Genomic DNA, 115,003 nt, shown 5'->3' with positions numbered 1-115,003 from the left:
GTGTGTATTGTTGAATGTATTGGTGCGTGGCCGTATACGAGGTCTGTACTGTTCTGGTGGTGGGAGGGATGAGGCGGCAACGCCTCACCCTACTCGATGTGGCTGCTTACCATGGTGTTGAGCGAGTACCGACGTTTCCGTGATATGAGTGGATGATACGGTATATAAACCTTGTCGATACAGTTTTCCGCCTATTAAAGCGTGTGCCTTAGCGCGCTTTATCATCTCGTCTGTTACAGGTTGAGGGCGTGCAGTCTGACTCTTCGCATCATAGTAATAGCCAAGCGGGGCTTTGTTTGGTCGCAGAACAATCACTGAATCATGGGTGAGATAAGCGAAGTTTTTATCAAACTGCATCAAAGCACGCTGATAGTGTTGAGATAATGGGCGAGTTAAATCATGACCTATCATCGGCGATATACTTTCAACGCCAATGAGGGAGAGTAACGTAGGGGGCATATCGATACTACTCGCGAGGCGGTTATCTTCTCTCGGGGGTATGTCTTTACCTAGGATCAATGCTGGGATATGAAAATGTTTAATCGGCACAGGTAACGCGCCGACTGCGCGTGCATCATGATCGGCAATGATTAAGAAGATGGTATCTTTCCAGTAATCGGACTGCTGAGCTTGGTGGATGAAGTCGCCCAATGCTTTGTCAGCATATTTTACGGCATTAAAGCGGGTATGTTTCTCTTGGCTATAAGGCGTGATTTGGCCATCTGGATATTCGTAAGGTGAGTGATTGCTACTAGTAAATACCAAGCTGAAAAAGGGTTTCCCACTTTGGTGTAAACGCCGAAACTGTTTATCAGCCATGGTGTATAGGTCTTGGTCTGAAACTCCCCAAGATCCAACAAAGCGTGGCTGGTCAAACTGAGGGAAATCGATAATATCTTGAAAACCATTACCGAGAAAAAATGATTTCATATTATCGAAGTGGCTTTCTCCACCGTAGATAAACTGAGTGGTATACCCCTTTTGCTGAAGTAATGAGGCGATGGAAAAGAACCCTGTTTGGCTTTTAGACAATTTAACGACGGCGCGAGATGGGGTCGGTGTAAACCCTGTGGTTATAGCCTCAATACCACGCACAGAACGCGTACCTGTTGCGTAAATCTGAGTAAAGTTCCATCCTTCATCCATCAGATTATCCAAATGTGGTGTTAGCGGTAAGCCGCCTAATCTGCCAACAAATTGTGCGCCTAAACTTTCTTGCAATAAGATCACTAAATTCTTTCGTTTCGCCTCGAAAGGATGGCGCACGTTTAGTGTCGGTATGGTGTCAGACGTAATATAGTTGGTGCTGGCCGGCGAGTATCGTTTGATCGTTGCAATGACATCATTCAGCGGCATATCGCCATAGTATTCTTCAGCATTACGCTCGGACGCCATGGATTTGGCGGCAAAAATCAACGAATAAGAAGAGTTGAGTACTAAATCATTTAATAGCGGATTCGTTGAAAAGGCGACAAGTGCTGGGTTCAGTGGGCGGTGTTGCAGAGTTGAACGTGCTCCCATGACACCGAAAGCAATCACACACACCGCAAGAATAGGCCGTGTCCACCAGCGTGGCTGGTTTTCTGTCTGGATAAGCTTGCCGCTTAGTCGCCAGCTGAAAAAACCCACGAATAACGTGCCAAAGAGTCCTAGGAATAACGGTAATTTATAGCCCTTCCAAAGCATGGAAAAGACTTCTTTAGGGTACACTAAGTACTCTAGAAATAGTCGATTCGGTCTTAAGTTGTATTCTAAAATAAACGAAGGCGTGACAAGCTCCATATAAACTAACACAACTAACCCACAGACCAACCAACTCCGCAAGATAAAAACAAATCCACGACCCAATTTTCCAGAGGTTGGCAGCAGTGCCAATAAAAAAGCCGGTAGGGTATATAGCCAGCAGAGGGTGGCAATATCGACACGTAATCCTTGGAGTAAGATATAGAAGATATCTTGCCATTGGCTCAACTGCTTATGTTGCCAAACAAGCAAGCCGACTCTCGATAGGCTAAGCAGGACGAGCGCAAGAGAAAAGAAAACGATAATAGGTCTAAAATTGCGAAGGCTTGTCATCTTTCCACCACTTAACGCAGCATAGATTTAATGTAGTTACGCTTACCAAAACGACTCATCAAAATGGCGGCGCTAACATGGATAGTGACGAGGACCAGGGTTGCGTTGGCAGCAAACTCATGGACTTCTTCTAACCATTCGAGCTCTTCACCTGACTGCGTCATTGTCCAGCCAGTCAAAATGGTGACGAGAAGCAATCCCCAAAGACTCCAAATCATAAGTGCTGCGGCAGGGTTATGACCTGAGCTTGTATGATCACGTCCGCGTATAAGGTTGCTGAAGTGAGCACGAGCGGCAGAAAGCGAGGGAATAAAACGGGTTAGTCGTGCTTCTGAATGCGTGAGCATTCCCCAAATCAGACGTAAGACAATGGCCCCAAGGATCACGTACCCAAACCAGCGATGAATGTCACTGCCTTCTTCCGTGACGCTCATATTGGCAAAGAATAATGCAGCAATCAGCCAATGGCTGAACCGGACGACTCTGTCCCATTTAAATGGTCGTGGGGTGTTAGCGGTCATGGTAATGTCCTCTCATGTGGTGATGTCTTCACTCTATGAGAGGAAACTTAAGAATCACTTAAGAGGGGCAAAAAATAAAAAGTTATAATTTACAATTGGATAGATTTTTGGGGTGCATTTTTTATCGGCAGGAGGAGCTTCTTAAGCTTTTCTTAAGTATCGCGCCGTAAGCTCAGTGACAATCAGCTAATAAAGGATGTCACCGCTATGGTTAATTCAGCGAGTCGATTTGACATTGTTACACCAGACTCAGCGAATCGCGCTGAAATAGAGGCGTATATTGCTGAACGCTATCAACAAGCCTTCAACGCGACAATTACCACCTTCATGCCTTATTTGTCCTGCCTGAGAGGACAAGACGATCGCTTATTGTCGGTGTGCGGCTATCGCCCTGCTGCGTATCAGCCGCTTTTTCTCGAACAATACCTTACCGACGATGTGGCTGACGTACTTAGCGCTCACTATCAGCAAGTGATCACGCGTAACTCAGTGATTGAGTTTGGGCAACTGGCCTCATTCTCTTCGGGAACGTCACTACCACATTTCCACGCTTTAGCGAATGGGCTGCTGTCACACGGATACCTATGGTGTGTATTTACTGCCACAGGGCCGCTATATGCACTTATGCGACGATTTGGCCTTGAGCCCCATCTACTGACCGGTGCGGAAGCGAGTTGTCTACAGCCCGCCACTGATCAATGGGGCAACTACTACACGCGGATGCCTCGTGTCTGTGCCGGTAACCTTGCTCAAGGTGCTGAGCAGTTGGCGCGGATTGTGTCTAAACACTGCCATACGGAGAATGCTAATGCGCGTCTTATTTGAACGTTTGGCTGACTATGCCAGATCCCAACCTGATCAGGTTGCCATTCACGGGTCGGATGCATCTGGCGACTGCCTGATACTGACCTACCAAGCGCTTTGGGGACGGATCAGGGCGCTGAGTGAAACGCTATTGGCGCTCGATACACAGATGATTGGGCTTGCCGGTGACAACAGTGTTAGTTGGGTATTGATCGATCTTGCCGCTGCGTATGCAGGCATCTCAATTGTACCGATCCCGCCCTTTTTTACGGCGGACCAACAACAGCATGTCTTGGAGACTGCGAGGGTAGATTGGGTGATTGGCTCGCTACACCCTGATGTCGCATTAAGCCACGCATCTGTGACTACATTGGCTGGATTACCATGCCATGCACGAGACGTAGACGCACTGCCAGCTTTGCCTCCTGCCGTAAAGGTCACGTTTACTTCAGGCTCGACTGGTTCTCCCAAGGGCGTGGTATTGAGCGCAGCCACGCTGGAGAGCGTTAGTGTATCGCTTGCCAGTACCGTCTCCACCACTGCGGTACCTTCCTGTCATTTAGTCGTCCTTCCCTTGTCCACACTACTGGAGAATATTACGGGTGTTTACGTGCCTCTATTGCTTGGGGTGACGACAGTGATCCCATCCAGCAATGACTTGGGGCTGATCGGCTCAAGCCAGTTAAACCTGAATCAATTGATGAGCGGACTGATTCGTTATCGTCCGCAAAGCTTGGTACTTACCCCTGCTTTATTGCGAGCCGTCATCCATCTTGGTGAACAGCATCCTGGTGCGGTTGCCGATCTCAAGCACGTTGCTGTCGGAGGCGCAAAGGTGGCACCGGCCTTATTGCGCGCAGCAAGTCGGCTTGGCTTATCGGTTTTTGAGGGCTATGGCTTATCGGAGTGCGGATCAGTGGTGAGTTTGAATACCTCCGAGCACCATTGTGTTGGCAGTGTGGGTAAACCGTTACCTCACCATCGTGTTTTTCTGGCTTCAGACGGTGAAATCATGGTAGTGGGCGCGACATTCTCAGGCTATCTGGATCGCGACTTTCACCCTCACCAAGGCGTCGTTGCGACGGGAGATATCGGTGAGTTTGATGATGACGGCTTTTTGTACGTGAAAGGTCGCAAAAAAAATCAACTCATTACGGCTTTTGGCCGCAACATCCATCCAGAATGGATTGAGGCGGAAGCTATGGCCTATTCGGCGCTTAGCAACATGGTGGTATTGGGAGAGGGGAAGGACTACCTGACTGCCATTATTGGTAGCGACTCTCCTGATCAAGCAAAGCAGCAGCTGATCCAGCTTAACAACCAACTGCCCGATTATGCGCAGCTCCGAGCGGTGATATTTACCGCTCCTTTTCATCAGCAACCCCATTTAATTACGGCAAATGGCCGCCCTAAACGCGATGTCTTTTGCCAACAATTTGAGCCGAAACTTAACACTTCGGCCCAATCATTACTGACTGAAGAAACCCTGCCACTCACGGCACATTCCTAGGAGGATTTATGGATAATCAAGGTTTTTTCCATGTACTAGAGAAAGAAACCGCTCAGGCGAGAGCCTCAATGCTGAGTGTGCCTGTGATTGAGGCTTGTGACGATAAGGCGATTACGCTGCAAACCTACACGGCCTTTCTTGTTCAGGCTTATCATCATGTGAAGCATACCGTTCCATTGCTGATGGCCTGTGGTTCTCGGTTGCCGGAGCACTATGAATGGTTACGTCAAGCGCTCGGCGCATACATTGAGGAAGAGAAAGGTCACCATGAATGGATCTTGGATGACTTGCGCGCATGTGGCTTTGATGCCGAACTAGCGAAGGCTAACTGTGGTGAGGGCCAAGTCGGGTTAGGGATTGAGATGATGGTGGCGTATTTATATCACCAAATTGACCGTAATAACCCAATGGCTCTATTTGGCATGGTTTGGGTGTTGGAAGGGACGAGTGTATCAATCGGCGGCTCGATGGCCGCACTGATCCAGCAAACGCTTTCTCTACCCGATACAGCGATGCGGTATTTAACGTCACACAGCACCTTGGATGTAGAGCATATTGGCTATTTTGCCGATTTGATGAACAAGGTAACGGATCCCGCGGACCAACAAGCCATCATTGATAGTGCGAAGCGTGTTTATGCGCTGTATGAATCAATGCTGCGAGCACTTCCCATGACCACGACACAGACCCAAGTGGCATAGGAGGCGGTAATGAAAAACACAATTATATTGCTAACAGGTGCGACAGGGGGCATTGGCCGAGCTCTGGCTGATGCACTGGCAAAAGAAGGCGCAATACTTGTGCTCGTCGGCCGCCATCTCAATGCGTTGCATGATCTTAAAAAACAGCTTGTGAATGACGAGCATCATCAGATCATCGAAGCAGACATTGGTACAGCAGAGGGCAGAGACAAGGTGAATCAGCATGCACGATGGCTGGGTCAACAAGGTACGCCAATAGAAATACTGATCAATAATGCGGGGGTAAATGGTTTCAATTATCTATCCATGCGCGCGGATGACAGTATTGAACATGAAATTGCCATCAACCTAACCGCCCCCATTTTGCTTTGCAAACATGCACTTGAGTGGCTCGCACCGACAGGCCTCATTGCCAACATTGGCTCAACCTTTGCTGGTATCGGTTTCCCCGGATATGCCAATTACGGTGCGACGAAATCAGGCTTGTATCGCTTTACCGAAGCGTTAAATCGGGAGCTACATGGCACTCAGCAGTGTGCCATTTATATCGCGCCTCGAGCAACTAAGACGGCGTTAAATGATGCTCGTGCAACGGCGATGAATAAGCAATTGCGAAATCATGTGGACTCATCAGAGTGGGTAGCGAATCACATTATTCGTGCCATCGAAAAGCGTTGCTTTGCGACGTGGCTCGGGTGGCCCGAAAAACTGTTTGTTCGTCTGAATCAACTTTTTCCATCGTTAGTGGGTCATGGAATCGCAAAACAAAAAGACATCATTGATTTTCACGCCAATACGCCTCAAGGCTTGCCAGTTGTAGAGGAATCGCACCATGACTATTCGTAAATCATTTTATATTACCGTATGGGCATTCAGTTGTTCTTTGATCAGTGCGACAGCGCTGGCCGACCCTATCTTGGCTAAGATCCAGACGCGCTGGGCACAGTGTAACTATACTGTCGACAGCAGTGACGACAAAGAGGCGTGCTTCGACCGTTTAATCGATGACACGCAAATTGCACTCCTTGCTCAACCAGCGCGTCATGATCTGAAAATATGGCTTGCCATCAATAAGAGCTCGCTAGCCGGGGTTGAGGGTGGCATGGGAGCATTAGGCTTGGTCAAGGATGCAAAAATCCTACTGGAAGATGTGATAACACAGGCGCCGGAAACGCTGGACGGTTCGGCCCTAACGAGCCTCGCGACGTTGTACCACAAAGTGCCGGGCTGGCCACTCGCCTTTGGTGATGACGATAAGGCTGCTGAGCTGTTTAAAAAAGCACTCGCGATCAATCCAGACGGTATCGATCCGAACTATTTTTATGGCGAATTTCTGGCGGATACCGGAAAAACAAATCTCGCTGTGGCATTCTTGAAGCATGCACAGCAAGCCCCTGCACGGCCGGACCGTCCTCTTGCTGATCAAGGACGCCAACAAGAAATTATCCAAAAACTGAAGGAGCTTAATCAGCAATGAGGCTGCTACTCGTCGAAGATGATTGCATGCTAGGGGAGTCCATGGTGGCGTCGCTGCAGCGTCACGGCTATACCGTTGATTGGTTGCAGCGAGGCGGTGGTGTGGATGCCCTGTTAAATACCGAAAGCTTTACCGCTATTATTCTCGACTTAACCTTGCCAGACACTGATGGACTTCATGTGTTGCGTAAAATTCGCCGCAAACATAGCGATATCCCTGTGATGATTTTGACCGCACGCGATGACATTGATGACCGTGTGAAAGGGTTAGATGGTGGAGCCGACGACTACATGATCAAACCTTTTGCGCTCGAAGAGCTATTGGCGCGTCTGCGCGTCATGATTCGGCGTATTTCCGGTTATGCCGATACCACCATGTCATGCCATGGCGTGACATTGTCGATGGCAACGGGTGAAGTGGATATGGAGGGTGCACCTATTCGGTTAACTCCTAACGAGTTCAAGCTGTTATCCACACTGATGGCGCACGCTGGTCGAGTAATGAGCAAAGATCAACTTCAACAAGCGCTTCATGGTATGGATGAGGGAATTAGTCCGAATGCCATTGAAGTCCATATTCACAATTTACGCAAAAAAACGGGTGGAACCTTGATTCAAAACATTCGTGGGGTTGGGTATATCATTGAGAAATAAACAGCGCCCACATTCAATAAAACGCCATCTTACATTCAGCACTGTGTGTGTGGTGGGGGTGTTAATGTTTGTCTCTTGGCTGCTGGTGTATAGCGAAGCTCGTCATGAAATTAATGAAGTCTATGACGCGCGATTGGGGCAATCGGCAAAAACGTTGGCACTGTCGGTAATGAGCTGGGGAGATCAGCCGCCAGATAACTTTACACAAAGCTATACCCATTGGTTAAACGCGATCACTGCCAACGCAAAAGATGACGATACGACCACACCATTTGGTCACCCCTACGAAGATAATTTGTTTTTTCAGTACCGTGTTAATGATGCATTAGTTGCCAAAAGTCCGAACGCACCGGCGCAATGGATAGGGACATCAGACAACCCCGGATTTGATATGGTTACCGCAGCAGGTGAACAGTGGCGCACCTTCCTATTAGTATTCACACTGCCGGACAAACGGCAAGCGAGTCTGCTGGTGGCGGAAAAAGAGGCGATTCGCCAAGAGTTGATGACAGAAGTCTCGTTGACCATTGGCTTACCCCAGCTCCTATTGATCCCACTTTTAGCGGTTATTGTTGTGGTGTTAGTTAGCCGCGCATTTAGGCCGCTAGGCGAATTAAAAGAGACGATCGCTGCGCGCAGTGTTGATAATCTCGATCATATTCATGTATCACAACCCACCGTTGAACTCTCACCACTCGTCAAGCAGATCAATTATTTATTTTCTCAGTTGAATAATGCCTGGGTGCGTGAAAAGCGTTTGGTCAGCACTGCGGCACACGAGTTAAAAACCCCCCTCGCGGTACTGCGACTCAATGCAGAAAACGCCTTGTCTGCGACCACAGAAGCGGAACGTGATAATGACTTGACCAATATTCTGAATGGCATCGATCGAACTGATCGTGTTATCCAACAGTTACTCATGCTTTCGCGGGTGGAGCAGCAAAAAAATACCGAAGTCACGCAGGTAGATATTGTTCCATTGTTGCGAGAACAAATCGCTGCGCTCGCACCGATGGCATTGACACAACAACAGTCAATAGAGCTTGAAGGGCAAGAGAGCCTGTGGGTCAAAGGCCATCCTGTGATGTTGTCAGTGTTATTTACTAACCTGATTGATAATGCCATTCGCTATGCAGGAAAAGGCGCATCTATCAGTGTGATCACCAGCCACTCAGCCAATACCGTCGTGGTGGAAGTGATTGATTCTGGCGACGCGATATCGGACGAAATTAAGAGCCGTATTTTTGATAAATTCTTCCGCGGTCATACCGAGAAAGGTGATGGGGCGGGGTTGGGAATGTCGATTGTCAAAGACATTGTGGAACAGCATCACGCGAGTATTATGATTCAGAGTCCGTACTTTTCTGACTATGGCAATGGTTTTACGGTGACTTTTCCAATGGTCTCTGAGTGCGGAAATACGTGACTTAAATCCGAGCCAGTGCGAATTTCACCCTAGCCAAGTTTGGTCCTTCTTTGTAATGGTTGTCTTTTTATGTAGACAGCTTATGTTCAGTTTTATGTTGTTACTCTAGCCGCAAAAAAGGTTGGTTAGGTATGAAACTGTATAACGTCATAAGCAGTTATTTTTTAGAAACTCTCGTGCTTGGCGGTGCCTTTGTCATTGGCGCTTGGTTAGTGTTTGCGGGATGATACAGGGCTGACTATTGGTCACGGTATCGTTAGGCGACACCAAAACAGGCGCAATTTAATCGCGCCTGTTTTGCTAGGTTTTGACTGATTGAAACTAGCAAGGCTCTCGCTTAGCCTCGCTTGATCCCATGCCAATACACAGGCCAATGGTGCGGTTCACCGAGGTTATTGATCACTGCTGCAATGGTTACCAGTGCGACACTGCCTGCGAGCACAAGCGTAAACAAATAATCGATGCCTACCACCTGAGTCCCCGCTAGCATGATTACCAGTGGATTCGCTCCTGCTGGTGGATGGACGGCGCGGCAGGCTTGCATCAGCATAATTGCAAGGCCAACTGCTAGTGCGATCATCCAGCTTTCATTTCCCACTCCATACAGCATCGCCAACCCCACACTGGCGGTCAGTAAGTGACCCACAATCACATTTCTCGGTTGCGCGAGCGGCGACTGAGGCGCTGCAAATAAAATCACACAGGTTGCGCCAAAGGGAGCCATCAGCCAGGGCACGCCGGTGGTATGGTTCAGCACGGTTAAGGTGAGAATACCGAAAAATCCACCCAGCAAGCCTTTTGTCAGTTGAATCCAAGTCGGTTTAGGCGGTAACGCACCGCCACCTTTGAGTCGTTTCATGGTCGTTCCTTCTATGGTTGATTAAAGTGTACCGATCTGTACACGTTGTTTTAAAGAGTACAGATCGGTACACTTCGTGGCAAGTCTTTTTTGGAGAGCATGATGAGTAAGCGCGATCACATCTTGGCGGTAGCCGAGTCGTTATTTAATCAGTTTGGTTACACTGCGGTGGGCGTCGACAAAATCCGTGATGAAGCCGCGGTCTCAAAGACCTCGATGTACCGTCACTTTGGTGCTAAATCGGCCTTGATTGAGGCTGTGCTGCAAGCGCGCCATACAAGATTTGAGCAGGGACTGCAGCAGGCTATTGATGCGCACCAGGATAAAGATGCCCAATTGACGGCACTCCTCGATTGGCATCTGGCGTGGTTTAAACAAGACGACTTTAAAGGCTGTATGTTTATGCACGCGATTGGCGAATTTAAGAGCAGTACAGACAGCCAAATTGCAGCGATTGCCAAAGCGCACAAAGACAAAATTCACGGCTTAATTGAACAGATTGTTGGCTCAAAGGCGGCTGCTGATGCGGTGATGACGCTGTTAGAGGGGCTGATCGTGCGGGCTGAATTTGAATCACTTCCCGACCGAACGTCATGCCTTGCCATGTTACATAGCGTGGGCAGAACCTAGTGGTGCACTAAAGGTGACGGCGTCACGAATAAGCGCGTAGACGATACGACTGTGGTCTTCTAATCTCTAAAAGGATAAGGGTCCTTGGAGTAGTAATGTGAAAAAAGTATGGATACTTATAGTCTGCTGGCTACCGTTGAGTGTCATGGCAAATACACTAACGATTGCTTATCGCGATGCAACTGACTCTGTTTCTTTGGCAACCAAAGCGATTGTAGAGCATGCATTCACTGCCATTGATGAGCGTATTGTACTGACATGGATGGAAATGCCACTCGCACGGTCGGAAAATGCACTGACCAAAGGGATTATTGATGCTGATTTTGGCCGGACACGACTTGCCTATCAAGATATTCCCGAAGCGCTGTATCCAGAAGAGTCACTCATGTCGATTAATTATTATCTATTTGGACACACACATGTTTTAAAGCCAGAAGATTACCAATATGTCGTGGGAGTTATTGGTGATCAGGTTAATGTAGAAATCGCAAAACGCTATCAATGGCAGCTTATTCGCGCTAGAACAGAACGCGATGCACTGAATATGGTTAATAGTCAGCGAGTTCAAGCGATGATAGGCTACGGCGGCATTCGAAGTATTATCGAGAAAGAGCAATTTACTGACGTACGAATAGGAGAAAAACCGGTTGAGACTGCCGAGGTTTTTCTCGTCTTGCATCAACGTCATCAGCGACTAATCGCACCACTTAATACGGTATTAAGAGACATGAGAGATAGCGGCACGACAGCCGCTATCCTTGCCAAACATGGCTTATGATTATGGCTGCTGTTCAACCTGCAACTTTTGTTGCCGTACTTTTCGGCGTAACAGCTCGGTATAAATCGGTTGGCCACCCAGCAATTGGGCAAACAGCGTGGCACCCAGCGTGGTGATAATCAGGGGTAAGATCAGGTAGTAATTGTTAGTCATCTCAATCACCAACAAAATACCGGTAATCGGCGCACGCACGGTCGCGGCAAACAGAGCGCCCATTCCCGCAATCGCAAACATGCCCGGTTCAATGCCCATGTCAGGGTAGAGATTCGCAATCATCAAACCGAAGACGGTTCCCAGCAAGGTGCCAAGGGCTAACATGGGGGCGAAAATGCCGCCCGGTGCGCCGGAACCAAAGCAGATGACCGTCAGCAGCGTGCGTGCCATAAAAATAAACAGCAGTGCACTAATTGAATAGTTAAGCGTAACAAAATCAGGGACGAGGTTAATGCCGCCGTGCGTGAGTTCAGGCGCATACACCAACAGTAAACCAAACACGCCCCCCAAGGTTGATCCCACAATCAACACGCGCTTTTGGCTGTTTTGATACAAGCGTTGAAAGTAATCTTGAAAGCGCATGATCAGGAAGTTAAAGATCACCCCAAACACACCAAAACAGCACCCCAACGCTAAGAAGAACCACAACGAAATCAGTGGCGGTGTCTCGTATTGAGGCAACACAATGACAGCATCTTGGCCATTGATATAGCGAAACACAATGTCAGCAATGATTGCCGCAATGATCACCGCTTTAATGGAGATGAGGGTGTAGCGAAACTGTGGCCGCATTTCTTCAACCACAAACATGATCGCCGCAAGCGGGGCATTAAACGCGGCGGCTAAGCCTGCGGCGGCACCTGATGCGAGTAGGGTTTGATTGGTGTTACGGTCGTGAATGCGGAAGGTATCTGTCACCATTCGGCCGATATTGGCACCGATTTGGACACTCGGCCCTTCTCGGCCCAAAATCATCCCTGAGCCTAGCGCGCCCAAACCACCAAAAAATTTCACTGGGATTACCCGCCACCATCGTGTGGGACGGATACCTTCCATGGCGCCTTCTACTTCAGGAATACCCGATCCCGCGGCTTCAGGCGCAAACCGGTGCACCAGCCAATAGCCAATTAAGGCAAGACCCGCACTGATTAGAAAGGCGAGTAATCCCAATGGAATCATTGAGGTGATATTGCTATCGAGCCACTCGGTACGTGTTTGAGAAAGAGAGTGAATCGCGAGTTCAAAGAAGGTGACCACAATACCCGCGAGCAGGCCAATAACAACCGCTAACAATAAGACGGAAACGGGCGTTTTATCGCGTGACCACAGCTTATCGAAGAAAACGCTAGATTTATAAAATACTGCCCTTTTCTTGCTTGATTTACTTACAATTTTCATCAGTGTGAACGCAAAGGTTAAGAAGAAAAAACGACGATGAAGTGAGGGTCTCATGCTCCTGAGCCTACACCGTGCTGGGATGCGTCCTGTAACCCGAGGAAACGCAATAATACTACGCCAATTAACATAACATGCAAGCATCGTTAGCCAGTGTGCCTACTTGGCTAGTCTGGGCTGGTGGGGGCGTGGTTTACGCTGATCAGTCAGGCTGCCTTGAAGGCGAGCGGGCGATTTTTATCGCATTTTCCCGAGTTCAATCGGTACTGACAAAGAACGTAACACGTGTTGAGCGTGGATTTTTTGATTTGAATTAGATCACAGTTTGCAGTGGTGAAAAATTCCGCTGCGACAACACACTGTTGGGACGATGCGCAGCGGAGCGTCACTAGCCTTGGCGAGCGGCAAGGCTATCTGCGATGTCGATTAAGCGATCCAAAATACGTTCACCATCGACGCCAATGCCATTGTGCTCGTACTCGTTCGTCATCCACGCTTGACTGTTGGCAATCTGCGCCAAGGTTTGACGGGAATAATCGAACTCAACAAACATGTCATCCACATAGGTGGCGCAGGCGAGCGGCACCGTATTCTGCTTGAGTACGTCGAGATCATAAAGCGCCGGCCAATCGCTCTTTTCCGCCAGTAACATGGCGGCGTCTTTGAGCGGTTTAAGGGTAGCCAGTTGATCAAACATCCACGGGTAAACCATTTCGCCAGTAAACCGGAACGGCTGATCGGGCTGATAGTGGAACTGCGGGAATTGATCGCGCACCCGGTGGGCTGACCACTGCGACGCCTGCTGCTGGCAGTAAATCGATTCATGCAAAATAGCGTAAAACGGGTTGGTTAAATACCCTTGGTCAGCCTGCATCGCATTTAAGAACGGGTAGCTTAAGGTACGCTCACCATTCACCTCTATAAAGGCTCGCTCTAGTAGGTAATACAGCGGCAGCCCGGCATGGCCGCGACCGAGATTCAGTCCCAGCGTTTGGAATTGCTCAACAGTAAACAGCTGACCGTTTGGCAGCGTCACCGTATTGTTTTGCAAATACTGGGCAATCTCGTGACAGCGGGCTTGTGCGTCGGGGAATTGGGCGAAAAACTGCTGGTTTTTGTCTTCCACACGCTGATAGGTTTTTTGATACACCGCATCGGCGTGTCCCTCGAGCGGCGGGATACCGCCGGTGACAAAGGCGCGTGATAGCGATTGTGGAAAGAACGACAAATAGGTGAGGGCACAAAACCCACCAAAGCTTTGTCCGAGGATCGCCCATTGCTTAATGCCTAACGCCTCGCGTAAACACTCGGCGTCTTTCACGATGCTGTCGGCTCGAAAATGGCTCAGATACGCTGCTTGCTCGGCAGGCGTGAGGTGGGCGAGAGTTTGGTGATTGACCGGCGAGCTCAAGCCCGTGCCGCGTTGGTCGAGCAACAACACGCGGTAATCGTCTAAAGCACGTTTTAGCCAGCCGCTTGCCCCATTCGGACGAGGAGACTCAAACCCAGGCCCGCCCTGAAAATAGACTAACCACGGTAAATCTTGTTCATTTTTGCGCGTATCAACCACTTCACGGGCGAAAACCGAAATCGATGGGCTAGTGGCATCATGATGATCCAGCGGCACATCAATGCGATGGCTGCGATAACGAATATGGCGATCCCAGAGTTCTTGCATAGTAATCCCTTTACAAACAAAACGATGACGCGCGCTAGATTATCAGAGTTAACCAACGGCGGCGAGCGGCTATCGCGCCAGTACCCCGCCATTGTTATGTGACACAAATCACTTTTATATTTACTTAGCCTGCTAACTATTTTATAGTGATTGCTACTTATTACTTAGCAGGCTAAGTAATTTTGATTGAGGGAGAAAGCGCATGACATCGTCACATCCTGAACACATGTCGATTGCTGAACATTTAGGACGCACGGCGCGATTGTGGCGTCGTGTCGCCGATTCTGAGCTGGCGCCATTGGGGCTGAGCTATCCACGCTGGAGTGCGCTGTGGATGCTGCGTCGGTTAGGCGATGGCATCAGCCAGAGTGAATTGGCGCAGGCGCTCGAAATTGAGCTGGGCTCATTAATGCGGACCTTAAAACACCTTGAAACGCAGGGCCTGATCACGCGGCGCTGCTTGCCAGAAGATAAGCGCACCCGAACCGTGCATGTCACTGAAAGCGGGTGTGAATTAATGAGCCGCATTGAAGCGCGGGTGTTGCGGGTACGTAAGCATCTGCTGGCGGGCATTGCCGCCGAAGATTTTGACGCTTTGGAGCGGGTGCTGGTCACCATTAATCAAAATGCGATGGACTATACCGCCACCACAAAAGATAACCAGAGCACAGAACAATAACAGAGGTAAAAAGTACGAATGACACCGGATGAAAAATTTGCGCGTTGGGTAAAAGTAGCCGCTCTCAGTTTTGTGTTGCTCTTTGGCTATTTTTTGCTGGCGGATAACGTGATGCCATTAACGCCTCATGCCATGGTGACACGCACCGTCACCAAAGTAGCACCACAGGTGAGCGGGCCGGTCAGTGCCTTGGTGGTGGAAAACAACCAAGGCGTGCATCAAGGGGACGTATTGTTCCAAATTGATGATATCCCGTATCGGATTGCGGTCGACCAAGCCAAACTCGCCTTAGCTCAAGCCAGACAAACCAATGCCCAATTAGATGCGTCATTGATGGCGGCGCGGCAAGATGTTTCGGCCTTGGCGTCGGTGATGGCGCAGAAAGTGCGTGAAGCGAAACGCTTGAAAGCCTTATTCGCTAAAAATGGTGTTTCTCAGCAGCAGCGTGATGATGCAATCAGTGCGGCCAATACTGCTCGAGCCAATTGGGAAGCGGCCAAAGCGCGTGTCAGTGCGCTGCAAATTCAACGGGGCGGTGACGGTGCCAGCAACATTGCTGAACAAGTGGCATTGAGCAAACTAAAGAAAGCACAATTAAATCAATCCTACACCACAGTAAAAGCCAGCCATGACGGCGTGGTGACTAATCTGCAATTGGACGTGGGAGCCTATGCCAGCGCTGGACAGCCATTGATGGCGTTGGTGTCTGAGCGCACCGATGTGATTGCCGACTTTCGTGAAAAAAGTGTCCGCGATGTGCACACCGGCACGCCGGTGAAGGTAGCGTTTGATAGTGAACCGGGCAAGCTTTACGCGGGACACGTGAGTAGCGTGGATGCGGGCGTCAGTGCTGGACAGATCGATGCCAACGGGCAACTGGCGTCGCCTTCCAACTCGAACCGTTGGGTGCGTGATGCGCAGCGGATGCGTCTGCACATTCAACTCGATGAATGGCCCCCTCATGCGCTGCCGACCGGCGCACGTGCCACAGTGCAACTTATGCCAGACAGCGGGATTGGAGCCGTATTCGCCAGTGCCCAAGTCGGCTTTTTAAGCTTGCTGCACTACATCTACTAAGGAGGTGAACGATGGCTTTATGGCATCACCCCTTAAGTGATAACGATGTGCGCCAGTGTTTGCGGATTGCTACCGGCGCCACATTGGGCTTTACGGTATGCAAGTTTTTTGATTGTAACTTTGGGGTATTTTTTACCGTTACCCCCATGCTACTGCTGGGCTTAGTCCCAGTGATGAACGGTCGCGCGGCGCGCCAATTGCTTGCTTCCGCGGTGATCAGTGGCTTAGAAGTAGGTGTACTCGGTGGCTTATTGGGAGCACACCCGGGGCTGATGACGCCACTCGTCTTTGTGCTGTTCACCTACAAATTTGCGTGCATGTCTAAAGGGCGCTTTTTTCTGTTTGGTGCCAACAGTGTATTGAGCCTGAGCATTATGCTGCATTTTGCCAGCTATCCAGATTTGCCACTTAACACGCTCGTTTTTGGTAACTTAGGGGCCAATATCCTCTCGGTATTGATCGCCTACTTGGTGACGTGGCTGATCCCGGATGTGACTGAGCGTCAGCCGCCTGCCATGCCCGCGGGAGGAAAACAGACTCACCGTATGCGCCACGAGGCATTAATGGGAGCCTCGTTAGCGACCATTTCCTTTGTGGTCTTTCAGCTGTTTGATTTGCGCGACTCCATTTCAGCGCAAGCCACGACTGTGTTATTGCTGTTTCCCATGCACTGGAACGGCACGTTAAGTTATGCGCGAAAACGCGCGGTAGGCACGGTGCTTGGCGTCGCGTATGGGGTAGCATGCCAAGTAATACTGTATGACTGGTTTGGGGTGTTGATCTTGGTCGCGCCGCTTTTGTGGATAGGGACGCTTTTATTCGCCAAAGCCCATGTGAAAGAAGCCAGTGGATCAGGGGTCGGATTTGGCGCCATGGCCACCTTGGGGATCTTGTTTGGGCAATACTTAAGTCCCAGCCAAGATTTTATGTATGATGCGCTTTACCGCGTCAGCAGCAATATTGTGGCGATAGTGCTCACCTTAATGCTGTGTTTTGCGCTCCACAAACTGCTTAATTACTTTCCTGCCACGCGATTTGGGACCGCCTAAAATGTCAGAAAAATTGGCGAACGGTATGGCCTTTCATCGTCAATGCAAGCGATATGATTTTGTGCGTAACCGCGCATGATTATTTGACTTTTGCGAGGCGTAACTTGTTTATCAGTTACGCTGTCGCTATTATTTGCGCTGACATCCATGTACAGAGAGGAAGTCAGCCGTCTCTCGCCCCTTTTGGCCGAATTAGGCTACCGGCTTATAGCACGCCGACGTTGACGGTTTCCGCCCCTCCCATTGCCAGTAAGGTAGCGTAGTGAAAAAACTCATCTTAATCGTGGTGTGTGCCATGTTTGCGGTGGCGGCAATTGCCAGCATCACCGCCACAACTTTTATCTCACACGATGAAATCGACCACATCATTCTCAAGCGTTCGAAAGCGCAGGCAGAGCTGCTTGCGGATCGCGCCGAATACATTCTGTCGAACTCGTCAACGCCAACCGACGATTTGCAGGAGATGGTCAGCGGTCTCAAAGTACGCAGTGACATCAGCTATGCCGTCGTCATTGATAAAAACGTAAAAGCTATTGCCCACAGTGATATGCAGAAACTGGGCAAAGTCTACACCGACAGCTACACAGTGGCGGGGGCTGGCCAAGGTCAACCACAGCATTCACGCTGGTACGCTGATGTGCAAGATGTGTGGGTGTACGACATCATGATGCCAATCTACGTCGATGGCCGCCTATGGGGCGCGTTTGATGTTGGGATCCCAATTACAGAAGTGGATAGCGCGGCCAACGGCATTGCGATTGCGCAGCTGACCGCGATTGGCTTGATTTTTATTGCCTGTACCCTCGTGCTGGTATGGCTATTGGGCCGACTGTTCGCGCCGCTGAAAGGCCTTGAGCACGCGCTGGCCGATATCTCGAAAGGGGACGGTGACCTGACTGTGCGTTTGCCTGTCACTGGCAACAACGAGATCACCCGTATTTCGGTGGCCTTTAACACCTTCGTCGAAAAAATCGACCAAATCATTGCACATGTAGTGGAAACCGGTGAAGAGCTTGGCCGTTCAGCCGAGTCGCTGCGCGACAAAGCCGCGCAATCGCTGAAACGCGGTGAATCACAAAGCGAGCAAGCGCTGCTGGTCGTGACCTCGATGAATGAGATGATCGCCACCATCAACGAAATTTCGCAAAGTGCGTCAAACGCCGCAGATTCGGCCTCGTCAGCCAACAGCGAAACCGAAGCCGGTAAGCAAACCTTGACCGAAGCGACCCAAACCATCAACCAACTCGACACCGAGATGGACAACATGTCGACCGTGATCACCTCGCTGGCTGATCGCACCCAGTCGATTGTCTCCATTTTGGACGTGATCCGTGGCATCTCAGAGCAAACGAACTTGCTTGCCTTGAACGCAGCCATTGAAGCGGCACGTGCTGGCGAAGCGGGACGTGGCTTTGCGGTAGTGGCGGATGAAGTACGCAGTCTGGCGACCAAAACGTCGCAATCAACCGAAGAGATTCAATCGACCATTGATCAGCTTCAGCAAGAAGCGAAAAACGCGGTTGAGGCAATGGACACCAGTAAAGCTCTCACCAGCGAAGGGAACCGCGCGACCGAGCAAGCACTGACGGCGCTAGAAAGCATCGCGATGCAAGTGAGCACCATCTTGGATATGAACACCCATGTGGCAACGGCGACCGAAGAGCAATCAAGCGTAGCAAATGAAATTAACGTCAACATGGATACGGTTAACCAAGCGGCGCAAGCCGGGCTGGACGATAGCCATAGCCTAGAAGCGAGTAGCCAAGACTTAGCAGGGCTTGCACGCACTCTCGATCACTATGTGGGCGCGTTTAAAGTCTCAGCGATTAACAAAGCGGACACGTCACTGCGCGCGTCGCGTGACTAATCGACCGTTTTTGAACACTTCGACCCGATCGCCAGCCTTGTGCTGGCGATTTTTTAGCGGGTTCCAGAGTGGCGGTTAAAAATCGGGGGCGGGTTGAGTAGGCAAGTGTTGGGCTAAATACGCCAATAATGCCGCCACTTTGGGCTGAAGCTGACGTCCGCGTGGATAAAGCGCCCAAATACCTTCTTCCTCTATCCGATAATCCACCAATACTTCTTCTAATGTTCCCTCGGCTAAGGCCTCTTGCACGTAATAATGCGGCAACTGCGCGACACCTATACCTTGCTTGGCCGCCTCGAGTAACGCCACGCCAGAATTACAGCGCAGCCGCCCCGAAACCGTGAGGGTGCGGACTTTATTGCTCGCTTGATAATGCCAATGTTCATTGGAGCCAACCAAACAAACATGGCGATTGAGATCGCTTGGCGTCTGCGGCCGGCCGTGTGCTGCCAAATACGCTGGGCTGGCACAAATGGAGAGCCGTCGAGAACCCAAGCGTTTCGCTTTCAGGCTGGAATCTGCGAGATGACCAATACGGATCGCCACATCGGTACCAGTTTCAATTAAATCAATTCGACGATTGGTCAGGTGCAAGTCCACCGACACATGAGGATATTGCCGCAAGAAGGGGGCCAGCAAGGGCGCGATATATTGTTCGCCAAAATTCACCGGCGCCGTCACCCGCACTAATCCGGTGGGAAGCGCTTGTGATTGGGTAATGGTTTGCTCGGCCTCTTGCAAGGCGGCCATTAGCGGACGGCAACGTTGATAATAGTGCTCGCCTTCATCCGTTAGCGTGACTTTACGGGTGGTGCGGTGAAAAAGCTTCACCCCCAAATGGGCTTCTAGCGCCGCAACTCGCCGACTTACCGCCACCACATTGGTGTCGAACTTATAAGCGGCCTGAGTAAAACTGCCGTGCTCAGCCACCGCTAAAAATTCGTTTAATCCTTCCCAATGGGGCGCCATGACTGTCTATCCTGTCTATATTATCGGACAATGCATTATTACGTGAGTGAAATAATAATTTTCAATTTTGCTGGATTATAACGAAAAGCAACTTAGCTAGTATAGCGTGACACGAATTACTCCCTTGAACTCAAAAGGATTCTGCAATGGCACTAACCATCAAGCCGGGACAAACCCACATTAAATCCAAAGCCGCCGTCGCATGGGGGCCAGGCCAACCACTGAAAATGGAAGAGGTTGACGTTGAACTGCCCAAGCCGGGCGAGGTGTTGGTCAGAATCGTCGCAACTGGTGTGTGCCATACCGATGCGTTCACCTTATCGGGCGACGATCCTGAAGGGGTATTTCCTTCCATTCTAGGCCATGAAGGCGGCGGGATTGTTGAAATGGTCGGCGAAGGCGTGACCAGTGTGGAAGTGGGTGACCATGTGATCCCGCTTTACACCGCCGAATGTGGTGAGTGTAAATTCTGCCGCTCGGGTAAAACCAATCTGTGTGGCGCAGTGCGTGAAACCCAAGGCAAAGGCTTGATGCCAGACGGTACCTCACGCTTTTCGATTAACGGCGAGACCATTTTCCACTACATGGGCTGCTCGACCTTCTCGGAATACACGGTACTGCCCGAGATCTCTTTGGCGAAAGTAAGCAAAGCCGCACCGCTCGAAGAAGTCTGCCTGCTTGGCTGTGGCGTGACCACTGGCATGGGCGCGGTAATGAACACTGCCAAAGTAGAAAAAGGCGACACGGTGGCGATTTTCGGTTTAGGCGGTATTGGCCTATCCGCGGTGATTGGCGCGCGTATGGCCGGCGCGAGTCGCATCATCGGCATTGATATCAATGAGAGCAAATTCACCCTTGCCAAGCAGCTGGGCGCCACCGATGTGATTAACCCAAAAGACTACGATCAGCCAATTCAACAAGTGATTGTGGAGATGACCGACGGCGGCGTTGATTATTCGTTTGAATGTATCGGTAATGTGGATGTGATGCGCCAAGCACTGGAATGCTGCCACAAAGGCTGGGGCGAGTCAGTGATCATTGGGGTTGCTGGCGCTGGCCAAGAGATTTCGACCCGTCCGTTCCAGCTGGTGACAGGGCGCGTCTGGAAAGGCTCGGCGTTTGGTGGCGTTAAAGGCCGCTCGGAGCTGCCCGGTATTGTCGAGCGCTACCTCGATGGTGAATTTGGCCTACAAGAATTTATTAGCTACACCATGGGCCTTGATGAAGTAAACCGTGCCTTTGACCTGATGCACGAAGGCAAAAGCATTCGCAGCGTGATCCACATGGATAAATAACAGGACGGCCGCCGTGGCAACGCGGCGGTAAAATAACCATGCAACTAGAAAAAATAAGCGAAAACAAAGTCGCAGGCGGTTGGCACCAACGTTGGCAGCATGACTCTAGCACCACCAACGGCAAAATGACGTTTGCGATCTTTCTGCCCGAAAAAGCGAAAAAACAACCCGTGCCGGTGCTCTATTGGCTCTCGGGCCTAACCTGCACCGACGAAAACTTTATGCAAAAGGCCGGCGCGTTTAAACAAGCCGGTATCTTGGGCATAGCGATTGTGGCACCGGACACCAGCCCGCGCGGCGATGACGTGGCGGATGCCAATCAGTACGATCTCGGCCAAGGGGCGGGGTTTTATGTTAATGCCACCCAAGCGCCGTGGCAGTCGCACTACCAGATGTACGACTACGTTGCTCACGAACTGCCGGAGCTTGTTGAATCGCACTTTGCGGTCAACAACCAGCGCGCGATTGCCGGACACAGCATGGGCGGCCACGGCGCGCTAGTGATTGGTTTGCGTAACCCCTCACGCTACAGCAGCATTTCCGCGTTCAGCCCGATTTGTCATCCCACCGAGTGCCCATGGGGCAAACAGGCTTTTAGTGCCTATTTAGGTGATGACGAACAAACATGGCAAGCCTACGATGCCACCGTGTTACTCGCCCAAGGCCCCACCGCCATGCCGATGCTGGTGGACCAAGGCGACAAAGACGGCTTTTTGGCCGAGCAGCTTAACCCGCAAGCCCTGAAACAAGCGGCAGAGAAGCACAACTCCCCGCTCACCTTGCGCATGCAACCCGGCTACGACCACAGCTACTTTTTCATCAGTACTTTTATTGATGAACACCTCGCCTTCCACGCTACTCGCTTTGCGCGTTAGGCACAAACCACGTCGAGATCCCAAGCGGCCACCCAGGCCGCTTTTTTTGTACCCGTCTCACAAAACATGGTTTGGCTAACACTTTGGACAATAGCGCACGAAAAGCAAAACAGCGCTTGATACACTAACCCGCAAAATAGCCAAAAAATGGCGTGTTAGGTGCCGACAACTGATCGGCGGTAGCGTGGTGAATGGATGGTTCCACTTTCACGCTTGGGGATAGTGTGAATGCCCGAGTGGAGATAGGCGACATGCGTACTGTAACCGCTGAATGCTTGATGATAAAAACAGGAAAATTAATTAGTATTATGTGGTTATGGGTTAAATGTGGCGTATGATGGCTTTAAAAATCGAGCATTTACGCTAATGCAATGTTATGCCCTATGGGGGACAATTGATCAAAAAATATAAGGAACTATCAGTGATGAAGAAAATCGGTTTTTGGGGATCTATTGCCTCTATTCTAGGGCTGGCAATTGGCGTGTATTCAATGCAAGCGGCCTCTAACAGTCAAGAAATAAATGGCAATAAAAACCATGTCATAAACGAGAACAACGGGACGATAAATATAAACCAAGGTGGCGACTCCTACGGGGCCAGTAAGGCATACATCCTCAGAAACCAAAGCTCCGGAGCCGTTCTGGTCGTCGCCAAACCAGAAGTAACAGCAGCGATGGACAAAGATAGCCATGTTTGTATGGCGCCAGCCGGGACAGAAATTGTGCTAACCGGTAAGAAGGCATCTCACTCCGGCATTGATATGTGGCGCCAAGTCAAAATCACCAGTGGCGAATGTACAGGAAAAACTGGTTGGGCTTCGATCGAAAACATCAGCTACCAGTAAAGGCATAACCAGTAGCGCAAGCGGACCGCTTTTCCGGCGCGGTTGCGCCTCCAAATCGGCCGCTTCGCATGGCGTATAAGCTTAGCTGGTTAAATAAGCAAAGAAAATATGAATCAAGAAATACAAGCTCAGCTCAACGGCGCGAGAAACCTATTCTTTGGTTTTCTAAAAGGCGTTGATAATCAATTCAATATCGAACTTCCTGATTATGTCTATCATTACACGTCGGTGGAGAGTTTTTACTCCATGGTTGAGTCCGATACAATTCGTATGTTCACTATCAGTAATTTTGAAGATCAGTTAGAACGAAAAGTTAAACTAGATATCGAAAGTAGAATTAGCGGTTGTATCACGAATAATGAGACTCTTGAGAAACACGACTTTGCAAATGTATTAAATTCTGCGTTGTCCAATGATCATGTTTTCATCCAATCTAACACTACAACAAGTCGGAATGGATATCTGTGGGAAAGCTATGGTAACAAAGGCAAAGGGATATGTCTTCGTATTTCGACAGCCAACTACATAGCCTACTTAGAAGAGACTCTTGAAGACTTCGAATTATTCCCAGACTATCTGAAGTGCTGCTACATCTCATACGATGAAGCTTGGTTAAATTCGTTCTTGGAGGCGTTGCTACCTGCAGTACAGGCAGCCAATCCTAAGTTAAATAATATGGCTACTACTATCTGGTTTTTCTTCTTGGAGTACTGGAGAAACTTTATCAAATCTCCAACCCCGTACGAGGAAGAAAAAGAGTTTCGTTTTGTGGTCTCTGACAACTTTTCGTTGTTCTTGTTTTTTTGTAGTCAGTTAGCACGATGGGGGTTTTTTAGTACGAAAGAGTCTGATGCATTGGCAGACGCTTTCTTCAGTGAATATAGTAACCGAAAGCAAAAATTACATCAGAAATTAGGTTTAACGTATACAAAGCATTCAAGATATGTAACTATTCCGTTTTCAAGTGTCGTTGATTCTGTCTTGATTGGGCCAAACTCAACAATGACGAAGTCGGATATATCGAAAGGCACAGACTACAAAATTAGAAAAAATCAGATAGAGCGAATGTTAGGGCCCTTATAACAAACGCTTTAAGACGACTTCACAAAGCGTGGCATTTTTGTAGTACTTTGAATTTTCTGATCTTTCGTTCCCACGCAGGAACGTGGGAACGAGCTAAGTCGATGAGGCAACGATAAAAAATTTTGTTGATGTCGTTTTAGCACCGTTAAACAACTGGGGTGATGAGTTTATATGTTTTAAAGTAGCAGCATATCCAAATAGGTTACATTTTGGAGATATAGATAAAGGAAAAGTGGATGTCATTGATATCGATTTCTACAATCTCTATTCAAATTATGATAAGAATACGATGGAGTCTTTGTCTTTAGATTTTACAAAAAGATTAGTTGATACAGGCGTTGTTGCCTAAATCCATTGAACCTTTTCCAAGTTCTGCGATCTGATCCTTTGTGATGGCTAGAACGGTGGTGACATGGGTAAAGCAAAAAAGAAGATAACTAACTGGGCGGAGTACAATAAGGCTCTGTGCAAGCGTGGGTCAGTTACGTTCTGGATAGATGACACCGCCATAGATGCGTGGCAATGCAAAACCCATCATGGCAAGCGTGGTAGAGGCTTTCAGTATTCAGACACAGCGATTGAAACTGCCTTGATGCTCAAGGGTATTTTCTCTCTGCCATTGCGTGCACTTCAAGGCTTTATTGACTCGATCTTCGAGTTATTGGATGTTCCGCTGACGTCCCCTGACTACACCTGTATCAGCAAACGCTCGAAGACGGTTCAGATTAAATATCGCAATAAATCTAGAGGAGCTATTCGCCATGTAGCTATTGACTCAACTGGCCTTAAAGTCTTTGGCGAGGGTGAGTGGAAAGTGAAAAAGCATGGCGCAGAAAAACGCAGAACATGGCGTAAACTACACTTAGCTGTTGATGTGGATACTCACGAAGCTGTTAGTGCGCAAGTCAGCCTTGTAAATGTTGGCGATAATGAAGTGCTACCGACGTTGCTCAATCCATTACGCAGAAAGATTACTGCTGTATCTGCCGATGGAGCATATGACACCCAAAATTGTCATGAGACTCTGAAAAAGAAAGGTTGTACTGCGTTGATACCGCCTCGGAAGAATGCAGCACTTTGGGAGGATGGTCATCCCAGAAACGAAGCGGTGGTAGCTCTGAAAAATGGCACAATAGCAAAGTGGAAAGCTGAATCTGGTTATCACTATCGCTCAATATCTGAGACCGCAATGTCTCGATATAAAGGACTAACAAGCGGTAAATTGAGCTTGAGATGTTACAACGCTCAAGTTGGTGAAATCATGGCGAATGTCAAAGCCATAAACAAAGTCATAGGACTAGGTATGCCCGTCAGAGGCTAACGGCTACTTATACATGGCGTCGTTGATCTCCTACCTGATTTGATCAACAACGCCGTTGATACAAGGATTAAGTATTTTAGTGCACAGCCTGTTGAAAGCTATTTTGATGTTTCTTCATCAATGACTATTGATGACTATATGGAGTTGCTCTTTAAATGCTCCATGAATGTACCTCGGATTATTGGGTATCTGCTATTTTATTGTCATCAAACTCATATATCATTAGGTAGAAGAATAACAAAAACAGCAATAGAAAGTGCAGCCCAAAAGTACTATGAGAAAGTTATATCATCATTTTTTGATATGGCCACTAACAGCTTGCTTTCTTTCGATGAGAAGGTCTCTGAGTTACAGCAAAGAAATCTCTTGAATATTTTTGTAAATCAATTAAAGAGCATAAGAAGGCAAATTATTAAAGGAGAATTAAGCAGTGCAGTATATCAAGCAGAAAGAACCAATCCGTACACAAGCCATTTTAATTTTTCTCCTAGCCTAGAGAGGTTCGTAAGAACTCTTGAACTTAACTTTTTTATTTCAAAGTATTCGGAAATGAGCGATAGAGATGGTAAAAAAGTTTCAGTATATTGCCTCAACTATGGTTTGACTTTATTGGAAAACATGCGCTGGGGAAAGCCTCCAGGGAGTGATTTTAGAAAGTATTTTATTGCTCGACCCTTTGGGTTTGATGGAATATTTGAAGAATTCCTAAAAAAATCAAAGCATATTCAGTGTGTTAATCCTGAGTGCGGTAAAGTCTACCCCTACGAACAACTCCCGTTTTTGGAATTTAACAAAATGCGATGTAACGAGTGTCAAAGTGAAGTTAAAGTAAAATCTGTTTCGGATGACATAAAGAAAGAACTGGACAAAATTGACAAATCGAAATTACTTCCTTCAATTGAACTCGGACTAATGCATGAATTAAATGGTAGTAATAAAAAAATGTATGCAAGAGACCTTTCGGAAGAACTAGATATTTCATCCTATCTCATTGCCAAGCGAGCAAAGAAACTAGATGAAGAAAAAGGGCTTGTAGATCGGGATAGAGCAGAGCAATTGATAAGATATTCAATTTCTAGAAAAGCAATTGAAGAGTATTTCAATAATAATTGAATGGCGTATAACAGATTGCTGCACACGGATAAATTACTCTCTGCACTCCAAATTTACCGTTGAGCAAGGCGTTATGCCTATCTGTGAGAATACAAAAAGGAATAATTATGTTTTTTAAAATTCTTGGTTTTTTTAGTTGGATTTTGAGCTTGTGGAATAATTTATCTGACGAAGATAAGGAAAAGATTGTAGATATGATAGTGGATTCTTTTACACATATATTCAAAGCATTCTATCGCTCATCAAAGCAATCGGAGGAGTAGATGAAAAGTTTGAAAACATTTCTGAGTGCGACTGAAGATAGCTCGGACTCTAAAGAGTTAGCTCTTAAAAATGTATCTATCGGAGTAGTAAGTGTAGTATTGCTAAGTGGTGTGGTCAGCACTAAAAATAAAGCTGAAAAATTTGGACAAGAAGTAAAGAAATTAGCTGGCAGTGAAGACGTGATGTCAGAGTTGAGTGAAGAGGTGGGCGTACCACTATCAAATGAGTCCGAAGAAGAATTCGTAGCAAGGGCTAAGAAATCATTCAAGAAAATCCTAATGAAAAAAATGACAAGTAAATAGGCATAACACATATGAGCCCTTCTCCGGTCAATAGGCAATAGCATTTTTTTGGCTGCGCAGCAGCCAATGCTCTCGAACAGCAAAGTCGTCTACTTCGTTCTGTCATTTCCGCCATTAAGTCATTGCTTACGGCAAACACATATAGAAGGTCTCTTACTGCGGTCTCACCGCTGCCTGCCAATCCTGTGACAGGGCCATTAGACATTATTTGGTTAACCCAAGCAGGCGCTATTAACAAAGAAGGCTAGACGTTTGTTTTCCAGTTACCTTGTCTCGTTCCCACGCTCCCGCGTGGGAATGCATATCTATTTCGAGCTATCATTCAAACACAAACAGCACCATCACCAGCGTAAAATTACGCCGCCTAGAGCATTGAATCGGCTTGTTCGTTAAAGGCATTGATACTGCCCGAGAGTGTTAGAACATAGGTCTGGTGTGGACCGGTGATGCTGTAGCGAATCCTGTCCATGATTCAAAATCCATATGCATTCCCACGCAGGAGCGTGGGAACGAGTTAATTCATGAGGGACGTTAGAAAAAGACGTCAAATGTCTATGATCGATCACGATAAATTCCGAACTTTGGTCAAGCAGCTCTATGCCACGGTCAATGAGTTAGAGGCTATGTTCCCGGGCAGGTACTTTACCCCTGATGGTCATATGGTTGGCAGTCTGGGTGAGTGCCTTGTGGCTGATGCTTACAATCTTGAGCTGAAGACAGCGTCTAATAAAGGCTACGATGCTGTCACTGAAGCTGGCGTGGAAGTTGAGATAAAAGCGACGCAATCTAGCTCTGTTGCATTCCGGAGTCAGCCACAGCACGCGATTGTTATTAAAATATTGCGTGACGGTACGTTCGAGGAAATTTATAACGGGCCGGGAGCCCTTGTTTGGGAGCTGTTCAAAGGTAAGCAGCTACCGAGTAATGGTCAGTTTCAAGTGTCTCTCAGCAAGCTCCGGCAACTTCATCAAACAGTGGCTCACTCGGACCGTGTGCCCATGATCATTTAACAAGCTGCGGCAGGCGGATCAACTTTCCGGTCCTACTTCGCTACAATGTGCCTGGTGCGATCTCTCGTTCCCACAGGAATACATATATAACCCACCATCATTCAACTCTTATAGATACTCCTACGCGAAAACGAGTTGAATGCCTGACATAATAATATTTGAAAATAAGGAAGTATAAAATGAAAGAATTTAAACTTGAAAACGATGTAACGCTTAGGTATCACGATTTACCTGGTGATGAAATACCAATTGTGTTTGTTCATGGACTTGGATGTGCGTCTTCATTTGACTATCCACAAGTCGTTTCAATAGGCGATTTGACTAACCATAGACGCATACTTGTTGATTTAATTGGCTCTGGATATAGCGATAAGCCGGATATATTCGACTACTCAATTGAAAACCACGCTAAGTGCATTGAGCAATTATTAAAATCCTTGAAGTTAGATAAGGTCGTTATTTTTGGTCATAGTATGGGAGGCGCTATATCTATTACATTAACCGAAATTTTGAAAGATAAAGTTATTTGTCTTATTTTAAGCGAGGCTAATCTAGATTCGGGTGGTGGCTTTTTTAGTCAAAAAATAGCAAGTTATAGTGAAAATGACTTCATTGGCTACGGCTATGAAGACATTATCCAAGAAAGCGTTGCAAATGGTAATACAGAATGGGCTGCAGGACTGTCAAATAGTTCACCCATTGCGATTTATAGAAATGCGTTATCCTTAATTGATGGACAGACGCCAACTTGGCGAGAAATGTACTACTCACTAAACACTGATAAAACATTTTTATTCGGTAGTGAGAGTTTACCTGATCCTGATTATGAGGAGTTGGTTAGACAAAATATTCGTGTGGACGTCGTAGAAAATGCTGGTCATTCAATGGCATGGGAAAACCCAGAGGGGTTAGCACAAACAATTGAAAAAGCGATGAAAAATATAAAATAGTGGACTGTCTCTCTCTAAAAATACCGAGTTAAACAAACCGTCAACTATGACCTAGTACAGGGAATTCGCTTTATGGAAAAATTTAGGGCTCTTCAACAGCTTGGTGCAGGAGAATTTCAACACCTCAATGGGTCCTTGGAATCACATTTAAAAGGAACGGCGGGTATTTTAGCCCGTTGGGGGAGCGGCGAGTTACTTCAAACGGCAGGCCTCTTTCATGCAGCGTACGGTACGGCGGGCTTCGATGAGAAAATGGTTTCACTGGAACAGCGCCAAGAAATCGCACAGGTGATTGGACGGGAAGAAGAGGCGTTAGTCTATTTATATTGTTCATGTGATCGAGACTATGTTTTTCCTCAATTCGCTCAAAGGACTGAGATAGAGTTTAAAGACAGGTTTAGCGGCTCATTTTTCAAACTTGAAAGCGAGATGACGAGGCTGTTCTGTGAGTTAACGGTCGCTAACGAACTAGAACTTGTATATAGCAGCAACGACTTTAAACTTCAGCACGGCGCTGAGCTTTGGACGTTGTTTCAGAGCATGGACAGCTTTTTAAGCGATGAGGCTAGAAAGTCATACAGGTCAGTGTTAGCGAGCTTTGGATGACGATTCTTTGATTCTAAAATCAGCACACCAACCCCAACTACTGAACCAAACCGAACCTCGTTCGTACTAGGTATCGTTATGTTTAACCGATGCAGTATCTAACGGGGTGAGCGTGAACCAGATCAATCCAGCCAAGTTACGCAATAGCAAGTGGACGGCGGTCAAACCTATTAATCGCGAGAAGCACTTTGTCGTCTCCGACGTTGAGTATGATGAAGACGGTGTGGTGGTGTTATGCGTGCTCGAGTCGGTCCTGTCGAAAAAAGAATATCCGATTGACTGGCGTGAGCTCAAAAGTGACGAGAAGTGGCGTCAAGGATGGAAATGATACTAAAGGGAGGAGGCTATCCTCCCTTTTTTGATCCGCTTTTGAAACGTCGCGCGTGGAGCTTGTTATTTTAGGTGGAAGATTTGCTCTGTTTCTAGCGACGTCATCGCGCGTATCTGGCGCCAAATGTAGTAAAAGATGCCGAACATCATCAACATGCTAGGGATAGCAATCATCGGGTAGCTATACAGCGTCATCTTGCCTAGCTCTTCATTAAACGCGGGTGTGCCGGCAGGGCTGGTGACAATCCACGTGGCAAGGAAGTAGTTCATCGCCGATGAGAACACAAAGGTGCTGGCGAACAGATAGTTTGACCACATCAAGCAACGCTCAAAGGCGGCGGATTGCCCGCTCTCTTTTAAACGCTGATTGATCAACGCGAGGTTGAGCACGGTGTCATTCAGAATTAACTTCTGCATCAATGGGTAGCGGGTAAAGGTTGACCCTAACACCGCCAAGCCAATAAGGCCGGGGATAAGCGCCTCTTTTAAGGCTAGCCAACGGGTATCGAGCTCAAGTAGGCCAATCCCGCCTGTCAGTAATACGCTGACAAAGCCCAGTGCTGCGATAAAATTGAATTTCTGGTTACGGACCAGATCCATCCCGCCGTAAGCGAGAGGGAAGGCCAAAGCGACGACCAATGCCATGGCTGTACCTAGGTATTCATCGCCGCTCAACTTCATCAGGATGATCGAGGGGATGAAAACGTTGAACAGGATTTCAAACAGGGGACTCGGCTTTTTCACGGTGGTATTGCTCATAATGTGTGACTAACTCTACGTGATATCGGTGTCATTATACTCTGCCCAGCAGTGTTCATCGACCCGCAATCGATGTAAAGCGCAAACGTGCACCGTTGTGTAACTATGTGTGAAATCAATAGGTGAGGAAGAAGACAGCGATGAGGCCGCGTTGTGCATTACTCCTGGCGCTGCCGCGTTAGGCACCTTATCAGACAAAGTGTCGTGCCCTTTTATAGCAAAAATAATATATTCATCTGAACTATGATCGAGTTCAGCCAAGAGGGGACAAATGTCCTCCTTTTATCTGCTGTTCGCCCCTAAGATAAGCACAATCTCAACAAAATAATAAAGGCCTCACCATGAGTCTATTTGCTTTGCTCGACATTAATAACACCCTCGTCAATATTCCACTCGGAGACGGTTATGCGATGAGTTGGATTGAGGCGTTCGGAACCGTTTTTGGATTACTGTGTATCTGGTTTGCCAGCCAAGAGAAAACGATTAACTATCTGTTTGGTTTGCTCAATGTCACTCTGTTTGCGGTGATATTCTTTCAAATTCAGTTATATGGGTTACTGCTGCTTCAACTGTTTTTCTTTTGTGCCAACATTTATGGTTGGTACGCATGGACCCGTCCTAATGCGCAAGGCGAAACCCTAGAGGTGCGTTGGTTAAGTAAGCAGAAGCTCATTGCGACAGCGGCAGTCAGTGTGATTTCGATAACCTGGCTAACCATCTATATTGATGCATTTTTCTTTTCGCTCGCAAGCTTCACTGTTGATGGTTTAAACCTTTTAGGCGCAAACTTGGCCTCTCCCGTGCTTGAGCCGGATGCGTTCCCATTCTGGGATGCCACGATGACGGTGCTGTCCGTTGTTGCTCAAGTGCTGATGACACGTAAATATGTGGAAAATTGGATTCTGTGGGTTGTGATTAACGTTATTAGTGTGGGCATTTACGCGACACAAGGTGTTTATGCAATGTCTGCGCAGTATGCGATTTTAATGTTCATTGCTGCCAATGGCACACGAGAATGGGCGCGTAGCGCTAAACGTAACGACGATAAAACATTAACTCAAACTGCGGCAGCGTAAGGATCGTCTTTATGGTCAAACAACCTCATATTGGTGTTGATGAAACACAAGTTGCGCCTCGTGTGATTGTGTGTGGCGAGCCCGATCGTGCCAATCGTATTGCCGCATTATTGGATAATGCAGAAATGATGTCTGAAAATCGTGAATATCGCGTTTTTACAGGCAGATACAAGGGGCAATCGGTTTCTATATGTAGTACGGGGATCGGTGCGCCATCCATGCTCATTGCGGTTGAAGAGTTAAAGCAATGCGGTGCTAGCCATGTAATACGCGTTGGCTCTGCAGGCTCGATGCAAGCCGGAATTCAGCTTGGAGAGCTGATCGTCGCCGAGGGGGCAGTAAGGGATGAAGGCGGTTCTAAGGCCTATGTGGATGCGGCTTATCCAGCCTATGCGAGCCTTCAATTATTAAAGGAAATGGAACGCTATCTATCTACGCAAACAACCCGATATCATTTCGGTGTCGTTCGCTCTCATGACAGTTTTTATACTGATAATGAAGAAGCGATATGCCAATACTGGAACCAAAAAGGCGTGTTAGGTGCGGATATGGAAACCTCTGCCCTGTTGGCGGTGGGTCGGTTACGAGGCCTCCATGTCGCGTCTATCTTAAATAATGTCGTTCTCTATCAACAAGATGTGAAAGAAGGCATTGGGCAGTATGTAGATGAGACTAAGGTGATGATGGAAGGTGAAAGGCTTGCGGCAATCACGGCGTTAGAAGCGCTCATTGCTCAGGGTTAGTTGTGCTCTAGCCTCAGCTATTTTCTCGTAGCCAATCAATGCATAGCAAAGCGGCAGGTCCATGTCGCTTTTTTATTGGTTGTGACGGGGTACAATCAAAATGACATTGTTGTCATTAGATTTTCTGAGAGAGCAGAGAATGAAAATCGGGCCTTATCCAACCGGTCGCTTCAAAACATACCTTGAGAAAAACAGTGCCGCTTTTCGTGATTTGATTTATCAGTGTCAAATCAGTACGCGTTACTTTGATGTGGGTGAAGCGATTCTTCGCCAAGGTGAGGAACTTCAGCACTTGTACGTTGTGCCGGTGGGCCGAGTCTCGATGAGTATATTGGCGGCGAATGGGCGACGTTTTCAACTCGGTGAGGCAAACTGCGATTACCATATTTATGGTGAAATGGAGTACTTCACTCAATCGCCTTGCCAATGGAGTGTGATAGCAGACGAGCATATGCAGGTTGATGTCATCTGTATTCAAACGCTAACGGAAAAGCTGCAACAGCAACCTGAAATGATGGTGTTTTTTGCGTCAGCGTTAGCTGAAGATTATCAAGACTCTATGGCTATCTACACCAACCGATTGCTGCATCCTATTACCTACAACATCGCTTATGACCTTTTAATCAGGAGCCAAACCCATACCTTGTTAGGTGGGTTTGAGAGAGTCAACCAAGAGGCTGAGCGGTTTGGCACGTCAGGCCGCGTCTACCGACGAGCAGTGAAAGAACTGATTGAAAGGGGACTTATTACCAAAACAGAAAATGGCTTAGAGATCACTGACGAGCAGGCGCTAAAAGCATTTATTGATGCGAATGAATGAGAGACCACACCAATGTCTGCGCACAATGTGTTTATGCGCAGACATGTTCTTCGCCGAGGTTGGTAACCTCCTACCGCGCGGCATAAATCAGCAAGCAGGTGTAGCTGACGTAGCATATAAACAGTAATCCCCCTTCGGCGCGGTTGATTTCTCGCGTTTTGCCAAAGCGCATTGAGACCAGCAGCAAGAGTACCGTCACGGCGAGCATCACCATCCAGTCTCGCCAGAAGACTTCTTCGGTGATGTCGCGAATTGGCTCGATGGCGCCGGCAATACCAATTACGGCAAGGGAGTTAAAAATATTGGAGCCGACTACGTTGCCTACGGCAATATCGTGCTCTCCTTTGCGGGCGGCGATAATCGAGGCGGCCAACTCGGGCAGGGAGGTCCCTAATGCGACTATGGTTAAGCCAATAATAAGATCGCTGACGCCCAACTGTTGGGCTATCTCAACGGCACCCCACACCAAAATCCGTGAGCTAACAACTAATAGTGCGAGCCCGATCACCAGCCACATTATTGCCTTTTTCAGCGAGAGAGTTTGCTGAGTGAGCTCGGCATCCATATCGATGGCGAGGGTATCTTCTTTAGTTCGCATCCCACGCCACACCGTCCAGCCGATCAGCAGCAAGAAGCCTGCGATCAGCAGCAAGGCTTCGTAGAAGCTAATCGTGAAGTTCCACAACATCACCCCGATAACAAGAGTGATGGCTAACAGAATCGGCAGCTCTGTGCGGACGATGGTGGAATGGACCGCAATGGGCGCAATCAGGGCCGTTACCCCGAGAATTAAGGTAATATTCACGATGTTGGAGCCCAGCGCATTGCCGAGCGCTAATGCGGAGTTACCATCGAACGCGGCCATGGTCGACACTAGAATCTCTGGCAGAGATGTACCAAAGCCCACGACCAGCATGCCAATCAATAAAGGCGGCATTCCCGCATAATGGGCACTCACCGCCGCGCCTTCCACAAACCTTTCTGCACTCCATATCAGAAGTACAAACCCAGCAATAATCGCCAATGTTGCAAGCAGCATATTGTCACCTTAGTTGAAAAGAAAAGTCGTTAAATCGCCTATGTGCTCGCGCCTAGGCCGAACGGATGAAACAACTAAGATTCATTGCGTTAATGCTAGTCGTTGAGTTTTCTACTGCCAACTTGCTGTCGCGTTAAGCCCCGTATTAATGACACAGATTTTTGGCTTTGCAACATAAAAATAAATGGTAGTTAAATGTAAAAAGGAGTGATAACGATTATTAATCGATAAAATTGGATTGCGTCATATGATAGCGAATGAATATAAGTGGCTAATTTTGTAAATGGCTAACGGTCATGTGCAAAGTGTTGTTATTTTTATGTTTTTATTGTTCTTCTTTTTGTTTGTGATTTTTAACTTGTGTTTTATTTTTTAAAGATTATTTTATCGTTTTTCATTCTGAGGGGTTGTTCAGTAAGGTTTACATTTATTTAACTTTAGCTATCTGTTTTTACTTTCGATGAAAATTATAGCCATTTTATTGGACAGTATGTATGCAAATTTCATTAAAAAATTTTTCTGTTCGGGTACAGGTTATGCTTCCTGTTCTCGTGGCCACATTTGCTCTAACAGTGAGTTTGTGGATTGTTAAAAATGATTTGGAAAGTGTACTAAAAAATGCGTCAGTGATGAGAATATCATATCAAAATCAAACTGATGCGCTATCAGTGCATGTTGTTGATTATATTAATGATATGCGCCTTCAGGTTGCTGATGCGATTATCTCCCCAGCTCGTAGAAATGCTCTCATCTCTACTTTACAGCAAAGGAAAAAAGATATCGGTCATCATTTAAAAACACTGCAAGACGACGATTACTACCAAAACGATGTTCCTCATATTCTTAATCTTGTCGATGAGTTTGTGAATAGCTCAAAGAAGATGCTCACATTTTTAGAACAGTATGAGAAAGGCCTCGTTTCTGAACGCGAGTATGCAGCGCAGAATACTGCACTTAGGGCTCAGGCAGTTGATTTACTGACGACGGTTGTTAATGTCAGTAAAAGATCCCAGGAGCGCGAAGAGAAATACTATGCAAAGATTCAAGAATACGAGCGAAGCAAAATAAACACTGCGATGGTTATTGTGCTATCTGTGCTTGCCGTTTCGTTGATCATTGCTTGGCTGCTTTCAAAAATGATTGTGGCACCAATCCAGCAGCTTCAGGGCGTTATGCGTGAGTTAGCACAAGGAAATTTGGCAGTTCGAGCAACGGTTGAGGGTAAAAACGAAATCTCAAGCCTTAGTCAGGATGTCAATAAAACCGCGACGCAATTGCATAGCATGGTCGATCAGTTGAACCGAATGAGTGAAGAGGTGGCATCGGCGTCAACAGAATTGGCGGCGGTGATGACTCAAGCGGAATCTAATGCACAACAAGAGTTATCGGAAATTGAACAAGTGGCGTCGGCAGTGAATGAGCTGTCGAGTACGGCTGATGATGTCAGTGATAATGCATCTGCCGCTGATTCGACGGCTCGTATGACCGATGAGTTGGCCAAATCTGGTTTAACAATATCTCAAGAGAGTGTTCAAGCCAGTGCACAAATGTCGGAAGCATTGCATCATGCGGCAAGTTTAGTACAGCAACTCAATGAACAATCAGAGAAAATTAATAATGTCGTTGAAGTCATCCACAGTGTCTCGGAACAAACCAATTTACTCGCGTTGAATGCTGCGATTGAAGCGGCTCGAGCAGGCGAGATGGGGCGTGGCTTTGCAGTTGTCGCTGATGAAGTAAGAATGCTTGCTGGTCGTACAGCCGGTTCGACCAAGGAAATTGGTGTCATTATCGAGGATTTACAAAATCAATCTGTATTAGCCAATGAAAGCATGCAAACGACGATCACGATGTTGGCACACAATAGTGAGCTGACACAGCGTGTCAGTGATGCATTGGTTGCTATCTCAGAGTCGGTTGCGGATATTAATGATTCCAATACTCAGGTTGCTACCGCGGCAGAGCAGCAGTCACAAGTCACCAAAGATATTAATCGTAACGTGGTTAATATTTCTGAGCTCGTCAACCAAAATGTCGCCGGTATCAGCCAGAGTGCGAGTGCAAGTGCTGAGCTCTCACTATTGGCTGAGAAGCAAAAAGAACAACTGGCTTTCTTTAAGCTGTAAAGTGTGACTTTATATCTATAAGGCCGTATTACTCGCAGGAGAATACGGCTTACTTACATTAATGCAAGAAATTTGAGCGCTTTTGACCTGCGACTTATCGGTTGCGGCATATGGCTAATTCCACTTGAAGGATAGGCATAAATAACCTCGTAATCTGCCCATTTATTTTCTCTTTGTTGTGATAGGGTGATATAAAAAATAGACGATAATAGCATGTAGAATCGATGATAGATTATATTGATTAGTATAATAAATATGTGTCACTTCCGAGAGTAGAACGTGATCAGAAATGACACACATTAGCTAATAAGCCTTTTGATTGAGTTTGACGTGTACTAGTTTTAGTCTACGGTTTAGTCGAGAGACGTTCCATTTTTTGAAATAACTGATTGATACCAATAAAAACTTTTTTTCTTGTATCTCGCGAGATCTTTGAGGTCAAATTCATCTCGGTTAACATAAATAAACCCATATCGTTTGTTCATGCCTTGGTGTGTAGAGACCAAATCGATAGCAGACCATGGACAATAACCGAAGACATCGCAACCATCTTCTATTGCGAGTCGCATTTGTTTGATATGTGCTCGTAAATAATCGATACGATAATCATCAATTACTGTCGGAATATTGTCATCACCGATCACCAATATATCTTTGGCACCTAAGCCGTTCTCGGTAACTATCATGGGAAGGCTGTATCTGTCCCAAACTTCTCTTAAACAATACCTAAACCCTATTGGATCGATTTCCCAGCCATATTCATTTTTATTTAATGTATGATTTGGAACACTTTCAAAATAGCCTGGCTCAGATTCACCCATTTGTTGGTCTTTTACTTGAGTAATGCTCTCACCTCGACTGCGCTGAACTGTCATATTAGAGTAATAGTTGAACGCAATAAAATCCGGTTGTGCTGATTTAAGCACTTCCATGTCGCCTTCATGTATGTCGGGAATGATTCCTTCACTTTCCATAAATGACCAAGCGATACTGTTATACTTTCCGAAAACAGCCGCATCTAAATATAGCCAGTTACGAATTGCCGAAGCATTACTAGCAGCAAGCATATCATCGGGATGTGGTGTTGCAGGATAAACTGAAGAAATATTTGGAGCTGGTCCAATTTTAGCATCAGTCATTTTATGACATAACTGCATTACCTTTGCTTGAGCGACTAACATGTGATGATTTTGTTGGTATAAGTCTTTTTTTTCATTGTTGACTTTACGGTGTGAGCTTGTACCTAAAGCATCCCCGTGAATAATCATCATGTTTTGCTCATTGATAGTTAGCCAGTATTTTATTCGATCGCCAAAATGGCTGAACAAAACCGAAGCGTACTCAGTAAAAGCATCAATGGTACTTCTGTTTGACCATCCTCCTTTATCTTGCAGAGCAAGAGGTAAGTCAAAATGATACATGGTTACTATCGGTTCAATATGATGTTTTTCTAGTTCATCAAGAACGCGGTGATAGTGAGCTATCCCTTCTTCATTCACCTCACCAATACCATTCGGTAAGATACGAGACCATGAAACTGAAAACCGGTAAGCTTTAAACCCCATTTCTGCCATTAGGGAAATGTCTTCAATAAATCTGTGGTAATGATCAGATGCAACCTCAACATCTGTTACCCCACACTCCTGAAAAACAGAAGATACATCCATTACTGACAAACCTTTTCCGTAAGATGTGGCTGCACCTTCGCATTGATACGCAGAAGTGCTTGCTCCCCATAAAAAGTTATTTGGAAACATCATTCCTTTCTCCAAGTAATTTATATAGTTCAACGAGTTCTTTGGCTAAGTCAATACATAGCATCGCGTTCATTAGGTGGTCTTGAGCATGTACTAGCACAATAGTGACGTGTAGTTTTCCCTCACCTTCGTCCATACCAATTAATTCGGTCTGTATTGCATGAGCTTCTTTGGCAGCCTCGTTTGCTTCTTTTAAAAGGTGGATAGCAGCATCAACTTCTCCCTGACGTGCTGATGCTATTGCTTCCATAGCTATTGACCGGGCCATGCCTGCAGAGGTAATTAATGACATGAGTTGAGTTTCAGAAATTTTTACGGACATTATATTCTCCAATTTTTATAAGTTGTTTTGTTCTGATTTTTCAAGGGCTAATAAGTCTCTTTCGTAAGATCTAAAGAATGGAAGATAAATAAAATAGCTCAACACAGCCAATGCACATATTAAGCTAAAGGCGATAATCGACCATCCCGCAGCCCATGCCGCACCAATAGGGGCAGGTACGGTAAGAGGCAGTAACGCGGTCCCTGCTCGAATGATTCCAAACTTAATCGCCACCCATGCTGCGCTTGATGTAATGAGAGGAGCAATAATAAATGGAATAATAAGTTTGGTATTTGCAACAATGGGAGCGCCAAAAATAATTGGCTCGTTGATATTAAATATTGATGTTATCCCTCCCAGCTTCCCAACTGTTCTCATTTGTTTAGACTTTGACTTCAACATGAGTACAACTAAACCTACGGTTGCACCGGAACCACCAAGTAGCACATAGAAGAGATAAAATGATTCCTCAACAATATATGGTAAGGCTTGACCCGCTAATAATGCATCCATATTGGCCATCGTATTTGCGAGTGTAAATGGTGCAATTGCGCCGAGTACTACCGCTGCTCCATGAACCCCAAAAAACCAGAGAGTATGCACGAGTAACACAATGACGATCATGCCAAGATATGTATCTGTCGCGCTAATCATAGGCGAAATGAGCATGGCAACGAGTGCCGGTACAGGTTGTCCAAGCGTTGTTTGAACAGCTATCAAAGCCGGATAAATAATAAATAAAATAATAAAAAATGGGAGCAATGAATCAAACGTTTCTCTAATATTATCTGGTACTGAATTTGGCAAGCCAAAGGACATTTTTTTCTTTTTACAGAAAGCCAGTAAATTGGGAATTAATAATCCACATATCATTGCAGAAAAAATCCCTTGTGCGCCAAACCATTCACTTGTCATATCAATAGATTTAGCATTGACGTCTGTCGCCATGAGCAAAAATACAAAGACAGAAGCCGTTGAGCCAATAATTTTATCAATATTGACTTCCTTTGACATTGATGCACCTACTAGGAACGCAACCCATATCGACATGATTCCCATGGTCGCAGCGTAGGGCATTTCTAATGCAGTGCCGTAGTTATGTACTAGCCAAAACCACGCCCTTCCGACTGGGTTGGTCGTCCCTTCTGAAAAAGGAGGAACAACGAGGATCAGTGATATAGAACCTATAATCATAAGAGCCATTGAAGATATAAAACCATCTCTGATGGAGTTCATATACTTATTGCTCATCATTGTAGAGATTCTTTGCGCAAAGCTTGGTTCTTCTTCTGCTTCATCTGAAGTTATATTAATACTATTTACTTCGACGTCTGACTTTTCAGAAATCTCATCAAGTGATTTTTTTATTTGTTCTAGAACTGCATCCCCATCCATCATGCCATAGACACGGCGATCAATTTTCTCGATTTTTTTCCCCTCGGGAAGTCTCTCCATAAATTGTGGCGTTTTAAATGCCAACTGTGGAGCAACTAAACATAGAGAGTGATTGGCAATGTATTCGTCAAATTTATCCTCCCCGCAAGCCTCAATATCTATTGGATAGTTTTGTCTTTCTGCAGATTCGCGAATTTTCTTCACTAATAATGAGGTTGATAATCCCCCCGCACAGATCAAAAAAACCTTATTCATATCGTTTCCCTCAGTCGATCTAAGATGAAGCAATACTACATACATGTGTAAAGTTGTAATGTGATAAGAAACTCAAAAAGGATTACATGTGTAAATCAAAAATGTGATCAACAAAGCAAAAATGGTAATATATAACGAAATCTAGTATCGTTGACTGGAGCGATACAAGGAGGAATCAATGAACATCTGTAAAGTGGAGAAAAAATGGAGAAACTGCTCAAATGCTAGTGACTGAGCTAGAGAAAAAGATATTGAATGTCGCCAAAGTGCTTATTGAGAGAGATGGTGTTTTTTCTTTCAAGCTTTCTGACTTGGCTCGACTCTCGGGGATATCAAGGCCGACCCTATACTCACAATTTCGCGGAAAAGAGGATATCTTCATTTGCCTATATATTCGTCACTTAGAGTTCGCGCGAGAGAATCTGGTTACGATTATTAATACTGATTATTTGAACAACAAGGAGAGGCTTATTGCCTATTATGTTGGTTCTAGCTACTTCATGTCTGTGGAATTTAGTCGTACAGGACTACTGGCTATCGCAACAAACAAGTCAGTAGAGGAAGCTGCGGCAAATCAATCAGTTACCGCAATGAAAGAGCGACAGGAAGACTTACATTCCTTAATTGGGCAGTTGTGGGATAGAGTTCAGCCCGAGACAGATAGCGACATTGCGTTTATCACATCGTTGAGAACTGCTGCCGATATGATTAAACACGGAGTCTCGTTTACCAGAGGCACTGAGTTGCGTGTGATCTTTTCTACATTTAAGGCTTTGTTTAGCCCAATCCGGTGGAAAGATGGTATGGCATGCGATGAGGAAAAAGTGGAAGACTATATCCGCAACCTCTATGCGTGGGACTAATGAAATTGATCGCGACACTCTGACTCATCATTCGAATCTATTGAAGACTAACTGCACACTACGCCTCCTCATGCTCAGGGGCAGTGCTTGGGATAGTAATCGTAAAACGGCTTCCTTTGTCCGGCTCACTTTTCACCTCAATACGGCCGCCAAGTACGCCGGTGACAAGGTTGAAGGTAATATGTAAGCCAAGGCCCGAGCCGCCTTGGCCGAGGCGGGTGGTGAAGAAAGGATCAAAGATGCGTTTTCTCACGTCATAACTCATGCCTGCCCCATTATCACGGACGGTGATGTGTACCAAGTCGGTTGATGTTTGCGTGGCATAGATTTGGATGCGGCCTTGGTCTTTCGTAGCAAAGGCGTGAATAAGTGCGTTATTGATCAAGTTGATTAATATTTGCGAGAGAGCTCCCGGATAGCTGTTAAGCTGCATGTTGTCAGGAATATCGACATCAATTTGGTGTGGTAAACGTTGGAGCGTAGGGCGTAACGACAACAGGACTTCATTGACCAGATGGTGCAAGTCGAATTCTCGTCTCAGATCGCTGGTTTGATCAACGGCAAGCTGCTTAAACGCACGAATGAGCTCGGACGCGCGCGCCATATTGCGCTCAATAATACGTGTACCTTCATCAACGTGAGTAAGAAATTGGTTGAGGTCATCACGGGTAATGGGCTTTTCGAGCTTGTGCACAAATTCTTGTTTCACCCCCAGAATCGAGGTAGAGGACATCAGCGCGTTGCCGATAGGGGTGTTCAATTCATGGGCAACCCCAGCCACGAGCGACCCTAAGGACGACAGCTTCTCACTTTGCACTAATTCACCTTGAATCGCTTCGAGACGGGTTAATAGTGATTTGAGTTTATCACCATAGGCATTCACTGCATGGCGCAGCTCTCCTACTTCGTTCATGTTGTCGACCGTCAACTCTTGAGTGGTTTCCCCGTCTATCAACTCCCAAATCTGTGTGGTCGTTTGCTGAATCTTATCCAGTAGATTCCGGGCAGTAATGGCGGCGATAATCCCCACAACAAGCAATAGTCCGCCAATGGCAAACATCAGGAACAGTCCCATGCTGTCAGCCGCCGCGGTCATTTTGCTTTTGGGCACGACAAGACCAATCACCCAATTGGTTTGAGGGTATTTAATAATATGAACGTAGGCGGCTTCGTTTAGCACGCCATCGCTTTCTATCGTAATCAGTTGACTATCTTGGAGAAATTGACTTGCTTGCAGTGCTTCTTGGAGCCAAGGGAGTTCCTGCTCTAACTCGGTAGCCGTTCGCAGGGTATTTCGATAAGGATTAAATGTTACCGCCGATTCGGGAAAGCTTATCGCCTTGTTATTGGCGTCCAGAGCGAACACATAGCCGTCGTTTTCTTTGCCATACCGAGCCAGTATGTCGGCAATGCCATCCAGTCTCATGTCGACCGTTGCCACCCCAACGAAGCGATCATTTTCTTTCATGGGTACGGTACAGGTAATCATCGGCTCTTTGGTAAAAGGGTCAATATAAGCGTTAGACCAACTGCAGCGATCGATAGGCGCCTGTTTGCCTACTAAGTACCAGCTTTCATTGTGGTAGCCCTTGCCATCAGGATCGTTGTAATCATCATAGTATTCCATATCGGGCCCCGTGCGGCCCCAAAAAAAACTACGTCGTTCTACGCCCGGTGTGAAGGTGTTGGGTTCCGGCCAGATCCCACCACCGGCAATGGTAGGATCGCCATGATTGTTAAAGAGTGGAGGAAAGAGGCTGCGGAATAGCGCTTCGTTTTTGGGAAGGTTGGTGCCCTTTAAGGCGATCGAACTGGTTAAGAGTTCGATCTGTCCGAGTTTGGCATCGAGCAAGTCGATTAATGCATATTGGTTGAGGCTGATCCGCTCTTGTCGCTGCTCAATCAGATCGGGTTTTACTTTCCACTCGAGCACCGCAAAAATAGTTAGTAGCGCCAACACCAGAACCAATGCGAATCCGAGGGTAATCTGATGACGGATCATGAGAGCGGGTTTGGCCATTGTTGATACATCCTCTTTTCTCAGCTGACGCAGATAAAAACCAAGCACCTGCGACCAGCCCTGCCAAATCGTGCTGACGATAGTCGAGTCGTTCCTTTAGTGTAGTTGGCTGCTTAGGCTTTGTGATGATGGCATGTGTAATGCCAAAGAAATACGCGGGGTCAGCACTGTACTCGGGTATAAAAAACCCCCTTAGCTATCCATCGCTAAGGGGGAGGCAGGGTTTTCGGTATGACGAAGATAGAGCGGGCTTTATTTAATATTGACCACCATTTTGCCGAAGTTGCGGCCTTCGAGTACATCAATCAGTGCTTGAGGCGCTTGCTCAAAGCCATCCACCGCGTGTTCACGGTAATGGATTTGGCCTTCGCCGACCCATTTAGCCATGTCGTGAGCGAACTCTGGGTAACGGTGCGCGTAGTCATCAAAAATGATGAAACCTTTCACGGTTAAGCGCTTGACCAAGATGGTGCCCATTAGTTGCGAAAGACGATCTGGGCCTTCTGGCAGGGCGGTGTTGTTGTATTGAGATACCAAGCCACAAACGGGAATACGTGCGCCGGTATTAAGCAGTGGCATCACCGCATCAAATACTTTGCCGCCGACGTTTTCAAAGTACACATCAATGCCTTGTGGGCAGGCTTCGGCAAGCTGCTCGGCAAAGTTGTCCGCTTTATGATCGATACAGGCATCGACACTGAGGTGTTCACGGGCGTACTGGCATTTGTCTTCGCCACCGGCAATCGCGACTACGCGGCAGCCTTTTAGTTTACCAATCTGTGCGACAGTCGCACCGACTGGGCCAGTGGCCGCGGCGACGACAAGGGTATCGCCTTCTTTAGGCTGGCCAATATCTAATAAGCCCATGTAGGCGGTGAAGCCGGGCATCCCCAAGATCCCAAGCGCGTATGAAACCGGTGCGAGATCAGGATTAAGTTTAAGCAAGGTATCGCCATCGACCACGGAATGGGTTTCCCAGCCTTTGTAAGCCAATACCCAATCACCCGCCTGATAATCGGCGTGGTTAGATTCCAACACTTTACCTACGGTGGCACCGACCATCAGGCCATCAATCGCCACGGGTTCTGCGTACGATTTGGCATCACTCATTCGACCGCGCATGTAAGGGTCAATCGATAGGTGATGGTTTTCAATCAGTACATCCTTGTTACCCAGAGCGGGAATGGCGACTTCTTCTAAGCGAAAATTCTCGGCAGTGGGTGCGCCAACTGGGCGTGATGCGAGAACAAAACGTTGATTTGTTAATGCTGACATGGATTCCTCCCTTGATGATGGGAAAAGAGGCGGCTAGATCAGCGCGCCTCATCATGAAATAAAACGGCGATTACAGCGCGGCTTGAAGCACGCGGCGGCAAACGTCCGGCGTCACATCGCCATGTTCACCGAGTTGGGTCATACCGTGTTGAGTCAGGCTTTCAATCAAGGGCTCAATCGCGGTTTCATCCAGATCGTAATCGCTCATGCGTGTTTTCACGTTCATGCGCTCGAAAAAGTCGCGTGTTTTCTCAATCGCTTGCTGCGCTTTTTCGGCGTCACTGCCTTGGTCAATATGCCAAACACGTTTAGCAAATTGTGCGAGCTTGGCTTGTTTTTGCTCAAACTTCTCATTGAGCATTGCAGGCAGCACCACGGCAAGGGTTTGTGCGTGATCCAAACCATGCAGGGCGGTCAGCTCATGGCCGAGCATATGAGTTGACCAATCTTGCGGGACACCTACACCAATTAAACCATTAAGCGCCAAGGTGGCTGTCCACATCAGACTCGCACGTACGTTGTAGTCTTCTGGTGTTTCCAGCGCTTGTGGGCCAAGTTCGACGAGGGTTTGTAGTAAGCCTTCGGCGAATCGGTCTTGTACCGGCGCATTGGCTGGGTAGGTCAGGTATTGTTCCACGACATGAACAAACGCATCGACCACGCCGTTACCCACTTGGCGAATCGGTAAAGTATAGGTTTTCACCGGATCCAATACCGAGAACTGAGGGAACACCAGCTCGCTCATAAACGGTAGTTTGGCTTGCATTGACTCACGGGTCACTACCGAGCCTTTGTTCATCTCAGAGCCGGTTGCCGGCAAGGTGAGCACGGTACCAAATGGCAGTGCCGCTTCTACTTTACCGCCCATGCTGGTGAGAATATCCCATGCGTCGCCGTCATATTTCGCGGCTGCGGCAACGAACTTGGTGCCATCGATCACTGAGCCGCCGCCCACGGCGAGAAGGTAGTCATAGCCTTCAGCACTCACTTTCTCGACCGCTTTCATCAAGGTTTCAAAGCGTGGGTTGGGTTCAATACCACCAAACAGGCCAAACTGACGCTGACCCAATGCTTGTTCTACTTCATCCAAGGTGCCTGTTTTTCGTGCACTTTGGCCGCCGAATAACACGAGTACTTTGGCATCGGCCGGGATGAGCCGATCCAGCTCGGCAATCTTACCTTCGCCAAAAACGATACGTGTGGGATTGTAGAACTCAAAGTTGTTCATTGCTCATCCTTCCTTTTGTTGTGCCTGATGGTATCAAGCGTTTATTTAAATTAGACCGGTCGTCTAGAGGGTGCCGGTTAAAAACCCGCCTTGGCGGGTTTCGGGTTGATGGTGGGTTGGTAACTTGTGTTACCGCCACGCATCAATGTTCAGTTGTTGGTTACTGACGTGCTGTATAGAGCACAATAGGATTAATCGATCAGCCCGAGCTTTTCTTCAGTGATGGTCATCGCTTGCGTAAGATGACTGTCGTTACGATGCAGCTTGGTCAGTAAGCTTGCGCCGAGCCACAATTGATATAAAGTTGTCGCGGTGGTCAGCGCCGCTTGGCTATTAAACTGATCGCTGGCTTGAGCGAGCGTAGTCGCCAAGCAACCAATCAGTTGATCGGTGCCATCACGCAGTGCCAGCCGCATTGGCTCAGATAAGTCCGCAACTTCTGCACTCAGCTTGACGACCAAACACGTTGGCACCGGATCCAAACTACAGTATTGTGCTTGCCAGCGACTGAAGTAGCTGTGCACACGTGCAATGGGAGAGAGCGAGCTATCTGTCAGTAAGCGATTCACATCCGCAATGTAGCAAGCAAAATAGTGGTCTAACACGGCTTGGCCGAATTGTTCTTTCGACGCAAAGTAGTGATAAAAAGACCCTTTGGGTACGCCCGCTTGTTTGAGGATGGCGCTTAGGCCAACGCCGCTAAAACCAAATTGTGCCATGACGCTCACGCCCGTTTCCAACAGGTGCTGGTGGGTCGCGTTATGACTGGTCGTTTCATGAGTGCTGCTCGATTTCATGTCGATTAGCATAATCAAGATTAGACCGGTCGTCTAGTAATGGGGGAACATTTTTGTTTTTGGTGTCGAACGGCGGCATAAATTGGGCCGGTATGCTGTGCGAAATCGCAGTTTATGTCGGATTTATTACTCTGTTCACAATTTGAACGGCACGCCGAGGCACAGTGTCAAAAGTGTGCTTTACTGAAATTGTCAGCCGAGCTGACACACAATTTGGTAAATGATCAGCGCGCAGTGACGCGCCAAAAAGAGTGAAGTCCCCGTTGATGTCAGGAACCCATGACGACACCTTGTTTGCCGCCAGCCAGGCATTTGAACACAAGACCATGCGGTTAGGACGCTCAACATAGTGAGCAAGCGGGGCAGTGCAACAACAAGTTTCATTGACCAACGACCAACAAAGGAATCCATCCGCTAAGCCGCTCAATTGAGCGGCTTTTTATTAGGCTGGGCTGCCGAAAGGATGCCCAACTGTTTCGCAAGCACACTTCCTCTCATAGCAAGCTTTCCCGACGTCGCAGTGAGTTATTCTGTTGAGCAATCGTGAACAAGGTTGCTTTATGCAAGTATTTGTAATAAGAATAGAGATAACGTGATTTTCAACACTTTACGTTTACGACAGAAGGGTGGCGGTGTGTCCACTCCCCATTTAGTAGACGAGCAATGCCCTACAAAGGTGTTCGGGCTGACAGTTGAATCATCGCGCTTCAGCGCTCATCTCGAGTGCTTATTAAGTTCCGCACTGTTCGTGCTATTGCTGAACGAGTGCGATAACCATAGCGATAAATATCGTTCATTAATCTGATAGGAGAGGTGTTCGATGCACAATAAAAGTAGACGTTTGTGGTATTACTACAAATCAAAAACGGATAAAGCACGTAGCGTCAAAACGCGCAGTTAATTTGTCCAACCGTAAGCAACAAGGCAACCATAGGGTTGCCTTTTGTGTTTTTGGGACGGGGTAATGTCTTGAACAGAGGCTTTGCTCGATAAATGTGCAGAAAATTTGCTAAGCTGTTGTGCATTGACGAATTTTTATTCTAACCTTATTTACAGGTAGATAGATAAAGAGACTCACGAACCCTGTCTAGGGTCGCAGGGAGGTGTTATGAATGTACTATCTTGTCAGCACGTTAAAGCGCTTATCGATCAAACCATTACTTTGATTGATGGCACAGACACGGAATATGCGATGACCCTAATCCGTATTGATGAGCATGAGGGCAACGGTGAAACCATTGACGATCAATTGGTGGAAAACTTTAGCTTAGTGTTGAAAGGCCCAGAGGATACCCGCTTTCCACAAGGTAATTACTTGCTCTCGCACCCCGATCTCGGCGAGCAAATCTTGCACATGTTACCGGCGGCAGAGGATACTTATACGATTACCATTAACACCCGCGCGTAGTGAATCGTTCATTCAACACGAGGGGTCCTCGCGCCCTCCTTTCCCGACTCTTCCATCGTTTATTGCTCACTGCGCCTCGCAAAACTGATTAAATAACGACCAATCAAGGGGTTATTTGCACCTTCCCGTAGCTTAGTAGCACGAAATAAGTAGAATGAGCCGTTAAGCTAGCAGTATGGAGGTAGCATGTTTGCCTGGCTGAGTGGCTTATTCGAAAAAGAACAACTGCAGTCAGTTGTCTGGGTTCGGGACATCATGGCCAGTAACCGCAAAGGCAGTTACGCCAAGTACAAGAACTATTACGACCGCCACGTTAATCGCATTTTAAAAAATTATCACAAGGATTTTCTCCGCTTTGAAAAGTTTGCGGCACGCAATTATAAGTACAGTGATCAATCTGTGTTTATGGCGATTAAAACCGCAAGTTATGCCTTTCAACTTGGACAGCTCAAGGTTGCAGCCTGTATTACTGCAGCCGTGATATCAAAGTGTAATCGCGCAAAGCAAACCGATACGCAGGTTCACCCCAAGTTGTATCGTGCTGCAGTGACACTGCATAAGAAGATCTTGGAAACCGGCAAGTCATCGCGTAAGGCGTCAGACAAAGAGCCGGCTTAGCGGGTCGAATTTTGCGCAGTTAATAAAAATGTCATAAACCTATTCAGCCCGCACCACGGCTGAATAGGTGATGTCTGTCACGTTTTTATCGTTAGTGTTCGATGCAATTTATGCTGGTCATTCGTTCGCCACACTGATAGAGTGCCGCCCCTCACACACCTTGTGAGCGAACTAATGCTTAAATCTACACAAAATAACGATCGACTTGTTGCCGTCTTTACTATCGGCTTTGTCGCTCTCTTCCTTGCCTTTGCCCTGTTTGACCTCGAACATTTTTCCACTGTGATTCAGTCGCTGTTTGCTGAATCTGCCAACCTTTTTGGTTACTGGTGGCAGTGGCTAATGGTGATCAATTTCGTGCTGGCGCTAGCCATTGGCGGCAGTAAATTTGGTAAGTTGAAACTGGGCGCCACCGATACCGTCTCAATGAGCCGTTTCCGCTGGGTTGCGATGATCATGTGTACGCTGCTGGCGGGCGGCGGTGTTTTTTGGTCAGCGGCTGAACCCATCTACCACTTTATGACGCCACCTCCGGCGCTAGGCGAGATGGAAGCCGGCGCGATGCAAACGGTCGCCCCTGCGTTAAGCCAAAGCTTCTTCCACTGGGGCTTTTTGGCTTGGGCAGTGTTGGGTACCTTGGCGACCATCGTGCTGATGTATGCCCACCACCAAGCAGGCGTGCGTCTGCGTCCTCGTGCGCTGCTATACCCGTTGCTTGGTGACAAGCTAGAAAATCACTGGCTAGGCTCTGTGATTGATGCGTGTTCTATCATTGCCGTTGCGGCGGGCACCATTGGTCCGATTGGCTTCCTTGCCACCCAGTTGGGTTACAGCTTGGAAAGCTTTGTCGGTATCGAGAACACCATGTCGATGCAAATGCTGATCTTGGCCGCGGTCGTGGCGATTTACTCTATTTCTGCCTTTACGGGAATGGATAAAGGTCTGCAATGGTTAAGCCGGATGAATGTGATTGGTGCGGCCGTGCTGCTTGCGGTTGTGATCGTACTGGGTCCAACGGGTTTTATCTTTGAGCAGTTTGGTGCTGGCTTTAGCTATTACCTCAATAACATGCACACGCTGGCACTCAACACCGATAACGGCAGCTGGAATGCATGGTGGACATGGTTCTTCTGGGGCTGGTTCATTGGATTTGCACCCATGATGGCCATCTTTATTGCACGCATCTCGAAAGGCCGTTCTATTCGTGAACTGATCTTTGCTGTTGCGATTTGTGCACCGATTGCGACTAACTTCTGGTTCTCGGTACTGGGCGGTACGGGTATCTTTTATGAGTTGCAGTCTCCGGGTAGCATTTCCGGCCCGATGGCGGACGCGGGTTTGCCGGCGATCTTGATTGCATCGCTATCCCAATTGCCGTACAGCGTGGTATTGATCCCAGCCTTTATGCTGTTGACTACCACCTTTGTGGCGACCACAGGTGACTCTATGGCGTATTCCATTGCGATGGCGGTCTCTGGTGACAATCAACCGACACGCGCGCATCGTCTATTCTGGGCGATTGTTATGGGCGTAGTAGCCGGTGTGCTCTTGCTGGCAGGTGAAGGCGGCTTGAATGCGTTGCAGTCGTTCATCGTGATTACAGCTGTGCCTGTCTCTTTCTTGATTGCGTTTACTTTCATTACCGGCCCAATAGCGGTGATGCGAATGCAAAAAGAGAAAGAAGCGAATCTTGCGCTAGAGCCTGCGACAGCAAGCTAAGCGTGGTATACGCAATTGATAGAAAAGCGCCGATTATCGGCGCTTTTTTTTCGTTTAGTGGTGGTGACGTTCTGTTACTTCGGCTGCCATTGACCGCTGGTGACGAGTTTATCCATCACCTTATCGACCGCGACTTTTGCTTTGGCAACAATTTCATCAACTTCGTTGGGTGTCACCACTAAAGGTGGCGCAAAGCCGAGAATATCGCCGTGTGGCATCGCACGGGCAATTAAGCCTTGCTCCAAGCACGCGGCAGCAACTTGTGGTCCCACTTTCAGGTTAGGGTCAAAGTGGCTACGATTGGCGCGATCGGGCGAGAATTCGAGCGCATGGAGCAAACCAATCCCGCGGCTATCGCCAACCAGTGGGTGGTCCGCAAAAGCGGCCTGCATCTTCATTTGCAGGTATTCACCTGTGGTTGCAGCATTTTGGGTGAGGTTTTCGCGCTCGATGATGTCTAAGTTACATAGCGCGGCGGCTGCGCCCAGTGGATGTCCAGAGTAGGTGTACCCGTGACCAATGGCCCCCCATGCATCGGTACCGTCTTCCAGCACATCCCACACTTTATGACCGATCATCACCCCAGACAGGGGCTGATAGGCGGAGGTTAACCCTTTGGCAACGGTGATCAGATCAGGCTTCATATCGTAGTAAATCGAGCCAAAATCACTACCAATACGGCCAAAGCCACACACCACTTCATCGGCGATCAGCAGAACGTCGTACTTATCCAGCACCTTGCGAATCGCGGTCCAGTAACCTTCTGGTGGCGGCACGATACCTCCGGTGCCAAGCACGGGTTCGGCAATCATCGCGGCGACGGTATCAGAGCCCTCCGCAAGGATCATTTTCTCGAGTTCATCGGCACAATGTTGTGCAAACTCAGGCTCGGTCATGCCGCTATCTTCACGACGATAATAGTAGGGTGCCATGGTGTGTTTGATACGCTCTATGGGCAGATCAAAATGCGCATGGAACAAGGGAAGCCCTGTTAACGACCCGGATGCGATACTGGAGCCGTGATAGCCGCGATCGCGAGAAATGATTTTCTTTTTCTCGGGTTTGCCGCGAGCGTTGTTGTAGTACCACACCAGCTTGATTTGTGATTCATTGGCGTCACTGCCTGACATCCCGTAATACACCTTGCTCATGCCCGGCGCCATCTTGATAAGTCGCTCAGACAAGGTCACCAGTGCTTCGTTAGTGTGGCCCACATAGGTGTGATAGTACGCGAGCTTTTTGGCTTGCTCGTAAATGGCTTCGGCCATTTCTTCGCGGCCGTAACCAATGTTCACGCAATACAAGCCCGCAAACCCGTCAATCAGCTCAATACCTTCTGAGTCAGTGATACGAATCCCTTTACCTGTCTCAATCACTCGGCCAGGCATTTCGCCGTGGGCGTACTGCTTCAAGTGTGTTGATGCGTGGAAGACGGTGTTTCTGTCTTTTTCCAACAAAGCTTTCGTTTCTGGACGCATGATCAGTCTCCTTATCCTTACGCAAACCTTAATTAGCTGCCGCTCACGGTGGGCAGGCCACCCAAACAGTAGTATTTAATTTCACTAAACTCGTCGATACCGTAACGGCTCCCTTCACGCCCTAAGCCTGATTGTTTGACACCGCCAAAGGGAATGGGATGTCCGGTCATTTTCACTGAATTGACGCTTACCATGCCGACTTCAAGACCGCGCAGACAGCGCCAAATATCACGAATGTCATTGCCGTAGACATAGGCGGCTAAGCCGTATTCGGTGTCGTTGCCCATGGCAATGGCTTGGTCGAGATCATCATAGGCAATGACCACGGCCACAGGGCAAAAGGTTTCTTCTTGATACACCAACATATCGGATGTCACTTTGGTGACTAGGGTGGGTGCAAAGAAGTTTTCGCCGAGATTTGGGTTAAGCTTACCGCCAATCACGGTGGCACCTTTAGCGATGGCGTCATCCACCAAGGCTTGCGCTTTATCCACCGCGCGAGAGGAAATTAATGGACCAATATCGGTGCTGGGCAACAAGCCGTTACCCACTTCAAGTTCGTCCATTAATGCGGCGAAGGCATCGACAAAGGCTTGGTACTTGTCACGTGGCACCAAGATTTTGTTTGCGGCGAGGCAGTCTTGTCCTGAGGTTTGGAATTTCGCATCGATGGCGGCACGTGCCGCTTGCTGAATATCCATGTCTGGCAGAACGATAAAGGGCGCATTGCCGCCAAGCTCCATGGCGCACTTTTTCACCGTGTGAGCACTTTGCTCGAGCAGCAGACGGCCGACACGGGTTGAGCCGGTAAAACTCATCGCTTTGACTTTGTCACTTTGACACAGCTGAGTTGAAACCATGGGGGCATCACCCATGATCACGTTAAAGACACCGGCTGGGATCCCTGCGCGTTCCGCAAGCTCGGCCAATGCGAGGGCGGAGAAGGGCGTTTCTTCCGCGGGTTTAACGATAATGCTGCAGCCAATGGCGAGTGCGGCTGCCGCTTTGCGAGTGATCATTGCGCTGGGAAAATTCCACGGGGTGATCAAAGCGGCAACGCCAATGGGTTCACGCAAGGTCGCAAGGTGAGCGTTAGGAATATGGCTTGGCATAGTGTCGCCGTAAACACGTTTTGCTTCTTCTGCAAACCAACGTATAAAAGACGCACCATAGGCAATTTCGCCTTCGGCTTCGCGAAGTGTTTTGCCTTGCTCGAGCACCATCAAATGCGCGAGATCGTGTTGGTTATCCATCACTAAGTCATGCCATTGCATTAAGCGTTCCGCACGGGTTTCGGCCGACTCCGCACGCCACAGATGAAACGCCGCTTGCGCATCGTCGATGGTTTGATTGACTTGTGCAGCGCTCAGCGAGGCGGTGTAGCCCAGAATTTCTCCTGTGGCTGGATTCATCACGGGCGTATCGGCGTCGCCGTTCACCCACTTACCATTGCAGTAGGCGAGCTGTCGAAATAAACGCTGATCGTCGAGATACGCGAGTACATCTGAACTTGCTTTACCGGCCACGTCGTGACGCAGAGCATTTGCGGCGGTACCTGTGTAGTTAAGATCGCGTGATTGGAATACGGTCATACTCCCTCCTCATCGTAAAGCAGCGACGCTGCCTATCAGCGTTTGCCTTCATTTACTGTATGCAAAGTGTCCGCGACAGGTTTTCTGTTCGAACTGTCTAACGGCAAAATTTTTTCTGAAACGAGGGAAAGGCGGAAGAAAATTTTCTGGTGATAACAAAAACACCCATTGCGCGTGATAAATGGCGATATAGAAGACGCCGGTATTTAAAAGTTAGGCGCACCAACCGCAGGGTGCGCCTAAGGAAGGAGTGATTACTGGTTTACATCGAGGGTGACGCCACTAAAGGCACGGTAGGCTCGAATACCAATAAACACTTCATCGCCCGCGTTGACATCAAGGCTGCAGGTTTCATTGTTACCACTGGTGTAAGGACGACAGCTAAACTGGTTGAGATCTGGCTTGGTGCCCTTTTCAACGTATAAATCCGCATTGCCGGTTCCGCCATACATACGAATGGTGGCAGTGCCCGCTTGCGGTGCGGTATATACGAAATGCTGCCAACTGCTGCTAGCGCCACTGAGATCGGTTTTAGGGTAGTCGTTGTCACTGCCCACCGTGAAACTTTTACTCGCAGAGCTGGTAAGGCCTTGATCATCGGTCACCGTGAGGGTGACGGAATAGGTGCCTGAGGTGCCGTACTGATGGGATGCAGTGACACCGCTACCTTGATAGCCATCACCGAAATCCCATTGATAGCTCACGATTTGCCCGTCTGTGTCGCTTGCACCACTGGCATCAAACGCACAGCCAAGTGCAGTACATTGACCGTTGAAGACCGCCATAGGCGCGCCACCGGCTTGATGATCCCCTTGTGGTGGAACATTATTAAATTCACTGGCGACTTGAGGCCAGATCTTATCAATCCGTACCCCTTGGTTTTCACAACCACCAAAATGGTGGAGGGCAATCACGTTGCGGCTGCTGCTTGCCAGCACCGGAGAACCTGATGAACCGCCTGTGGTGTCACAGAAGTAACCCGCATCTGTATTTGTGCCTCGGCCATTGGTTGCTGCGACATCAATCTGGCAAATCCCACCATTGTTTTGGTCACTTTCAATGGCAAGCTCTTTCGGGTTACCGGCGCCGTGTTGAGGAATAAAGATGGTTTCGCCAACTTGTGGCATGCGTACATCAAGACCCATATAACCAAACTGGGCAATTCGCGCGAAGTCATTGACGCTGAACAGGGTGTAGTCGAGGGTATAATCGGTTTTGAGTAGCTGATCCCCTGTGACTTTAACGATGTCACTGATGGTGCCGCTGCCACAACTTGGACGCTGATAATTAAACCATATTTCCGTGCTAGTCAGCTCAGACTGGCTTTCAACACAGTGGTTGTTGGTGAACATATGATTATCTGGCCCCACGCGCCAGCCAGTACACAAGCCACTGCCATTCATAAGCAAGCGTGCGACAGGGCGACTGCGTTCATATTCCTCTGGATGGCTATCTTGCCAACATGCCACATCTTTACGCTCGTTGATTCCGCACGTCGATAGGGTGCCCACGTCTTGGGCTGCCTCCATCAGGTTTTCCGGATCGCCCGCTTGGTAACGATCGACACGTAGCGCATGCTGAGGTTGCCATTGGGTGCCTGTGGGAAGGACGAGCGTCACAATTGCGGTGTCGCCGTGGACTGACATGGCCGAAAACTGTGTCACACCGTCGTCACCCTGAGTGGGATTAAATGTGCGTTTGCCATTGGCTTGATTGCTATAGCGGTAGCTCTCAGTCCCATCGGCGCTTGTCACATCGACATAAGCGCCATCAGGCAGTGAAAACTGTGCGAAGTGTACCTTGACGAAGGCGGCGTCTGCTTGATGTATTTTTATGCTGTTTTGATACGTTTCACCGAGTGCGGTAGCACGAAATGTTTTTGGAGGCGCTAAATCGGCTTGGAGGCTGTACTGGCTTGCGATGTTAATGGGAGCGGGAGTTGGAAGTGTGTCTGCCGCTGATACGGGGAGCGCCATGCCGCTAAGAAGCGCAACGCTGACGGATAGCATAACTGACTTATTCATTATTATCCTCTATCTACAGTGAGTGAGTAAGACATCAATGTCTTCCCGATAGAGGCTAGTTAAGCCGACGTGAGTCGTGTAATCGCTATGTCTAGAATGATAGACTTATCAAGTAATCATGAAACAGTTGCTTTTATGTTGCTAAAAAGTTAAATGTTAGTCCGGAAAGAATCACTAAATTATATATTTATCAATAGTTATTGGCGGCGATATCCGGTGTTTCGAGTGGTAACGTCAACGCAGGGCGTTTGACTTGCTTGGTGACGATATAGGTGTAGTACTGTTTTATGCCCAAGTTGTCAGTCAACCAGTTGTCGATAAGCCGTTGGTAATAGTCAATATCGGTCACGCCAAGCCGAACAATGTAGTCTATCCCCCCACCTGTGGCCCAGCACTCTTTCACATCTTCACAGGCTTGCATGGCGCGCTCAAAGCGTTGAAAGCTGTCGACATCGTGCTGGCCAAGCGTGATTTCGACTAACACGGTATTTAACTTCACTACCGCATCAGGGTTAATCCGCGCGCCATAACCTTCAATGATCCCTGCTTGCTCGAGGCGTTTGACACGCTCCCAACATGGGCTGACCGATAAATTGATCGCTTGGGCAAGGTTAGACTTGGTGATCCTTCCATCTTGCTGGAGGATTTGAAGGATTTTTATATCAAATTTGTCTAACTTCATGGCGTCTCCACTAAACAGGCTCAGCAATGACGGCAAAGGTATCGCCCATGTAAATACGACCGAGGTGGCGCTTAGCCAGTAAAATGCCATCACGCTCGGCATAGTAAGGGACGGGCTCTGTTCCTGTCCGTTCGATGTTATGTACTTTACCGATCAAATCGCCACGTTTGATGGGATCGCCGAGGTGTACACAGAATTCAATGATGCCGGCATGTTCGCTTTGGACGTAACAATGTTTGTCAGGCAACTCCAGAGCGATGGGAGGCACAGGGGGATGGCGATAGTCGTCTTGCAACACGCCAGAAAAGACCAAGAAATTATGAATACCACGCTGGGTGATTGCGATTGATTCCGGTGTACTGGTGCCACCGCCGCCTAACTCGGTGGTGACGAAAATCTTGCCTTGTTGCTCTACTGCGGTGTCGTACATGCTAGTGGCATCCATTTCGGTGGTCTGTACTTGATAAGGTGCACCGAACAAGCGCGCGCCCTCTGCACAGGCTTCCGCTTGTTGCAGATTTTCTAAACGGTGAGACGCGGCATAGGGAATAAGATCTAAGGTTTTTCCACCCGAATGAATATCAAGTGCCGTATCACACTGTGGGATCAAATAGCGAGTGAAGTAATCCGCGATCTGCTCGGTGACGCTGCCAGTGGGGGAGCCGGGAAACGCGCGATTCATATTGCCTTGATCCCAAGGTGACGTGCGTGTGCCTGCCATCACGGCCGGCGCGTTCATCATGGGTAAGATAATCACTCTCCCTTTAATATCACTTGGCATCAGTTGATGGCAGGTATTGAGCAGCGCGGTGATCCCTTCATATTCATCCCCATGATTACCGCCAGTCAGCAGTGCTGTTTTTCCCTCGCCGTTTTTGATCACGGTAATGGGGATGGTGACACAGCCCCAAGCCGACTGGTCGTGCGAGTGAGGCAGTTTAAGAAAGCCGTGTTGCACGCCATCGGCATGGAAATCGACGGTGGCTTCAATCGCGGTAGGCTCCATAACCTCTCCTTGTGATGTGTCTTGGCATGTTATACGGCTTGTCGCAGTAAAGTTTGATGTTAAATCATCACTTTATCAGTGTAGCCAAAAATACCCACTTGGCTGAATAGAAAAGGACACAATGGCTGTGCCCATACTGAATTGATTGAGAGGTGCCGCTAGTGCTTGATAAAAAGCTGACGGGGCAAATCACACAGTGTTTGCGCGCCATCTCGGGTGATCACAATGCTTTCTGTGGTTTCCATCCCCCAATCTTTCATCCACAATCCCGGCATAAAGTGGAACGTCATTCCTTCACGCAAAATGGTTTGATCGCTGGGGCGCAAGCTCATGGTGCGTTCGCCCCAGTCAGGTGGGTAGCTCAGCCCAATCGGGTATCCACACCGTGCGCCTTCTCGGTCAAACCCATAGCGCAACAACGCATCATTGAGCGCGTTGGCAATGTCGCCACAGGTGTTACCGGGCTTGGCGACGGCGAGTCCAGCTTCAATACCGGCTTGCAAGGCTTCATCTGCACGTAGGAACTCATAGCCAGGTTCGCCCAAGAAAATGGTGCGAGAGAGCGGACAATGATAACGCCGATGCACCCCGGCAATTTCAAAAAAGGTGCCTTCTCCCCGTTTAAACGGACGATCATCCCACGTGAGATGAGGGGCGGCGGCATCACCGCCAGAGGGTAGCATGGGGACGATGGCTGAGTAGTCACCGAAGTGACCGTCATGACCGACTACCGCATGCTTATTAATCTCGGCCACCAGTAGGTGTTTGGGTAAACCGGGTTCAATCATTTCAAAGGCCACACGATGCATGTTTTCTACAATGCGGGCGGCGGTGTGCATATAGGTCAGTTCTTGATCGGATTTCACCGCACGACACCAGTTGACCAACCCAGTCGCATCGACCAAGGTTGCCATCGGGAGGTTTTCTTTTAATGATTCAAACGCGGTGGCACTGAAATAATAGTTGTCTTTCTCAACACCGATCCGCCCCCGATCCCAGTAACGCTCAGCGAGTACATAGTTAGACAAGTACTCCATCGGGTGGAGTGGGGGATTCATTACGTAGTGGTCAGGGTAATAGGTGATGCATTCTGCACTCATGTAGACAGTGCGTAATGCACCATTGGCGTCTTGAATGCGACCAAACCAAAGAGGGTCGCCTGTCGCGCCGATCACGACACATTGGGGCACATAAAACGACCAACCATCATAGCCTGTTAACCATGCCATGTTTGAAGGGTCATGGACCAACAAGGTATCAATCTCATGCTCTTCCATCGCATAGCGAACCTTCGCTAAACGGGCGCTGTATTCTTCGTATGAAAACTTCAATACAACGTCGCTCATACGCATGACTCCTGTCCAATACCACGACTGTGGCGCTACTAAAACGTACTACTGACCGGTAATCGAACTTGGATCAAAGGCGATTACCGGTACAGAAAGGTGCCGTTTTTCGGTCTTGTTATCGAACAAACGGAGGAGGCTCGCTTGTGTGAACAGCTGTACATCTCTGATTTTCATTGTCTAATTTGTCGACAATGGCGCACTGCTCTCCACAACAGGATAAGGTTTTGTTTCGCCTCTAGTTAAGGGTTACACCATAGAGTGAAATATCGTCAAGTTTTGTTAGAAACAATTTTGTCACTAAACTGCCAATTTGCGCAGACAGGCAGTGTTGGAGTGAAACGGGAAGTGTGGGAAGAGGGGTACGAAATACGCGAAATGAGCCTAGTACTGGTCTTTAGACTCAGGAGCATACGTAGAGTTGACCCATAAACTGTTCGATCAGTTTGTCTTTTGGGGCAAGCATATCGTGGTGACCGCGATAGATGCGTTTCATGGTACGCCGATGCCTGGTTAAGTGCGAAAGTTGAAGTTGCTATGGAAAGCTCACAGTGAACAAGCCAAGTGCAGCAGGAGGCTTATTCGTGGTTACAAGTTGAGCATAGCGAAAGCCGAGAAGCAGAAGCTGGCGGCGACGAGCTAGTTTAGGCAAAGCATTATCAGGGAGAAATTGCACGGCTAAATGCGCTTGTCGAGGCAGAGCGTGCACGACTCGATGCGCATGCTGAAAAGCAGGCTGCGCATAACGCCTGATAATGTGCGCAATCATCTGCGCAAAATGGGCGTGCGCGTGTCAGACAAGCTATGGCGCATAGAGTTAAAGCCGGAGTTTGAGCTGATACTGTCTGAGCTCTATCAAGTTCATGACGACGTTGTGCGTGAGTTGAATAAGCGGCTGGCATAATGACTCGTTTTTAGTCACCTAGTACAGAAAAACAAGCATTATCTAACATTTTAGGCTGCTTCTGATTAAAAGCCTGCCAGTCCTCTGGTAGGCTTTCATCGTGTTTTTTACTGTATAAAGAGTATTAGTACGATGGAGAAAAAAGTGAAGTCAGTAAGTCTAGGTTTGGTAGTTGGTGCGTTGTTGACACTAAGTGGTTGCGCTAGCGTACAGCCCGTTGCTGATGCAGATAGATCTTTTGAGAAAGTTGTTGAAGTCCCCGGTTACTCAAAAGAGAAAATTTACACATCAACGAAGATCTGGATAGCAGAGAACTTCAAGTCTGCAAAAGCCGTAATAGAGTTTGATTCTAAAGAAGATGGTTTGATTATCGGTAATGGCTCAATTGATTATCCTTGTAGCGGAATGGAGTGCTTAGCTAAAAGTGATTGGAAGGTTCCTTTCACAATGCGAGTCGATATGAAAAATGAGAAATTCAAGGTTGGCTTCTCAAATATCAAGCTGTCTTGGCCCGCATCGTATAGTTCTGGAATTATGAGCCCCGCATACGATGGTCCTGTAAATAGTCAAAGTGATATGGACAAAATCAAGCCCGCTCTTTTGAGTTTTAGCGATGAAATTCTCGTGTCTATCGAAACCAGTGATAATAATAGCGACTGGTAACACGATATGGCCAACACAACTGTGAAACGCATCGAGGCCGGGCACTACGAGGTTTCAGATGGAAGAGTCATAGTTAAGATTGGCTCCAGCTGGTTTGTTCTTAATAGCGAAGGAGGGCACGATCTCGGCCCTCTTCCAACACTATCATCAGCGAAAGAGTATGTTACGACAGGTCAGGTGTTACTGCACGGTCATAATGTCGGTACACAGCATGGGCGGAGACAAAGTAAGAAAGAGTTCAATGCTTACTTAGCTTCTGAAGCAAAGAAGGGTAATCCCAGCCCTGCTATTTTGTATTTTTTCGTATTGATAGTGCTATGCATTATCTTTTCTTTGCTTGATAAATGATTCTCAGCAAGAGGGCGCTGGTCTATGTACACCAAATGGTCTGTTATGATAGGTGCCCATAGCGAAAGGGTTGAATCATTTAGCTTTTTTCGATCTACTTTTATTTGTGCCTGCTTTTGTTGCCCATAATGGAATGTTATTGTTATGCAAATAAATGAAATACATGAATTATCTATTTGGTATCAAAGCCAAGTACAAAAGAACAGCATAGCCGAACACATACATAAAATTATAACTCTTTTAAAAAAGAACATCATTGATGAGTCTGCCATTAGAAAATCGATCACTAATCAAGTGAGTGTTTTGTTATCAGCTATTACTAAGATAAATTGCTCTGAGTTAACAGGGAATCAAAGGGCCTGTTTAACGCATATGAATATTAGCTCGGCAGTATTAGAAGGTGCTCACGAGAATTTTAGCAATATCTTCGATATGAGGAACAATGATCGAAGCTTCGTTGTTTCAACGTTAGAGAGGCATCTGACGTCCTTACAGTCAGCTAAAACAGCATTTTCTCATGTTCAATCCTCATTGCCCAAAATTGTACCGAAAGAGTTTATTACTCCTATACACGTTCCAGAGGGTAAAGTTCTTACACGCTTAACCTTCCAGCATGAAGCTTCGATTGAAAATCTTGTCGAATTTAGTACGTGGGCAAAGCGTTGGAATATGATTGCGCGCGGTTTTTCTATGGCGATAAATGAGTCAGCTGAAGACTTTTCTGTGGTTAACGCAGATAAGGGCTCATTGATAGTCGATATATTGGCAGGAGCGGCCGCAATGAAGCTGATTTGTGAAGCCTTGAAGGCCCTCACTGACTTAGCGATTTCTTTAACTGAACTAAAATCTGGCTTAGACAAGTTAAAAACATGCAAAGAGCTTTTTGATGAAGAAAAGTTTGAGGAGATGTTATCTGATGCTCAAAAGCGTTTGAACGAAAAGGAAGATGAGGTAGTTGATAGCGTTATAGATAAGCTTAGTCAGAAAGGCCTTGTGAAGAATGACAATGCTAAAAATGATTTGGCGAGAGCAATAAAGGAAGTGCATCGATTCAATTCAGCAGGTGGCTCTATGACGTGCTTAGCTAGCAATGATGAAACCTTCAGTACGGAAGATTCTGCACGACTCAATGAGTCATACAATGCACTTCAGGATTTTTCAGAATTAAAGCTGATAGAAGAAAAGCGTGAAGATAGTGAGTAGCTTTCAGAGGTTGCTACACTATCGTTAATATTGAACAATGACAACGTCTGCGGTATTTTGCATCCATCGTGCCAAAGTCCTGATCTTAACCGGATCGGGGCTTTTTATTCCTTAAGAAAACCGGCTATGAATAACCGACTTGTCAAAGCATGGGATGCTTTACACGTTTTTCTTGTGCTTAGGGTGACAAAATATACAGAGGTAAAGACCAGTTGCTAAGGCAAAAAATTGTATGTACCCAGGGAGCTGGAGAGCGTCTACTATCTTGTCGTTGAAAAAGAGTATGTCTCCGGCATCGTAACCGCCTTTTACCTTACCACCGTAAAAAAATATCGACATGTACTGGCCTGCGCTAAGGAGCATCAGTGCGTACTTGGAAAAGAAAACGATTTTTTCCGACGGCGATGCATTAAACTTCTTTAAGAAATAAACAAAAACAATGGAAGTTAGCACGAAAACAGATTTTTCAATCACTTAGAAGCCTCTTCATGCAAAGCATTAATAGTCAAACCGTCAGCAACAACTTCTGTAGCGAGAGAGCTCTTCTTCGCGGCTTGATAACCTCTCAAATAATCCTCAGAGCTATACCTGAATAGCTTAAATCTTTTAGCATTTTTGCTCTTAGTCCAAGTGCGAGATGTCCCCTTCGATAGTATTTGATAAGCCTTGTCGGCATCTTTTACTGTGGTTGTTTTTGCTACCATTCCGTAGCCCGACAAGGCCAAATCGACACCGTAGTAGGCCATGTTTCCATAGCTTTTAGGATATCCTGCAAATTCTGCGGCACCTTGATAAGCTTCGCGCACCAAGCCAGTTGCGTCTTCTTCGCCATCGACAAAGTATTTACCGTTTTCATACATGTTGTTAGCCCCATGAGCCACCAATAATGCGCCGATCGAGCATAGTGATGCGGCAGAGTAAATGCATATTGCCCCACCTGCTGCTACTTGCATGGCGCCAGCGATAACACCGATTCCTTTAGAGGCAATTAACGAAGACTGTTCCATTAAGCTGGACTGCTCTCTTTTCATTTCGGTAAGAGCTTGCTCTTTGGTTTTTTTGCCCCGCTCAACGTCATTAACCAAGCACTGTTCAAACCGATCAATATCTCTGACGAATTGATTCTTCAAAACCCCACTTCGAATGTGACGATTAGCGAGGCTTGTAGCTTGCATGGTCAATCCTTTACCAGCTTTTCTTACAACGGCAATGTCGTAAGACGAGGGCTTAGATCTTATTCCCATCGTTCGTAGCCTTGGGTACCAGTAATATTATGCTTCCAGACGATATCTTTATACCGAAGCGCAATGTCCTCGGACGTATCTTCATCGCCGGAAATAAGGACGTGAGGCTGGTTAAACGACAGGTGTGCGATAACGGCATCAACTAACTCAATGGTGTAGTAGTTTTCGTTGTGGCCTTTATCATTGGTTCTGTAAAACCTTATCTCACACTGAATCTTTTCTTGCTTTGAAAAAGCAAGGCCAAGAAGAGGCGAGGCCTTGTCGATCGGCTTTGTGATGGTTAAAGCGCTGAGAGTCTTTCTGACTTCGTCCGCTTCTTTTTCTAGCGAGTAGTTGCAGGCTAAAACGGTTGCTTCGTCCGTATGTGAAATCTGCGCTTTTCGCCCGATGGAGTCATCGGTATTGCAACCTTGGGTGATACAGCCTTGCGTTTCTCCAATCATCTTTATGTATGCGGTATGGGCCACGTTTTACTCCTAGCCTGACTATTTATTCGCCGAATATATCAATTTTGATTGGACAGAAATAAAGGCAAAGGACTTTCTGGAATCAATCTCTCATTTGAGTGAATGTAAATTAATTGTAAAGTCAAGGTGTTAAGTTAGATCATATTGAACTGTCTGATCGTGGTGGGTATTTCGGTGACAATATTCACTTAACAAATGTGTAAGAGATGAGGTGTGTGTAAGAGTGTGTAGTAATACAACCCTTAGACCAAGAGATCAATAATTTAAGCCATAATAGTTGAGTTCTTTAAACCCGTAGATAACCGCATAGAGGGCCTGTACTATGTGGTAGAACAGCATATCACAGGCCCTCATTAGATTATTGTTTTTTCAGCACGTACATGTCGGCTAAATCGCCGTCGATACGCTCACCGTTCATATCGAGCATGATGATTTGGTTCTCTGCAACAAAGAACTGATTAGGCGTGTCGGTTAGGCCTTGAAGGGTGACGATGGTACCCATGTCGCCCCAAGTGAAGGTCCCTTCCTCTTTTAATGCCTCACCTTCTTTACCAAGATAAGTTTTGGTTAATACATAGGTGTTATCTTCGTTTAGTGTCAGGCTGGTTTCGATACCTTCGCAGTCAGCACAAGGGACGACACCTTGATACGTGCCATTCCAATCTAGTGATAGTTTTGCATTGTGGTGATCAACCATCTCGTTGACAGCATCGCCTGCTGCATCAACCGCATTCTCGGCGCTATCCATTGCTTGTTCTGCGCCAGCTTGAACATTTTCTACTGCGTTTTCGACTTGCGTCTCGGTTGCAGGTTTGTCATTGGCCTGTTGCTCACAGCCCACTAAAACAGCGACAAGAGCGAGTGGTGCTAGTACAAATGCCTTTTTCATGATGACCTCTTTTGCATGTTCGATACATGATTACTTTAAACGTGATGAGGGCGTTGCCCTTAATGGATGTACTCATTGTAGCGGCAGACAGGAGGGTGGTGTCATTGTTAAGCTAGGCTTAAGTCAATGTTATTCGATGAAAGTAAAGAAACCGTCAACTGATCAAAACTGGGATTTACTTCGTTAGTAACAAGGTTGCCGAATAGCAAAGCGGTCAATGAACGCGTCAAACAACAAGGAGCGATGATGCAACAACACAAAATTTTGATGGTGCTGACATCTCACGATGCCATGGGCGAGACGGGGCACAAGACAGGCTTTTGGCTTGAAGAGTTCACCACCCCTTACTACGCGTTTAAAGATGCAGGTGCAACCGTTGTGGTCGCGAGCCCTAAAGGCGGAACGGCGCCGATTGACCCAAACAGCGAAGCGGAAGATGCGCAATCGGAATCCACACGTCGGTTTGATGGCGATGCGGAGTTGCAAGATATGGTTAATAACACCGTCACGCTGAGCGATGTGAATGCGTATGAGTATGACGCGATTTTCTATCCCGGTGGACACGGTCCATTGTGGGACTTGGCAGAAGACCCGACATCTCGTCAGCTGATTGAGACCTTTTACTATCAGGGCAAACCCGTTGGTGCGGTATGCCACGGCCCTGCTGTGTTCCGTCATACGCGTTCAGATCGTGACGAGCCACTGGTGAAAGGCAAACGGGTTACTGGTTTCACCAATAGCGAAGAAGCTGCCGTTGGCTTAACCGAGGTAGTACCATTTTTAGTCGAAGACATGCTCAAAGAAAACGGCGGTCTTTATGAGAAAGCGGATGACTTTACCCCGTATGTGGTTACTGATGGCAACTTAGTTACAGGGCAAAATCCAGTGTCATCTGAAGCCTGCGTCAATGCGGTGTTGGCATTGCTAAAGTAAGTCATATGATAGTCTCTCGATGAAAGCGCCTGCGGGCGCTTTTTTTGTATCGGACGAGATCAATAGAGTGGGGTGTATTTTATCCAATGGATTCGTGTAGATTAAAAACGACACGGATAGAAGAGCACGCCGCATGAAAATACTCATCATTGAAGATGACCACGATCTCAGCTTAGCGATGTCAGAATATTTAGAGCTGCATAATATCGACTGTGATTTTGCCTATAACGGCGAAACGGGGATCCAGCTTGCCAGCCAGCAGACGTTTGATTGTGTGATACTCGACAATATGCTGCCCAACGTTCAGGGTATGGCGGTTTGTCGCGAGCTGCGTGAGCAGGGTATCGATACCCCGGTGTTAATGCTGACCGCGTGCGGTGCGGACACCGACCAGCTTGAGGGCTTTCGCGCCGGTGTAGATGATTATGTGGTCAAACCTTGCACCATGCCGTTGTTGCTCGCACGTTTACAGGCCTTGCATCGACGTCATCAACCGGTACGAGAGTGTATCACCATTGCTGATCTGACGATTTACCCCAAAGAGCATATCGCGTCGCGCGGTGATACGCCGCTTAAGCTGACCCCTATCGGTTGGAACATTCTGTTGCTACTCGCTCGCCGCTCACCCACTGTGGTGTCCAAAAGCGATATTGAGGAGGCGATTTGGGCCAGCGATGATGTGCGCCAAGGAACCATTAACGTGCACCTTCACCATTTGCGTAAAGTGGTTGATAAACCCTTTGCTAAAACGCTGATCCACACCCATGTCGGTATTGGTTTGTCCCTTTCTGAGGCCGCGCCGGTATGAGCCAAAGCCCTGTTCGAAGCCTCGCGGCACAATCGCGTCGCCAGCTTGTGTTCATGGCGGTGGCGATCTTTATCGGGTTGTTGGCACTTGTCACCGTGTTTAGCTTTTATCAAATCAGTCAGGCAGGCAAAAACTACATGCGGCTCGATGCTATCAAACTCGAGCAGAAGCTGGCCGCCGATCCTAACTATCCATTGCCACAAAGCAACACTGTTAGTGCGTATCGAGATTGGCAGGCTATCCCGACATCGGTGCGTGATTTGTTTTCCTCAGAGCCGATACAGCCCGATGATCCAATTGAAATTCAGCGCATTAATGACAGTGGAACGCGTGAGTATGGCTACTTGTTGTACTCCGATCAGCACCTATCCCAAGGCCTGTACTTGGTCGAGTTTGAAGCGGCAGAAAAAATCGAAGCATTAGCCGCCATGATTGTCGAGCGCTCTTTGGCCGATGCTAGCGTGTTAATTACCGCTTTTATGCTGGTGCTTGTCACCGTGATTGGGCTGTTGTTTAACAATGCATTGAAGCCACTCAAAGAGTTGGTGGCATGGTCGGCGCGGGTAAAAACACACCCTGATCAAGCTATCGATGTACGCTTTTCGGTACGTGAAGTTAACCAAATCGCCGACCACTTGATGGCCTCGCTGCAACAGGTGCGTGAACATAACCAACGGGAGCAGCAGTTCTTAAAGCATGCCAGCCATGAACTGCGTACGCCGTTGGCGATTATACAAGCATCCTTGGATACTTTGTCACTGCGTATCGATGACAAGGATGCCAGTTATCCGGCCTTGCAGCGCGCCTCGCGTGCCAACGCCAATATGATGGCACTGTCTGAATCACTGCTTTGGTTGGCACGGCAACATCCAGATAAGATTCGCCAATCAAAGGTCGACCTTGGCTCGCTCTGCGCTACCCTCGTGGATGAGCTGGCGTATCTTGCTGCGCATAAGCCAGTGACTGTCCATATCGATAATCATAGTGATCCTATTTCTATTGAGAGGGAATTGTTTCGTATTGCGAGTACCAACCTGATTCGCAATGCGCTCACCTACAGTGCGCCCGGCGCGATTGAGATTAAGATCACCAACGGGCAGTTTTCGATTGCCAACCCTATTGATTCAGACGTGGACGAGAATCAGATCGGATTTGGTCTAGGCCTACAGCTTGTTGAGCGCATTGCCGGACAGCTCAACTGGCATTTTGAATTTCAGTGCGACGCTCAGATGGCGAGGGCGGTTATCAATTGGGAAGCCGCGCACAAAATGACGGGAGAGTCTTAAGGTTTTCTTAATACCGGTTGTTTCAAGATAAGGGCGAACTCTCAGTTACTATTTCGCCATTATGGAGAATCGCCGGTGAATCCATTTGTCACACTTATCTGTTTCGTTTTGACCTTGGTGCCCTTGGCCGGGCATGCGCAAACCGACAGTATGTCCGCGGATAATTATCTGACCGTCGGCCTGGTCGGCTATACGGAGCCGTCGATATATCTCGGTGGTGAAGATGACCAAGACATTGAGCTGGTGGTTGAGGCGCAATGGGAGGGGATTTTTTATCGCAACGATACCCTAGGTGTGTATCTCGCCGAGGGCGACAGCTGGTATGTGTCGGCGGGCGTGGGCGACGATGTGTTTGGCGATCACGCCCGCGGTGACAGCAAAACCCTCAAAGATATGAAAAGTCTCGATACGGTGTATACCGCTAATCTAACCACTGGCTGGATAACGTCGGTGGGCTATTTTGAGCTCGGCTACCATCATGATATCTCGGATAATCATAACAGTGGCGCGGTGGTGGGCCGCTATGGCGCGCCGATGGAACAAGGCCCGTGGGTGCTTGACCCTCAAGTGTCACTGACTTGTGTGGGTCGCGCGGTGAGTCGTTATTATGTCGGTGTGTCATCCCAAGACGCCAAAGCTGGCCGACCCACTTATCAACCTGATCAAACCTGCATGCTTCAATCCGACCTCAATCTCTATTACAGGCTTGGCCGCGCGCATCATCTGTTGTTGGGGGTGAGCTATCGCCACTATGGCGATGAAGTATCAGACAGCCCTATTGTTGATAGAGACGATTTGTGGTCGTTCAATACCGGCTATTTATACACCTTTTAGCGGTAATAGGGTGGAAGGAGAAAGGGGATGAAGTGGCTAAAGCGAGGTTTGATAGCGCTGGTGCTGATAGGCACGTTTTTGGTGATAGCCATGGATGACCCAAACGCGGGGCTAAAGCGTCAAGCCATTCACTTTAACACAGGCGATAATCAGCTCACGGGTGAGTTAATTTTACCTTTAGGTTCTGAGAGCCCGAATCAGTGTGTGGTGTTTGTGCATGGCTCTGGTGACGTGCCGACCGATGCGTTTGGTTATTACCTCCCACTCTGGCGAGTGTTAGCGGCGAATGGGTGGTGTGCGTTGTCTTGGGATAAGCCGGGAGTGGGAGAGTCGAGCGGGGATTGGCGGTCGCAATCGATGCAAGATCGGGCCGATGAAGTCGCGGCGGCGATTCGCTATTTGCGCCAAACCTTGGGGCTAAAGGATGGCAAGCTGGGGTTGATGGGCTTTAGTCAAGCTGGTTGGGTGATCACTAAGGTGGCGCACCAAGTCGAAAACATCGATTTTCTGATCAGTGTCGGTGGAGCAGTCAGCTGGATGGCGCAATCCGAGTATTCTGGACGTCAACGGCGATTAGCCGCCGGATACAGTGAATCCGCTATTGCGGCTGAGCAAGCTGCCGAGGCGACAGTGGATGCCTTGATCCAATCCGGCGCGTCGTATCAGCAGTACCTAAACCACGTAAAACAGGATGACAACGCCCCCATGAGCGAGGCTTTTTGGCAATTTGTACAACGTAATTGGGCCTCGGATGTGACTGCTGATTTAATCGATCTCGACGTGCCCACGTTAGCGTTGTTTGGTGCGCGGGATGCTTATGTCGACTCAGATAAAACCGCTTCCACGTATCACCAGCTGCTCGCTAACGCGCCGCTGTCTTTTTATCACGTGCGTGTGTTTGAAAAGGCCGATCACAGTCTACTGCGCACCGACAACATCGCCAATGCACACAGTGAGCGTCACCGCTGGTTAACGCTGGCACGGGTTTGGTGGCAAGGGGAGGCAGCGTTTGCAGATGGCGTGATGCCATGCTTAACGTCTTGGCTAGAGCAGTTTAAGAGCGGGCGGCCAACACAGCCTAATATCTGCGCGCCTGAGCAGCCAAGCGATGTAAAGCCAGTACTAAACGCGGATACGGCGCAGGGGTAACGTTTCAATTTGCGGTGAATTGGGGTTTAATGCAGGCATTGACGCTAACGCTAAGAGAACCAGCATGCAAATATGGGTAGATGCGGACGCTTGTCCGGTCGCGATGCGCGAGATGATAGTACGCGCGGCACACCGAACGCACATTCAAGCCACCTTTATTGCCAACCAGTTTATCCGTTTACCGCCGTCGCCTTACGCCAGTTCACGTCAGGTAGAAAAGGGCTTTGATGTGGCGGACAACCAAATTGTTGCCGAGGCAGAGGCGGGCGATTTGGTGATCACCCAAGACATTCCGCTCGCGGATGAAGTGATTGAAAAGGGCGTGACGGTGATTAACACCCGCGGCGAATTGCTGACCAAAGAAAACATCCGCGCCCGGCTTAATATCCGTGATTTTATGGAAACTATGCGCAGTAGCGGTGTGCACACAGGTGGGCCTGCTCCGCTTGGTCCGCAGCAAAAACAAGCCTTTGCCAATCAGCTTGATAAATGGCTGGTTAAAGCCCAGCGTTATCATGCTGCGCGAGCAAAATCGTCTGATTAAGCCTGCGCGCTTATCCTCTCATCACTCAATTTTTTCTGCTGACTAAATAGCAACCGGTGCCCACTCGCGATTGGCGAAGTGGGCAATCAGCGCATCCAGCAACGCACGCACCGCCGGTGGCTGGTTGCGACGTGACGGATACAAGGCGTAGATATCCATTGCCTTGGGTTGCCAATCGGGGAGCACGACCTCCAACTGACCTCGCGCAATGGCACTATGAGCCAGGTACACCGGCTGCATGCTTACGCCCATGCCCTGAATGGCAGCACTGAGTAAGGTGGTCGCCTCGTTAGCTGAGAGCTTACCTTGCACTTCAACCGCGGCGTGTTCCTCGCCTTTGTCTAAATGCCAAATCGGTCGATCAAACTGCTTGTAACTGAGACAGCTATGCGCGGTGAGATCTTCCGGTGAGCGGATCGGTGCATGGGCCGCCAAATAATCCGGTGCCGCTACCAAAACGGAATCACACGCGGCGATCGGACGACCAATTAGGGAAGGATCCGGGTTGGATGCAATGCGGATGGCTATATCAATCCGTTCCGCAATCAAATCGACGGCCTTGTCTTGCACTTCAATATCTACATCGACCCCGGGGTGAGCGGCCATAAAGGGCTTTACCGCGGGGATCAGTTGCGCAAAACCAAACGACATACTGGTGGCCACCCGTACTTTTCCGGTCAAGCCCGCGTCTTGTTGCCATTGCTGTGTCAGGGCATTGGCTTGTTCAACCCATTGTTCCAGTTGTGGCAAGCTTTGCTCGCCAGCGGAGGTTAACGATACTTTGCGCGTGGTGCGCTGCAATAAGCGCACGCCTAACCAGTCTTCCAGCGCTTCGACATGACGAGTCACCATGGGGCGCGACATCTCGAGCCGCTCGGCAGTGGCGGTAAAACTTTGCGTAAGGGCGACATCAATCAATACGCGGGCTGCAGTCAGTGTGTCCATGTCAATCTCATCTATGCTTAAGAGCCAGCCGTTCGTAAGGCGGTACGACCCGTTTACATGCTCGAATTGTGAAATAATGATGTAAATTATTAGCTATATATTCGAACAAGTCGAGCCCGTAAACTGCACAGCATCTCAACACCGAATGCAAACAACGGAGCACGACGATGAAATTGATAAAAACCCTAGCCGCCTCTTTATTACTGACTGGCAGCGCAATGGCAGCCAATAATGCTGAACCCTTGAACTTAGACGTATATAACGCGGATGGTAACAGCTTCCACGTAAACTCAACCTTGGTGTATGGCGAAACCGAAGCCATGGTGGTTGATACGGGCTTTACTAAAGCAGACGCGCTACGTATTGCCGCTAAAGTGCTGGACTCTGGGAAAGAGCTGACCACTATCTTTATTAGCCAAGCAGACCCAGATTACTATTTTGGCGCGGAAGTGCTGCACGGCATGTTCCCTGACGCAAAAGTGATCACCACACCGGCAGTGCGCGCCACCATTGCAGAAAAACTGGACGGAAAAATGGCATTTTGGGCTCCAAAAATGGGTGATAATGCCCCGCAAAACCCTGTAGTGCCTGCTGCTTATACCCGTTCATCATTGACACTGGACGGTCGTAAAATTGAAATTCGCGGCGCGAAAGGCGAGTTGGCACATCGTCCGTATCTTTGGATCCCAGCCAACAAGGCGATCCTGGGTAACGTCGCTGTGTATGGCAATGTTCACCTTTGGATGGCAGACGCACAATCTGACCAAGCGCGTGAAGGTTGGGCCGCACAACTAGAAGAAATGGCAGCACTGAAGCCTAACGTCGTGATCCCAGGACACATGACCGCGGGCACGGCACTGAACGCTGACACCATTATTTTTGCCCAGCAGTATTTGCAAGACTTTGCCGAGGCGAAAGCAAACAGCAAAGACAGTGCTGAGCTGATTAAAACCATGCAAGCGAAATATCCGAAAGCGGGTTTGCCGATGGCTTTGGAAATTGGTGCCAAAGTACATATGGGAGAGATGGAATGGTAAACGTCCACTATATTTTTGACCCAATGTGTGGCTGGTGCTTTGGCGCCGCCACCTTGATTGAAAGCTTGAGCAACACCCCTGAGATTAACTTGCAGCTTCATCCAGGTGGTATGCGAGAGCGTGCGCCGATTGAAGACAGCTTTCGTCAACATATCTTGGCGGCAGATCAGACCATTGCCGATCAAACCGGACAGACATTTGGTCAAGCCTATCTAGACCGCGTGGCAAGCGACCAGCCGGTAATTTTGGACTCCTTTATGACCGCGCAAGCCATCCTCGCTGCTCAGCAGCTTGATGGTCAGGGTGCAGAGATGCTGAAACGCATCCAGCGTGGCCATTATCAGCAAGGTCGCTCCGTCTATGAAGCTGACACGCTCGCAGAGCTTGCCAGTGAGATGGGGATAGAGGCAGGGGCTTGGCAACAGGCGATGAATCGCGCCGAAAATGATGTGATGCCTGCGGTGAATCAAACCCGTCAATTGATGGCAGCGCATGGCTTACGCGGTTTTCCATCCATGCTGGTGGAGCAAAACGGTCAATGGCAAGCTATCACAGTGAGCCAATACTATCGCCGCCCAGATGCATGGCAGGCGCTCTGGCAAACACTGACTCAGGCATAAAGCAAACAAAAACGGCGAGCATGAAGCTCGCCGTTTTTGTTGCGATCATTGTATGCACATTATCACTTGGGTGCAGTCAGCGGCACTGGCTTTTTAGGTTCAAAGCCTTCGATAATGTGACGTTCAAGTGGATGCCCGAGACGTGCTTCAATCATGCGTAAGTTTTTGGTGTTATCTTTTGAGACCAATGAAATCGCTTCGCCTTGAGCACTTGCGCGACCGGTACGGCCAATTCGGTGGACGTACTCGTCGGCCGGGAAGGGCAGATCGTAATTGACCACGCGCTCAAGCGACTCAATATCAATGCCACGTGCGGCGACGCCGGTGGCAATTAAAAATTGGATGCTACCGTTTTTAAAGTCTTCCAGCAATTGGGCCCGCATGGCTTGACTGCGTCCACTGTGAAAGGCTTCAGCGGCAATGCCCCGTTTTTCCAGCTGGGTAGCGAGTTTAGCGGCGCCATGTTTGGTTTCGATAAAAATCAACGCCTGTGTCCAACCATTCTCTTTAATCAAATGACTAAGCAGTGCGGATTTCTTATCTTTATCGACTGGAATACACCATTGAGTAATGTTGTCTTTCGAGGCATCTCGTGCGGCAATGCTGATTTCTTTGCCTTCATCGCCAATGGTCGCTTTGGCTAGATCGCGCACTTTATTAGACAGCGTGGCCGAAAATAGCAAGCACTGCGTGCTTGCCGGCAATCGGTCTAGAATATGTTGAATCGCATCAATAAAGCCCATATCGAGCATGCGATCCGCTTCGTCGAGAACCAGCACTTCCACTTCATCTAGATAGACGGCACGTTGGCTGAGTAAATCGCGTAGTCGTCCCGGGGTGGCGACGAGAATATCAACGCCGTCCACTAAGGCTTGCTTTTGTGCCTGCTCGTCCATGCCGCCAACCATCGCTAAGGTTTTTAGCTCAGTAAACTGGCTGTCTTGACGTGCGCTCTCTGCCACTTGCAGGGCGAGCTCACGAGTGGGAACGATGACGAGTGCGCGAGCGCGCTTTTTACGTCCTGCTTCACCGGCAGATAATTTATCGATGATAGGCCAGATAAAACTCGAGGTTTTTCCGGTGCCCGTTTGTGCCGCGGCAATCAGATCATGCCCTTGTTGGATGATTGGAATCGCTTTGGCTTGAATAGATGTTGGCGTGGTAAAGCCGCGTTGGGCAATGGCTTGGCAAAGTGGGTCGCTTAAACCCAGTTTTTTAAATGGCATAACAGACTCAACAAACAAGAAGCGTGTGTCCGCGTTCCCGCTCAGACACACTGAATGGCGTGGAGTCTAGCACGAACCTCTCAGTAGCACGACGCAAAATCTGCTGGTGTACTCGTTACGGTTTATTCTAGGCCGCGTACTTTCTGAGCTCATGAGGATATACCCGCATACCATTGAGCGTGTTTTCATACACGGCTTGCTCGCGGAGGTAAGACCAGGCATGGGCCTCTGTCCCGGTTTGCGCCGCTAATCGATCGATAACAGCGTCGATATTTCGGCCGGCATAGTCTTTATGAGGGGTAAAAAGTTCCTTAATCGCGGATAACATAGCACGCTCGTTATGTGTAACTAAATTACATTTCAGTATGAATTCATCATAGTATGTCTTTTAAACGTGATCAATGTTAAACCATATGTCGATATTAAATGATATTTTTGTAATTAATTTTCATTGGTGCGGTCTTCTTCAACGGCTTCGATCTCTTCTTCTATTTCCACACCGCGATAAGGCTCACCTTCTTCATCATGTAGTTGATGATCATAGGCCGCTTGTAGGCCAGTGTCCTCAATCACGTCTTCGTCCCACTCTTGTTCGAGCTGACGAGGGTAAAGTGGAGAGATAATGGCAACCACAATGCTGGCGGAGGCAAATACCGAAAAAGCGCCAGCATAACCCATTTTTTCAATCAATAAGCCTAACACTGGAGAGCCGACCGCTTGGCCGAGTGATACGGCCATAAAAGGCAAAACAGGTCCGAGGGATAAGCGCCCGGGGAGAAGTCGGATCCCGGTCATTAGATACAAGCCAGTTAAACTCATGTAGGCAAGCCCGAACACGAGAGCGGAAAAAAGCGTGATTCCGCTGTTGCCAGGACTGGCGGCAATGAGTGCCATACTTGCCGCCAACATCATTAACATTAATGAATGAGTGATGGGTGGGTTGTTACGGTCAGCGAGATCCGCTGCGACCGCACCGCCTAAACCGGCAATGCCAACGGCTACCCATAACCACCCGGTCGCATCGCTAGGAAGCCCTCCCAGTGTGATGACCAAATCGGGTGCGAAAATCCAGTACGCGGCAGAGACAAATCCCATCGCGAATGCAAACAACGATAAACGGAACAGCCGCGCCCATTGTAATCGGCTGATCGGTGGCGCAGGGGCGGCATCTGTGGGTGTGACAGGCGAGACAGATGGCAACATCCGCCAGGCGGCTACAATGCCAAGTGTCGCAAGTACTGCAAAAGACAAATAGGCCGTGCGCCAAGCCGATTCGAGCAGCAAGACTACAGGCACAGCAACGACTACACCAATGCTGGTACCCGCATTCATCACTGAACTGACTCTACCATGCAGAGCGCGATTAACGATAGCCTGCATGGCAGCGGTGAGGGCGGGCATCATCAAGCCGGTGCAAATGCCGCAAGCAAACACACCGACAGCTAGTGAGACACTGTTAGTCGATTGACTGATGACGGCGAGACCCAGAGCGCCAAATAAACCAGAAACAATTGCAGTGATTCTTGCGCCAATGCGATCGGCAATCAGCGGCGCAAAACCAGTTGCGATCACAAAGCTAATCAACGGCAGGGCACTAATCATACCTATCTGCGAGGGGCTCAGTGCTAAGTCATCGCGGATCGGTGGGACGAACAGACCGAATGCAAAGCGGGCTAATCCATAGCTTATGGCGATAAGTGCCGCGCCGAGTACCGCAAACTTGCTACTAGATGGATAGGTCATGGGCCTCCTCATTCTTTGGCTCTGCCAGCTTGAATGTTGCACCGGTTGGTGATGAGAAAATTGTTGTGGTTCATATCGGTTACGTCCAGCCTTTTGATTCGATAACATGGATCTTGATTAAACAATAACCACAATAACCTTTCTTTTTGTAGCACATTAAGTTGGTTGGGATTTGTTTAATATCAAAAGCAGTGTTTCCGTGTGTGCTAGGGTGAATAACCCAATTCTGCAGATGGAGCGCTCGAATGTTGTTAAATGTCACCGACAAACAAAAAGAAGATAAGATCCCGCCGCTGTTGCGGTTGGGATTTCGGCCCTTCTTCCTCTTTGGTGCTCTGTACTCCTGTCTGGTCATTATTATATGGAGTGGGCTGTACACCCATCCTGGGATGGTGTCACTCACGGTGCCTTCGCTTTGGTGGCATGCTCACGAGATGTTGTTTGGCTTTTCGATGGCCATTGTTGGTGGGTTTTTAATGACAGCGGTACAAAATTGGACCAGCATACCGGGCACACGTGGACTGAAGCTTTTCGCTATCTTTTCATTATGGCTGTTGGCGCGATTGAGCTTCTGGGTGGATGTCCCAATTTGGTCGAGCCTTGTACTTGATACCCTGTTTATAGGCTGTGTGGCATGGTCGTTGGGCTATCGCGTGGTGGTGGCTAAGCGTCAGCGCAACTACTTATTTATTCCTATTTTAGCGATTGCGGCCTTGCTTAACGCGTTGTCGTACGGCGTATTACTGGGGGAAATCTCACTACCCATGAATCAAGTTTGGCACAGTACCTTGTTGTGGTTCATGCTGCTTATTAGCGTAATGGGTGGCCGAGTGATCCCGTTTTTCACGGAGAAGAAGTTGGGTATACAGGTGTCAAGCACACCTGTGTGGCTAGAGCGAGCGATTGTTGCTGTGTTTGTGCTACTGATTGGCGTCACTTTGGTGTCCGGCACTGACAATATGGTCGCGCGTGGGTTGCTGCTCACAGCGGGCATTGCTCAATGTGTTCGGCTTTACTGTTGGAAAGGCTGGAAAGCGTACCAGGTACCTATGCTGTTCTCGCTGCACCTATTCTATCTCTTCCTACCATTTGGCCTGATATTAAAAGCGGTGGTGATTAACCCCTGGGCATCAAACCTTATCTGGCACTTATTCGCGATAGGTGTACTCGGGGGCGTTGTCCTGGCCATGATTGCGCGAGTCACGCTTGGCCATACTGGGCGCAATGTTTATCAGGGCCCCGCTGTGTCTTGGCTCTTTTATGCCTTAGTCATATCAGCACTCGTCCGCGTATTTGGCATGTGGTTTTGGCCGGTGTATACCCTAGAGCTGGTTGCCGCATCGGCACTGCTTTGGACGATAAGCTATGGCTGGTTTGCGGTGCGATTTGGCCCTATGCTGAGCCAAGCACGCGCAGATGGCGCGGCGGGGTAACCCTGTCACATTATTATTAATAAAAGGTAAGCTTGGAGTAGGGTTTAATGAGAGCTATTACTGTTACCATCCTTCTTATGTCTTACCGCTATTATTGCTATTATTTTTTAGGTGTAAGGTATGGATTCAAAGTGGTTAACCGGTGAGCTTGCAATAGAATTTAAAACCGTTTCATGCATGATACAAATCTATTGTCGTGACCATCATCAGGGAGAGGCGCTCTGTTCAGCGTGCCAACATTTGAGAGACTATGCAGAAGTGAAGTTGGATCGTTGCCCTTATGGTCAAGACAAACCGACTTGCAATCGTTGTCCTATCCACTGCTATAAGAAGGCAGAAAAGCAACAGATGAAGACGGTCATGCGGTACGCTGGTCCAAGAATGTTACTGTCTCACCCGATCCTTGCGCTTAGGCACCTATACCATGAGCGTAAGGCGGCTCCGTCGTCCCTTACCCCCAAAAACTCTAACCGTCACAAGAGACTGGAAAAGCAAAAAGCGGGCAATTGACGGAATACGTCAAGTGAGCTCAGTAGGGTATGAATTTACGGCCTTTTGATCTGCGCCGGTCGCTCCTATTTTAGGCCCAACCGTTTTGCTAGGCGATGTAAATTACCGCTATCAATATCAAGTTGCCTTGCAGCGGCGGCCCAATTACCGTGATTTTGTGATAGTGCGTCCGAGATCATTCTTTTCTGAAGATTTTCTGTTGCTGCGCGTAGCCCTAATGTTGGAACTTCAATAGGCTCTCTTTTTGGCTGTTTGTGGGAAACAACAGCCGCCTCTTGGTCAGAGGTAAAGAGATCAAAATCTTGCAGAGTAAGCTCGAGATCCCTCGACTGCGTTCGAGATTTGGCTAGGACACTGGCTCGTTTGATAGCGTGCTCTAGCTCACGTACGTTGCCAGGCCATGCATAGTGCGTGAGCTTTTGAAGTAGTGATGCAGATAAGCGAATGCTGCTAAGGTGGAATTTAGCTTTTATTTGTTCGGCAAAAAAGCCGGCTAGTAACACGACGTCGTCGCCTCGTTCACGAAGAGGTGGAACATTGAGAGGGAATACACTGAGACGATGGTATAGATCGGCTCTAAAACGACCGGCTGTTACTTCCTCATATAAAACGCGATTGGTCGCGGCAACGATGCGCGTATTCACTTGAATATGACGGTCATCGCCGACCCGCTGGATATCACCGAATTGGAGTGCACGCAGTAGCTTGGCTTGCAACTCTAACGATAATTCGCCAACTTCATCTAAAAATAATGTGCCGTTATCGGCTTGCTCGAACTTACCCTTTCGATCACTAATTGCACCTGTAAAGGCCCCTTTAATGTGACCAAATAGTTCACTTTCCGCGACGGATTCCGGTAGCGCGGCGCAGTTAAGATAGACTAATGGCTTAGATGCTCTTGCAGAACGCTGGTGGAGTGCATTAGCGACTAACTCTTTACCAACCCCGGTTTCCCCGGTTATTAATACTGATAACTCCGTATTCGCGACCGCGTCTATTTGTTGTTGTAGCGTCTGCATTACCGCTGAGCGGGCAATAATCTTATCACTAAACGTACGCCGCTCTGTCAATGCCTCATGTGTGACATTGGCTTGTGTTTCTAGTTGCTCTAATAACAAGGCTGTTTGTAGCCCGCCTGCTGCCAGTGCGCTGATAAACCGCAAGTCGTGATTGAGAAGGCCATCAAACTGATTTTCGTCAAACGCATCAATAGTTATTGCGCCAATTAGCTGATCGTCCACTAATAGCGGAAGTCCGATACAAGAGTGAACCTGAAGCTTGCCATCATGGTTAGGAATTAATCCATCATAAGGGTCTGGTAAATCGCTGTTAGCCGGAAAACGTACGATATCACCTGCTCGTGCAATGGCTTCCAAACGCGGGTGCTGAGCGAGAGCAAAACGACGACCTAAGACGTCATGCGATAATCCATTAATGGCGAGAGGAATAAAGGTCTGATTCTCATACAAAAGTAGTGTGGATGCATCACAGCGTAGCACTTCTCTTATCGTCGTTAATAATGTATCAAACCGGTCTTTTCGAATCAGTGCAGAATTTAAATCTTGTGTGATGTGCAGCCAATGGGCGAATAATTCAGTCATAATCTAGCATTAGTGTCTTTATGACAATCATATATGTCTAAATGACAATGATCAATGCTGTCATTACGACAATGTTTTAGGTGGGTTGTTATGTAAGTGTTTGATTTTGAATGATTAATTATCTTGGCACGACTAATGCTTATAGAGTGCATTAGGTTCTCAATGTCATTTAAGGTAGTAATCATGACAATACAGGTAAAAAACAACATTCGCTGGGTGGGTCAACGAGATTGGGAAGTGCAGAACTTTCATGGCACAGAATATAAAATCACCAAAGGAACAAGTTACAACAGCTATTTAATCCAAGAAGAGAAAACAGTACTGATCGATACTGTTGATCACCGTTTTAGCCAACAATTTTTGCAAAACCTTGAAAGGGAAATCGATCTAGAAAGTATCGATTTTATTGTTGTTAATCACGCAGAGGAAGACCACTCCGGCGCAATGTCCGCCTTGATGGAGAGGATCCCTGACACGCCGATATATTGCACTGAAGCGGCGATAGACTCGATAGTCGGCCACCATCACCACCCGGAGTGGAACTTTAATACGGTAAAAACCGGCGATAGTATCGATATTGGGAATGGTAAGCAGCTTATATTTGTTGAAGCGCCCATGCTGCACTGGCCCGATAGCATGATGACTTACTTAACCGAGGACGCCGTCTTATTCAGCAATGACGCCTTTGGTCAGCATTACTGTGATGAGCGCTTGTTTAATGATGAAGTTGACCAAAATGAGCTGATGGAACAGTGCTTACGGTATTATTCTAATATTCTTACCCCTTTCAGCCGTTTAGTAACGGCGAAAATAAAGGAAGTTTTAAGTTTTAATTTACCTGTCGATATGATCGCAACCTCTCATGGTGTCGTTTGGCGCGATAATCCTATTCAAATAATCGAGCAGTATCTTGCGTGGGCGGATGACTATCAAGAAGATAGAATCACTATTTTTTATGACTCCATGTCTAATAATACACGCATGATGGCTGATGCTATCGCGCAGGGTATTCACGACGTCGACGCAGATGTCGCAGTAAAAGTGTTTAATGTTTCGAAACACGACAAAAATGAAATCATATCGAATGTATTCCGTTCTAAAGGTGTGTTAGTTGGCTCTTCAACGATGAATAATGTCATGATGCCTAAAGTCGCAGGGATGCTGGAGGAAATCACAGGGCTGCGTTTCAAAGCGAAAAAGGCGGGTGCTTTTGGTAGTTTTGGTTGGACCGGTGGTGCCGTTGACCGCATTCACACGCGCCTTATGGACGCGGGTTTTGAAACGTCGATGAGCTTGAAAACAAAATGGCGTCCTGATCGCGATGGTATAGAGAAGTGTCGAGAGCATGGTCAGTACATTGCAAAGCTGTGGGCCAACAAACGCCCCTCTCGAATGCTACCGACGGCTGCGTCTTGCGAGAAAAACGACAAGCCAGGGCCATCGACACTAAGCCCTGAAAAGCCAAAAACACAACCTAGCCAAGATGCAGAGCCGCCTCATTCGGCAGACTGTCAGTACATGATTTGTACTGTTTGTAATTGGGTTTATGATCCTGCTGTGGGTGAGCCTAACCAAGGTATTGAACCTGGGACAGTATGGAGTGATGTTCCGGGATACTTCTTATGTCCTGAGTGCCATCTAGGCAAAGATGTTTTTGCAACATACCAAGGTTAGGGAGCGAAAATGACTGAACCAATTATTATTATTGGCAGTGGCTTCGCTGCGTACCAACTGGTGAAAACAATTCGGCGTATGGATAGGGAGATCCCGGTGACCGTATTGACGGCTGATGATGGCCATGAGTACAACAAGCCGGATTTGAGCCACGTATTTAGTAAACAACAAACAGCGGACGATTTAGTTTTAAAATACGCTGATGTGTTCGCAGATGAATACAATATTACTTTATTGACTCAGACTGTCGTTGAGCATGTCGATACACAGGCCCATTATGTACGCTCAAATGGTCAAAAGTATTTTTATTCAAAGCTGGTTTTTGCAACCGGTGCGACTACTTTTATACCTCCGGTCCAGGGGGATGCAGCGCATCGAGTAATGACAGCGAACTCTTTGACAGAGTTGCGCGCATTAGAGCCTAATGTGCGTCAAGCTCAGCGCGTTGCCATTATAGGGGGTGGATTAATAGGTGTTGAAATTGCGATGGATCTAGCGCGAAGCGGGAAATCCGTTGTGGTTGTTGAGCCTAATACCCACCTTCTTGGGACACTGGTTCCAGAGTTTGTTGCTAGACCGCTTGAGAGTAAGATGCGGCAACTAGGCACTACATTGTGCCTTGGCGAGAGTGTGGTGGAAGTTAATCAACAGGAGCAGTCGCTTTCGCTGACGTTGCAGAGTGGCAAGAAGGTTACTATGGATCTTGTTATATCAGCGGCTGGCTTGACGCCAAATACCAAGCTTGCGGCGCAAGCAGGCATTCAAGTGAACCAGGGTATTTGCGTTGATACATCGCTGCGGACATCCGCTAGCGACGTATTTGCGCTAGGAGATTGTGCCGAGGTTGAAGGCCAAATTAGGCCTTATCTACAAGCCATTTCTTTAAGTGCGAATACGCTTGGTAAGCAGTTGCTTGGCGTTGATGGCGGTTTAACGTTACCCGCTATTATGGTTAAAGTTAAAACCCCCAATTATCCCATTTACATGGCAGGTGATATCCATTCGGCAATATGCTGGGATATCAATATGGTCAGTTCGGGGATAGTGGTGCGAGCCTCTGATGACGATCAGCAGCTAACTGGGTTTGTTGTCACAGGGGAGCAAGTGACTCAGGCCTATACGTTGTTTAGACAGTTGTCTAAGGCTATCTAGCCGATATAACTGGGGGAGCGGTTAGTTAATAATCAAAACTAACCGCTTTAACCAGGGCATAGAGCATTTGTCCTGGCTGCAGTTTGAGTCGAGACAACGACCGGCGACTGATCCTCGATAATATCGGTTGACCACTTACGTCCAACCGTAACAAGACGTTGGCGGGGTGCGTGTCGTCGCTCACCTCCATGAGCTGTGCCAATAAGCAATTATTGATACTTGATTGTTGTGGTGCTTCTAAAGCGATTGATACATCTTTTGCGTGTACCCTTGCTTTGATGATGCTGTGTGTCTCGACTTGCTGCAAAGGGATATGCAATTGTTGATCATTGGATAAATCTAGCACTGTCATATAGTCGTCTGTATGCTTTTTGACGGTGCAGTGAACCACCGCAGCCGCGTTATCATCTCGCGCTAAAGACAAATCTGTCCTTGTGAGCATATCTTGTGTTGCGCCATGTGCTAATACTTTTCCGTTATCTAACAGCACAATGTGATCGGCAAGTCTTGAGACCTCTTCAATGGCATGGCTGACATAGATGATAGGTATCTTCAGGGTCGATTGTAGTGATTCGATGTAAGGTAAGATCTCGGCTTTACTTGAAAGGTCGAGAGAAGCCATAGGTTCGTCCATAAGCAATAGGCTCGGGCTAGTGAGCAGGGCTCTAGCAATTGCGACTCTTTGTTTTTGTCCACCAGATAACTGGTGAGGGTAGCAGCGACTAATGTCGGTTAGTCCGAGGCTTTTTACCGTTGCTTCAAAACTGACATAGCGTTTTTCCTTGTCTACACGGTTGTAGCTAAATAACAAATTATCTTTGACGTCTAAATGAGGAAATAGGTTCGGTTCTTGGAACACATAACCGATAGGGCGTTGATGGGTGGGTAAACATGCATCTTGGCGCTGCCATGTTTCCCCATTGACAATAACCGTCGCACTATCCAACGTTTCAAGCCCTGCAATACTGCGTAATATGGTCGTTTTCCCAGAGCCTGACCGACCAAAGAGCGCGGTCACCCCCTTTCCCGGCAAATGCAGATTAATATCCAATAGGAACTGGTCTCTGGCCAATTTCAATGCGACTTGAATGGTCATATAAAGCTCACTGGTTTGAATTTTTTATTCATTGTGTAGGTTGCCAATAGTAAAACAAATGACAAAGAGACAAGTATGGCTGCCAGTGTATGCGCGGCGTCGTAATTCATTGACTCGACGTGATTGTAGATAGCAATAGATGCGACTTGGGTTTGCCCTGGAATGTTTCCCCCAATCATTATTATGATCCCGAACTCGCCCAATGAATGTGCAAATGAAAGGACACCCGCGGTTAAAAAACCCCTTCGTGATAAAGGAAGCACAATATTGAAAAAACGATCCATCGGGGAGGCTCTTAATGTTGCGGCAACGTCTAATATGCCACCAGTTGCTGATTGAAAGGATGATAGAAGTGGTTGCATTACGAATGGTAGTGAATAAATCATGGAACCAACCACTAACCCAGAAAATGAAAATGCTAAATGATTGAAGCCCAGCGCCTCTAAACTTCCCCCTATCCACCCATTAGGCCCCAATAGTAGGAGGAGGTAGAAGCCCAGCACGGTGGGTGGTAAGACTAAAGGCAGCATCACTAACGCTTCAACGAAGACTTTTACGCGTGACTGTGTGTTGACCAGCCACCACGACAGCGGTGTGCAAATTATGAGCAGTATACTGGTGCTCACGAAAGCGAGCTTTAGAGTGATAACCAGTGCAGTGATATCGTTTGGGGAGATCATTGCTCAATAATGCCTTTCTTGGATCGTATCAAGGTCGCTTGGTTTGCGACTGATGGTTGGTTTATTTTGTACCCTGAGTTTTTGATAATGGCTGTAGCTGTTTCACTGGTTCTGACCCAGCTTAGAAATTGAACTGCTGAATCAAAGATATGGGGTGTTTTTTTTGCGTAGTTTAAAATGACAGCTTGTTGCACGATGGGATCGTAAAGAGATTGAGGTGGTATCCAGTACGAGCCGCCAATGGCCCCATCAACGCCTTTTACTTGTGATAAAGATAAAAAGCCCAGTTCCGCCGCTTCTGATGCGATCTGTCCATAAACTTGGCCGATGGACTGCGCCTTCACGACTTGTGTATTGCTATTTAAATCCTTCCAGAGCTCAAGGTGTTGCATGATTTGTTTGGCTGCAAGGCCGTATGGAGCGACACGAGGATCTGCCATGGCGAGATGTTTGAAGGAATGTGTTTTAAGGACTTTATCTCCGGCGCTAGTGAGCAGATCAGTGTCTTTTGACCACAAAACGGGTATGCCAATCGCGTAGGTAAAACGAGAATTCTCAACCACTAATCCATCTTGCTCCAACAAGATGGGACGTATTTTATCTGCGGAAAAAAATAGATGATAGGGTGCTCCGTGTTTGATTTTTGCGAATAGAGAGCCCGAAGAGCCAGAACTAATCAGAAAAGGTTGGTTAAACTCTCGTTGATAAGCGCGGGCGAGCTCATTGAAAGTACCATTAAAATTTGCGGACACAGCAACGCGAAGGGGAGCGGTGTCTGCCATCGTCGTAGCAGAAAGAAAACAAAGTAGAGTTAACGTAACTGTACGTAAAGTCTTATTCATACGCATATTTTGGGTTCCATCATCAACATTCCTATGCCTAAAGTGGCAAGCTTTGCTGAATCTTAACTACCCACAGATTTTGCATGCGGGAGCGGGCTTTACTTTGTATGGTATCCATTCCATTGATAGTCCATCGAAATAGTAAAAAGCGTTGGTGACCACCGAGTTCGGGGCGATAATACTGTTGATGGCGATAAGTGCTTGCATTGATCCTATGATGCCAACAACAGGCGGGAGGATCCCAGACATGACACAGCTAGAGGGAGCGTCGCTAAACTGTGAGCTTATACATTGATAACAGGCCTCATTCTTATTGGCAGTAAAAACACCTACCTGTCCCTCGGTACGAATGGCAGATCCTGAAATTAGTAAGGTTTTTTGCTGCCAACAGATTTCATTGATGAGCTCTCGCGTAGGCTTATTGTCGGTACAGTCAAGGACGAGATCATGCTCGATAATCGCTTCAGTTAATAGTTGAGAGGACTGCTTCGACGTTATTGGTACACAAGAAATATGACTATTATTAGTAAGCAGACGATCGCACATCGCTTCAGATTTATAGCGGCCGATATCATTTTCAGTAAAGCAGGTTTGTCGGTGTAGGTTAGACAGTTCCACTTTATCAAAATCAGATATTGTAATGTGGCCCACTCCAGAGGAGGCGAGATATGGAGCCGCGGCGGATCCCAAGCCGCCAGCGCCTATCACCAAAATGCGAGTCGCTTTGAGCCGCTCTTGGCCTTCGATATCCACACATTTGAGAGCAATTTGGCGATCATAGCGTTGATACTCATGTTCATCTAGCATTATAGTTTTTACCTTATTAAGCAGGGTTAAGGGAAATTAAATCTCCGTTTCTATTTGCCGTAATAAACATGCCGATTTTTCCTTCATTTATTTGATTCAGCATCATTCTTAGTGGCTGTTGCGCCTGATCGCTATTGGGTGGGTAGCCACCTCGTCCATCGAGCGCAGAAATGAATACCACGTCCCAAACTATTCCGGTTTGATTAGACTCTAAAACAAGTTGTGAAAAATCCACAACCTCTTGAGGTAACTTATCAACGCACAATACCGGCATTAACGTACCTCCTGAACCCGCACTAAATGTCGTTTTTTGTTGAATAGTATGACCTTCTGGTAACTCCGCTTTTGCGAAGACAAATAGTAATCTTTGAGGTTCAGGTTGTAGTTGAGTTGCTTCGATAAGTTCTTGATAGTTAGTTATATTCATCTCTATTCCTTTAATGAAAGGCAGTCTAAAACTGCCTAGATATATTTTTAATGGTACATTATGGATTGTAATATTCTACGTCTTTACGGAAGTAAAAGAACCAGTTAACTAACATACACACAATATAAAAAATAGCAAAACCTATCAAAGCGTGATCAGGTGTAGACATTTCAATTTGTTCACCAAACACCATTGGAATGTAGAACGCACCGTATGCGGCAACGGCTGATGTCCATCCTAAAACAGGACCCGCTTCTGACTTGGGGAAAATGATCGCAATACTGCGGAATACCGAACCGTTCGCTACTCCGGATGCGGTAAACAAGAATAAGAACAGTACGAAGAAAGGCAGAAAATACTCTTGCGGTGTTTCTGATTCATATGCCTGTGCCATATAGTAGGCTGCACCAAGTGCAGATAGTGCCATGACAGCAGCACACACTTGGGTCACTTTTGAGCCGCCAAACTTATCACCTAACCAGCCGCCAACAGGTCGCACGAGTGCGCCAATAAAAGGAGCCATCCACGCATAAGTAAGTGCACTCGGCCCGGCGGGATTAGGGGTTGAGTGAGTCATCACTCCATCCACGATGATATGCGTATAGCCAAAGATCAGTTGAATTGCCAATGGAAACGCAGCGGAAAAGCCAATAAATGAACCAAATGTCATGGTATAAATGACACTCATGATCCATGTATGCTTGTTTTTGAAGATACGATACTGATGTGTTAAGCTTTTACTAATAGCACCAGGTAATGACTTCAATAGAAATAATGTAGATAATAATACCAATATAAGTGCAACATCTTTAGGTACTTGCCAGCCGCTACCATTCGCACTTTCAGGTAATATTAACCAAAGACCGATCGCTGATGTAAATAAACCAATGATTATCATTATACTAATCATTACGGCTGCTTTTGTAAAAGATGGTAAGGTCGGAGTAACTTCTTTCGTGGCAATATTATTCATGCCAAACCAACTAAAAACAGCTAATGGGAGAAGAAGTGTTAACCAAACATATCCTCCATTCTGAACCCAAGTGGTCGTGCCCGCATTTATTTTTCCAATGATAGTTCCAGAATCAGTTAAGAGTGTTGTGGGATCTCCACTTAGCGATCCAAATGCTGCAAATGTCATTATCCAAGGTATCAGAATTTGCATGGTAGTCACACCAAAGTTACCCAGTCCAGCATTTAAACCTAGTGCTAAGCCTTGCTTTTTCTTAGGAAAAAAGAAGCTTATGTTCGACATTGAGGATGCAAAATTTCCTCCGCCAATACCAGACAGAAGAGCCAACAATTGATACTGCCAAAGCGGCGTAGTTGGGTCTTTTAGTGCCGCACCGGTAAAAAAAGCTGGTATAATCAGTAACGTAGTAGTGAAGAAAATGGTATTTCTCCCACCACAAAAACGAATAAAAAAGCTACTTGGTATTCGTAATGTCGCGCCTGAGAGACCGGCAATCGCTGTCAGTGTAAACAATTCTTCTGGCTTGAAATCATAACCAGCATTAATCATTTGTACGGTTAATATACCCCAGTATAACCAAACCGCAAATCCGGAAAGAAGACTAGGGATAGAGATCCATAGATTTCGGTAGGCTATTCGCTTACCGGACTGCTCCCAGAATTCATTGTCTTCTGGCTCCCAACGATAAATATTTCCCATTTACTCCCCCATGATCCAAACGGAAAAGGATTTCTTACTTTCCTTTAATAAAGCACTCAATGAAAAAGATAACAATGACTAGCAGGAGGTACTCGGACACCATTTTTTGGCGCAGAGTGAGTATCTAATAGTAGGTAATTAAATTATTTTCCTTATAATTTCAGTTGGTTATGCATGGCGGTGCCATATTGTTCTAGTCTAGTTCATTTTAAATTCAGTTTAGTTCCTATTAATGTCTTTCTATATGTAGAATTACATAATGTTTAATACTATTGCATACTACCAATGGAGTACTTTTTGAGTAAATCATGATACTTTAAGTGTATGGAGGTTTCCTTCTTTATCTTATAAGTTTTATCTAGCTATGAGTCGGAGGAAAGCCATATGGCACAGGCAGTCGATAGTTCAAAGGCGCAACAGAGATTTGCGTTGGGAATGTCAACATTTTCGTTTACGCTTTGTTTTGCCATGTGGACGGTATTTTCCATATTGGGTGTAAAAATAGCGGAAGAGTTTCAGCTTTCTAGCACGGAACTGGGGCTGTTAATGGCGACACCGATTCTCACAGGTTCAGTCAGTCGATTGTTTTTGGGAATCGCGTCTGACTACTTTGGGGGCCGTACTGTTTTTGCGGTTGTCATGCTCCTGTCGTCCGGTTCTGCATGGTTGCTGAGTCTATCTCACAGTTACTACTTGCTGTTGCTTTGCGCACTGGGCATTGGCTTGGCAGGTGGTAGCTTCGTTGTTGGTGTGGCATATATATCGGCGTGGTTTAAGAAAAACCAACAAGGTACAGCTTTAGGGATATTTGGCGCGGGAAATGTCGGCTCTTTTGTGACCTCACTCTGTATGCCAATGCTCTTACTGGTCATGGACTGGCGCAGTGCAGTACAAGTTTATGCAATTATTTTGGCTACAGCAGGAGTTGGATTTTTTTTTCTCGCAAAAAACGAACGACGAGAAACACCGCGAGAGCAAGTATCTATATATAGCCAGCTCCAGCCTTTGAAAGAGGTGAGGGTCTGGCGATTCTCCTTGTACTACTTTTTTGTTTTCGGCGCCTTTGTGGCATTAGCACTATGGTTACCCCAATATACAATCGGTGTATTTGATGTGTCCTTGGCTCAAGCAGGCTTGATAGTAGGGCTTTACACGGTTCCAGGTTCACTGTTTAGAATACTTGGTGGAATATTATCGGACAGGTATGGTGCTCGTAAAGTGATGTACTGGACGTTTATCGCATCAGTAGTCTGCACCTTTATTCTTAGTTATCCCAATACACATTACAGTGTTGAGGGAATACGAGGTGTTATTAATTTCTCATTAGAAACTAACGTCTATCAATTTGCTGTAATCTGTATCGTGCTAGGTTTTTTCATGTCTTTAGGAAAAGCGGCAGTTTTTAAACATATCCCTGTTTATTATCCCAATAATGTGGGTGTTGTAAGTGGTGCTGTTGGTATGGTTGGCGGGCTTGGTGGCTTCTTTCTTCCTCTGACATTTGGCATGTTAAATGATCTAGTTGGCGTCTGGCAAACATGCTTTATGTTGCTCTTTGTATTATGCAGTTTGGCGTTAACCTGGATGCATTTTGCGATTAGAAAATCTGAAAGCAAAGAATGGCGATCAGGAAGAACTGAAAATGATCTTCCAGAACTAACCGAATAAAAAAGGCATGAAAAGGAGATAGAGATGGTCACTATTATGCATTTATTTATCTCCTTCCTTGTATGGGGAGCCTGGCCTGTTGTTGTCTTTAATCTTCCAGACTATGGATATAACCTAACATTCATTTCGAAGCTTATCCTGATTTTGTTTTGTTTTTTGGGAAGTAGTTTGTCTCGAATTCTTTGGGATTTTCTAGCGACCATTTTTGGTGTGATTAATTGGTTGCTGATTTCTACACTTCTCCTTATTTTACCATGTTTATGGATGGCTGCTATTATACTCTTTCCTAGCGAAAATTATATTATGTTGTTGGCAGTTTCTAGCTTGACAGGCTTAGCATCTGGTAGTTCAGTCACCGTAATGCGATTTATGGTGTTGCGATTTAGTCAGCGTGATGCAGTATCTAGAATTACTTACGCTGATAGTATTGGTGGCATTGGTTTTTCATTCTCATTCTTTATAGGACTTTTGTTTTCTCAAAGTGGTATAAGTCAGGGTTGTTTTTATTTATATCCGCTTTTGTATATGCCGCTAGTTTTTGTTTTATTTTTTGTTCTTTGGTTTTCAGTTAAAAGAGATAGAGACTTTCCCAAGATAGATAAAGTATTTACTTGTGATCTAAATAATAAAGAATTTTTTTCAGCTATTATATATGGCAGTTCGCTCGCTTTTTTATTGGGAGCAACGTTTGTATTCCCATTTATTACTCGGCTTTACTTTAAAAGTGTAAATCCACTAGATTATGCTTTTTTTGTCCCGATCATGGGCGTTGTTGGGAAAGCTTTCGGTAATTTTATTACTGAGAGAGGATCCGATATTAAGCGGCTGTTTATTATAAATGCAGTTGTCGTCGTAGTATGCCTTTTAATATTTATGACAGGTTTTAGTGTAGAAGGATCTTTTGTTTTATACATTTCATTTTATTTATTATTTATGTTTGTCTTGGGGGTTGAGTCAGGAATAGCGATGTCTTTTTCCTCTTCCTTATATGAAGAAGAGGTGAGTCGTATGCATAAGAATGTGTTTTCGTTTTTTGGTGTGAGTGGGGCACTGAGCGCATTATTCTCAATGTTTATTCCTACGTCGATTATTATGTTTTATCCAGACATGTCTTTATTCATTTCATTTTTACTTATTTTGAAACTAACTCTAGTGCTACTTTTAGCCAAGAAGCAAACAAATCAATGACTTGTCCGATACTCCTTTGTGGGTATACATAAAGGACTATATAGTTTTGGTACATCAGAGACTATAGTAAGACTTTAATCAACCCGAAGCACATTGTCGTCTACGTACAAGGTACACCCGTATTTGTATATGAGCAATGAGCCGTAGTATTTAGTGGATGCTACCGGGTTGGCTTGGGAAACCAGCCAGCCTCCCGGATTTGGAAAGGTGTTGACATGCTATATGACGCATTTGGTCGTAGGTTCGAGTATCTACGTCTATCGGTAACAGATTTATGTAATTTCCGTTGCAACTACTGCCTACCCAATGGTAATGATTGCAATGCTGGCAAAAACGAACTGTCACTATTTGAGATAGAAACTTTACTGCATGCGTTTTCTCTTTTGGGAACCTCTAAAATTAGAATAACAGGTGGTGAGCCAACATTAAGAAAAGATCTTTGTGATATCATCGCTATTGCTGCTTCCACAAGTGGCATAAAGAAAGTGGCGATGACGTCCAACGCCTTTAATCTTCCCAAAACTCTACCTAAATATATCAAGTCAGGACTTTCAGCGTTAAACATTAGTGCTGACTCATTAAATCCATATCAGTTTCGAGCCATAACGGGGAAGCAAAAGCTGCACTCGGTCCTTGATACCATTGATCTCGCTCTAGATAGTGGTTTGGATAACGTGAAGATTAATACTGTATTGATGAAACAATACAACTTGGACCAATGGGAACAGTTTTTAGCCTTTACAAAAGATAAGGAAGTTACTTGGCGTTTTATTGAGCTGATGCGTACCGGCGACAATAGCGATTTTCACCGAAGTCAACACGTAAGTGGACAGGTGCTGCAAAATCGTCTTATTGAGCAAGGTTGGAAAAAGACACAAAAAGAAGCGAATGCAGGTCCAGCAGATGAATACTCTCACCCTGACTATACAGGAAAAATTGGCTTGATCATGCCCTATAGTGAAGAGTTTTGTAAGTCTTGTAATCGACTTCGGGTTTCTTCTACCGGAAATTTACACCTATGTCTTTTTGCTAGTAGCGCATCAAGTCTTCGAGACAATTTGTGTCGAGGAGATATTGTTGGTACGAAAGAACAGATCGAAGCATTGCTCCAGTATAAGCGTGAGACCCATTTATTACATCATGATAATAGTGGAATGACAAAAAACCTGGCGATGTTAGGCGGTTAGTATCATGAGCAATGATAAAGAGAGAAAGGTTGTCGGTGTGGTACTGGCGGGTGGCCTGTCTAAAAGGATGGGGGAAGATAAAGCACTTCTTGCTTATGGTGCCCAGCCCCTTGTTGAAAGACAAGCTACCATACTGAGACAGTCAATATGCGATGAGGTTATTATTTGCGCAGGTGAAAAAGAGTATAGCGATATACGCGATATATATTCAAATCGAGGTCCTTTGGGGGGTATTTATTCTGCAATGATTTATTTCCCTCAATCTATTCTCGTTTTTGTACCTATAGACATGCCACTTATAACTTCATTGACAATAACCTCTTTGATTCGTGAAGTTAAGAAAAAAAATGAATCAAAAAAAGTATCTAAAAGTAATGTTTTTCCTTTAGTTCTCATGAACAGTAAAAGAGAAAAAGAAATCATCAATCACGTTCTTAAGGAAAATAGAGAGCTTTCTGTTAATCGTGCGTGTGACAAACTCGCAGTCAGTTCAGGTGAGTTATGTGTCAATCATGATGAACTACACAATTGTAATACACCCGAAGAATGGCACTATGCGAAACACCTATTGGAGAGTATAAATGGCTGATCATACATCAAACTTTGTTCCTTTAAATGTAGCGGTGTTAACTGTTTCAGATACCCGAAAAAGCTGTAATGACACCTCAGGTAATTTTCTATCTTTATCGGTAAAAGAGGCCGGTCACCGTGTTAATGAACATCTAATCGTGCGTGATAATATCTATGATATTAGAGCGGCTGTGTCTAGATGGATAGCTGACGATTCTATCTCTGCCATAATAATTACTGGTGGGACAGGGTTTAGTGATCGAGATTCGACACCAGAAGCAATTAAGCCTCTTTTCGACAAGGAAGTTGAAGGGTTTGGTGAAATATTTAGGTTGGTGTCTTATCAAGAAATTGGCACCTCGACCATTCAATCTCGTTGTGTAGCAGGTATCGCGAATAGAACGATCATATTCGCTCTACCTGGATCGACAGGTGCATGTAAAACAGGTTGGAAAACGCTAATCAAGGAACAGTTGGATGCCGAACATGGCCCATGTAATTTTGTTCCTCACATTGCTGATGCGAATGAATGTGTGTCGAGAGGCTAATTATGTGTGAGTTTAGTCATATCAATGCCACAGGCCAAGCAAATATGGTCGATGTCAGCAACAAAGGGATAACGAGGCGAGAGGCAGTTGCGATCGGAACTTTAAAAATGTCTCCATCGACTGTAAATAGCATCAAAGAGAATCAGATTAAAAAAGGGGATGTCCTTTCAACTGCCAGGATAGCAGGGATCCAAGCAGCAAAAAAATGCTCTGACCTTATCCCACTGTGTCATCAACTGAATCTATCAAAAATATGGATAGACTTTGAGCTCCTTCCTAACGGTATTCAAATTACTTGTGGTTGTATTTTAGATGGCAAAACAGGGATTGAGATGGAAGCATTAACCGGTGTTTCGGTAGCGGCGCTTACCTTGTTTGATATGTGCAAAGCTGCCGATAAAAACATGATTATCGAAGGGGTTCACGTACGACATAAATCTGGTGGACAGTCTGGTAGTATAGACAGAGGAATGGGTTATGATTGAAATCAGGTTTTTCGGTTTGCTAAGAGAAAGGATAGGTGAAAGTGTCATTAGCCTTGAGGTACCAACTCCTCTACCTGTTTCTGAATTGATAAAACATCTAATCGAACAGAACACAGCTTTTTTATGGCTTAATGATCTTGATGTAATATCCGCGGTCAATCATACGATTGTAGAGAGCGACTTTACGATCAATAAAAATGATGAAGTCGCGTTTTTCCCGCCAGTTACAGGGGGATGATTATGTATAGGATTCAAGAAGACCACCTAGATATAAATCAGCTAACTCAAGCACTGACTGAGAGCAGCAGCGAATGCGGTGCCATTGTTACCTTTGTTGGCCGAGTGCGTGGGAGTTCTGAGAAAAACCGAAGTGTCAAAGAGATATATTTAGAAAGCTATCTATCAATGACAAACAAAGCAATGATGGACATTACCGAGGAGGTCCAGCTTAGATGGAGTGCAGTAGAAAAGATTTCTATTGTGCATCGCATAGGTGTGATTGGGCTTTGTGAGCCAATTGTATTTGTTGGTGTGTCCAGCAAACATAGAAAAGATAGCTTCGAGGCAGCCAGCTTTATTATGGACCAGCTAAAAATATCAGTACCTTTATGGAAAAAAGAAAACATTGAGGGACAAGGTTGGGTGTGGGTAAGCGCTAAACCTTCAGACAAACAAGCGGCTTTGCGCTGGCGTCTATAATGGAAATTAGGGTGACGTCATCTAGTCACCCCTTAGTCTTATAAACCGGGAATGAAGGCAAAGGGAAGCACCTCAACACTGACCCCCTCCGCGACATCCTCACTATCTTTCGGTAAGCGAATGAGGCAGTTAGCTTTGCATACAGACATAAGTAATGCCGAGCCTTGTGCCCCTGAGCTTGCGACGCTTAATTGTCCTTGCTCGTTTATTGAATAAATACCACGTTGGTAATCTGTGCGCCCAGGACGTTTTTTTAGCGATGTGGTTAATGTGGCGGTGAGCCATTGTGGGTAAATGGTGGAACTACCGCTCAGCTTTAATAAACCTGGAATAGCTAGGATCTGACAGGTGAGCAATGCCGATACTGGATTACCTGGTAAACCGAAAAATGGGGTAGTTCCCACATGTCCAAAAGCAAACGGTTTACCTGGCTTGATCGCTAATTTCCAAAAATCAATGTCACCTTGTTCTTTGAGTACTTCTGTTGTGAAGTCTGCATCTCCAACCGATACACCTCCCGATGTTATTATCGCGTCAGCATCCTCTGCTTTTTTGATTGCTGTTTCTATCGCTTTTTTATCATCAGGAATGATGCCAAGATCTAAAATGTTAAACCCAGAGGCTTTGAGTAAGTGAATAAGCATTGGTTTGTTTGAGTCATAAATAAGTCCAGGGGCTTTGGTCTTATTGACTGAGATTATTTCATCACCGGTTGAGAAGATAGCGATGGTGACAGGTTGGTATACATTGACTTCTCTCATACCAAACGTAGCCATAATAGCTATATCGGCAGCATTGATCTTTTTATTTTTTTTGAGTACAACTTGCCCTTCTTTTATATCTTCTCCTTTTAATCTGATATTTTGCCCGGCTTGAGGGGTGGAATGTACCTGGATCCTTTTTCCTTGAACTGTGACTTTTTCTCTCATTACAACAGTGTCTATTCCTTCTGGAACCGTAGCCCCCGTCATAATTCTTATGCATTCACCGCTTTTGATGGAGCCCCTAAAGGGATGCCCAGCTAATGACTCTCCAACTTCTCTAAATTCACTATGACGCTTGAAGTCGTCATGAATAAATCCAAATCCGTCCATTGCTGAATTATCACAAAAAGGCGTATCAAAGGGTGCAAAAATATCCTCAGCGAGGTACCGACCACCCGCAATGTCTAACTGAACGATTTCAGTTTTGTTTTTAAACTCAATAGCATCTACGATTTTTTCTTGCGCATCTTCGACTGTTAATACCGATGCTTCGTTACAGCATTCCATTTCAAACCTCTTTATCTTCGTTAACCATCCAAACCGCGGCTTCTACTCGGGAGCGTAGGTTTAACTTTTTTAGTAGGTGCTTTACATGCACTTTGACTGTCCCATCAGATATATCTAGCTCTCTGGCAATAAGCTTGTTACTCAGTCCTTTTGCGATCAATTTGATGATTTCTTTTTCTCTGGCGGTGAGGCTTGACAATGTTCGCTGGTCACTGTGGGGAGCAGGCTGGCGTAGTGCGCCCGCAAGAGTTTGTGTGAGTTTAGGACTGATTGCCATTTTTCCCACAGCCGCTTGCTTAATGGACTCAACGATATCGTCAGGATCCATATCTTTCAATAAATATCCGTCAACACCTAACCTTATCGCTTCGACAACATCATCATCTTGGTCAGAGACAGTTAACATGATAATGCGTCCTGTATAACCAGAATCTCTGAGTGCTCGTATTGTTTCTAATCCATTCATGCCGTCCATATTAAGATCTAACGTTACTAAGTCTGGGTCGAGCTCTGTTACCAATCTGACCGCATCATAGCCAGAGTCAGCTTCTCCAACCACTTTTAAGTCATTATCCAATGAAAAGAGTTGCGACAAACCTCTGCGAAAAACAGGGTGATCATCGACCATTAAGATCGTCCCAATTGATGAATTTTCAGTCATAAGTTTTCTCTACATCTAAAGGAATGTTAAATTCAGGTTGGAAGTCAAATCTAACCTCTGTACCATCTTTTGCGTGATTACCAATTGTAAGCGTGCCTTTTAAGCTTCTACTCCTTTCCTTCATAATAGCAAGACCATAGTGGTTTTCTTTTTTGGCTGATGTATCAATTCCGATCCCGTCATCATGAATTAACAAAGTGACGTAACCATTTTTTTTGCGACTTGTAAGCAGAATAACGATTTTACTTCCTTCGGAATGATGAATGGCATTCTGTACTGCTTCTCTAGCTATTTGAAGTAAATGCACTTGCTCAGTGGCGGAAAAAGGCATGTTTTTAATGTCGTTATTAAACTTTATTTCTTTGTCACTGAAACGAGCTGACAATTGTTTAAAGCTTTCCTGGAGTGCCTCGTGTAAGCTACTACCCTCAAGTTTTAATCTGAAAGTGGTTAACAGTTCTCTGAGTTCCTTATATGCACCATTTAACGCAGTTTTTATATCTGAAATCGTATTCTCGATACTGATATCAACCGACGGATCAGTGAGTCCTTTTTGTAATACGGCAACCTGAATTTTTAAATAGGAAAGTGCTTGAGCGAGAGAGTCATGTAACTCACGCGCGATAACGGTACGTTCACGAGCGAGTGCTAATCGTCTACTTTCGTCTTGGCGGTGTTTTAAACTCAATGTGATCGCAAACTGCTCTGCAACAGACTGAATAAGCTGTGATTGCCAAGGCTTGAGTGGTTCATGGTTACGAGGTACACAGTTCAACACACCGAAATGATTATGATCATAAACGAGAGGAAATGTGTAGGCTTCCTCGGATTCCAGTGGACTATCGAAGCTTACACAATCACTGCAATCTCGATTGCGGCAACTCAATGGCAAAATACTCTTTTTAGTATTTAAATGATGGTAGGGTTTGGTGCCATTTTCTGTCATCAGACATAGCTCTAACCCTTCAATGCCTGTTACTTCTGACAGTTTCGAAAGGTGTGGTTGAAAATCAATATTGCTTCCATGGGAGTGATTGGATTTATTGGAAATAGAGTAAAGTAGTTGAATAGACTCATTGGTTCTTTCTAGCTGCTTTGTTTTTTTTCGCACTTTCTCTTCCATGCGAATATGCGAGTCATTAATAGCTCTAACCATTCTGTTAATGGTTTTGGCAAGAATTGATAGTTCGTCATGACCATGCTCATCAGCTTGAACTGTGTAGTCACCTTGACCTATTTTAGTCGCTATTATCGTTAAATCTGAGAGTGGGCGTCTAATGAGATGGTTGACCATATAAATCGCTAAGAATATAAATGAGATTGTAATTAAAAGAGATGCGGCTTGTATTTGTCTGATCAAACGGTTGTTGTCTTCAGCATGTACTTGATAAGTTTTTACTAGGTGGTCGATGTTAGTAACGAGATCGTTTAATTTTTTTTCTAGCTTATTCAGTTTTTGGTTTGTTAGATGTGAATCTAAAATTAGCGGCTTAATTTCATTGTTCCAATCGTACCAGATAGCGTCATGTAATTTTTTCTTTTCCGTTTTTTTAGTAGCTTGCATTAGTACAGGATTAGACAATTTTTTCTCAAAATCACTTATTAAACGGTCTATTTCTTCAGATTTATTATTAGTTATTTTCTTATTCAAAATAAGATAGGATTGCATACGCATTGAACCAGATAAATTTATTGCATGAGCATCAGTCTGTGCATTATCTGAAATATACACGGCTGAGACCATACTGACCAAGGCGATAATGCTAATCATTATCAATAAAAATCCGATTTTGAATACGAGAGAGTCGAAAATACCAATAGAACGGTTTATACCCTGCTCATCAGGGGTTACCTCTAAGTAATTGGTCATAGTAATACAGTCCGTCTATTTGCTTTCTAAGTTGTCTATTGTATTGAAAATCAAGGTTTTTACTAGATACTCACCCATACCCCTTTATAGGTAGTTGTCTGTTTTTTGCTGTTTTTACCGCATTGCACAATACCTGCACTTGACGTCTACTTATATACACAGAGTACATTCGAAAACAAGTTTAGGATTAGTCGCAGTTTAACGTATCACGTTAACCGTTTACTAGTTAAGCCATCGAAAAGGAGTCAGGCATGAGCCACTTTCTAAATCGGCTACGTTATTTTACCCAGAAAAGAGAAAACTTTTCTGAAGGTCATGGCGTGACAACGCAAGAGCCCCGCCAGTGGGAAGACAGTTATAGGCAACGTTGGCAGCATGATAAGGTTGTCCGTTCAACTCACGGCGTTAACTGTACCGGTTCATGTAGTTGGAAAATCTATGTCAAGAATGGACTTGTAACGTGGGAAACGCAACAAACCGATTACCCTAGAACTCGTCCTGACCTTCCTAATCATGAGCCTCGAGGTTGCCCACGCGGTGCGAGTTATTCATGGTACATATATAGTGCGAATAGACTTAAATACCCCAAAATTCGTAAGCGCTTAATTAAACTATGGCGTGAAGCAAAAAAGCAGCATGCCAACCCTGTAGACGCTTGGGAGTCAATTGTTACTAATCCCACAAAAACACGAGAATATAAAGAAAAACGTGGTATGGGTGGGTTCGTTCGCGCGCACTGGGATGAAGTCTACGAAATCATTGGTGCGTCTAATGTCTACACGGCCAAAGAGTATGGGCCCGATCGTATCTTTGGATTCTCGCCTATCCCAGCGATGTCGATGATTTCATATGCGGCAGGTGCACGTTATCTGTCATTAATCGGTGGTAATTGCTTAAGTTTCTATGACTGGTATTGCGACCTTCCTCCTGCATCACCGCAAGTTTGGGGAGAGCAAACTGATGTCCCCGAGTCAGCGGATTGGTACAACTCAAATTATATTATGTGTTGGGGGTCGAATGTTCCACAAACACGCACACCCGACGCTCACTTCTTAACTGAAGTGCGATATAAAGGGACGAAAGTAATTGGCATTACCCCTGATTATTCTGAGGTGGCTAAACTTACCGATCAATGGTTAGCACCCAAGCAAGGAACCGACGCTGCACTAAGCATGGCATTCGGACATGTCATTCTTAAAGAGTTTTATGTCAACAAAACAACACAGTATTTCGATGATTATGTACGACGTTATTCGGATATGCCAATGCTCGTCATGTTGGAACCGTCCGAAAAAGGAGGTCTGCAGCAAGGGAGGTTCCTTCGTGCGAGTGACTTGGATGACAAAGCTGGACAAGACAATAACCCCGAGTGGAAAACCATTGCCATTGATGAGTCATCAAATATGCTCACGTCGCCGAAAGGCTCGATTGGCTATCGATGGGGGGAACGCGATGCTAAATGGAATCTTGAGCAACGTGATGGTGCAACGAATCGTGATGTGAAACTCCGCCTGAGCTTAAAAGATGATCACGATGAGATTATTACCGTAAATTTCCCATATTTTGGGGGCAATGAACATGAACTTGGCTACTTCCAACATACAGTTCATGATGAAGTAACAACGCATCGTATTCCGGCTAAAAAGATCAAGCTTGCCGATAAGTCGGAAGCTTGGGTCACTACTGTATTTGACTTAACGCTTGCTAACTATGGTGTTGACAATGGATATGATGATCCGAATTGCGCACAATCCTATAGCGATAATCTTGCCTATACGCCAGCTTGGCAGGAACAAATAACAGGCGTCCCCCAAAATGATGTGATTAAAATTGCAAATGAATTTGCTGACACTGCAGCAAAAACACGTGGTCGTTCCATGATCATTGTCGGTGCTGGTTTGAATCACTGGTACAACATGGACATGAACTATCGTGGTTTAATCAATATGCTAATCATGTGCGGTTGTATTGGACAAAGCGGTGGTGGTTGGGCTCACTATGTAGGTCAAGAAAAACTTCGTCCACAAACAGGTTGGCAGCCTTTAGCATTTGGTTTGGATTGGAGTCGCCCACCTCGTCATATGAATGGCACATCCTTCTTTTATGCACATTCTGATCAGTGGCGTTATGAAAAGCTACATATGAGTGAAATTGTCTCTCCTTTATCTAATAAAAAAGATTGGGAGGGCTCGATCATAGACTTTAATTCACGTGCAGAACGCATGGGTTGGCTGCCGTCAGCGCCACAGTTGAGTAAAAATCCCTTGAAGGTGTGCCGAGATGCACATGAGCAAGGGCAAGATCCGGTAGATTATACTGTGGATCAATTAAAAGCAGGAAGCTTAGAATTTGCCTGTTTAGATCCTGACAATCCAAAAAACTATCCTCGAAACATGTTTATCTGGCGGTCTAATTTACTTGGATCTTCAGGGAAGGGTCATGAATATATGCTTCGTCACCTTCTGGGCACCAAGCACGGCTTGCTTGGTAAAGACTTAGGCGAGGAAGGGGAAGAGAAGCCTGAAGATATAAAATGGCGTGATAGTGCACCTGAAGGAAAGATTGATCTTTTAGTTACACTAGACTTCAGAATGTCTACAACTTGTTTGTATTCAGATATTGTTCTACCTACCGCAACTTGGTATGAAAAGGACGATTTGAATACGTCCGATATGCATCCATTTATTCATCCTTTATCTAAAGCTGTGGATCCTGTTTGGCAATCAAAAAGTGATTGGGAAATTTTCAAAGGGATTGCAAAATCTTTCTCCCAACAGTGCGAAGGACACCTAGGTATCGAAAACGACATTGTGACTGTGCCTATGCAGCACGATACCCCGGGTGAGCTTGCGCAGCCATTTGATATTAAAGCGTGGTGGAAAGGAGAATGTGATCTCATTCCTGGCAAGACAGCGCCAAATATGATGGTGGTAGAGCGAGATTATCCGAATACCTATGCAAAGTTCACGTCATTAGGGCCACTCCTGGATACACTAGGAAACGGTGGTAAGGGGATTAATTGGAATACACAAGACGAAGTTAAATTCTTAGGTGAGTTGAATAAAAAGCACATTAAACCAGGTGTTAACCAAGGCAGACCAAAAATTGAATCAGCCATTGACGCAGCAGAAGTCGTTTTATCATTAGCGCCGGAAACAAATGGACAAGTAGCTGTCAAGGCTTGGGAGTCAATTAGTAAAGTTACCGGTCTTGATCACACTCACTTAGCCAAGCCTAAAGAAGAAGAGAAACTTCGATTTAGAGATATTGTTGCGCAACCACGTAAAATTATTAGCTCACCGACTTGGTCCGGGTTAGAAGACGAGCATGTTTCTTACAATGCTGGATATACCAATGTTCACGAGCTAATTCCTTGGCGTACGATTACAGGTCGACAACAATTTTATCAAGATCATCAATGGATGCGTGATTTTGGTGAAATGCACTGTCTTTATAAGCCGCCGGTCAACCTGAAAACCACGCAAAATGTGCAGGGTATGAAGCCTAATGGCAATAAAGAAGTTGTGCTTAATTGGATTACACCACACCAGAAGTGGGGGATTCACAGCACATATTCAGATAATTTACTCATGCTTACACTATCACGTGGTGGACCAATTATTTGGATGTCAGAAACAGACGCGACTGCGGCTGGCATTGAAGATAATGATTGGATCGAAGCATTTAACGCAAATGGTGCGATTGCTGCTAGAGCTGTTGTTTCTCAACGTGTCCCCGAAGGAATGGGAATGATGTATCACGCGCAAGAGCGGATTGTGAACATACCGGGTTCCGAGCTAACTGGTACTAGAGGTGGTATTCATAACTCTGTAACTCGAGCAATTATGAAGCCAACCCATATGATTGGGGGTTATGCACAACAATCTTACGGATTTAACTATTACGGCACTGTAGGTTGTAATCGTGATGAGTTTGTAGTAGTTCGAAAAATGGATCGCGTGGATTGGCTGGATGATGATAGTGAAGATGTATTAGATGAAAATCTTCACGAAGTGGAGAAATAATATGAAAGTTAGAGCTCAAATCGGCATGGTTTTGAATCTCGACAAGTGTATAGGCTGTCACACTTGCTCGGTTACCTGTAAAAATGTATGGACATCGCGTGAAGGAATGGAGTATGCGTGGTTTAATAATGTTGAAACTAAACCTGGCATCGGCTATCCCAAAGAATGGGAAAATCAAGAAAAATGGAACGGTGGTTGGATTCGAACTAAGCAAGGAAAATTAGAGCCGAAACAAGGTGGGAAACGTCGGATTTTAGCTAATATATTCGCAAACCCCGACTTACCTGAAATTGACGATTACTACGAACCATTTGACTTTGATTATCAGCACCTTCATCGTGCGGGAGAAAGTAAGCATCAGCCCATTGCGCGACCCCGTTCGCTGATTTCCGGAAAACGGATGGAAAAAATTGAATGGGGACCTAACTGGGAGGAGATCTTAGGTACCGAATTCAAAAAACGTCGCAAAGATAAGAACTTTGATCAAATCCAAGCAGACATTTATGGACAGTTCGAAAATACGTTTATGATGTATTTACCGCGTTTATGCGAGCACTGTCTTAATCCTGCATGTGTTGCGTCTTGTCCAAGTGGTGCCATCTATAAACGTGAAGAGGACGGTATTGTACTTATTGACCAAGATAAGTGCCGTGGATGGCGGATGTGTGTCTCTGGGTGTCCTTACAAAAAAATATATTACAATTGGAAAACGGGTAAGTCAGAAAAATGTATTTTTTGTTATCCACGTATTGAAGCAGGGCAACCAACAATTTGTTCTGAAACGTGTGTAGGTCGCATTCGTTACTTAGGTGTTATGTTGTACGATGCTGATAAAATTGAGCAAGCGGCATCGGTACCGAATGATAAAGATCTTTATCAAGCGCAAAGAGATATATTTCTCGATCCCTTTGATCCGGCCGTGATCGCTGAAGCTGAGAAAGAAGGTATAGCTGCTAATTGGATTGAAGCAGCGCAACAGTCTCCAGTTTATAAAATGGCTATGGAATGGGAAGTCGCGTTACCGCTTCATCCAGAGTATCGTACTTTGCCGATGGTTTGGTATGTGCCACCTTTATCGCCAATTCAATCCGCAGTTGAAGCCGGAGAAATTGAGAAAAGTAGTGTACTTCCTGACCTAAAGTCATTACGTATTCCGATAAAATATCTTGCTAATTTGCTAACTGCAGGTGAAGAGCAACCTGTTATACGGTCACTTGAGCGATTGATGGCAATGCGTGAGTATAAGCGTAGTCAACAAGTTGAGTGTGAGGAAAATTTTGAAGTTCTCGACGCAGTTAAACTAACTCAGGCACAAATTGAAGAAATGTATCAGGTCATGGCGCTTGCAAATTACGAAGACAGGTTCGTAATCCCGACTAGCCATACTAGTTATGCAGAAAATGCTTACGACATCAAAAGCGGTTGTGGTTTTACATTTGGTAATGGGTGTTCGACCGGCGAGACTGACCTATTTGGTGGTAAAAGCCAGACGGTGCGTGAAGTTATCCCCGTAGAGATACAGGAGTAAGAAAAATGACAAATCAAAAAAGTGGAAATAATACTTCACAACTTATTGCACTAATTGGTCGATTGCTAGATTATCCAGAGTTAGAAATCGAATTATATCGAGATGAGTTGATAGATATTGTAACATCTAGTGTTCTATCAAAGAGAAATAAACAAGAGATTATTTCCTTTATAGACCGATGCAGTGAAATGCCATTACTCGATTGGCAGTCTGACTACGATGGGTTGTTTGAACGTGGTCGCTCATTATCTTTATTAATTTATGAACATATTCATGGTGAATCACGAGATCGAGGCCAAGCTATGGTCGACTTACTCGCTCAGTATGAAAAAGCAGGGCTTGAAATTGCGCATAATGAATTGCCTGATCATCTCCCTCTATTTCTTGAATTTTCGTCAACGCAAGGTGAGCAAGGAATTGGTTGGATAGAAGATATTATTCCCGTTTTAAGTTTACTCGCTGTTCGTTTAGAAAAGCGTGAATCAGGGTATGCGAGTTTAATGTGGGGACTGTTGGATTTATGTGGTGCGAAAGTTAATATCTCAGAACTTCGAGAGCAGGTTAAAAATGAAAAAGAAGATCATACACCTAAAGAATTAGACAAAGTATGGGAAGAAGAGGCTGTTACTTTTGGTGGTGATAGCGTTAACGGTGGATGTCCAACTAATCAGCATCGGCCAACTGAGAATCAACGCAAAGATCAGGAAGTGCCAGTAAATTGGATGTCAATGGATGAGACAGCATCAGCCACTCAAACAAAAGAGGTCTAGCTATGAACTTTATCGATATGTTAATTTTCGGTATTTATCCATATATAGTATCTGTTGTGTTTTTTTTAGGATGCTTGATTCGTTATGATAAAGATCAATACACATGGAAAACCGGTTCAAGTCAAATGCTCTCAAATAAACATTTTCGAGTAGCAAGTAATCTGTTTCACATAGGTATTATTGGCATTTTTTTCGGTCATTTTGGTGGATTAGTTATACCTTACGAAGTGTGGCATATGTTAGGCATTACCCTACAAGATAAACAGTTAATTGCCATGGGAGCAGGCGGCTTCTTTGGTGTATTATGCTTTATTGGTCTGACTTATTTAGTTTACCGAAGATTGTTTAATCCTAGAATTCGTGCATCAAGTACACGAATGGATACCGCAATTGTTCTAGTTATTTATTTACAACTCATATTAGGTATGTTTTCTATATTCATTTCTAGTGGTCATATGGATGGTCAAGAAATGAAAAACTTAATGACATGGTCGAAGTATTTATTAACCTTTAGACCGGAAGAGGCTATAACCTTTATATCTGATGTTCATTGGATTTATCGTGCACATGTTTTTTGGGGAATAACCTTGTTCCTATTGTTCCCATTTAGTCGATTGGTTCATATTTGGAGTGTGCCTATCGAATATTTGACACGGCAATACCAAATCGTGCGTCAAAAATAAAAAAATGACAAGCCTTCATAGGCTTGTCTTTTCTAGTTATAGGAGTAGTATAATGAATGTGTCAGACGTTCCAGAAATCACTATAAATGAAATTAAACTAGACTCTTCGATAATAATGCAGGAGGTTCAGTATCATCCTGCAGAAACGAAAAGAGAAGCGATGGTTAAGGCTGTTGAAGCTCTAATTATTAACGAAGTCGTAAAACAACGAGCAGTAAGCTTATCTCTTTGGCCTGAAGACAAAAAACTTGAACCAACTGAAGAGTATGACATTATTGAAAAACTAATACAATTCGAAGGGATCTATCCATCTGCTACTGACGAAGAGTGTTATCATTATTATATAACAAATAAAGATAAATTTTGTACAGCACCGTTGCTAGAAGTAGATCACATCCTGCTGGCTTGTCCTCCAGAGGATGTTGAAGAGAGAATAAAGGTAGTAGAATTTGCAGAATATTTAATAGAGTTACTGAAAGAAAATAAAGCCACCTTCTACGATTTGGCGAAACAATACTCAGCCTGTCCTTCTTCTAAGCAAGGGGGGAATTTAGGACAAATCACTCAAGGTCAAACAGTAGCTGAGTTCGAAAAGCAAATATTTACCGCGCCCATGGGTCTATTAAATAAACCTATTGAAACCCGCTATGGCGTACATGTGGCCAATATCAATCGTCGAGTTGATGGTAGTCAGCTTGATTTTAATATGGTAAAAGAATCGATATCTCTTTATCTTAATGAGAAGGTTAAACGGAAAAATATTGCACAATATATTCAAACCATATTAATAGACTCAAATATAAAAGGATTTGACTTTCAATTAGAAAACTCTCCGCTGATGCAATAATATGAATGATGATCTGAGTATATGATTAAGATACAGAGCGCAGACAGTATCTGCGCTTTTTTATCTATATGCACCGATGTGTATGCATGTTAATTATTGCTTGTACGCTCTTTTACTATATATTGGACATGAAACTTTTCTTAGCCAAGAATAGCTATTGTAGGACGGCTATAATTCACTAAGAAATATTCTAATAAAATAAAACCTTACCAATCTTATTGTTTAAAGTCAAAGAGAGTGTATTCGCGAATAACGTCCAATAACTGATACATCGCGGTTTTGGTATCGGGTTTGTGGCTCATACATCCTCCAATAAACTTTCCGACATGGTGCGAATGTGCTGATTCACCTCGCGGTTGTATTGCTCCATATTCTTAAGCTCTTGCTGAGCTAGACCGTGCTCGTCTTTTTTTATAGCGTCAATAACTGTTTGTGCACAAACATGAACCTTATCGTGAGGCGCTTCAATGGCCAGATAACTTGAATGCGCTTTGAAACGCTCTCGGAATAATTCCGAGTAATACCATCGACCAATGCCACATTTGTCAGAATCAACAACATTGCAGTCATTCGCATTTAATGTACCCAAATACACACGGTACACGTCCATGCGCAATTGCATTTCTTCAATGTTGGCGAGCTCAATTTGCGCCAGTAACGCACTGTTAGAAATACTGCCGCCCAGTTGCTTAATGTACGTATTTTCTTCGGCCAACAACGCTAAATATTGCTTTGTCGACTCAATATTTTCACGCGTAGTGTGCATGGCTTCAACACTCAAAGAGTGACTTGAATCAACACCTTGTACAATTTGTCCCACTTTATCGTTAATGCGATCGGTCAATTCGGTGGTGCGCTGAGAAAGCGCTCTAACCTCGTTAGCAACCACAGTAAAACCACGTCCATGCTCGCCGGCACGTGCAGCCTCGATATTGGCATTCAGACTCAACAAGTTAGTGGTTTCAGCGACACCGCGGACATCGCCACTGGTTTGTTCAATTTCCTGAGTATGGCCCTTTAACGCTGCGATACTCTCGGAAGTTGACTCAATATCACCGACAATCGACGACAAATCCCCTACTACTGCAGACATAGTGGACTCACCTGACTGATTATTTTGGTCAATAGTGAGAATGGTTTCCCGTTCGCGTTGCAGCAAGTTACTGAGTTGCGAAAAGGTGTTTTGGTAACCGGATAATGATTCTGTGAAGTTCTCAATGAAAGACAAGCGTTGCTGGTAGTCAGCGAGCTCTTTCTGCTGCTGGGAGATGGTTTTATTAGCTGATTCAAGTTGACCTAACAGGGTGCTGTTTTCTGACTCGAGCTGTTCAATACGTTGTCGTAACTGTGACTGGGTTGACGAGCATTGATTGCTGCGGACGTATCCTAGTTTTTCGATTAACTGCATGGGATCTCCAAAAAGGAAAACCAAGCCTCCACATAAAATCGTACAAGCTTGGTTTATTAAGAGCTAAGCAGATTTATGGCGTAAACCTTTAATGACCTGCCAAGTGATAGCGAATGCCCCCACGATGAAGACCATGTCACCGACAGTACGGAACCAACGCAGGTTCTGCAACAGTGGTTGTTGCATGAAGGCTTCGCTTCGTGCGTACCATAAACCTTCAGTTGCAGCGGCGTAGAACTGAATGAAACCGACTGGCAGCAAGCTGGTGAAGAGCATTAGCGCTAAGCCAATGTTCATTGTCCAGAAAGCCATTTTCATCAGCTTTTCGTCGAATTGCAGATTAGGGCGAATGTAGCGCAGTATCAGCAATACAAAGCCCAATGCCAGGAATCCGTAAACACCAAACAGTGCTGCGTGTGCGTGAGTAGGCGTAGTGTTGAGACCTTGTACATAGTACAGCGAGATAGGCGGGTTGATCATGAAGCCTAATACGCCGGCACCCAACATGTTCCAGAACGCAACGGCTACGAAGCACAGTAGTGGCCATTTAAGGCGTTGCATCCAGTCTGCACGTTTTTGCAGGCTGTAGTTTTCCCAGGCTTCATAGCCCAGCACAATTAGCGGTACCACTTCTAGCGCTGAGAAAGTAGCGCCCACCGCCATAACCGGTGTGGTTGTGCCTGAGAAGTACAAGTGGTGGAAGGTACCCGGTACACCACCAAGCATGAACAATGATGCTGACGCTAGTGCAGCAACGGTTGCCATGCGGCGAGAGACCAAGCCCATGCTGTGGAAAATGAACGCCAGAGAGGCAGTAGCAAATACTTCGAAGAAGCCTTCTACCCACAGGTGAACAATCCACCAGCGCCAGTATTCCATGATAGAAATGTGAGTGCGCTCGCCGTAGAAGAAGCCGGCACCGTAGAACAGGCCAATGGCAACGACTGAGGCGGTGAATAATGCCAGTAAGTTCTTGTCACCTTTCTCTTCGAAGGCGCCAACAACACAGCGCATCATTAGCACAAGCCAGAAGACGATGCCGAGGAACTTACCAATTTGCCATAAGCGACCTAAGTCGACGTACTCATAGCCCTGGTGACCTAACCAGAAGTTCAAGTGTTCAGGCATGATTTGCGCAATGGCTAACCAGTTACCGATAAAGGTACCTGCGACGACCAGCACCAGCGCCCAGAACAAGACGTCTACGCCAAGTTTTTGGTACTTAGGATCTTTGCCGCCGTTAATAATCGGCGCCAGGAATAAACCTGCGGCTAAGAACCCGGTAGCAATCCAGAACATGGCGGCCTGAATGTGCCAGGTACGAGTCAGTGAGTAGGGGAACCACTCAGAGATATTAATGCCGTAGAACTCTTGCCCTTCAACAGTATAGTGAGCCGTTAAACCACCCAGAAGTACCTGGAACGCGAACAGCGCAACCACAATAAACAGATATTTGCCCAAGGCTTTCTGTGATGGAGTTAGCTTAACCTTCGAGATAGGGTCATGCTCTGGCGCAACCAGCTCTTCTTCCTCTTTGTCGCGTAAGAATGCCCACGCCCAAATTAGGAAGCCAATACCGGCAATTAAGAGAATGACACTGACAATAGACCAAATGATGTTTTCTGCGCTAGGCACGTTGTCTATCAGTGTTTCGTGTGGCCAGTTGTTGGTATAAGTGATTTCGGCATCAGGACGCTCAGTAGCAGCTGCCCATGCGGTCCAGAAGAAGAAGTCATTCATTTGCGCACGGCGCTCAGCTGAAGGCAGTGTGTTTTCCTTCATGGCGTAGCTGATGCGGGTAGGGCGCAACTCAGGGTCGTCACTGAATAGCTTCGAGTAGTACTCACCAGTTTGTTCAATAGCCTGAATACGACGTTCGCTTAAAATAACCGTATTAGACGACTTGTCGTACGTATTAGTGCGGTACTCTTCTTTCAGTTCATATTCGAGCTGGTTTTGTTGAACACCGTCCAGCTCGTCATACGACTTGCCGAAAACTTCCTGTGCCCGAATGTCTAACCAGGCCAGCAGTTCACGGTGCAGCCAGTCGGCTGTCCAGTCAGGCGCTTGATACGCACCATGACCCCAAATAGAGCCTAACTGCATACCGCCCACAGACTGCCACGCGGTTTGTCCGTCAAGAACCGACTCTTCGGTTGCAATGACATTACCGTCGGTACTCATGAACTTATCCGGAATAGGCGGTGCCTCCCGGTAAACTTCCGTTCCAAAATACCCTAAAACACTAAAAGTAATTGCAAGAACACCGATTAGTGTCCACCAAAGCTTACGATACCCAGCCATTGTTGACCCCCTTGATACCACTGAACCACATCATGGGTTGTTACTCCCTCAGATAAGAATGAATATTGATGTTGATCTCATTGTTTTTATGATCAAAGCAAATTCAGTGCCAATATTTAATCATTTGATTTTATTGTGAAATTATCCCTTATGGTTTTTATGACTCAAAAATAAAGGGTTTTTTTAACCTTATTGGTAAAAAAAACTTAAAAGGTATTTTATACCCTGCACCAGAGGTGTTTAACGTGTTTTTTGAAATTGATCAATGCACAGCGTTTTATGTCATCTATGCTATCAAGGCACAATATGTAGTGCTATATTTGAATTTGATCTCTAGATATGGTTTTTTATGGCAGGCTATCCGCAACAGCTACATTACAGCTCTGAACAGATTGTTTGGCAGGAAGTGCCGGGTGAAGTGGCATTAGCTTACACCATCACCGGATGCCCGGTCGGGTGTAAAGGTTGTCATAGTGTGGACAGTTGGCCAGTCGGCAGCGGTTTAGCGTTGACCGAAGACTACTTACAGGAGCGCTTAACTATGTACACAGGGCTCATTACGTGCGTGTTGTTTCTGGGCGGTGAATGGCAACCAGAAGCGCTGATAAAACACTTAAAACGAGTTCGCGCAGAAGGGCTGGAAACCTGCCTTTATACAGGTTACGAGGATGTCTCTTTGCGCATCAGGGAGCAGTTGACGTACTTAAAAACCGGGCCATGGATAGCCGAAAAGGGCGGTTTAGACAGCCCCCATACCAACCAAAAATTTTATGATTTAAGAACAAAGCAGCTACTGAACTGCAAGTTTCTGACAGGAGAATAATTATGTTGCGTTTAAACGACGACCAGGTTTCAGAAAAAGTAGACTTTATTGCGGATTACCTGAACGCACAGAATGCGGCGGACGGTTCGAAAATGGACGCCAACGCGAACGTTACTCAGAAAAATATCGCGACCTTAGAAGCTGAGCTGATGAAAGACTTCTTCGTACAGGTTAACCGCAAGCAGGTTAGTAACAAAATTGCGGCGTTGTTCGACGACAACTTAGCGAAAGAATACGTACGTCAAATAGAAAATCATGAAATTTACGTGCACGATGAGACCAGTCTGAAGCCATATTGCGTGTCAGTGACTATGTATCCGTTTTTAATGGACGGCTTGACGAAACTCGGTGGTGAGTCGCTGGCGCCTAAACATTTAGAGTCGTTTTGTGGCTCCTTTGTGAATTTTGTTTTTGCGGTTAGCTCGCAATACGCTGGCGCTGTGGCAACCGTTGAGTTCTTAACTTACTTCGACTATTTCGCGCGTAAAGACTACGGTGATGACTACTTAAACACGCACCGCAAGCAAATCGAAAATCACTTACAGCACGTTGTGTATGCGATTAATCAACCTGCGGCTGCACGCGGTTATCAAAGTGTGTTCTGGAACATTTCTGTGTACGACAAGCACTATTTCGATAGCATGTTTGGCGACTTCGTATTTCCGAGAGACTTTAGTAAACCTAAGTGGGAAACCGTCAGTGCTTTGCAGGACTTCTTCTTAGACTGGTTCAATAAAGAGCGTGAAAAGTCTATTTTGACCTTCCCAGTTGTGACCGTTGCCATGTTAACGAAAGACGGCGCTTGTAAAGATCAGGTCTTCGCGAAAAAAATGGCGGCTGAATTGGCCAACGGTAATTCGTTCTTTGTGTATTTGTCAGACAATGCCGACTCACTTGCGTCCTGTTGCCGTCTGCGCTCGGAAATTAGCGACAATACCTTCTCTTACACCCTGGGGGCCGGCGGTGTTGCGACAGGCTCTATCAATGTCATTACCATTAATATGAACCGTCTAGTGCAGGACGGTCGTGACTTAGAAGAGGAAATTAGCAAAATTCATAAGTATCAAGTGGCTTACCGCAAGCTGATGGAGGAGTACAAAGAAGCGGGTATGCTGACAGTCTATGACGCTGGTTTTATTAGTCTGGACAAACAATTCCTGACCATTGGCATTAACGGCATGGTCGAAGCCGCGGAATCTCAAGGCATTAGAGCAAGCAATAACCCAGAGTATAAGAGCTTTGTCAAACGTCACCTGAAGGTTATTTATGACGCCAATAAAGCCGCCAAAGCGGAATACGGTTATATGTTTAATACCGAGTTTGTGCCTGCAGAAAACTTAGGTGTTAAGAATGCAAAATGGGACAAAGCCGACGGTTATAAAGTATCGCGCGAGTGCTACAACTCGTACTTCTATGTCGTTGAGGACGATGAAACCAATGCCTTAGATAAATTCGTTATGCACGGTAAAGAACTGGTGGAGTATTTAGACGGCGGCTCCGCACTACACCTAAACCTCGATGAAAAACTGAACACCACGGGTTACTTGTCGTTGCTGAATATCGCTGCGAAAACCGGCTGTAACTACTTCTGCATTAACGTCAAAATCACTATTTGTAACGAGTGTGAACACATCGATAAACGCACATTAAGTGAATGCTCAAGCTGCCACTCCAATAACATTGATTACGGCACTCGAGTTATTGGTTACCTTAAGCGTGTTTCTGCGTTCAGCGCTGGGCGTCGTAAAGAGCACACAGCTCGTCATTACCATCGCGACGAGGCGACGCAGACAATCAACTGTGCGGCACAGGCTAATATAGGGCTGCGTAAGGCAAGTTAAGTTGACACGTCCATCTGTAAATAAAGAGGGAGTTAAACTCCTTCTTTGCATTTATGACACTATGTTAGCTTTCCCTTCTGAAAGTTTGTGAGAAGAAGTGAAACAGTTACTTTCTTAACCAGAGATCGCGCAGGGACCAGGACGAGGTTTTAAGCGACTGGCTGGTGTAGTGAGGGATGTTCGTTTAATCGATGGCGTGAAATAAATGGAGACTGCGCAATAGGCTAGTGCATGATCTCGATACACCATCTTTGCCAATAGCTCACTTATTTTTTGTGTCCTTGAGTCCATTGCAGGAATGGCTTCCAACTGGCGAGCCACTGCGGAAGTCTTTCTGGCTGCAAAGGTGGCGACATAGCGTAACCCTGGGCGTGAAAACATCCGAGTTCGAGCAGAAGCTCACCTTGTTCAATTGTTTCTACACCTTCAGCGATAACCTTTTTATCAAATGCTTCTGCCAATGCAATTATGCCTTCTAGAATCGATATATTTTCCCTTCTTTCATCAGCACCGCTCACAAACTCTTTGTCAATTTTTATTGTCTGAACAGGTAATTGTTTTAAATAAGCCAAAGATGAGTAGCCCGTACCAAAGTCGTCAAGAGAGAACGTTACTCCCATGCTCCGACATTCGTTAATCACCAACACCGAGGATTGAAGATCGCCCAACGTGGCGGTCTCTAGTATTTCAAGATCAAATCGCGACGGATCGACTTCCGGAAAACGATCGAACGATTGCTGAAGTTCGTCTGAGAAGGCTGGAGATTGAAGATGAAGAGCAGCCACATTAACACTCATAGTTAGGTTCAACCCCTTTTGATCCCACTTGTGCATCTGCTGCAGCGATTCTTCAATAACCCATCTACCAATGTCCACAATAAGGGGATGATTTTCGATTTCTGATAGAAAATACGCTGGAGATAACAATCCTTTTTCTGGATGCTTCCAACGGATGAGCGCCTCAACGCCTAGAACGGAACCTGTTCTTAGGTTTACTTTCGGTTGATAGACCAACTGAAACTGTTTTACCTTCAGAGCTTCACGGATTTCCGTGAGTAACCGTTGGCGTGATTGATGAGCTTTTTTCTGGTTTGCATCCATTAACAGCCAGCTACCCTTCGCTTCCTGTTTAGCGTTAAAAAGCGTTTGATCTGCGAACCTCAGGAGTGCGTCTACATCAGATCCATCTTTAAATTCATTTGCAGAGAAAAGGAAAATCCCCGCTGTAAAACGGATTGATATTGTTTTATCATTAAAAACAACCGGATGCTTGCAGTTTTCTTGTACAACTTGCAAAACAGGCTCCGCTTGGTACCCATTTGGCAGGAGAGCAGCGAACTGATCACCAGATATTCTGGCAACGGTAGCACCTGGAGGCAAAACATCGAGCCAGCGTTGTGAAAAAACCCATAGCACATGATCTCCTGCATCCTCTCCAAACTGTTTGTTAGTTTCTTTAAAATTGTCTAGGTTCAGTGATATTATGGAAACTTGGTCTGTTGATCTGATCGTGTCTCGCATCTCGCGAATACAGCGAACGAGACCATTTCGGTTCCACAAGCCGGTTAGAGAATCTGAATACGCCAAGAACTCTAATTGTTTTTGATGATCAACTGCTTGCTTGTCTAAGGCTTTTAGTAGTTGATCCTGTTGTAACTGATGCAATTCATCTTCGGCTTGCTTTCTGGCCGTTTTTTCGCGTATTAATTGAATAGTGTTGGCTGATAACTTCCCGTAAATCTCTAATAATGCGGAAACAAGCACTGATGCTGATCCATTTAATTGCATATCTGCATACGTTTTTGCGGCGTAGAGATCCATGCCATCGTCCATCGCCTGAATTGTTAATGCTAGGCGGCGATCCGATTCCAATATGTGGAAGACTAGCCAACGGGTAATAAAGTTAAACAAATTTGCCAACACTGCTTCGTGCCGTTCAGTGGTTTGACGTAACTTTCTGATTTTGTGAAAAAAAGTTTGGTGAGCATCATGGTGATTCTTTGTGTCTTTTGACTGACCAAAATGTTTTTTCCAAACGTTTTCCTCGTACTCAAAGTGATACTTGGCATAATCTTCAAGCTCGTCCAGTATTGTAGCGCTATTCACGTCTGAATTTATCGAAGAGAATTGCGAGGCCAGGCGATTTACGATATCGACAAGCATACGGTGTTGATTATCAATATCGTCCAATCCGGTCTCGAAATTCTGACTCCATGGGAAAATTTCGAATTCAAGTTTTTTTTCATTCCAAATCACAGTCACGTTGCACCCACACTCAGTCTTAATTACTCCGATTAATAGTAGTTCAAATATTTCTTGGACGTGGACTTCGTCGCCATGATCCTGTAAGACTCGGATAAGACGAGATTGCTCTTCGATAACTTCCCTGATTTCCTGAGAGCCTGTGATGGTCTATATGCCAACCTAATTCATAGACTCCATACTATCGGGTAGTTAATGGGCCACTACATTGGCATTTTTTAAGACTTATACAACTTGTTGAGTGTTTCGGGATATCCGCTCCAAAGTTGAAGAGATTTCTTCTGTCGCGGCAGTTATTTACTTTATCTGTTCTTGCTGCTGCTTTATCTGTATTGAGTTTTGATTTGCTGTAGAGCTTTTCTCTTCGGTAGCCGTTACTTTAATTATAAGATTATTGAACCCACCAGACGGGTAATTGGCTCGCTTAGATTCGCCGGTTACTTCGAATTCCCCAATGTGTTTTAGTAATTCTTCAGTGAATATACGAAGTTCCATTCTGGCCAACGGTGCGCCGGGACATACGTGTATGCCTCTGCCGTAAAGTAGGTTGTGGGCCTTGTTTTGCTCAGGGTTAAAGACGTCTGCTTTGTCGAATACGGACTCATCACGATTGGCCGAGGCCCAGAGTACGGTCACTTTTTCGCCTTTTTTGACAGGGTAACCGGATATTTCGGTGTCTTTGGTTGCGCGGCGGCGGTTTGAAATAAGTGGAGGGTCAAGGCGCAGTATTTCGTCTATAGCGTCATCGGGGCGTTGTTGATCAAATCATTCACCTAACGCACTGATCCCAATGGGATTGCTCCCATCAATCAACTCGGTAACTAACAGGCATACCAAGTCTTATGACTTTGTTTATTGCTTTCACGTTGGCCAATGCTTCGCCAACTTGTGCATCGTAATCACGTAGTGTCAGCTGAGAGCTGATTAACGTTTTGTATCGAGACATGCCTGTTTCTGACAGAGAGCGTTGGTGATAACCCTCTTCTTGTTTCCAGTCTTCTAAGTTACCCGATTTCAAGGCGCTGACGGCTGCATTGCGAGGGTGGCCGTCCTCCCAGTAACCCGCATTGCTGCGCGGTGGAATGGTCGGTTTGATGCCTTTTTTCTTGAGCACCTGATGACAGGCTTTCGTATCGTAAGCACCG

107 protein-coding genes, 1 pseudogene and 1 riboswitch are annotated in these 115,003 nt (G+C 46.3%); of the genes and pseudogenes, 64 read left to right on the top strand and 44 right to left on the bottom strand.

The window, feature by feature from the left end:
* Positions 1 to 84 precede the first annotated feature (84 nt).
* Complete coding sequence (locus BGK46_RS06885) at positions 85 to 2,076, bottom strand: LTA synthase family protein (RefSeq protein ID WP_069587942.1); 1,992 nt, start codon at positions 2,074 to 2,076, stop codon at positions 85 to 87.
* A gap of 11 nt (positions 2,077 to 2,087) precedes the next feature.
* Entirely contained in the window at positions 2,088 to 2,597 is a 510-nt protein-coding gene (locus tag BGK46_RS06880) for a cytochrome b/b6 domain-containing protein (RefSeq protein WP_069587940.1), read from the bottom strand.
* Positions 2,598 to 2,804: 207 nt separating this feature from the next.
* Between BGK46_RS06880 and BGK46_RS06875 the strand changes: the two genes are divergently transcribed.
* From BGK46_RS06875 to BGK46_RS06845, 8 genes and pseudogenes are all read left to right on the top strand, one after another.
* Positions 2,805 to 3,422, top strand: a complete 618-nt coding sequence (locus BGK46_RS06875; protein WP_069587939.1) for a thermostable hemolysin — start codon at positions 2,805 to 2,807, stop codon at positions 3,420 to 3,422.
* On the top strand, positions 3,406 to 4,911 hold the full coding sequence (locus BGK46_RS06870) for an AMP-binding protein (RefSeq protein ID WP_069587937.1): 1,506 nt from the start codon (positions 3,406 to 3,408) through the stop codon (positions 4,909 to 4,911). The genes BGK46_RS06875 and BGK46_RS06870 overlap by 17 nt, the downstream gene beginning before the upstream one ends.
* Positions 4,912 to 4,919: 8 nt before the next feature.
* On the top strand, positions 4,920 to 5,612 hold the full coding sequence (locus BGK46_RS06865) for a TenA family transcriptional regulator (RefSeq protein WP_069587935.1): 693 nt from the start codon (positions 4,920 to 4,922) through the stop codon (positions 5,610 to 5,612).
* Between the two features lie 9 nt (positions 5,613 to 5,621).
* Positions 5,622 to 6,458, top strand: coding sequence for an SDR family oxidoreductase (locus BGK46_RS06860; RefSeq protein WP_069587933.1), 837 nt, complete (start codon positions 5,622 to 5,624; stop codon positions 6,456 to 6,458).
* Entirely contained in the window at positions 6,445 to 7,089 is a 645-nt protein-coding gene (locus BGK46_RS06855; RefSeq protein WP_069587930.1) for a tetratricopeptide repeat protein, read from the top strand. The genes BGK46_RS06860 and BGK46_RS06855 overlap by 14 nt, the downstream gene beginning before the upstream one ends.
* Positions 7,086 to 7,455 (top strand): annotated as a pseudogene (locus BGK46_RS18010) (response regulator); the annotation flags it as partial. The gene BGK46_RS06855 and the pseudogene BGK46_RS18010, both read left to right, overlap by 4 nt.
* On the top strand, positions 7,428 to 7,742 hold the full coding sequence (locus BGK46_RS18005) for a winged helix-turn-helix domain-containing protein (RefSeq protein ID WP_371414255.1): 315 nt from the start codon (positions 7,428 to 7,430) through the stop codon (positions 7,740 to 7,742). The pseudogene BGK46_RS18010 and the gene BGK46_RS18005, both read left to right, overlap by 28 nt.
* A 64-nt stretch (positions 7,743 to 7,806) precedes the next feature.
* The gene (locus BGK46_RS06845; protein ID WP_254659666.1) at positions 7,807 to 9,168 is read left to right on the top strand and encodes a sensor histidine kinase; all 1,362 of its coding nucleotides are present in this window, start codon (positions 7,807 to 7,809) and stop codon (positions 9,166 to 9,168) included.
* Between the two features lie 337 nt (positions 9,169 to 9,505).
* Here the strand turns inward: BGK46_RS06845 and BGK46_RS06840 are convergent, their stop codons facing one another.
* Positions 9,506 to 10,027: an HPP family protein gene (locus BGK46_RS06840; RefSeq protein WP_069587923.1), complete on the bottom strand. Its 522-nt coding sequence runs from the start codon at positions 10,025 to 10,027 to the stop codon at positions 9,506 to 9,508.
* A gap of 102 nt (positions 10,028 to 10,129) precedes the next feature.
* Here BGK46_RS06840 and BGK46_RS06835 point away from each other — a divergent pair, with 102 nt between their 5' ends.
* Positions 10,130 to 10,657: a TetR/AcrR family transcriptional regulator gene (locus BGK46_RS06835; RefSeq protein ID WP_069587921.1), complete on the top strand. Its 528-nt coding sequence runs from the start codon at positions 10,130 to 10,132 to the stop codon at positions 10,655 to 10,657.
* A gap of 145 nt (positions 10,658 to 10,802) precedes the next feature.
* Positions 10,803 to 11,435 carry a substrate-binding periplasmic protein gene (locus tag BGK46_RS06830; protein ID WP_069587920.1) on the top strand — a complete coding sequence of 211 codons (633 nt, stop codon included), beginning with the start codon at positions 10,803 to 10,805 and terminating at the stop codon, positions 11,433 to 11,435.
* Here the strand turns inward: BGK46_RS06830 and clcA are convergent, their stop codons facing one another.
* Entirely contained in the window at positions 11,436 to 12,881 is a 1,446-nt protein-coding gene (gene clcA / locus BGK46_RS06825; RefSeq protein WP_371440463.1) for a H(+)/Cl(-) exchange transporter ClcA, read from the bottom strand.
* A 77-nt stretch (positions 12,882 to 12,958) separates the two neighbouring features.
* On the opposite strand from clcA, the gene BGK46_RS06820 reads away from it, so the two are divergent.
* The gene (locus tag BGK46_RS06820; RefSeq protein ID WP_069587918.1) at positions 12,959 to 13,141 is read left to right on the top strand and encodes a hypothetical protein; all 183 of its coding nucleotides are present in this window, start codon (positions 12,959 to 12,961) and stop codon (positions 13,139 to 13,141) included.
* 71 nt (positions 13,142 to 13,212) lie between these two features.
* Here the strand turns inward: BGK46_RS06820 and BGK46_RS06815 are convergent, their stop codons facing one another.
* Positions 13,213 to 14,502 (bottom strand): alpha/beta fold hydrolase, encoded by a 1,290-nt coding sequence (locus BGK46_RS06815; RefSeq protein WP_069587916.1) that lies wholly within the window; start codon positions 14,500 to 14,502, stop codon positions 13,213 to 13,215.
* Between the two features lie 202 nt (positions 14,503 to 14,704).
* On the opposite strand from BGK46_RS06815, the gene BGK46_RS06810 reads away from it, so the two are divergent.
* From BGK46_RS06810 to BGK46_RS06795, 4 genes are all read left to right on the top strand, one after another.
* Complete coding sequence (locus BGK46_RS06810) at positions 14,705 to 15,181, top strand: MarR family winged helix-turn-helix transcriptional regulator (protein WP_069587914.1); 477 nt, start codon at positions 14,705 to 14,707, stop codon at positions 15,179 to 15,181.
* Between the two features lie 18 nt (positions 15,182 to 15,199).
* Positions 15,200 to 16,258: an HlyD family secretion protein gene (locus tag BGK46_RS06805; RefSeq protein WP_069587912.1), complete on the top strand. Its 1,059-nt coding sequence runs from the start codon at positions 15,200 to 15,202 to the stop codon at positions 16,256 to 16,258.
* A gap of 11 nt (positions 16,259 to 16,269) precedes the next feature.
* Positions 16,270 to 17,307, top strand: coding sequence for a DUF2955 domain-containing protein (locus BGK46_RS06800; RefSeq protein WP_069587911.1), 1,038 nt, complete (start codon positions 16,270 to 16,272; stop codon positions 17,305 to 17,307).
* 262 nt (positions 17,308 to 17,569) lie between these two features.
* A complete protein-coding gene (locus tag BGK46_RS06795) occupies positions 17,570 to 19,174 on the top strand; it encodes a methyl-accepting chemotaxis protein (RefSeq protein WP_069587910.1) in 1,605 nt (534 codons plus the stop codon).
* 75 nt (positions 19,175 to 19,249) lie between these two features.
* Here the strand turns inward: BGK46_RS06795 and BGK46_RS06790 are convergent, their stop codons facing one another.
* Complete coding sequence (locus tag BGK46_RS06790; protein WP_069587908.1) at positions 19,250 to 20,143, bottom strand: LysR family transcriptional regulator; 894 nt, start codon at positions 20,141 to 20,143, stop codon at positions 19,250 to 19,252.
* Positions 20,144 to 20,289: 146 nt separating this feature from the next.
* On the opposite strand from BGK46_RS06790, the gene BGK46_RS06785 reads away from it, so the two are divergent.
* From BGK46_RS06785 to BGK46_RS06735, 11 genes are all read left to right on the top strand, one after another.
* The gene (locus BGK46_RS06785) at positions 20,290 to 21,438 is read left to right on the top strand and encodes an S-(hydroxymethyl)glutathione dehydrogenase/class III alcohol dehydrogenase (RefSeq protein WP_069587906.1); all 1,149 of its coding nucleotides are present in this window, start codon (positions 20,290 to 20,292) and stop codon (positions 21,436 to 21,438) included.
* A gap of 38 nt (positions 21,439 to 21,476) precedes the next feature.
* The gene (gene fghA / locus BGK46_RS06780; RefSeq protein WP_069587905.1) at positions 21,477 to 22,313 is read left to right on the top strand and encodes an S-formylglutathione hydrolase; all 837 of its coding nucleotides are present in this window, start codon (positions 21,477 to 21,479) and stop codon (positions 22,311 to 22,313) included.
* Between the two features lie 421 nt (positions 22,314 to 22,734).
* The gene (locus tag BGK46_RS06775; RefSeq protein WP_139130746.1) at positions 22,735 to 23,157 is read left to right on the top strand and encodes a hypothetical protein; all 423 of its coding nucleotides are present in this window, start codon (positions 22,735 to 22,737) and stop codon (positions 23,155 to 23,157) included.
* A gap of 108 nt (positions 23,158 to 23,265) precedes the next feature.
* The gene (locus BGK46_RS06770) at positions 23,266 to 24,240 is read left to right on the top strand and encodes a DUF2971 domain-containing protein (RefSeq protein ID WP_069587903.1); all 975 of its coding nucleotides are present in this window, start codon (positions 23,266 to 23,268) and stop codon (positions 24,238 to 24,240) included.
* A 412-nt stretch (positions 24,241 to 24,652) separates the two neighbouring features.
* Positions 24,653 to 25,561 (top strand): IS5 family transposase, encoded by a 909-nt coding sequence (locus BGK46_RS06765; RefSeq protein WP_069587901.1) that lies wholly within the window; start codon positions 24,653 to 24,655, stop codon positions 25,559 to 25,561.
* 120 nt (positions 25,562 to 25,681) lie between these two features.
* Positions 25,682 to 26,674 (top strand): winged helix-turn-helix domain-containing protein, encoded by a 993-nt coding sequence (locus BGK46_RS06760; protein WP_175418644.1) that lies wholly within the window; start codon positions 25,682 to 25,684, stop codon positions 26,672 to 26,674.
* Positions 26,675 to 26,937: 263 nt separating this feature from the next.
* Positions 26,938 to 27,240, top strand: a complete 303-nt coding sequence (locus BGK46_RS06755) for a hypothetical protein (RefSeq protein WP_069587899.1) — start codon at positions 26,938 to 26,940, stop codon at positions 27,238 to 27,240.
* Positions 27,241 to 27,788: 548 nt separating this feature from the next.
* A complete protein-coding gene (locus BGK46_RS06750) occupies positions 27,789 to 28,250 on the top strand; it encodes a DUF6998 domain-containing protein (RefSeq protein WP_254659665.1) in 462 nt (153 codons plus the stop codon).
* A gap of 179 nt (positions 28,251 to 28,429) precedes the next feature.
* The gene (locus BGK46_RS06745) at positions 28,430 to 29,200 is read left to right on the top strand and encodes an alpha/beta fold hydrolase (protein ID WP_069587898.1); all 771 of its coding nucleotides are present in this window, start codon (positions 28,430 to 28,432) and stop codon (positions 29,198 to 29,200) included.
* 72 nt (positions 29,201 to 29,272) lie between these two features.
* Positions 29,273 to 29,806, top strand: a complete 534-nt coding sequence (locus BGK46_RS06740) for a DUF6817 domain-containing protein (protein ID WP_069587897.1) — start codon at positions 29,273 to 29,275, stop codon at positions 29,804 to 29,806.
* Between the two features lie 112 nt (positions 29,807 to 29,918).
* A complete protein-coding gene (locus BGK46_RS06735; RefSeq protein WP_069587895.1) occupies positions 29,919 to 30,134 on the top strand; it encodes a TIGR02450 family Trp-rich protein in 216 nt (71 codons plus the stop codon).
* Between the two features lie 65 nt (positions 30,135 to 30,199).
* On the opposite strand, the gene BGK46_RS06730 is transcribed toward BGK46_RS06735, so the two are convergent.
* Complete coding sequence (locus BGK46_RS06730) at positions 30,200 to 30,895, bottom strand: VC0807 family protein (RefSeq protein WP_069587894.1); 696 nt, start codon at positions 30,893 to 30,895, stop codon at positions 30,200 to 30,202.
* A gap of 341 nt (positions 30,896 to 31,236) precedes the next feature.
* On the opposite strand from BGK46_RS06730, the gene pnuC reads away from it, so the two are divergent.
* The 3 genes from pnuC to BGK46_RS06715 all read left to right on the top strand — a co-directional run bounded on the left by pnuC (position 31,237) and on the right by BGK46_RS06715 (position 33,534).
* A complete protein-coding gene (gene pnuC / locus BGK46_RS06725) occupies positions 31,237 to 31,971 on the top strand; it encodes a nicotinamide riboside transporter PnuC (RefSeq protein ID WP_069587892.1) in 735 nt (244 codons plus the stop codon).
* An 11-nt stretch (positions 31,972 to 31,982) separates the two neighbouring features.
* The gene (locus tag BGK46_RS06720) at positions 31,983 to 32,714 is read left to right on the top strand and encodes a nucleoside phosphorylase (RefSeq protein WP_069587890.1); all 732 of its coding nucleotides are present in this window, start codon (positions 31,983 to 31,985) and stop codon (positions 32,712 to 32,714) included.
* Between the two features lie 139 nt (positions 32,715 to 32,853).
* Positions 32,854 to 33,534, top strand: coding sequence for a Crp/Fnr family transcriptional regulator (locus tag BGK46_RS06715; RefSeq protein WP_069587888.1), 681 nt, complete (start codon positions 32,854 to 32,856; stop codon positions 33,532 to 33,534).
* Between the two features lie 70 nt (positions 33,535 to 33,604).
* Here the strand turns inward: BGK46_RS06715 and BGK46_RS06710 are convergent, their stop codons facing one another.
* Positions 33,605 to 34,573: a calcium/sodium antiporter gene (locus BGK46_RS06710; RefSeq protein WP_069587887.1), complete on the bottom strand. Its 969-nt coding sequence runs from the start codon at positions 34,571 to 34,573 to the stop codon at positions 33,605 to 33,607.
* Between the two features lie 494 nt (positions 34,574 to 35,067).
* Between BGK46_RS06710 and BGK46_RS06705 the strand changes: the two genes are divergently transcribed.
* The gene (locus BGK46_RS06705; RefSeq protein WP_069587886.1) at positions 35,068 to 36,699 is read left to right on the top strand and encodes a methyl-accepting chemotaxis protein; all 1,632 of its coding nucleotides are present in this window, start codon (positions 35,068 to 35,070) and stop codon (positions 36,697 to 36,699) included.
* Positions 36,700 to 37,052: 353 nt separating this feature from the next.
* Here the strand turns inward: BGK46_RS06705 and BGK46_RS06700 are convergent, their stop codons facing one another.
* The 3 genes from BGK46_RS06700 to BGK46_RS06690 are packed head-to-tail and all read right to left on the bottom strand — an operon-like array spanning position 37,053 to position 40,428.
* Positions 37,053 to 38,459, bottom strand: a complete 1,407-nt coding sequence (locus BGK46_RS06700) for a glycoside hydrolase family 1 protein (protein ID WP_069587885.1) — start codon at positions 38,457 to 38,459, stop codon at positions 37,053 to 37,055.
* Complete coding sequence (locus tag BGK46_RS06695) at positions 38,443 to 38,778, bottom strand: PTS lactose/cellobiose transporter subunit IIA (protein WP_069587883.1); 336 nt, start codon at positions 38,776 to 38,778, stop codon at positions 38,443 to 38,445. Before BGK46_RS06695 ends, BGK46_RS06700 begins: the two co-directional genes overlap by 17 nt.
* Before the next feature lie 15 nt (positions 38,779 to 38,793).
* A complete protein-coding gene (locus BGK46_RS06690; RefSeq protein ID WP_069587882.1) occupies positions 38,794 to 40,428 on the bottom strand; it encodes a PTS transporter subunit EIIC in 1,635 nt (544 codons plus the stop codon).
* A 221-nt stretch (positions 40,429 to 40,649) separates the two neighbouring features.
* On the opposite strand from BGK46_RS06690, the gene BGK46_RS06685 reads away from it, so the two are divergent.
* Positions 40,650 to 41,291: a TetR/AcrR family transcriptional regulator gene (locus BGK46_RS06685; protein ID WP_069587880.1), complete on the top strand. Its 642-nt coding sequence runs from the start codon at positions 40,650 to 40,652 to the stop codon at positions 41,289 to 41,291.
* Positions 41,292 to 41,349: 58 nt separating this feature from the next.
* Here BGK46_RS06685 and BGK46_RS06680 read toward each other — a convergent pair whose 3' ends face one another.
* From BGK46_RS06680 to BGK46_RS06665, 4 genes are all read right to left on the bottom strand, one after another.
* Positions 41,350 to 43,311 (bottom strand): ATP-binding protein, encoded by a 1,962-nt coding sequence (locus BGK46_RS06680; protein ID WP_069587878.1) that lies wholly within the window; start codon positions 43,309 to 43,311, stop codon positions 41,350 to 41,352.
* A gap of 252 nt (positions 43,312 to 43,563) precedes the next feature.
* Positions 43,564 to 44,586 (bottom strand): NADP-dependent oxidoreductase, encoded by a 1,023-nt coding sequence (locus tag BGK46_RS06675; RefSeq protein ID WP_069587876.1) that lies wholly within the window; start codon positions 44,584 to 44,586, stop codon positions 43,564 to 43,566.
* Positions 44,587 to 44,656: 70 nt separating this feature from the next.
* Positions 44,657 to 45,814 (bottom strand): iron-containing alcohol dehydrogenase, encoded by a 1,158-nt coding sequence (locus tag BGK46_RS06670; RefSeq protein WP_069587872.1) that lies wholly within the window; start codon positions 45,812 to 45,814, stop codon positions 44,657 to 44,659.
* A 191-nt stretch (positions 45,815 to 46,005) separates the two neighbouring features.
* Complete coding sequence (locus tag BGK46_RS06665) at positions 46,006 to 46,611, bottom strand: TetR/AcrR family transcriptional regulator (RefSeq protein ID WP_069587870.1); 606 nt, start codon at positions 46,609 to 46,611, stop codon at positions 46,006 to 46,008.
* Between the two features lie 1,108 nt (positions 46,612 to 47,719).
* Between BGK46_RS06665 and BGK46_RS06660 the strand changes: the two genes are divergently transcribed.
* From BGK46_RS06660 to BGK46_RS06650, 3 genes are all read left to right on the top strand, one after another.
* Positions 47,720 to 48,019: a DUF6916 family protein gene (locus BGK46_RS06660; RefSeq protein WP_069587868.1), complete on the top strand. Its 300-nt coding sequence runs from the start codon at positions 47,720 to 47,722 to the stop codon at positions 48,017 to 48,019.
* Between the two features lie 186 nt (positions 48,020 to 48,205).
* On the top strand, positions 48,206 to 48,637 hold the full coding sequence (locus tag BGK46_RS06655) for a hypothetical protein (protein ID WP_069587867.1): 432 nt from the start codon (positions 48,206 to 48,208) through the stop codon (positions 48,635 to 48,637).
* Between the two features lie 174 nt (positions 48,638 to 48,811).
* On the top strand, positions 48,812 to 50,356 hold the full coding sequence (locus BGK46_RS06650; protein WP_069587865.1) for a BCCT family transporter: 1,545 nt from the start codon (positions 48,812 to 48,814) through the stop codon (positions 50,354 to 50,356).
* A 74-nt stretch (positions 50,357 to 50,430) separates the two neighbouring features.
* Here BGK46_RS06650 and BGK46_RS06645 read toward each other — a convergent pair whose 3' ends face one another.
* From BGK46_RS06645 to doeA, 6 genes are all read right to left on the bottom strand, one after another.
* The gene (locus BGK46_RS06645; RefSeq protein ID WP_069587863.1) at positions 50,431 to 51,834 is read right to left on the bottom strand and encodes an aspartate aminotransferase family protein; all 1,404 of its coding nucleotides are present in this window, start codon (positions 51,832 to 51,834) and stop codon (positions 50,431 to 50,433) included.
* A 32-nt stretch (positions 51,835 to 51,866) separates the two neighbouring features.
* Positions 51,867 to 53,426 (bottom strand): NAD-dependent succinate-semialdehyde dehydrogenase, encoded by a 1,560-nt coding sequence (locus BGK46_RS06640; protein ID WP_069587861.1) that lies wholly within the window; start codon positions 53,424 to 53,426, stop codon positions 51,867 to 51,869.
* Between the two features lie 254 nt (positions 53,427 to 53,680).
* The gene (locus BGK46_RS06635) at positions 53,681 to 55,450 is read right to left on the bottom strand and encodes a PKD domain-containing protein (protein WP_217492723.1); all 1,770 of its coding nucleotides are present in this window, start codon (positions 55,448 to 55,450) and stop codon (positions 53,681 to 53,683) included.
* Positions 55,451 to 55,640: 190 nt separating this feature from the next.
* Positions 55,641 to 56,132 carry an Lrp/AsnC family transcriptional regulator gene (locus BGK46_RS06630; protein ID WP_069587859.1) on the bottom strand — a complete coding sequence of 164 codons (492 nt, stop codon included), beginning with the start codon at positions 56,130 to 56,132 and terminating at the stop codon, positions 55,641 to 55,643.
* A gap of 10 nt (positions 56,133 to 56,142) precedes the next feature.
* On the bottom strand, positions 56,143 to 57,138 hold the full coding sequence (gene doeB, locus BGK46_RS06625; protein ID WP_069587857.1) for a N(2)-acetyl-L-2,4-diaminobutanoate deacetylase DoeB: 996 nt from the start codon (positions 57,136 to 57,138) through the stop codon (positions 56,143 to 56,145).
* A 158-nt stretch (positions 57,139 to 57,296) separates the two neighbouring features.
* Positions 57,297 to 58,484, bottom strand: coding sequence for an ectoine hydrolase DoeA (doeA, locus tag BGK46_RS06620; RefSeq protein WP_069587855.1), 1,188 nt, complete (start codon positions 58,482 to 58,484; stop codon positions 57,297 to 57,299).
* A 1,036-nt stretch (positions 58,485 to 59,520) separates the two neighbouring features.
* Here doeA and BGK46_RS06610 point away from each other — a divergent pair.
* The 3 genes from BGK46_RS06610 (at position 59,521) to BGK46_RS06600 (ending at position 61,602) form a co-directional block, all read left to right on the top strand.
* Positions 59,521 to 60,051 carry a DUF4468 domain-containing protein gene (locus BGK46_RS06610; RefSeq protein WP_084781306.1) on the top strand — a complete coding sequence of 177 codons (531 nt, stop codon included), beginning with the start codon at positions 59,521 to 59,523 and terminating at the stop codon, positions 60,049 to 60,051.
* A 6-nt stretch (positions 60,052 to 60,057) separates the two neighbouring features.
* Complete coding sequence (locus BGK46_RS06605; protein ID WP_069587852.1) at positions 60,058 to 60,399, top strand: hypothetical protein; 342 nt, start codon at positions 60,058 to 60,060, stop codon at positions 60,397 to 60,399.
* 144 nt (positions 60,400 to 60,543) lie between these two features.
* Positions 60,544 to 61,602, top strand: a complete 1,059-nt coding sequence (locus BGK46_RS06600) for a hypothetical protein (RefSeq protein WP_069587850.1) — start codon at positions 60,544 to 60,546, stop codon at positions 61,600 to 61,602.
* A gap of 159 nt (positions 61,603 to 61,761) precedes the next feature.
* Here BGK46_RS06600 and BGK46_RS06595 read toward each other — a convergent pair whose 3' ends face one another.
* The 4 genes from BGK46_RS06595 to BGK46_RS06580 all read right to left on the bottom strand — a co-directional run bounded on the left by BGK46_RS06595 (position 61,762) and on the right by BGK46_RS06580 (position 64,202).
* Complete coding sequence (locus BGK46_RS06595) at positions 61,762 to 62,076, bottom strand: hypothetical protein (RefSeq protein ID WP_069587848.1); 315 nt, start codon at positions 62,074 to 62,076, stop codon at positions 61,762 to 61,764.
* Positions 62,073 to 62,777, bottom strand: coding sequence for a DUF4225 domain-containing protein (locus BGK46_RS06590; protein ID WP_254659664.1), 705 nt, complete (start codon positions 62,775 to 62,777; stop codon positions 62,073 to 62,075). Before BGK46_RS06590 ends, BGK46_RS06595 begins: the two co-directional genes overlap by 4 nt.
* Before the next feature lie 59 nt (positions 62,778 to 62,836).
* Positions 62,837 to 63,313, bottom strand: a complete 477-nt coding sequence (gene tssD, locus BGK46_RS06585) for a type VI secretion system tube protein TssD (RefSeq protein ID WP_069587845.1) — start codon at positions 63,311 to 63,313, stop codon at positions 62,837 to 62,839.
* A 358-nt stretch (positions 63,314 to 63,671) separates the two neighbouring features.
* Entirely contained in the window at positions 63,672 to 64,202 is a 531-nt protein-coding gene (locus tag BGK46_RS06580) for a copper resistance protein NlpE (protein WP_069587843.1), read from the bottom strand.
* Between the two features lie 246 nt (positions 64,203 to 64,448).
* On the opposite strand from BGK46_RS06580, the gene BGK46_RS06575 reads away from it, so the two are divergent.
* From BGK46_RS06575 to BGK46_RS06550, 6 genes are all read left to right on the top strand, one after another.
* A complete protein-coding gene (locus BGK46_RS06575) occupies positions 64,449 to 65,135 on the top strand; it encodes a type 1 glutamine amidotransferase domain-containing protein (protein WP_069587842.1) in 687 nt (228 codons plus the stop codon).
* Positions 65,136 to 65,268: 133 nt separating this feature from the next.
* The gene (locus tag BGK46_RS06570) at positions 65,269 to 65,943 is read left to right on the top strand and encodes a response regulator transcription factor (RefSeq protein WP_069587840.1); all 675 of its coding nucleotides are present in this window, start codon (positions 65,269 to 65,271) and stop codon (positions 65,941 to 65,943) included.
* The gene (locus BGK46_RS06565; RefSeq protein ID WP_069587838.1) at positions 65,940 to 67,229 is read left to right on the top strand and encodes a sensor histidine kinase; all 1,290 of its coding nucleotides are present in this window, start codon (positions 65,940 to 65,942) and stop codon (positions 67,227 to 67,229) included. Before BGK46_RS06570 ends, BGK46_RS06565 begins: the two co-directional genes overlap by 4 nt.
* Positions 67,230 to 67,304: 75 nt before the next feature.
* Positions 67,305 to 68,063, top strand: coding sequence for a MipA/OmpV family protein (locus BGK46_RS06560; protein ID WP_069587836.1), 759 nt, complete (start codon positions 67,305 to 67,307; stop codon positions 68,061 to 68,063).
* Between the two features lie 27 nt (positions 68,064 to 68,090).
* Positions 68,091 to 69,212: an alpha/beta hydrolase family protein gene (locus BGK46_RS06555; protein WP_069587834.1), complete on the top strand. Its 1,122-nt coding sequence runs from the start codon at positions 68,091 to 68,093 to the stop codon at positions 69,210 to 69,212.
* A 64-nt stretch (positions 69,213 to 69,276) separates the two neighbouring features.
* Entirely contained in the window at positions 69,277 to 69,756 is a 480-nt protein-coding gene (locus BGK46_RS06550) for a YaiI/YqxD family protein (protein ID WP_069587832.1), read from the top strand.
* A 42-nt stretch (positions 69,757 to 69,798) separates the two neighbouring features.
* Here BGK46_RS06550 and BGK46_RS06545 read toward each other — a convergent pair whose 3' ends face one another.
* Complete coding sequence (locus BGK46_RS06545; RefSeq protein ID WP_069587831.1) at positions 69,799 to 70,701, bottom strand: LysR family transcriptional regulator; 903 nt, start codon at positions 70,699 to 70,701, stop codon at positions 69,799 to 69,801.
* 167 nt (positions 70,702 to 70,868) lie between these two features.
* Between BGK46_RS06545 and BGK46_RS06540 the strand changes: the two genes are divergently transcribed.
* Together BGK46_RS06540 and BGK46_RS06535 are read left to right on the top strand one after the other, a co-directional pair.
* Positions 70,869 to 71,738: an MBL fold metallo-hydrolase gene (locus BGK46_RS06540; RefSeq protein ID WP_069587829.1), complete on the top strand. Its 870-nt coding sequence runs from the start codon at positions 70,869 to 70,871 to the stop codon at positions 71,736 to 71,738.
* Positions 71,732 to 72,358, top strand: coding sequence for a DsbA family protein (locus BGK46_RS06535; RefSeq protein WP_069587826.1), 627 nt, complete (start codon positions 71,732 to 71,734; stop codon positions 72,356 to 72,358). The genes BGK46_RS06540 and BGK46_RS06535 overlap by 7 nt, the downstream gene beginning before the upstream one ends.
* 62 nt (positions 72,359 to 72,420) lie before the next feature.
* Here the strand turns inward: BGK46_RS06535 and BGK46_RS06530 are convergent, their stop codons facing one another.
* The 3 genes from BGK46_RS06530 to BGK46_RS06520 form a co-directional block, all read right to left on the bottom strand.
* On the bottom strand, positions 72,421 to 73,584 hold the full coding sequence (locus tag BGK46_RS06530; protein ID WP_069587824.1) for a DEAD/DEAH box helicase: 1,164 nt from the start codon (positions 73,582 to 73,584) through the stop codon (positions 72,421 to 72,423).
* A 127-nt stretch (positions 73,585 to 73,711) separates the two neighbouring features.
* Positions 73,712 to 73,912, bottom strand: coding sequence for a hypothetical protein (locus tag BGK46_RS06525; protein ID WP_069363105.1), 201 nt, complete (start codon positions 73,910 to 73,912; stop codon positions 73,712 to 73,714).
* 113 nt (positions 73,913 to 74,025) lie between these two features.
* The gene (locus BGK46_RS06520; RefSeq protein ID WP_069587822.1) at positions 74,026 to 75,327 is read right to left on the bottom strand and encodes an MFS transporter; all 1,302 of its coding nucleotides are present in this window, start codon (positions 75,325 to 75,327) and stop codon (positions 74,026 to 74,028) included.
* Positions 75,328 to 75,572: 245 nt separating this feature from the next.
* On the opposite strand from BGK46_RS06520, the gene BGK46_RS06515 reads away from it, so the two are divergent.
* Both BGK46_RS06515 and BGK46_RS06510 read left to right on the top strand, forming a co-directional pair.
* Entirely contained in the window at positions 75,573 to 76,760 is a 1,188-nt protein-coding gene (locus tag BGK46_RS06515) for an NnrS family protein (protein WP_084781304.1), read from the top strand.
* A gap of 120 nt (positions 76,761 to 76,880) precedes the next feature.
* Positions 76,881 to 77,270 (top strand): nitrous oxide-stimulated promoter family protein, encoded by a 390-nt coding sequence (locus BGK46_RS06510; RefSeq protein ID WP_069363103.1) that lies wholly within the window; start codon positions 76,881 to 76,883, stop codon positions 77,268 to 77,270.
* A 65-nt stretch (positions 77,271 to 77,335) separates the two neighbouring features.
* Here the strand turns inward: BGK46_RS06510 and norR are convergent, their stop codons facing one another.
* Positions 77,336 to 78,871 carry a nitric oxide reductase transcriptional regulator NorR gene (gene norR / locus BGK46_RS06505; RefSeq protein WP_069363102.1) on the bottom strand — a complete coding sequence of 512 codons (1,536 nt, stop codon included), beginning with the start codon at positions 78,869 to 78,871 and terminating at the stop codon, positions 77,336 to 77,338.
* Positions 78,872 to 79,054: 183 nt separating this feature from the next.
* On the opposite strand from norR, the gene norV reads away from it, so the two are divergent.
* Both norV and norW read left to right on the top strand, forming a co-directional pair.
* Positions 79,055 to 80,545, top strand: a complete 1,491-nt coding sequence (gene norV / locus BGK46_RS06500) for an anaerobic nitric oxide reductase flavorubredoxin (RefSeq protein WP_069587821.1) — start codon at positions 79,055 to 79,057, stop codon at positions 80,543 to 80,545.
* A 9-nt stretch (positions 80,546 to 80,554) separates the two neighbouring features.
* Entirely contained in the window at positions 80,555 to 81,697 is a 1,143-nt protein-coding gene (norW, locus tag BGK46_RS06495) for an NADH:flavorubredoxin reductase NorW (RefSeq protein ID WP_069587819.1), read from the top strand.
* A gap of 25 nt (positions 81,698 to 81,722) precedes the next feature.
* On the opposite strand, the gene modC is transcribed toward norW, so the two are convergent.
* The 6 genes from modC to BGK46_RS06465 are packed head-to-tail and all read right to left on the bottom strand — an operon-like array spanning position 81,723 to position 87,221.
* Positions 81,723 to 82,793 carry a molybdenum ABC transporter ATP-binding protein gene (modC, locus tag BGK46_RS06490; protein ID WP_069363099.1) on the bottom strand — a complete coding sequence of 357 codons (1,071 nt, stop codon included), beginning with the start codon at positions 82,791 to 82,793 and terminating at the stop codon, positions 81,723 to 81,725.
* A complete protein-coding gene (gene modB / locus BGK46_RS06485; protein ID WP_069363098.1) occupies positions 82,790 to 83,473 on the bottom strand; it encodes a molybdate ABC transporter permease subunit in 684 nt (227 codons plus the stop codon). Before modB ends, modC begins: the two co-directional genes overlap by 4 nt.
* Positions 83,470 to 84,321, bottom strand: a complete 852-nt coding sequence (gene modA / locus BGK46_RS06480) for a molybdate ABC transporter substrate-binding protein (protein WP_083238609.1) — start codon at positions 84,319 to 84,321, stop codon at positions 83,470 to 83,472. The genes modB and modA overlap by 4 nt, the downstream gene beginning before the upstream one ends.
* Before the next feature lie 60 nt (positions 84,322 to 84,381).
* A complete protein-coding gene (locus BGK46_RS06475; RefSeq protein WP_069363097.1) occupies positions 84,382 to 85,122 on the bottom strand; it encodes a HesA/MoeB/ThiF family protein in 741 nt (246 codons plus the stop codon).
* Between the two features lie 16 nt (positions 85,123 to 85,138).
* The gene (locus tag BGK46_RS06470; RefSeq protein WP_021022847.1) at positions 85,139 to 85,549 is read right to left on the bottom strand and encodes a hypothetical protein; all 411 of its coding nucleotides are present in this window, start codon (positions 85,547 to 85,549) and stop codon (positions 85,139 to 85,141) included.
* Positions 85,550 to 85,607: 58 nt separating this feature from the next.
* Positions 85,608 to 87,221, bottom strand: coding sequence for an MFS transporter (locus BGK46_RS06465; RefSeq protein ID WP_069363096.1), 1,614 nt, complete (start codon positions 87,219 to 87,221; stop codon positions 85,608 to 85,610).
* 384 nt (positions 87,222 to 87,605) lie between these two features.
* Here BGK46_RS06465 and BGK46_RS06460 point away from each other — a divergent pair, with 384 nt between their 5' ends.
* The 8 genes from BGK46_RS06460 (at position 87,606) to BGK46_RS06425 (ending at position 93,566) form a co-directional block, all read left to right on the top strand.
* Positions 87,606 to 88,889 carry an MFS transporter gene (locus BGK46_RS06460; RefSeq protein ID WP_069363095.1) on the top strand — a complete coding sequence of 428 codons (1,284 nt, stop codon included), beginning with the start codon at positions 87,606 to 87,608 and terminating at the stop codon, positions 88,887 to 88,889.
* A 24-nt stretch (positions 88,890 to 88,913) separates the two neighbouring features.
* Complete coding sequence (locus BGK46_RS06455) at positions 88,914 to 90,077, top strand: MFS transporter (RefSeq protein ID WP_069363094.1); 1,164 nt, start codon at positions 88,914 to 88,916, stop codon at positions 90,075 to 90,077.
* Between the two features lie 70 nt (positions 90,078 to 90,147).
* Positions 90,148 to 90,303: riboswitch (molybdenum cofactor riboswitch) on the top strand.
* Positions 90,293 to 91,264, top strand: coding sequence for a GTP 3',8-cyclase MoaA (moaA, locus tag BGK46_RS06450; protein ID WP_069363093.1), 972 nt, complete (start codon positions 90,293 to 90,295; stop codon positions 91,262 to 91,264). It overlaps the preceding riboswitch by 11 nt.
* A gap of 4 nt (positions 91,265 to 91,268) precedes the next feature.
* Complete coding sequence (gene mobA / locus BGK46_RS06445; RefSeq protein ID WP_069363092.1) at positions 91,269 to 91,853, top strand: molybdenum cofactor guanylyltransferase; 585 nt, start codon at positions 91,269 to 91,271, stop codon at positions 91,851 to 91,853.
* The gene (moaB, locus tag BGK46_RS06440) at positions 91,846 to 92,382 is read left to right on the top strand and encodes a molybdenum cofactor biosynthesis protein B (protein ID WP_069363091.1); all 537 of its coding nucleotides are present in this window, start codon (positions 91,846 to 91,848) and stop codon (positions 92,380 to 92,382) included. Before mobA ends, moaB begins: the two co-directional genes overlap by 8 nt.
* A gap of 2 nt (positions 92,383 to 92,384) precedes the next feature.
* Positions 92,385 to 92,867: a cyclic pyranopterin monophosphate synthase MoaC gene (gene moaC / locus BGK46_RS06435; RefSeq protein ID WP_069587818.1), complete on the top strand. Its 483-nt coding sequence runs from the start codon at positions 92,385 to 92,387 to the stop codon at positions 92,865 to 92,867.
* On the top strand, positions 92,860 to 93,105 hold the full coding sequence (locus tag BGK46_RS06430; RefSeq protein WP_069363090.1) for a MoaD/ThiS family protein: 246 nt from the start codon (positions 92,860 to 92,862) through the stop codon (positions 93,103 to 93,105). The genes moaC and BGK46_RS06430 overlap by 8 nt, the downstream gene beginning before the upstream one ends.
* A gap of 2 nt (positions 93,106 to 93,107) precedes the next feature.
* Positions 93,108 to 93,566 (top strand): molybdenum cofactor biosynthesis protein MoaE, encoded by a 459-nt coding sequence (locus BGK46_RS06425; RefSeq protein ID WP_069363173.1) that lies wholly within the window; start codon positions 93,108 to 93,110, stop codon positions 93,564 to 93,566.
* A 38-nt stretch (positions 93,567 to 93,604) separates the two neighbouring features.
* Here BGK46_RS06425 and moeA read toward each other — a convergent pair whose 3' ends face one another.
* From moeA to BGK46_RS06410, 3 genes are read right to left on the bottom strand one after another with little or no spacing between them, the layout of a single operon-like run.
* Positions 93,605 to 94,837: a molybdopterin molybdotransferase MoeA gene (gene moeA / locus BGK46_RS06420; RefSeq protein ID WP_069587816.1), complete on the bottom strand. Its 1,233-nt coding sequence runs from the start codon at positions 94,835 to 94,837 to the stop codon at positions 93,605 to 93,607.
* A 1-nt stretch (position 94,838) separates the two neighbouring features.
* On the bottom strand, positions 94,839 to 95,498 hold the full coding sequence (gene narL / locus BGK46_RS06415; protein WP_069363088.1) for a two-component system response regulator NarL: 660 nt from the start codon (positions 95,496 to 95,498) through the stop codon (positions 94,839 to 94,841).
* Positions 95,491 to 97,368, bottom strand: a complete 1,878-nt coding sequence (locus BGK46_RS06410) for a histidine kinase (protein ID WP_083238607.1) — start codon at positions 97,366 to 97,368, stop codon at positions 95,491 to 95,493. Before BGK46_RS06410 ends, narL begins: the two co-directional genes overlap by 8 nt.
* 251 nt (positions 97,369 to 97,619) lie before the next feature.
* Here BGK46_RS06410 and BGK46_RS06405 point away from each other — a divergent pair, with 251 nt between their 5' ends.
* The 5 genes from BGK46_RS06405 to BGK46_RS06385 are packed head-to-tail and all read left to right on the top strand — an operon-like array spanning position 97,620 to position 105,221.
* Positions 97,620 to 101,393: a nitrate reductase subunit alpha gene (locus tag BGK46_RS06405; protein WP_069587814.1), complete on the top strand. Its 3,774-nt coding sequence runs from the start codon at positions 97,620 to 97,622 to the stop codon at positions 101,391 to 101,393.
* Position 101,394: 1 nt separating this feature from the next.
* Positions 101,395 to 102,921: a nitrate reductase subunit beta gene (gene narH, locus BGK46_RS06400; protein WP_069363086.1), complete on the top strand. Its 1,527-nt coding sequence runs from the start codon at positions 101,395 to 101,397 to the stop codon at positions 102,919 to 102,921.
* Positions 102,922 to 102,926: 5 nt separating this feature from the next.
* Positions 102,927 to 103,691: a nitrate reductase molybdenum cofactor assembly chaperone gene (gene narJ / locus BGK46_RS06395; RefSeq protein ID WP_069363085.1), complete on the top strand. Its 765-nt coding sequence runs from the start codon at positions 102,927 to 102,929 to the stop codon at positions 103,689 to 103,691.
* Between the two features lie 2 nt (positions 103,692 to 103,693).
* Positions 103,694 to 104,374, top strand: coding sequence for a respiratory nitrate reductase subunit gamma (narI, locus tag BGK46_RS06390; RefSeq protein WP_069363084.1), 681 nt, complete (start codon positions 103,694 to 103,696; stop codon positions 104,372 to 104,374).
* 52 nt (positions 104,375 to 104,426) lie between these two features.
* Positions 104,427 to 105,221 carry a peptidylprolyl isomerase gene (locus tag BGK46_RS06385; protein ID WP_069363083.1) on the top strand — a complete coding sequence of 265 codons (795 nt, stop codon included), beginning with the start codon at positions 104,427 to 104,429 and terminating at the stop codon, positions 105,219 to 105,221.
* A gap of 298 nt (positions 105,222 to 105,519) precedes the next feature.
* Here BGK46_RS06385 and BGK46_RS06380 read toward each other — a convergent pair whose 3' ends face one another.
* Both BGK46_RS06380 and BGK46_RS06375 read right to left on the bottom strand, forming a co-directional pair.
* Positions 105,520 to 106,629: a methyl-accepting chemotaxis protein gene (locus BGK46_RS06380; protein WP_069587812.1), complete on the bottom strand. Its 1,110-nt coding sequence runs from the start codon at positions 106,627 to 106,629 to the stop codon at positions 105,520 to 105,522.
* Positions 106,630 to 106,692: 63 nt separating this feature from the next.
* Entirely contained in the window at positions 106,693 to 108,933 is a 2,241-nt protein-coding gene (locus BGK46_RS06375) for a nitric-oxide reductase large subunit (protein WP_069587810.1), read from the bottom strand.
* A 349-nt stretch (positions 108,934 to 109,282) separates the two neighbouring features.
* On the opposite strand from BGK46_RS06375, the gene nrdG reads away from it, so the two are divergent.
* Positions 109,283 to 109,756: an anaerobic ribonucleoside-triphosphate reductase activating protein gene (gene nrdG / locus BGK46_RS06370; protein WP_025744752.1), complete on the top strand. Its 474-nt coding sequence runs from the start codon at positions 109,283 to 109,285 to the stop codon at positions 109,754 to 109,756.
* 2 nt (positions 109,757 to 109,758) lie between these two features.
* Positions 109,759 to 111,597, top strand: a complete 1,839-nt coding sequence (nrdD, locus tag BGK46_RS06365) for an anaerobic ribonucleoside-triphosphate reductase (protein ID WP_069587808.1) — start codon at positions 109,759 to 109,761, stop codon at positions 111,595 to 111,597.
* A 266-nt stretch (positions 111,598 to 111,863) separates the two neighbouring features.
* Here nrdD and BGK46_RS06360 read toward each other — a convergent pair whose 3' ends face one another.
* The 3 genes from BGK46_RS06360 to BGK46_RS06350 form a co-directional block, all read right to left on the bottom strand.
* Positions 111,864 to 113,858 (bottom strand): bacteriohemerythrin, encoded by a 1,995-nt coding sequence (locus BGK46_RS06360; protein WP_217492722.1) that lies wholly within the window; start codon positions 113,856 to 113,858, stop codon positions 111,864 to 111,866.
* Between the two features lie 297 nt (positions 113,859 to 114,155).
* Positions 114,156 to 114,596, bottom strand: coding sequence for a cytochrome P450 (locus BGK46_RS06355; protein ID WP_083238605.1), 441 nt, complete (start codon positions 114,594 to 114,596; stop codon positions 114,156 to 114,158).
* Positions 114,597 to 114,663: 67 nt separating this feature from the next.
* Positions 114,664 to 115,003 (bottom strand): transposase (locus BGK46_RS06350; RefSeq protein WP_139130745.1); only part of this gene is annotated, 340 nt, incomplete at its 5' end.

The sequence above is a fragment of the Salinivibrio sp. SS2 genome, assembly GCF_001722075.1.
Taxonomy (GTDB): domain Bacteria; phylum Pseudomonadota; class Gammaproteobacteria; order Enterobacterales; family Vibrionaceae; genus Salinivibrio; species Salinivibrio proteolyticus.
The sequence above is the reverse complement of the archived record's forward strand: the minus strand, read 5'-3'. Positions and strand labels throughout refer to the sequence as shown.

Bases quoted from the DNA above. Each gene is read 5' to 3' on its own strand.
- BGK46_RS06715 (WP_069587888.1), top strand. From the start codon at position 32,854: ATGAAAATCGGGCCTTATCCAACCGGTCGCTTCAAAACATACCTTGAG.
- doeA (WP_069587855.1), bottom strand. From the start codon at position 58,484: ATGAGCGACGTTGTATTGAAGTTTTCATACGAAGAATACAGCGCCCGT.
- BGK46_RS06580 (WP_069587843.1), bottom strand. From the start codon at position 64,202: ATGAAAAAGGCATTTGTACTAGCACCACTCGCTCTTGTCGCTGTTTTA.
- norW (WP_069587819.1), top strand. From the start codon at position 80,555: ATGACTGAACCAATTATTATTATTGGCAGTGGCTTCGCTGCGTACCAA.
- BGK46_RS06430 (WP_069363090.1), top strand. From the start codon at position 92,860: ATGATTGAAATCAGGTTTTTCGGTTTGCTAAGAGAAAGGATAGGTGAA.
- BGK46_RS06855 (WP_069587930.1), top strand. From the start codon at position 6,445: ATGACTATTCGTAAATCATTTTATATTACCGTATGGGCATTCAGTTGT.
- BGK46_RS06600 (WP_069587850.1), top strand. From the start codon at position 60,544: ATGCAAATAAATGAAATACATGAATTATCTATTTGGTATCAAAGCCAA.
- BGK46_RS06840 (WP_069587923.1), bottom strand. From the start codon at position 10,027: ATGAAACGACTCAAAGGTGGCGGTGCGTTACCGCCTAAACCGACTTGG.
- BGK46_RS06520 (WP_069587822.1), bottom strand. From the start codon at position 75,327: ATGACCTATCCATCTAGTAGCAAGTTTGCGGTACTCGGCGCGGCACTT.
- nrdD (WP_069587808.1), top strand. From the start codon at position 109,759: ATGTTGCGTTTAAACGACGACCAGGTTTCAGAAAAAGTAGACTTTATT.
- BGK46_RS06405 (WP_069587814.1), top strand. From the start codon at position 97,620: ATGAGCCACTTTCTAAATCGGCTACGTTATTTTACCCAGAAAAGAGAA.
- modB (WP_069363098.1), bottom strand. From the start codon at position 83,473: ATGATCTCCCCAAACGATATCACTGCACTGGTTATCACTCTAAAGCTC.
- BGK46_RS06700 (WP_069587885.1), bottom strand. From the start codon at position 38,459: ATGATGTTTCCAAATAACTTTTTATGGGGAGCAAGCACTTCTGCGTAT.
- BGK46_RS06650 (WP_069587865.1), top strand. From the start codon at position 48,812: ATGCTTAAATCTACACAAAATAACGATCGACTTGTTGCCGTCTTTACT.
- BGK46_RS06590 (WP_254659664.1), bottom strand. From the start codon at position 62,777: ATGCAAGCTACAAGCCTCGCTAATCGTCACATTCGAAGTGGGGTTTTG.
- BGK46_RS06865 (WP_069587935.1), top strand. From the start codon at position 4,920: ATGGATAATCAAGGTTTTTTCCATGTACTAGAGAAAGAAACCGCTCAG.
- BGK46_RS06460 (WP_069363095.1), top strand. From the start codon at position 87,606: ATGGCACAGGCAGTCGATAGTTCAAAGGCGCAACAGAGATTTGCGTTG.
- BGK46_RS06525 (WP_069363105.1), bottom strand. From the start codon at position 73,912: ATGTTATCCGCGATTAAGGAACTTTTTACCCCTCATAAAGACTATGCC.
- moaA (WP_069363093.1), top strand. From the start codon at position 90,293: ATGCTATATGACGCATTTGGTCGTAGGTTCGAGTATCTACGTCTATCG.
- BGK46_RS06375 (WP_069587810.1), bottom strand. From the start codon at position 108,933: ATGGCTGGGTATCGTAAGCTTTGGTGGACACTAATCGGTGTTCTTGCA.
- BGK46_RS06830 (WP_069587920.1), top strand. From the start codon at position 10,803: ATGGCAAATACACTAACGATTGCTTATCGCGATGCAACTGACTCTGTT.
- narH (WP_069363086.1), top strand. From the start codon at position 101,395: ATGAAAGTTAGAGCTCAAATCGGCATGGTTTTGAATCTCGACAAGTGT.
- moaB (WP_069363091.1), top strand. From the start codon at position 91,846: ATGGCTGATCATACATCAAACTTTGTTCCTTTAAATGTAGCGGTGTTA.
- BGK46_RS06410 (WP_083238607.1), bottom strand. From the start codon at position 97,368: ATGACCAATTACTTAGAGGTAACCCCTGATGAGCAGGGTATAAACCGT.
- BGK46_RS18005 (WP_371414255.1), top strand. From the start codon at position 7,428: ATGATTCGGCGTATTTCCGGTTATGCCGATACCACCATGTCATGCCAT.
- BGK46_RS06680 (WP_069587878.1), bottom strand. From the start codon at position 43,311: ATGGCCAAACCCGCTCTCATGATCCGTCATCAGATTACCCTCGGATTC.
- BGK46_RS06515 (WP_084781304.1), top strand. From the start codon at position 75,573: ATGTTGTTAAATGTCACCGACAAACAAAAAGAAGATAAGATCCCGCCG.
- clcA (WP_371440463.1), bottom strand. From the start codon at position 12,881: ATGAGACCCTCACTTCATCGTCGTTTTTTCTTCTTAACCTTTGCGTTC.
- BGK46_RS06820 (WP_069587918.1), top strand. From the start codon at position 12,959: ATGCAAGCATCGTTAGCCAGTGTGCCTACTTGGCTAGTCTGGGCTGGT.
- BGK46_RS06885 (WP_069587942.1), bottom strand. From the start codon at position 2,076: ATGACAAGCCTTCGCAATTTTAGACCTATTATCGTTTTCTTTTCTCTT.
- BGK46_RS06690 (WP_069587882.1), bottom strand. From the start codon at position 40,428: ATGAATAAGGTTTTTTTGATCTGTGCGGGGGGATTATCAACCTCATTA.
- BGK46_RS06670 (WP_069587872.1), bottom strand. From the start codon at position 45,814: ATGAACAACTTTGAGTTCTACAATCCCACACGTATCGTTTTTGGCGAA.
- BGK46_RS06565 (WP_069587838.1), top strand. From the start codon at position 65,940: ATGAGCCAAAGCCCTGTTCGAAGCCTCGCGGCACAATCGCGTCGCCAG.
- moeA (WP_069587816.1), bottom strand. From the start codon at position 94,837: ATGGAATGCTGTAACGAAGCATCGGTATTAACAGTCGAAGATGCGCAA.
- BGK46_RS06760 (WP_175418644.1), top strand. From the start codon at position 25,682: ATGACTATTGATGACTATATGGAGTTGCTCTTTAAATGCTCCATGAAT.
- BGK46_RS06845 (WP_254659666.1), top strand. From the start codon at position 7,807: ATGTTTGTCTCTTGGCTGCTGGTGTATAGCGAAGCTCGTCATGAAATT.
- BGK46_RS06880 (WP_069587940.1), bottom strand. From the start codon at position 2,597: ATGACCGCTAACACCCCACGACCATTTAAATGGGACAGAGTCGTCCGG.
- BGK46_RS06870 (WP_069587937.1), top strand. From the start codon at position 3,406: ATGCGCGTCTTATTTGAACGTTTGGCTGACTATGCCAGATCCCAACCT.
- BGK46_RS06610 (WP_084781306.1), top strand. From the start codon at position 59,521: ATGGAGAAAAAAGTGAAGTCAGTAAGTCTAGGTTTGGTAGTTGGTGCG.
- BGK46_RS06835 (WP_069587921.1), top strand. From the start codon at position 10,130: ATGAGTAAGCGCGATCACATCTTGGCGGTAGCCGAGTCGTTATTTAAT.
- BGK46_RS06710 (WP_069587887.1), bottom strand. From the start codon at position 34,573: ATGCTGCTTGCAACATTGGCGATTATTGCTGGGTTTGTACTTCTGATA.
- BGK46_RS06570 (WP_069587840.1), top strand. From the start codon at position 65,269: ATGAAAATACTCATCATTGAAGATGACCACGATCTCAGCTTAGCGATG.
- modC (WP_069363099.1), bottom strand. From the start codon at position 82,793: ATGACCATTCAAGTCGCATTGAAATTGGCCAGAGACCAGTTCCTATTG.
- BGK46_RS06465 (WP_069363096.1), bottom strand. From the start codon at position 87,221: ATGGGAAATATTTATCGTTGGGAGCCAGAAGACAATGAATTCTGGGAG.
- doeB (WP_069587857.1), bottom strand. From the start codon at position 57,138: ATGGAGCCTACCGCGATTGAAGCCACCGTCGATTTCCATGCCGATGGC.
- moaC (WP_069587818.1), top strand. From the start codon at position 92,385: ATGTGTGAGTTTAGTCATATCAATGCCACAGGCCAAGCAAATATGGTC.
- BGK46_RS06770 (WP_069587903.1), top strand. From the start codon at position 23,266: ATGAATCAAGAAATACAAGCTCAGCTCAACGGCGCGAGAAACCTATTC.
- BGK46_RS06790 (WP_069587908.1), bottom strand. From the start codon at position 20,143: ATGGCGCCCCATTGGGAAGGATTAAACGAATTTTTAGCGGTGGCTGAG.
- BGK46_RS06660 (WP_069587868.1), top strand. From the start codon at position 47,720: ATGAATGTACTATCTTGTCAGCACGTTAAAGCGCTTATCGATCAAACC.
- BGK46_RS06455 (WP_069363094.1), top strand. From the start codon at position 88,914: ATGGTCACTATTATGCATTTATTTATCTCCTTCCTTGTATGGGGAGCC.
- modA (WP_083238609.1), bottom strand. From the start codon at position 84,321: ATGCGTATGAATAAGACTTTACGTACAGTTACGTTAACTCTACTTTGT.
- BGK46_RS06730 (WP_069587894.1), bottom strand. From the start codon at position 30,895: ATGAGCAATACCACCGTGAAAAAGCCGAGTCCCCTGTTTGAAATCCTG.
- BGK46_RS06720 (WP_069587890.1), top strand. From the start codon at position 31,983: ATGGTCAAACAACCTCATATTGGTGTTGATGAAACACAAGTTGCGCCT.
- BGK46_RS06815 (WP_069587916.1), bottom strand. From the start codon at position 14,502: ATGCAAGAACTCTGGGATCGCCATATTCGTTATCGCAGCCATCGCATT.
- BGK46_RS06475 (WP_069363097.1), bottom strand. From the start codon at position 85,122: ATGCTAGATGAACATGAGTATCAACGCTATGATCGCCAAATTGCTCTC.
- BGK46_RS06385 (WP_069363083.1), top strand. From the start codon at position 104,427: ATGAATGTGTCAGACGTTCCAGAAATCACTATAAATGAAATTAAACTA.
- BGK46_RS06575 (WP_069587842.1), top strand. From the start codon at position 64,449: ATGCAACAACACAAAATTTTGATGGTGCTGACATCTCACGATGCCATG.
- mobA (WP_069363092.1), top strand. From the start codon at position 91,269: ATGAGCAATGATAAAGAGAGAAAGGTTGTCGGTGTGGTACTGGCGGGT.
- BGK46_RS06425 (WP_069363173.1), top strand. From the start codon at position 93,108: ATGTATAGGATTCAAGAAGACCACCTAGATATAAATCAGCTAACTCAA.
- BGK46_RS06655 (WP_069587867.1), top strand. From the start codon at position 48,206: ATGTTTGCCTGGCTGAGTGGCTTATTCGAAAAAGAACAACTGCAGTCA.
- narL (WP_069363088.1), bottom strand. From the start codon at position 95,498: ATGACTGAAAATTCATCAATTGGGACGATCTTAATGGTCGATGATCAC.
- BGK46_RS06380 (WP_069587812.1), bottom strand. From the start codon at position 106,629: ATGCAGTTAATCGAAAAACTAGGATACGTCCGCAGCAATCAATGCTCG.
- BGK46_RS06530 (WP_069587824.1), bottom strand. From the start codon at position 73,584: ATGCCATTTAAAAAACTGGGTTTAAGCGACCCACTTTGCCAAGCCATT.
- BGK46_RS06645 (WP_069587863.1), bottom strand. From the start codon at position 51,834: ATGCGTCCAGAAACGAAAGCTTTGTTGGAAAAAGACAGAAACACCGTC.
- norV (WP_069587821.1), top strand. From the start codon at position 79,055: ATGACAATACAGGTAAAAAACAACATTCGCTGGGTGGGTCAACGAGAT.
- BGK46_RS06800 (WP_069587911.1), top strand. From the start codon at position 16,270: ATGGCTTTATGGCATCACCCCTTAAGTGATAACGATGTGCGCCAGTGT.
- BGK46_RS06665 (WP_069587870.1), bottom strand. From the start codon at position 46,611: ATGAAATCGAGCAGCACTCATGAAACGACCAGTCATAACGCGACCCAC.
- norR (WP_069363102.1), bottom strand. From the start codon at position 78,871: ATGACTGAATTATTCGCCCATTGGCTGCACATCACACAAGATTTAAAT.
- narJ (WP_069363085.1), top strand. From the start codon at position 102,927: ATGACAAATCAAAAAAGTGGAAATAATACTTCACAACTTATTGCACTA.
- BGK46_RS06535 (WP_069587826.1), top strand. From the start codon at position 71,732: ATGGTAAACGTCCACTATATTTTTGACCCAATGTGTGGCTGGTGCTTT.
- fghA (WP_069587905.1), top strand. From the start codon at position 21,477: ATGCAACTAGAAAAAATAAGCGAAAACAAAGTCGCAGGCGGTTGGCAC.
- BGK46_RS06510 (WP_069363103.1), top strand. From the start codon at position 76,881: ATGGATTCAAAGTGGTTAACCGGTGAGCTTGCAATAGAATTTAAAACC.
- BGK46_RS06695 (WP_069587883.1), bottom strand. From the start codon at position 38,778: ATGTCCGTAAAAATTTCTGAAACTCAACTCATGTCATTAATTACCTCT.
- BGK46_RS06875 (WP_069587939.1), top strand. From the start codon at position 2,805: ATGGTTAATTCAGCGAGTCGATTTGACATTGTTACACCAGACTCAGCG.
- BGK46_RS06545 (WP_069587831.1), bottom strand. From the start codon at position 70,701: ATGGACACACTGACTGCAGCCCGCGTATTGATTGATGTCGCCCTTACG.
- BGK46_RS06540 (WP_069587829.1), top strand. From the start codon at position 70,869: ATGAAATTGATAAAAACCCTAGCCGCCTCTTTATTACTGACTGGCAGC.
- BGK46_RS06630 (WP_069587859.1), bottom strand. From the start codon at position 56,132: ATGAAGTTAGACAAATTTGATATAAAAATCCTTCAAATCCTCCAGCAA.
- BGK46_RS06750 (WP_254659665.1), top strand. From the start codon at position 27,789: ATGTCTATGATCGATCACGATAAATTCCGAACTTTGGTCAAGCAGCTC.
- BGK46_RS06805 (WP_069587912.1), top strand. From the start codon at position 15,200: ATGACACCGGATGAAAAATTTGCGCGTTGGGTAAAAGTAGCCGCTCTC.
- BGK46_RS06675 (WP_069587876.1), bottom strand. From the start codon at position 44,586: ATGTCAGCATTAACAAATCAACGTTTTGTTCTCGCATCACGCCCAGTT.
- BGK46_RS06705 (WP_069587886.1), top strand. From the start codon at position 35,068: ATGCAAATTTCATTAAAAAATTTTTCTGTTCGGGTACAGGTTATGCTT.
- BGK46_RS06860 (WP_069587933.1), top strand. From the start codon at position 5,622: ATGAAAAACACAATTATATTGCTAACAGGTGCGACAGGGGGCATTGGC.
- narI (WP_069363084.1), top strand. From the start codon at position 103,694: ATGAACTTTATCGATATGTTAATTTTCGGTATTTATCCATATATAGTA.
- BGK46_RS06810 (WP_069587914.1), top strand. From the start codon at position 14,705: ATGACATCGTCACATCCTGAACACATGTCGATTGCTGAACATTTAGGA.
- BGK46_RS06685 (WP_069587880.1), top strand. From the start codon at position 40,650: ATGCTAGTGACTGAGCTAGAGAAAAAGATATTGAATGTCGCCAAAGTG.
- BGK46_RS06605 (WP_069587852.1), top strand. From the start codon at position 60,058: ATGGCCAACACAACTGTGAAACGCATCGAGGCCGGGCACTACGAGGTT.
- BGK46_RS06640 (WP_069587861.1), bottom strand. From the start codon at position 53,426: ATGACCGTATTCCAATCACGCGATCTTAACTACACAGGTACCGCCGCA.
- nrdG (WP_025744752.1), top strand. From the start codon at position 109,283: ATGGCAGGCTATCCGCAACAGCTACATTACAGCTCTGAACAGATTGTT.
- BGK46_RS06550 (WP_069587832.1), top strand. From the start codon at position 69,277: ATGCAAATATGGGTAGATGCGGACGCTTGTCCGGTCGCGATGCGCGAG.
- BGK46_RS06765 (WP_069587901.1), top strand. From the start codon at position 24,653: ATGGGTAAAGCAAAAAAGAAGATAACTAACTGGGCGGAGTACAATAAG.
- pnuC (WP_069587892.1), top strand. From the start codon at position 31,237: ATGAGTCTATTTGCTTTGCTCGACATTAATAACACCCTCGTCAATATT.
- BGK46_RS06555 (WP_069587834.1), top strand. From the start codon at position 68,091: ATGAAGTGGCTAAAGCGAGGTTTGATAGCGCTGGTGCTGATAGGCACG.
- BGK46_RS06470 (WP_021022847.1), bottom strand. From the start codon at position 85,549: ATGAATATAACTAACTATCAAGAACTTATCGAAGCAACTCAACTACAA.
- BGK46_RS06755 (WP_069587899.1), top strand. From the start codon at position 26,938: ATGAAAAGTTTGAAAACATTTCTGAGTGCGACTGAAGATAGCTCGGAC.
- BGK46_RS06785 (WP_069587906.1), top strand. From the start codon at position 20,290: ATGGCACTAACCATCAAGCCGGGACAAACCCACATTAAATCCAAAGCC.
- BGK46_RS06745 (WP_069587898.1), top strand. From the start codon at position 28,430: ATGAAAGAATTTAAACTTGAAAACGATGTAACGCTTAGGTATCACGAT.
- BGK46_RS06635 (WP_217492723.1), bottom strand. From the start codon at position 55,450: ATGAATAAGTCAGTTATGCTATCCGTCAGCGTTGCGCTTCTTAGCGGC.
- BGK46_RS06740 (WP_069587897.1), top strand. From the start codon at position 29,273: ATGGAAAAATTTAGGGCTCTTCAACAGCTTGGTGCAGGAGAATTTCAA.